The 113,129-nt window shown below is 60.4% G+C and carries 102 protein-coding genes, 2 tRNA genes, 1 other RNA gene, 3 pseudogenes and 1 riboswitch; of the genes and pseudogenes, 62 read left to right on the forward strand and 46 right to left on the reverse strand.

Annotated elements, in window-relative coordinates:
- Nucleotides 1-80: 80 nt before the first annotated feature.
- Nucleotides 81-1,913, reverse strand: a complete 1,833-nt coding sequence (gene ggt, locus AC3WJW_RS14815; protein WP_493726530.1) for a gamma-glutamyltransferase — start codon at nucleotides 1,911-1,913, stop codon at nucleotides 81-83.
- A 166-nt stretch (nucleotides 1,914-2,079) separates the two neighbouring features.
- Between ggt and AC3WJW_RS14820 the strand changes: the two genes are divergently transcribed.
- Complete coding sequence (locus AC3WJW_RS14820; RefSeq protein WP_493726531.1) at nucleotides 2,080-3,183, forward strand: DUF2817 domain-containing protein; 1,104 nt, start codon at nucleotides 2,080-2,082, stop codon at nucleotides 3,181-3,183.
- Nucleotides 3,184-3,338: 155 nt separating this feature from the next.
- Here the strand turns inward: AC3WJW_RS14820 and AC3WJW_RS14825 are convergent.
- Nucleotides 3,339-3,415, reverse strand: a tRNA-Met gene (locus tag AC3WJW_RS14825).
- A 126-nt stretch (nucleotides 3,416-3,541) separates the two neighbouring features.
- Between AC3WJW_RS14825 and AC3WJW_RS14830 the strand changes: the two are divergent.
- Nucleotides 3,542-3,802 (forward strand): annotated as a pseudogene (locus tag AC3WJW_RS14830) (LysR substrate-binding domain-containing protein); the annotation flags it as partial.
- Nucleotides 3,803-3,817: 15 nt separating this feature from the next.
- Here the strand turns inward: AC3WJW_RS14830 and AC3WJW_RS14835 are convergent.
- On the reverse strand, nucleotides 3,818-5,875 hold the full coding sequence (locus AC3WJW_RS14835) for a methyl-accepting chemotaxis protein (protein WP_493726532.1): 2,058 nt from the start codon (nucleotides 5,873-5,875) through the stop codon (nucleotides 3,818-3,820).
- A gap of 333 nt (nucleotides 5,876-6,208) precedes the next feature.
- On the opposite strand from AC3WJW_RS14835, the gene AC3WJW_RS14840 reads away from it, so the two are divergent.
- Complete coding sequence (locus tag AC3WJW_RS14840) at nucleotides 6,209-7,426, forward strand: MFS transporter (protein WP_493726533.1); 1,218 nt, start codon at nucleotides 6,209-6,211, stop codon at nucleotides 7,424-7,426.
- Nucleotides 7,427-7,612: 186 nt separating this feature from the next.
- Here the strand turns inward: AC3WJW_RS14840 and ychF are convergent, their stop codons facing one another.
- The 8 genes from ychF to AC3WJW_RS14880 all read right to left on the reverse strand — a co-directional run bounded on the left by ychF (nucleotide 7,613) and on the right by AC3WJW_RS14880 (nucleotide 14,529).
- On the reverse strand, nucleotides 7,613-8,713 hold the full coding sequence (ychF, locus tag AC3WJW_RS14845; RefSeq protein WP_103396181.1) for a redox-regulated ATPase YchF: 1,101 nt from the start codon (nucleotides 8,711-8,713) through the stop codon (nucleotides 7,613-7,615).
- Between the two features lie 22 nt (nucleotides 8,714-8,735).
- Entirely contained in the window at nucleotides 8,736-9,320 is a 585-nt protein-coding gene (pth, locus tag AC3WJW_RS14850; RefSeq protein WP_020799735.1) for an aminoacyl-tRNA hydrolase, read from the reverse strand.
- A gap of 169 nt (nucleotides 9,321-9,489) precedes the next feature.
- Nucleotides 9,490-10,089, reverse strand: coding sequence for a 50S ribosomal protein L25/general stress protein Ctc (locus AC3WJW_RS14855; RefSeq protein ID WP_007973891.1), 600 nt, complete (start codon nucleotides 10,087-10,089; stop codon nucleotides 9,490-9,492).
- Between the two features lie 142 nt (nucleotides 10,090-10,231).
- Nucleotides 10,232-11,173, reverse strand: coding sequence for a ribose-phosphate pyrophosphokinase (locus AC3WJW_RS14860; protein WP_003171603.1), 942 nt, complete (start codon nucleotides 11,171-11,173; stop codon nucleotides 10,232-10,234).
- 46 nt (nucleotides 11,174-11,219) lie between these two features.
- Nucleotides 11,220-11,294 (reverse strand) — tRNA-Gln (locus tag AC3WJW_RS14865).
- A gap of 36 nt (nucleotides 11,295-11,330) precedes the next feature.
- Entirely contained in the window at nucleotides 11,331-12,182 is an 852-nt protein-coding gene (gene ispE, locus AC3WJW_RS14870; protein WP_493726534.1) for a 4-(cytidine 5'-diphospho)-2-C-methyl-D-erythritol kinase, read from the reverse strand.
- A gap of 1 nt (nucleotide 12,183) precedes the next feature.
- Nucleotides 12,184-12,801, reverse strand: a complete 618-nt coding sequence (lolB, locus tag AC3WJW_RS14875) for a lipoprotein insertase outer membrane protein LolB (protein ID WP_493726535.1) — start codon at nucleotides 12,799-12,801, stop codon at nucleotides 12,184-12,186.
- Between the two features lie 3 nt (nucleotides 12,802-12,804).
- Nucleotides 12,805-14,529, reverse strand: coding sequence for a tetratricopeptide repeat protein (locus tag AC3WJW_RS14880; RefSeq protein WP_493726536.1), 1,725 nt, complete (start codon nucleotides 14,527-14,529; stop codon nucleotides 12,805-12,807).
- Between the two features lie 312 nt (nucleotides 14,530-14,841).
- Between AC3WJW_RS14880 and hemA the strand changes: the two genes are divergently transcribed.
- The 6 genes from hemA (at nucleotide 14,842) to AC3WJW_RS14910 (ending at nucleotide 20,216) form a co-directional block, all read left to right on the forward strand.
- The gene (hemA, locus tag AC3WJW_RS14885; protein ID WP_493726537.1) at nucleotides 14,842-16,131 is read left to right on the forward strand and encodes a glutamyl-tRNA reductase; all 1,290 of its coding nucleotides are present in this window, start codon (nucleotides 14,842-14,844) and stop codon (nucleotides 16,129-16,131) included.
- Complete coding sequence (gene prfA / locus AC3WJW_RS14890) at nucleotides 16,128-17,210, forward strand: peptide chain release factor 1 (protein ID WP_007973879.1); 1,083 nt, start codon at nucleotides 16,128-16,130, stop codon at nucleotides 17,208-17,210. The genes hemA and prfA overlap by 4 nt, the downstream gene beginning before the upstream one ends.
- A complete protein-coding gene (gene prmC / locus AC3WJW_RS14895) occupies nucleotides 17,211-18,041 on the forward strand; it encodes a peptide chain release factor N(5)-glutamine methyltransferase (RefSeq protein WP_493726538.1) in 831 nt (276 codons plus the stop codon).
- A complete protein-coding gene (locus AC3WJW_RS14900; RefSeq protein ID WP_493726539.1) occupies nucleotides 18,035-18,790 on the forward strand; it encodes a molybdopterin-synthase adenylyltransferase MoeB in 756 nt (251 codons plus the stop codon). The genes prmC and AC3WJW_RS14900 overlap by 7 nt, the downstream gene beginning before the upstream one ends.
- A complete protein-coding gene (murI, locus tag AC3WJW_RS14905) occupies nucleotides 18,783-19,574 on the forward strand; it encodes a glutamate racemase (RefSeq protein ID WP_493726540.1) in 792 nt (263 codons plus the stop codon). Before AC3WJW_RS14900 ends, murI begins: the two co-directional genes overlap by 8 nt.
- Nucleotides 19,575-19,697: 123 nt before the next feature.
- Complete coding sequence (locus tag AC3WJW_RS14910) at nucleotides 19,698-20,216, forward strand: acyloxyacyl hydrolase (RefSeq protein ID WP_493726541.1); 519 nt, start codon at nucleotides 19,698-19,700, stop codon at nucleotides 20,214-20,216.
- 134 nt (nucleotides 20,217-20,350) lie between these two features.
- Here AC3WJW_RS14910 and AC3WJW_RS14915 read toward each other — a convergent pair whose 3' ends face one another.
- From AC3WJW_RS14915 to AC3WJW_RS14945, 7 genes and pseudogenes are all read right to left on the reverse strand, one after another.
- Nucleotides 20,351-20,656 carry a YkgJ family cysteine cluster protein gene (locus tag AC3WJW_RS14915; RefSeq protein ID WP_015096814.1) on the reverse strand — a complete coding sequence of 102 codons (306 nt, stop codon included), beginning with the start codon at nucleotides 20,654-20,656 and terminating at the stop codon, nucleotides 20,351-20,353.
- A 99-nt stretch (nucleotides 20,657-20,755) separates the two neighbouring features.
- The gene (locus tag AC3WJW_RS14920; RefSeq protein WP_493726542.1) at nucleotides 20,756-21,538 is read right to left on the reverse strand and encodes an SDR family NAD(P)-dependent oxidoreductase; all 783 of its coding nucleotides are present in this window, start codon (nucleotides 21,536-21,538) and stop codon (nucleotides 20,756-20,758) included.
- A pseudogene (locus AC3WJW_RS14925) lies at nucleotides 21,535-21,630 on the reverse strand (transcriptional regulator); the annotation flags it as partial. The gene AC3WJW_RS14920 and the pseudogene AC3WJW_RS14925, both read right to left, overlap by 4 nt.
- Nucleotides 21,631-21,635: 5 nt before the next feature.
- On the reverse strand, nucleotides 21,636-23,078 hold the full coding sequence (phrB, locus tag AC3WJW_RS14930) for a deoxyribodipyrimidine photo-lyase (RefSeq protein WP_493726543.1): 1,443 nt from the start codon (nucleotides 23,076-23,078) through the stop codon (nucleotides 21,636-21,638).
- A gap of 21 nt (nucleotides 23,079-23,099) precedes the next feature.
- Entirely contained in the window at nucleotides 23,100-24,041 is a 942-nt protein-coding gene (locus tag AC3WJW_RS14935) for a MerR family transcriptional regulator (protein WP_493726544.1), read from the reverse strand.
- Nucleotides 24,041-25,000 (reverse strand): YbgA family protein, encoded by a 960-nt coding sequence (locus tag AC3WJW_RS14940; protein ID WP_493726545.1) that lies wholly within the window; start codon nucleotides 24,998-25,000, stop codon nucleotides 24,041-24,043. Before AC3WJW_RS14940 ends, AC3WJW_RS14935 begins: the two co-directional genes overlap by 1 nt.
- A 196-nt stretch (nucleotides 25,001-25,196) precedes the next feature.
- Entirely contained in the window at nucleotides 25,197-26,183 is a 987-nt protein-coding gene (locus AC3WJW_RS14945; protein WP_429396944.1) for an NAD(P)/FAD-dependent oxidoreductase, read from the reverse strand.
- 196 nt (nucleotides 26,184-26,379) lie between these two features.
- Between AC3WJW_RS14945 and AC3WJW_RS14950 the strand changes: the two genes are divergently transcribed.
- Nucleotides 26,380-27,282: a TIGR01777 family oxidoreductase gene (locus AC3WJW_RS14950; protein ID WP_493726546.1), complete on the forward strand. Its 903-nt coding sequence runs from the start codon at nucleotides 26,380-26,382 to the stop codon at nucleotides 27,280-27,282.
- A 13-nt stretch (nucleotides 27,283-27,295) separates the two neighbouring features.
- Nucleotides 27,296-28,318 (forward strand): ferrochelatase, encoded by a 1,023-nt coding sequence (gene hemH, locus AC3WJW_RS14955; protein WP_493726547.1) that lies wholly within the window; start codon nucleotides 27,296-27,298, stop codon nucleotides 28,316-28,318.
- A gap of 103 nt (nucleotides 28,319-28,421) precedes the next feature.
- Here hemH and AC3WJW_RS14960 read toward each other — a convergent pair whose 3' ends face one another.
- Both AC3WJW_RS14960 and upp read right to left on the reverse strand, forming a co-directional pair.
- Entirely contained in the window at nucleotides 28,422-29,696 is a 1,275-nt protein-coding gene (locus tag AC3WJW_RS14960) for a uracil-xanthine permease family protein (RefSeq protein ID WP_007973857.1), read from the reverse strand.
- Between the two features lie 2 nt (nucleotides 29,697-29,698).
- Nucleotides 29,699-30,337 carry a uracil phosphoribosyltransferase gene (gene upp / locus AC3WJW_RS14965; protein ID WP_493726548.1) on the reverse strand — a complete coding sequence of 213 codons (639 nt, stop codon included), beginning with the start codon at nucleotides 30,335-30,337 and terminating at the stop codon, nucleotides 29,699-29,701.
- A gap of 175 nt (nucleotides 30,338-30,512) precedes the next feature.
- Between upp and AC3WJW_RS14970 the strand changes: the two genes are divergently transcribed.
- From AC3WJW_RS14970 to AC3WJW_RS14985, 4 genes are all read left to right on the forward strand, one after another.
- Entirely contained in the window at nucleotides 30,513-31,070 is a 558-nt protein-coding gene (locus tag AC3WJW_RS14970) for a hypoxanthine-guanine phosphoribosyltransferase (RefSeq protein WP_008016649.1), read from the forward strand.
- 3 nt (nucleotides 31,071-31,073) lie between these two features.
- A complete protein-coding gene (locus AC3WJW_RS14975) occupies nucleotides 31,074-31,547 on the forward strand; it encodes a WbuC family cupin fold metalloprotein (protein ID WP_493726549.1) in 474 nt (157 codons plus the stop codon).
- 99 nt (nucleotides 31,548-31,646) lie between these two features.
- Entirely contained in the window at nucleotides 31,647-32,132 is a 486-nt protein-coding gene (locus tag AC3WJW_RS14980; protein ID WP_493726550.1) for a hypothetical protein, read from the forward strand.
- 63 nt (nucleotides 32,133-32,195) lie between these two features.
- Nucleotides 32,196-32,483 carry a PA4642 family protein gene (locus AC3WJW_RS14985; RefSeq protein WP_007973850.1) on the forward strand — a complete coding sequence of 96 codons (288 nt, stop codon included), beginning with the start codon at nucleotides 32,196-32,198 and terminating at the stop codon, nucleotides 32,481-32,483.
- 118 nt (nucleotides 32,484-32,601) lie between these two features.
- On the opposite strand, the gene mqo is transcribed toward AC3WJW_RS14985, so the two are convergent.
- Both mqo and AC3WJW_RS14995 read right to left on the reverse strand, forming a co-directional pair.
- Complete coding sequence (mqo, locus tag AC3WJW_RS14990; RefSeq protein WP_493726551.1) at nucleotides 32,602-34,110, reverse strand: malate dehydrogenase (quinone); 1,509 nt, start codon at nucleotides 34,108-34,110, stop codon at nucleotides 32,602-32,604.
- 741 nt (nucleotides 34,111-34,851) lie between these two features.
- Nucleotides 34,852-35,091, reverse strand: coding sequence for a hypothetical protein (locus AC3WJW_RS14995; protein ID WP_102701909.1), 240 nt, complete (start codon nucleotides 35,089-35,091; stop codon nucleotides 34,852-34,854).
- 204 nt (nucleotides 35,092-35,295) lie between these two features.
- On the opposite strand from AC3WJW_RS14995, the gene AC3WJW_RS15000 reads away from it, so the two are divergent.
- On the forward strand, nucleotides 35,296-35,880 hold the full coding sequence (locus tag AC3WJW_RS15000; RefSeq protein ID WP_493726552.1) for a YajG family lipoprotein: 585 nt from the start codon (nucleotides 35,296-35,298) through the stop codon (nucleotides 35,878-35,880).
- Nucleotides 35,881-36,051: 171 nt separating this feature from the next.
- Here the strand turns inward: AC3WJW_RS15000 and AC3WJW_RS15005 are convergent, their stop codons facing one another.
- Entirely contained in the window at nucleotides 36,052-36,258 is a 207-nt protein-coding gene (locus AC3WJW_RS15005) for a hypothetical protein (RefSeq protein ID WP_033052291.1), read from the reverse strand.
- A gap of 190 nt (nucleotides 36,259-36,448) precedes the next feature.
- Here AC3WJW_RS15005 and AC3WJW_RS15010 point away from each other — a divergent pair, with 190 nt between their 5' ends.
- Entirely contained in the window at nucleotides 36,449-36,727 is a 279-nt protein-coding gene (locus tag AC3WJW_RS15010) for a hypothetical protein (RefSeq protein WP_007979321.1), read from the forward strand.
- 125 nt (nucleotides 36,728-36,852) lie between these two features.
- Here the strand turns inward: AC3WJW_RS15010 and AC3WJW_RS15015 are convergent, their stop codons facing one another.
- Complete coding sequence (locus AC3WJW_RS15015) at nucleotides 36,853-38,016, reverse strand: 1-acyl-sn-glycerol-3-phosphate acyltransferase (protein ID WP_493726553.1); 1,164 nt, start codon at nucleotides 38,014-38,016, stop codon at nucleotides 36,853-36,855.
- 142 nt (nucleotides 38,017-38,158) lie between these two features.
- Between AC3WJW_RS15015 and AC3WJW_RS15020 the strand changes: the two genes are divergently transcribed.
- From AC3WJW_RS15020 to AC3WJW_RS15030, 3 genes are read left to right on the forward strand one after another with little or no spacing between them, the layout of a single operon-like run.
- Entirely contained in the window at nucleotides 38,159-38,341 is a 183-nt protein-coding gene (locus AC3WJW_RS15020) for a CPXCG motif-containing cysteine-rich protein (protein WP_008045984.1), read from the forward strand.
- 9 nt (nucleotides 38,342-38,350) lie between these two features.
- On the forward strand, nucleotides 38,351-38,611 hold the full coding sequence (locus AC3WJW_RS15025) for a putative signal transducing protein (RefSeq protein WP_007979315.1): 261 nt from the start codon (nucleotides 38,351-38,353) through the stop codon (nucleotides 38,609-38,611).
- Nucleotides 38,612-38,646: 35 nt separating this feature from the next.
- Nucleotides 38,647-39,270, forward strand: coding sequence for an SOS response-associated peptidase (locus AC3WJW_RS15030; protein ID WP_102701912.1), 624 nt, complete (start codon nucleotides 38,647-38,649; stop codon nucleotides 39,268-39,270).
- A gap of 113 nt (nucleotides 39,271-39,383) precedes the next feature.
- Here the strand turns inward: AC3WJW_RS15030 and AC3WJW_RS15035 are convergent, their stop codons facing one another.
- Together AC3WJW_RS15035 and AC3WJW_RS15040 are read right to left on the reverse strand one after the other, a co-directional pair.
- Entirely contained in the window at nucleotides 39,384-40,226 is an 843-nt protein-coding gene (locus AC3WJW_RS15035; RefSeq protein ID WP_371321737.1) for a methyl-accepting chemotaxis protein, read from the reverse strand.
- A 12-nt stretch (nucleotides 40,227-40,238) separates the two neighbouring features.
- Nucleotides 40,239-41,525, reverse strand: a pseudogene (locus AC3WJW_RS15040) (methyl-accepting chemotaxis protein); the annotation flags it as partial.
- 272 nt (nucleotides 41,526-41,797) lie between these two features.
- On the opposite strand from AC3WJW_RS15040, the gene AC3WJW_RS15045 reads away from it, so the two are divergent.
- Nucleotides 41,798-42,616 (forward strand): M48 family metallopeptidase, encoded by an 819-nt coding sequence (locus AC3WJW_RS15045; protein ID WP_493726554.1) that lies wholly within the window; start codon nucleotides 41,798-41,800, stop codon nucleotides 42,614-42,616.
- A 122-nt stretch (nucleotides 42,617-42,738) separates the two neighbouring features.
- On the opposite strand, the gene AC3WJW_RS15050 is transcribed toward AC3WJW_RS15045, so the two are convergent.
- From AC3WJW_RS15050 to AC3WJW_RS15060, 3 genes are all read right to left on the reverse strand, one after another.
- Nucleotides 42,739-43,323, reverse strand: a complete 585-nt coding sequence (locus tag AC3WJW_RS15050) for a TMEM165/GDT1 family protein (protein WP_007972537.1) — start codon at nucleotides 43,321-43,323, stop codon at nucleotides 42,739-42,741.
- A gap of 89 nt (nucleotides 43,324-43,412) precedes the next feature.
- A riboswitch (yybP-ykoY riboswitch) is annotated at nucleotides 43,413-43,537 on the reverse strand.
- A 50-nt stretch (nucleotides 43,538-43,587) separates the two neighbouring features.
- Nucleotides 43,588-44,586 (reverse strand): methyltransferase, encoded by a 999-nt coding sequence (locus AC3WJW_RS15055; RefSeq protein ID WP_493726555.1) that lies wholly within the window; start codon nucleotides 44,584-44,586, stop codon nucleotides 43,588-43,590.
- 33 nt (nucleotides 44,587-44,619) lie between these two features.
- On the reverse strand, nucleotides 44,620-45,585 hold the full coding sequence (locus AC3WJW_RS15060; RefSeq protein ID WP_493726556.1) for a 2-hydroxyacid dehydrogenase: 966 nt from the start codon (nucleotides 45,583-45,585) through the stop codon (nucleotides 44,620-44,622).
- 92 nt (nucleotides 45,586-45,677) lie between these two features.
- Here AC3WJW_RS15060 and AC3WJW_RS15065 point away from each other — a divergent pair, with 92 nt between their 5' ends.
- The 7 genes from AC3WJW_RS15065 (at nucleotide 45,678) to AC3WJW_RS15095 (ending at nucleotide 56,367) form a co-directional block, all read left to right on the forward strand.
- The gene (locus AC3WJW_RS15065; protein WP_104449380.1) at nucleotides 45,678-46,307 is read left to right on the forward strand and encodes a LysE family translocator; all 630 of its coding nucleotides are present in this window, start codon (nucleotides 45,678-45,680) and stop codon (nucleotides 46,305-46,307) included.
- A gap of 257 nt (nucleotides 46,308-46,564) precedes the next feature.
- Entirely contained in the window at nucleotides 46,565-48,247 is a 1,683-nt protein-coding gene (locus AC3WJW_RS15070) for a fatty acid--CoA ligase (protein ID WP_102673408.1), read from the forward strand.
- 339 nt (nucleotides 48,248-48,586) lie between these two features.
- Nucleotides 48,587-50,488, forward strand: a complete 1,902-nt coding sequence (locus AC3WJW_RS15075; protein ID WP_493726557.1) for a DUF1302 domain-containing protein — start codon at nucleotides 48,587-48,589, stop codon at nucleotides 50,486-50,488.
- 28 nt (nucleotides 50,489-50,516) lie between these two features.
- Entirely contained in the window at nucleotides 50,517-51,881 is a 1,365-nt protein-coding gene (locus AC3WJW_RS15080) for a DUF1329 domain-containing protein (protein WP_102701917.1), read from the forward strand.
- 175 nt (nucleotides 51,882-52,056) lie between these two features.
- Nucleotides 52,057-54,795 carry a winged helix-turn-helix domain-containing protein gene (locus AC3WJW_RS15085; protein WP_493726558.1) on the forward strand — a complete coding sequence of 913 codons (2,739 nt, stop codon included), beginning with the start codon at nucleotides 52,057-52,059 and terminating at the stop codon, nucleotides 54,793-54,795.
- Between the two features lie 87 nt (nucleotides 54,796-54,882).
- Nucleotides 54,883-55,524 carry an MBL fold metallo-hydrolase gene (locus tag AC3WJW_RS15090; protein WP_007972557.1) on the forward strand — a complete coding sequence of 214 codons (642 nt, stop codon included), beginning with the start codon at nucleotides 54,883-54,885 and terminating at the stop codon, nucleotides 55,522-55,524.
- Nucleotides 55,525-55,626: 102 nt separating this feature from the next.
- Complete coding sequence (locus tag AC3WJW_RS15095) at nucleotides 55,627-56,367, forward strand: YiaD family glycine zipper/OmpA-like lipoprotein (protein WP_493726559.1); 741 nt, start codon at nucleotides 55,627-55,629, stop codon at nucleotides 56,365-56,367.
- A gap of 281 nt (nucleotides 56,368-56,648) precedes the next feature.
- On the opposite strand, the gene AC3WJW_RS15100 is transcribed toward AC3WJW_RS15095, so the two are convergent.
- Nucleotides 56,649-57,083, reverse strand: coding sequence for a Z-ring associated ZapG family protein (locus AC3WJW_RS15100; protein WP_102701919.1), 435 nt, complete (start codon nucleotides 57,081-57,083; stop codon nucleotides 56,649-56,651).
- Between the two features lie 144 nt (nucleotides 57,084-57,227).
- On the opposite strand from AC3WJW_RS15100, the gene AC3WJW_RS15105 reads away from it, so the two are divergent.
- From AC3WJW_RS15105 to zapE, 3 genes are all read left to right on the forward strand, one after another.
- Nucleotides 57,228-57,857 carry an alpha/beta hydrolase gene (locus tag AC3WJW_RS15105; RefSeq protein WP_493726560.1) on the forward strand — a complete coding sequence of 210 codons (630 nt, stop codon included), beginning with the start codon at nucleotides 57,228-57,230 and terminating at the stop codon, nucleotides 57,855-57,857.
- 24 nt (nucleotides 57,858-57,881) lie between these two features.
- Nucleotides 57,882-59,237 carry a tryptophan--tRNA ligase gene (locus AC3WJW_RS15110; protein ID WP_493726561.1) on the forward strand — a complete coding sequence of 452 codons (1,356 nt, stop codon included), beginning with the start codon at nucleotides 57,882-57,884 and terminating at the stop codon, nucleotides 59,235-59,237.
- Nucleotides 59,238-59,327: 90 nt separating this feature from the next.
- A complete protein-coding gene (gene zapE, locus AC3WJW_RS15115) occupies nucleotides 59,328-60,422 on the forward strand; it encodes a cell division protein ZapE (RefSeq protein ID WP_493726562.1) in 1,095 nt (364 codons plus the stop codon).
- Nucleotides 60,423-60,588: 166 nt separating this feature from the next.
- Here zapE and AC3WJW_RS15120 read toward each other — a convergent pair whose 3' ends face one another.
- Complete coding sequence (locus AC3WJW_RS15120) at nucleotides 60,589-61,509, reverse strand: GlxA family transcriptional regulator (RefSeq protein ID WP_172435712.1); 921 nt, start codon at nucleotides 61,507-61,509, stop codon at nucleotides 60,589-60,591.
- 221 nt (nucleotides 61,510-61,730) lie between these two features.
- Here AC3WJW_RS15120 and AC3WJW_RS15125 point away from each other — a divergent pair, with 221 nt between their 5' ends.
- Entirely contained in the window at nucleotides 61,731-62,867 is a 1,137-nt protein-coding gene (locus tag AC3WJW_RS15125) for an acyl-CoA dehydrogenase family protein (RefSeq protein ID WP_095965544.1), read from the forward strand.
- A 99-nt stretch (nucleotides 62,868-62,966) separates the two neighbouring features.
- Here the strand turns inward: AC3WJW_RS15125 and AC3WJW_RS15130 are convergent, their stop codons facing one another.
- The gene (locus AC3WJW_RS15130) at nucleotides 62,967-64,007 is read right to left on the reverse strand and encodes an NADP(H)-dependent aldo-keto reductase (RefSeq protein WP_493726563.1); all 1,041 of its coding nucleotides are present in this window, start codon (nucleotides 64,005-64,007) and stop codon (nucleotides 62,967-62,969) included.
- Between the two features lie 246 nt (nucleotides 64,008-64,253).
- Here AC3WJW_RS15130 and rplM point away from each other — a divergent pair, with 246 nt between their 5' ends.
- The 7 genes from rplM (at nucleotide 64,254) to AC3WJW_RS15165 (ending at nucleotide 69,141) form a co-directional block, all read left to right on the forward strand.
- The gene (rplM, locus tag AC3WJW_RS15135; RefSeq protein WP_007917032.1) at nucleotides 64,254-64,682 is read left to right on the forward strand and encodes a 50S ribosomal protein L13; all 429 of its coding nucleotides are present in this window, start codon (nucleotides 64,254-64,256) and stop codon (nucleotides 64,680-64,682) included.
- A 14-nt stretch (nucleotides 64,683-64,696) separates the two neighbouring features.
- Nucleotides 64,697-65,089, forward strand: coding sequence for a 30S ribosomal protein S9 (rpsI, locus tag AC3WJW_RS15140; RefSeq protein WP_003228056.1), 393 nt, complete (start codon nucleotides 64,697-64,699; stop codon nucleotides 65,087-65,089).
- A 268-nt stretch (nucleotides 65,090-65,357) separates the two neighbouring features.
- Nucleotides 65,358-65,951, forward strand: coding sequence for a ubiquinol-cytochrome c reductase iron-sulfur subunit (gene petA, locus AC3WJW_RS15145; RefSeq protein WP_007972576.1), 594 nt, complete (start codon nucleotides 65,358-65,360; stop codon nucleotides 65,949-65,951).
- Nucleotides 65,951-67,162, forward strand: a complete 1,212-nt coding sequence (locus AC3WJW_RS15150; RefSeq protein WP_007972577.1) for a cytochrome b — start codon at nucleotides 65,951-65,953, stop codon at nucleotides 67,160-67,162. The genes petA and AC3WJW_RS15150 overlap by 1 nt, the downstream gene beginning before the upstream one ends.
- A complete protein-coding gene (locus tag AC3WJW_RS15155) occupies nucleotides 67,162-67,944 on the forward strand; it encodes a cytochrome c1 (protein WP_493726564.1) in 783 nt (260 codons plus the stop codon). Before AC3WJW_RS15150 ends, AC3WJW_RS15155 begins: the two co-directional genes overlap by 1 nt.
- A 149-nt stretch (nucleotides 67,945-68,093) precedes the next feature.
- Nucleotides 68,094-68,711, forward strand: a complete 618-nt coding sequence (locus tag AC3WJW_RS15160; RefSeq protein ID WP_007972581.1) for a glutathione S-transferase N-terminal domain-containing protein — start codon at nucleotides 68,094-68,096, stop codon at nucleotides 68,709-68,711.
- A 16-nt stretch (nucleotides 68,712-68,727) separates the two neighbouring features.
- The gene (locus AC3WJW_RS15165) at nucleotides 68,728-69,141 is read left to right on the forward strand and encodes a ClpXP protease specificity-enhancing factor (protein WP_007972582.1); all 414 of its coding nucleotides are present in this window, start codon (nucleotides 68,728-68,730) and stop codon (nucleotides 69,139-69,141) included.
- A 155-nt stretch (nucleotides 69,142-69,296) separates the two neighbouring features.
- Here AC3WJW_RS15165 and AC3WJW_RS15170 read toward each other — a convergent pair whose 3' ends face one another.
- The 4 genes from AC3WJW_RS15170 to AC3WJW_RS15185 form a co-directional block, all read right to left on the reverse strand.
- Nucleotides 69,297-69,875, reverse strand: coding sequence for a BON domain-containing protein (locus AC3WJW_RS15170; RefSeq protein ID WP_102698528.1), 579 nt, complete (start codon nucleotides 69,873-69,875; stop codon nucleotides 69,297-69,299).
- Nucleotides 69,872-70,465, reverse strand: a complete 594-nt coding sequence (locus AC3WJW_RS15175) for a phosphoheptose isomerase (protein ID WP_007972584.1) — start codon at nucleotides 70,463-70,465, stop codon at nucleotides 69,872-69,874. Before AC3WJW_RS15175 ends, AC3WJW_RS15170 begins: the two co-directional genes overlap by 4 nt.
- A gap of 104 nt (nucleotides 70,466-70,569) precedes the next feature.
- Nucleotides 70,570-70,932: a YraN family protein gene (locus AC3WJW_RS15180; protein ID WP_493726565.1), complete on the reverse strand. Its 363-nt coding sequence runs from the start codon at nucleotides 70,930-70,932 to the stop codon at nucleotides 70,570-70,572.
- A complete protein-coding gene (locus AC3WJW_RS15185) occupies nucleotides 70,932-72,743 on the reverse strand; it encodes a penicillin-binding protein activator (protein WP_493726566.1) in 1,812 nt (603 codons plus the stop codon). Before AC3WJW_RS15185 ends, AC3WJW_RS15180 begins: the two co-directional genes overlap by 1 nt.
- Nucleotides 72,744-72,920: 177 nt before the next feature.
- On the opposite strand from AC3WJW_RS15185, the gene rsmI reads away from it, so the two are divergent.
- The 18 genes from rsmI (at nucleotide 72,921) to lpxC (ending at nucleotide 92,442) form a co-directional block, all read left to right on the forward strand.
- Nucleotides 72,921-73,826 carry a 16S rRNA (cytidine(1402)-2'-O)-methyltransferase gene (gene rsmI / locus AC3WJW_RS15190; protein ID WP_162130270.1) on the forward strand — a complete coding sequence of 302 codons (906 nt, stop codon included), beginning with the start codon at nucleotides 72,921-72,923 and terminating at the stop codon, nucleotides 73,824-73,826.
- 75 nt (nucleotides 73,827-73,901) lie between these two features.
- An RNA gene (gene rnpB, locus AC3WJW_RS15195) (RNase P RNA component class A) lies at nucleotides 73,902-74,255 on the forward strand.
- Nucleotides 74,256-74,611: 356 nt separating this feature from the next.
- Nucleotides 74,612-75,067: a division/cell wall cluster transcriptional repressor MraZ gene (gene mraZ, locus AC3WJW_RS15200; RefSeq protein WP_007917012.1), complete on the forward strand. Its 456-nt coding sequence runs from the start codon at nucleotides 74,612-74,614 to the stop codon at nucleotides 75,065-75,067.
- Nucleotides 75,064-76,011: a 16S rRNA (cytosine(1402)-N(4))-methyltransferase RsmH gene (rsmH, locus tag AC3WJW_RS15205; protein WP_489353319.1), complete on the forward strand. Its 948-nt coding sequence runs from the start codon at nucleotides 75,064-75,066 to the stop codon at nucleotides 76,009-76,011. The genes mraZ and rsmH overlap by 4 nt, the downstream gene beginning before the upstream one ends.
- Nucleotides 76,008-76,301: a cell division protein FtsL gene (ftsL, locus tag AC3WJW_RS15210; protein WP_033047641.1), complete on the forward strand. Its 294-nt coding sequence runs from the start codon at nucleotides 76,008-76,010 to the stop codon at nucleotides 76,299-76,301. Before rsmH ends, ftsL begins: the two co-directional genes overlap by 4 nt.
- Nucleotides 76,301-78,040: a peptidoglycan D,D-transpeptidase FtsI family protein gene (locus tag AC3WJW_RS15215; protein ID WP_493726670.1), complete on the forward strand. Its 1,740-nt coding sequence runs from the start codon at nucleotides 76,301-76,303 to the stop codon at nucleotides 78,038-78,040. Before ftsL ends, AC3WJW_RS15215 begins: the two co-directional genes overlap by 1 nt.
- A complete protein-coding gene (locus AC3WJW_RS15220; RefSeq protein WP_493726567.1) occupies nucleotides 78,040-79,503 on the forward strand; it encodes a UDP-N-acetylmuramoyl-L-alanyl-D-glutamate--2,6-diaminopimelate ligase in 1,464 nt (487 codons plus the stop codon). The genes AC3WJW_RS15215 and AC3WJW_RS15220 overlap by 1 nt, the downstream gene beginning before the upstream one ends.
- Nucleotides 79,496-80,863: a UDP-N-acetylmuramoyl-tripeptide--D-alanyl-D-alanine ligase gene (locus tag AC3WJW_RS15225; protein ID WP_493726568.1), complete on the forward strand. Its 1,368-nt coding sequence runs from the start codon at nucleotides 79,496-79,498 to the stop codon at nucleotides 80,861-80,863. Before AC3WJW_RS15220 ends, AC3WJW_RS15225 begins: the two co-directional genes overlap by 8 nt.
- On the forward strand, nucleotides 80,863-81,945 hold the full coding sequence (gene mraY, locus AC3WJW_RS15230; RefSeq protein WP_008016698.1) for a phospho-N-acetylmuramoyl-pentapeptide-transferase: 1,083 nt from the start codon (nucleotides 80,863-80,865) through the stop codon (nucleotides 81,943-81,945). Before AC3WJW_RS15225 ends, mraY begins: the two co-directional genes overlap by 1 nt.
- A gap of 6 nt (nucleotides 81,946-81,951) precedes the next feature.
- Nucleotides 81,952-83,298 (forward strand): UDP-N-acetylmuramoyl-L-alanine--D-glutamate ligase, encoded by a 1,347-nt coding sequence (murD, locus tag AC3WJW_RS15235; RefSeq protein ID WP_493726569.1) that lies wholly within the window; start codon nucleotides 81,952-81,954, stop codon nucleotides 83,296-83,298.
- A complete protein-coding gene (ftsW, locus tag AC3WJW_RS15240) occupies nucleotides 83,295-84,512 on the forward strand; it encodes a putative lipid II flippase FtsW (protein ID WP_007972603.1) in 1,218 nt (405 codons plus the stop codon). Before murD ends, ftsW begins: the two co-directional genes overlap by 4 nt.
- Entirely contained in the window at nucleotides 84,502-85,572 is a 1,071-nt protein-coding gene (gene murG / locus AC3WJW_RS15245) for an undecaprenyldiphospho-muramoylpentapeptide beta-N-acetylglucosaminyltransferase (protein ID WP_046041926.1), read from the forward strand. The genes ftsW and murG overlap by 11 nt, the downstream gene beginning before the upstream one ends.
- Complete coding sequence (murC, locus tag AC3WJW_RS15250; protein WP_007989894.1) at nucleotides 85,565-87,025, forward strand: UDP-N-acetylmuramate--L-alanine ligase; 1,461 nt, start codon at nucleotides 85,565-85,567, stop codon at nucleotides 87,023-87,025. The genes murG and murC overlap by 8 nt, the downstream gene beginning before the upstream one ends.
- Nucleotides 87,022-88,005: a D-alanine--D-alanine ligase gene (locus tag AC3WJW_RS15255; protein WP_493726570.1), complete on the forward strand. Its 984-nt coding sequence runs from the start codon at nucleotides 87,022-87,024 to the stop codon at nucleotides 88,003-88,005. Before murC ends, AC3WJW_RS15255 begins: the two co-directional genes overlap by 4 nt.
- A 4-nt stretch (nucleotides 88,006-88,009) precedes the next feature.
- Nucleotides 88,010-88,876: a cell division protein FtsQ/DivIB gene (locus AC3WJW_RS15260; protein ID WP_493726571.1), complete on the forward strand. Its 867-nt coding sequence runs from the start codon at nucleotides 88,010-88,012 to the stop codon at nucleotides 88,874-88,876.
- 15 nt (nucleotides 88,877-88,891) lie between these two features.
- Nucleotides 88,892-90,151: a cell division protein FtsA gene (ftsA, locus tag AC3WJW_RS15265; protein ID WP_007972611.1), complete on the forward strand. Its 1,260-nt coding sequence runs from the start codon at nucleotides 88,892-88,894 to the stop codon at nucleotides 90,149-90,151.
- Nucleotides 90,152-90,224: 73 nt separating this feature from the next.
- Nucleotides 90,225-91,418: a cell division protein FtsZ gene (gene ftsZ, locus AC3WJW_RS15270; RefSeq protein WP_007972612.1), complete on the forward strand. Its 1,194-nt coding sequence runs from the start codon at nucleotides 90,225-90,227 to the stop codon at nucleotides 91,416-91,418.
- Nucleotides 91,419-91,530: 112 nt separating this feature from the next.
- Entirely contained in the window at nucleotides 91,531-92,442 is a 912-nt protein-coding gene (lpxC, locus tag AC3WJW_RS15275) for a UDP-3-O-acyl-N-acetylglucosamine deacetylase (RefSeq protein ID WP_007939852.1), read from the forward strand.
- A 173-nt stretch (nucleotides 92,443-92,615) separates the two neighbouring features.
- Here the strand turns inward: lpxC and AC3WJW_RS15280 are convergent, their stop codons facing one another.
- The 7 genes from AC3WJW_RS15280 to AC3WJW_RS15310 form a co-directional block, all read right to left on the reverse strand.
- Entirely contained in the window at nucleotides 92,616-94,118 is a 1,503-nt protein-coding gene (locus tag AC3WJW_RS15280; RefSeq protein ID WP_493726572.1) for a sensor domain-containing diguanylate cyclase, read from the reverse strand.
- A gap of 249 nt (nucleotides 94,119-94,367) precedes the next feature.
- Nucleotides 94,368-94,592: a hypothetical protein gene (locus AC3WJW_RS15285; RefSeq protein ID WP_102698518.1), complete on the reverse strand. Its 225-nt coding sequence runs from the start codon at nucleotides 94,590-94,592 to the stop codon at nucleotides 94,368-94,370.
- A gap of 249 nt (nucleotides 94,593-94,841) precedes the next feature.
- On the reverse strand, nucleotides 94,842-96,206 hold the full coding sequence (locus tag AC3WJW_RS15290; protein WP_493726573.1) for a heavy metal sensor histidine kinase: 1,365 nt from the start codon (nucleotides 96,204-96,206) through the stop codon (nucleotides 94,842-94,844).
- Nucleotides 96,196-96,873: a heavy metal response regulator transcription factor gene (locus AC3WJW_RS15295; RefSeq protein ID WP_493726574.1), complete on the reverse strand. Its 678-nt coding sequence runs from the start codon at nucleotides 96,871-96,873 to the stop codon at nucleotides 96,196-96,198. The genes AC3WJW_RS15290 and AC3WJW_RS15295 overlap by 11 nt, the downstream gene beginning before the upstream one ends.
- A 9-nt stretch (nucleotides 96,874-96,882) precedes the next feature.
- The gene (locus tag AC3WJW_RS15300) at nucleotides 96,883-99,984 is read right to left on the reverse strand and encodes a multidrug efflux RND transporter permease subunit (protein ID WP_493726575.1); all 3,102 of its coding nucleotides are present in this window, start codon (nucleotides 99,982-99,984) and stop codon (nucleotides 96,883-96,885) included.
- Nucleotides 99,981-101,141, reverse strand: coding sequence for an efflux RND transporter periplasmic adaptor subunit (locus AC3WJW_RS15305; RefSeq protein ID WP_218500790.1), 1,161 nt, complete (start codon nucleotides 101,139-101,141; stop codon nucleotides 99,981-99,983). Before AC3WJW_RS15305 ends, AC3WJW_RS15300 begins: the two co-directional genes overlap by 4 nt.
- Nucleotides 101,142-101,644: 503 nt before the next feature.
- Entirely contained in the window at nucleotides 101,645-102,613 is a 969-nt protein-coding gene (locus AC3WJW_RS15310) for a LysR family transcriptional regulator (protein WP_102698513.1), read from the reverse strand.
- A gap of 281 nt (nucleotides 102,614-102,894) precedes the next feature.
- Here AC3WJW_RS15310 and AC3WJW_RS15315 point away from each other — a divergent pair, with 281 nt between their 5' ends.
- From AC3WJW_RS15315 to AC3WJW_RS15330, 4 genes are all read left to right on the forward strand, one after another.
- Nucleotides 102,895-104,391, forward strand: coding sequence for an efflux transporter outer membrane subunit (locus tag AC3WJW_RS15315; RefSeq protein WP_493726576.1), 1,497 nt, complete (start codon nucleotides 102,895-102,897; stop codon nucleotides 104,389-104,391).
- Nucleotides 104,392-104,529: 138 nt separating this feature from the next.
- On the forward strand, nucleotides 104,530-106,734 hold the full coding sequence (locus AC3WJW_RS15320) for an FUSC family protein (protein WP_493726577.1): 2,205 nt from the start codon (nucleotides 104,530-104,532) through the stop codon (nucleotides 106,732-106,734).
- On the forward strand, nucleotides 106,724-106,924 hold the full coding sequence (locus tag AC3WJW_RS15325) for a DUF1656 domain-containing protein (protein ID WP_015096751.1): 201 nt from the start codon (nucleotides 106,724-106,726) through the stop codon (nucleotides 106,922-106,924). Before AC3WJW_RS15320 ends, AC3WJW_RS15325 begins: the two co-directional genes overlap by 11 nt.
- A 24-nt stretch (nucleotides 106,925-106,948) precedes the next feature.
- A complete protein-coding gene (locus AC3WJW_RS15330; protein WP_493726578.1) occupies nucleotides 106,949-107,812 on the forward strand; it encodes an efflux RND transporter periplasmic adaptor subunit in 864 nt (287 codons plus the stop codon).
- A 195-nt stretch (nucleotides 107,813-108,007) separates the two neighbouring features.
- On the opposite strand, the gene AC3WJW_RS15335 is transcribed toward AC3WJW_RS15330, so the two are convergent.
- The 3 genes from AC3WJW_RS15335 to AC3WJW_RS15345 form a co-directional block, all read right to left on the reverse strand.
- Nucleotides 108,008-108,397, reverse strand: coding sequence for a DUF4440 domain-containing protein (locus tag AC3WJW_RS15335; protein ID WP_493726579.1), 390 nt, complete (start codon nucleotides 108,395-108,397; stop codon nucleotides 108,008-108,010).
- A 138-nt stretch (nucleotides 108,398-108,535) separates the two neighbouring features.
- A complete protein-coding gene (locus AC3WJW_RS15340) occupies nucleotides 108,536-109,360 on the reverse strand; it encodes an SDR family oxidoreductase (RefSeq protein ID WP_493726580.1) in 825 nt (274 codons plus the stop codon).
- 33 nt (nucleotides 109,361-109,393) lie between these two features.
- Nucleotides 109,394-109,858, reverse strand: a complete 465-nt coding sequence (locus tag AC3WJW_RS15345; protein ID WP_104449346.1) for a multidrug transporter — start codon at nucleotides 109,856-109,858, stop codon at nucleotides 109,394-109,396.
- Between the two features lie 173 nt (nucleotides 109,859-110,031).
- On the opposite strand from AC3WJW_RS15345, the gene AC3WJW_RS15350 reads away from it, so the two are divergent.
- Nucleotides 110,032-112,845 carry an RHS repeat-associated core domain-containing protein gene (locus tag AC3WJW_RS15350; RefSeq protein WP_493726581.1) on the forward strand — a complete coding sequence of 938 codons (2,814 nt, stop codon included), beginning with the start codon at nucleotides 110,032-110,034 and terminating at the stop codon, nucleotides 112,843-112,845.
- Nucleotides 112,846-113,129 lie beyond the last annotated feature (284 nt).

Consider the following 113,129-nt stretch of genomic DNA (forward strand, 5'->3'; position numbering starts at 1 on the left):
GTGCGCTGCGTTTATCCAGTTCACACGCATTATCGTTAACCACCATCGCTGGCAGGCCTTTCATCATTCCAGCGCGTGACTCAATCCCCCAGCGCCTGCCCCTCACGCCGCGGGTCGGCACCTCCCGTCAGCGACGCTTTGCCCTGGGCGTCCTTGATCCGAACAATCGCCTGGGTGCCGCTGGTCATGTCGATTTCGCTCACGCTGTGCCCTTTGTCTTTCAGCGCCTGAATCAGCGCGGGGCTGAACTGGCCCTGTTCCAGTTCTGTCGGGCCGTTGCGGCTGCCGAAGTTGGGCAGGTTGATGGCCGCTTGCGCATCGAGGTTCCAGTCGAGCAGGCCGATGGTGGATTTGGCCACGTATTCGATGATTTGCGAGCCGCCGGGGGAGCCGACAGTGGCGAGGAATTCGCCGCTCTGGCGGTCGAAGATCAGGGTCGGCGCCATGGACGAGCGCGGGCGTTTGCCGGGCTCGACGCGGTTGGCGACTTTCTGCCCGTTTTCCTCGGGGATGAACGAGAAGTCGGTCATCTCGTTATTGAGCATGAAACCCTGAACCATGATGTGCGAGCCGAACGCTGACTCGATGGTGGTGGTCATCGACACGGCGCCGCCTGCGTCATCGACGGCCACCACTTGCGAGGTGGAAATCCGCAGTGGCGAACGGTCCGGCGCATAGGCCACCTGGATGCCCGGCGGCGTGCCGGGTTTGGCCGTGCCCATGCTGCGTTCGCCGATCAGGGCGGCGCGGCTGGCGAGGTAGGCTGGATCGACCAGGCCTTTGACCGGCACGGGCACGAAGTCGGTATCGGCCAGGTACTGCGCGCGGTCAGCGTAGGCCAGGCGTTCGGCTTCAGAGATCAGGTGCACGGCTTGCGGGTCGGGTTCGATGCCGGCCGGGGCCGTGGTCTTGACCGGTTTCAGCGGTGCCAGCGCCAGGCGCTTGTCGCGAGCTTCCAGGGCTTGCAGCGTACCGAGGGTCTGCGCCACGGCGATCCCGCCCGACGACGGTGGTGGCATGCCGCAGACCTGCCAGCGCTTGTAGTCGGTACACAGCGGTGCGCGCTCCTTGGCCTGATAGTTGGCGAGGTCGGTCAGGGATAGGCTGCCGGGGTTGGCGTGACCCTGGACCTTGGCAGCGATTTCCTCGGCGACCGGGCCTTTGTACAGGGCGTCCGGGCCTTCGTGGGCGATGCGTTTGAACACGGCCGCCAGTGCCGGGTTCTTCAGGTTGGTGCCGACGGCTTTAGGGCTGCCATCGGCATTGCGGAAGTAAGCCATCATTTCCGGCGAGCGTGGCATGGACGAATCCGCGGCGATCAACTGGTGCAGGCGTGGCGAAATGGCGAAGCCTTGCCCGGCGAGCCGGATGGCCGGTTCAAACAGCTGCGCCCAGGGTAGACGACCATGTTTTTGATGGGCCAGTTCGAGCGCGCGCAGTACGCCGGGTGTGCCCACCGAGCGGCCGCCAATCTGCGCCTGGGTGAACCCCATCGGTTGTCCATTGGCTTGCAGGAAAAGTTTTTCGGTGGCACCGGCCGGGGCGGTTTCACGGCCGTCGTAGGTGCGCACGGCCTTGCCATCCCAGAGTACGATCAATGCGCCGCCGCCGATGCCCGACGACTGTGGTTCGACCAGCGTCAACACCGCTTGCATCGCAATCGCGGCATCGATGGCGGAACCGCCCCGGCGCAGCATCTCTCGCCCGGCCTCGGCCGCCAGCGGGTTGGCCGCCGCGGCCATGAATTTCTCGGCGTGTTGAGTTTTCAGGTCGGTGCGGAAACCGGAAGCGCTTTCCGGGGCGATTGGCAGCGTCGGCACCGAAGCGTTGTTGCACGCGGCCAGGGTCAAGGCACTGACGATCAGCGCCAGGGCAGGCAGGCGATAGCGGCGCAAAGCGAAGGTTGAGAACACGTGGGGTACTCCGTCCGTTGGATCTACGATCAGTGGACTTTATCGGCCGACCGGGAGGGACGCAAACCGGGTCCCACGGCTCTGACGTTTTTGTCCTTCATCAATGGCAGGAATTTCTGTAGGGTCGTTGCCAACAGACAGGCCAGAAAATCAACAAGAGGCAGACATGCACACCGAGTTCCCAACCCAGCCCGGCTATCGCACCCAGCGTGAACAGTTCCTGGCTGCAGCGGCTGCCGCAGGCGCAACCTTGACTGAATATCCACACCCGCTCAAAGGTCCGTTCGGTGAGTCGCTGAGTACCGATGTGGCGGTGTTGGGTGATCCGGGCGCCAAGCGTCTGTTGATTGCGCTGAGTGGCACTCATGGAGTTGAAGGCTTCTATGGCTCGGGCTGCCAGATCAAATGGCTGCAGGAGTTGGGCAAGCGTTCCCTGCCAAAGGATGTCGCCGTGGTCATGATCCATGCCATCAACCCCTGGGGCATGGCGTGGTTGCGCCGGGTCAACGAAGACAACATCGACCTGAACCGCAATCATCTGGATTTCCAGCGATCGCTGCCGGACAACCAGGCCTATAACACCCTGCATGAAATCTATGCCTGCCCGCAGTTGCACGGCCCCGAGCGTGAGCGTGCCGATGCCTTGCTCGACGAGCAGATCCGCCTGCATGGCTGGCCAGCGGTGATGTCGATTGTCGAGGGCGGTCAGCATGCTCACCCCGATGGCCTGTTCTACGGCGGGCTGGCGCCGAGCTGGTCGAACCGAACGCTGCACCGGATCGTGCAACAGCAGGTGGCCCATGCCGAAGTGGCCATGTGTTTCGACTTGCACACCGGTGCAGGTGAATACGGTCATCCGATGTTACTGACCATCACCGAGTCCGCCTATCCGGCGCTGCCGGATGCGCAGGCGATTTACGGCCCGTGGCTCTACAGCCTGCAAACCGGCGCCGATACCCTGAGCGAAACCGGCGTAGCGGCGACGGCTACCGGCTACACCTCGCAGGCGTTGATCGATGCGCTGCCGCAGGTGCGCTTGATGCCTTTCGTCATCGAATGCGGGACGTATCCGGGGCCGGACGTTCACCGCCATTTGCGCGATGATCACTGGCTGCACTTGCACGGCAACCCGAGTGACGCAGTGGGGCGCGGGATCAAGTTGAACCTGCTGGAGCAGTTCTATCCGGCCGATAGCGATTGGCAGGCGATGGTCTGGTTGCGCACGTGGCAGATCTGGGAGCGGGCGTTGTCGGCATTGCCGACATTGTAGGAGCGAGCTTGCTCGCGATGGTCGTTAACGATAACGCGTGTTTACTGCTTAAACGCGGCGCTCTTGAGTCCATCGCGAGCAAGCTCGCTCCTACAGGCATAAAAAAACGAGGCATAAAAAAACGGCCTACCTTTCGGTAAGCCGTTTTTAGTACTTGGTGGCTACACAGGGACTTGAACCCCGGACCCCAGCATTATGAATGCTATGCTCTAACCAACTGAGCTATGTAGCCAAGTGGCGCGCATTATTCACCGGTAACGGGGATGCGTCAAGCATAAATCTAAAATATTTCTCTGCGCTTTCAACCGTTTATCAAAATCTCTCATCCAGGCAGGGGTGAAGGGCAGCGCTGAAAACCGCCAACGACCTCGACATCCACCTCAATTCGGACGTGCTCTACGTCAACAACGACCACGCGCTGTCGGTGGCCGAGAGCGGGCAGGGCATTGCGTTGGCCAACGAAGTGCTGGTGTGGGTGGTGGATGCGCAAGTGAAGCAGCTGGAAAGCTATCGGGTACTCACGCCGTCCGCCGAGCTCTCGGCGGATGTGGCGTGGTTTATCGAATGGCTCAAGACCGAACTGGAGCAGGACTTCCCGGAAGCGGTGATCCGCGCCTGAGCAGGGCTGCCGGATTCAACTCAAGCGGAAGCGCCCGGTGTTGTCGCTCAAGGCTTTGCTGCCTTGACTCAGGGTGTCCGCTGCCTGGTTCACCGCACGGGCACCTTCGAGCAAACGTAGCGCTGCCTGATCGACCTGCTGGATATTGCCGCTGACCTCGTCGGCGGTACTGGCCTGCTCTTCCACCGCCGTGGCGATGTGCGCCAGGGTATCGGTGACACTCTGCACCGCACTGGCGATTTCCCCGAGCCGTTCACCAAGACCGGTGACCGCTTGTGCATCACTCTCTGCCTGAGTGCACGCGGCCTCCATCAGGTTGACGGCCTCGTTCACGGTGTGGCGCAGGCTGTCGACCGTGCCGGCAATCTGTGCGGTCGACGATTGAGTGCGCTGCGACAGGCTGCGTACTTCATCGGCCACCACCGCAAAGCCACGTCCTTGTTCGCCCGCCCGTGCCGCCTCGATGGCGGCGTTGAGTGCCAGCAGGTTGGTCTGCTCGGCGACGCCGCGAATGGTGTCGACCACCAGTTGAATCTGCTGTCCTTGCTCGCTGACCCGGCCCAGTGCCGCCGCGGTTTCGTTCAGGCGTTGGTTGAGCTGCTGGATGCTCGCGGTGGTGCGCTGGCTGTCGCGGCTGCTGTCGGCGGCAATGCGCCGGGTGTGCTGGGCGCTGCCGGACGCCTGTTCGCAACTGTGGGCGACCCCTTGTGAGGTGGCGGCCAGTTGCGTCGCCGCCGCGGCAATCTGGCTGATCTGCAATTGCTGGGCTTCGACTTCGCCCAGGGCGTCACTGGAATGATGGTTGAGGGTTTGCACCGCGTGGCTCAGTTGCAGGGTTTCGTGATCCACGCCTTGCAGGCTGGTGCGCAGTTGCACCACGGCGACGTTCAGCGCGGTGCTGATGACCGCCAGTTCGTCGCGTCCCTGGACCGGTACTTGCAGGCTCAGATTGCCATCGCGCAAGGCCTCGGCCAGCACCGTGATGCCGCTGGCGCTGCGGCGGATCGAAGCCTGCAAGCAGATGAACAGATACAGTGCAGCCAACAGCAGGCAGCCGAACACGACGGCCACCACAATGAACTGGCGGATCGCCGAGCCGTGGTAGTAATCCAGGCGTTGATCCAGTGACACCAGCGACTGCTGGCGCAACGAGGCGAGGTCGGAGAGCAGGGCGTCGAGACTGTGTTCGAAGTCCTCTGGCTTGAGGTTGATGCTGCCGCCGAACACGCCGTCATCCAGCACCTTCAGGCCCGCATCCAGGCGCTTGAGGCTGTCATGGTATTGCCCGGCCCAGGTTTGCAGGGCGCTGGGCAAGCGCGCTTCGAGCAGACCCGCCGTTTTCACCAACTGTTCTCGTGCATCGCCGATGCGGCTGCGCAGGTCGCGCAGTTGCAGGCGGCTTTGCAGGGTGAACTGCCCGGACACGACCGACGCCTGGCCCACCGCCGCCAGGCGACCGACCCGTTCGATCAGGTCGGGGGCGTGTTGGGTGGAGATCTGCGTCAGCAGATAGGTCTCCAGCCACGGTGCCAGTGTCAGGCGATTGTCCATGGCGATCTGCTCGCGCAAGGCCTGCAGGGCGCTCAGGGCGTTGGTGAAGCGATCGTAGCCATCCGGCCACCAGCCGACGCTGCTCAGGCTTTTTGAGTCGAGGCCATCGAGGGTGGTTTGCAGGGCCTGAAAACGGCTCAGTGTTTCGCTCTCGGCGCGTTCTTTTTGCAGGGCATTGCCCAACTCGACTATGGCCTGGCTGACGGCGGGTTGGACCGCATCGAAGGCCGCCATCGCGGCGAGGGTGGCCGGTGTCGGCTGGCGATTGGTTTCCGTTGCGCGCCAGCGGGCGGCGCGATCACGCTGGGCGGCGAGCAGGTCATCCAGTACATCAAGAGCCAGCAGTTGCCGCACCCCGGCACGCTCGCCGGAGATCAGGCTGAGTTTGTCGCGATAGTCCTGGCCGATCATCCACAGGCTGCCGGCCAGCGGCAGGATAAACAGCAGAAACAACAGCTGGAATTTGCGCGCAAAGCCAAAACGCCCCAGCAATCCGATCCCCGGTGATAAAAAAGCCTGCATGCCCCAAGACTCCTCTGGACACCACGCACCATTGGCGTGCGTCGGAGGTTGTTGCACCGCCGACTCGTGCCCTCTAAAAAGGCCTCGAAAGTTCACCCTTGTCCGCTCTGTAGGCTGACTCTGTGGCGAAACTTCCCATTGTCGGTCTCCTTTGTAAGGAAGCCGCGTTCAAGCCGACAAAGAAGGCAAGATTCAGACCATGGCGTTGCGCCATCAATGTTGTGGCGATGAAAAGCGAGGTCGTTAGCAGGCTAAGGGGATGGCGTTGCCGCACTGAAAAATGGCACATTGACGCACCTGCCCGTTTGTACCTCCTGTTGTTTGGAAATTCCCATGGCTATCAGCAACGCCCAGACCGGCTCAGTGCCGGCGTCCGCTACTCCCCAAAGCAGCCCCTTGGTGATGCGCATCATCGGTGCGGTGGCGCTGGCGCATTTGATCAACGACCTGATCCAGTCGGTGCTGCCGTCGATCTACCCGATGCTCAAGGCCAGCTATGGCCTGACCTTCACCCAGGTCGGCCTGATCACCCTGACGTTCCAGTTGACGGCCTCGCTGTTGCAGCCGTGGGTCGGTTACTACACCGATCGCCACCCCAAGCCGTGGCTGCTGCCGGCGGGTACGATCTGCACTCTGGTCGGCATTCTGATGATGTCGGTGGTTGGCAGCTTCCCGCTGATTTTGCTGGCGGCGGGCTTGATCGGCATCGGTTCTTCGACCTTCCACCCCGAGGCTTCCCGCGTGGCGCGACTGGCTTCGGGCGGGCGCTTCGGGCTGGCGCAATCGACCTTCCAGGTCGGCGGTAACGCAGGCTCGGCGTTCGGCCCGTTACTGGCGGCGGCGATCATCATTCCCTATGGTCAAGGGCACGTGGCCTGGTTCGGCCTGTTCGCGGTGTTTGCGTTGTTCGTGCTGTACCGGATCAGCCGCTGGTACGCCAACCACTTGAACCTGTTCAAGCTCAAGCAAGGTCAGGCAGCGACTCACGGCCTGTCCAAGGGCCGAGTGACCAGCGCGCTGGTGGTGCTCGGGTTGCTGGTGTTCTCCAAGTATTTCTACATGGCCAGCCTCACCAGTTATTTCACCTTCTACCTGATCGAGAAGTTCGACCTGTCGGTCGCCAGTTCGCAGTTGCACCTGTTCCTGTTCCTTGGTGCGGTAGCGGCGGGGACGTTCTTTGGCGGGCCGATCGGCGACAGGATCGGGCGTAAGGCAGTGATCTGGTTCTCGATCCTCGGCGTTGCACCGTTCACCTTGTTGCTGCCCCATGTCGACCTGTTCTGGACCAGCATCCTGAGCGTCGTCATCGGCTTCATCCTCGCCTCGGCGTTCTCGGCCATCGTGGTGTACGCCCAGGAACTGGTGCCGGGCAATGTCGGGATGATCGCCGGGGTGTTCTTCGGTTTGATGTTCGGTTTCGGCGGGATCGGCGCGGCGTTGCTGGGGCATCTGGCGGATATTCACGGCATCGAATACGTGTATTACCTGTGTTCGTTCCTGCCGTTGTTCGGAGTGTTGGCGATCTTCCTGCCTCGGGCCAAAAAGGCCTGACTCGACACAAATCCCCTGTGGGAGCGAGCCTGCTCGCGAAGAGGGAGTGTCAATCGACATGCATGTGGCTGATACACCGCCTTCGCGAGCAGGCTCGCTCCCACAATGGGGCGGTGGTGTGGCGGATGATTGTTTCAGGCATAAAAAAGCCGCGTATCAAACGCGGCTTTTTCTTGGGCGTGTGGCTTACACGTTGAAGCGGAAGTGCATCACGTCGCCGTCCTTGACGATGTAATCCTTGCCTTCCAGACGCCATTTACCGGCTTCCTTGGTACCGGCTTCACCCTTGTACTGGATGAAGTCGTTGTAGGCGATCACTTCGGCGCGGATGAAGCCTTTCTCGAAGTCGGTGTGGATCACACCAGCGGCTTGTGGTGCGGTGGCACCGACGCGTACGGTCCAGGCGCGGACTTCTTCGACACCGGCGGTGAAGTAGGTCTGCAGGTGCAGCATTTCGTAGCCGGCGCGGATCACGCGGTTCAGGCCAGGCTCTTCGAGGCCCAGGGCTTCGAGGAACATGTCTTTCTCTTCGCCGTCGTCGAGCTCGGCGATTTCCGCTTCGATCTTGTTGCACACCGGAACAACCATGGCGCCTTCTTCTTCGGCGATGGCCTTGACCACGTCCAGGTGCGGGTTGTTTTCGAAACCGTCTTCAGCGACGTTGGCGATGTACATGACCGGCTTGGTAGTCAGCAGGTGGAAGCCCTTGATCACCGCTTTCTCGTCGGTGCCCATGTTCTTCATCAGGCTGCGCGCCGGCTTTCCTTCGGTGAAGTGAGCGATCAATTGCTCCAGCAGACCTTTCTGCACCACGGCGTCCTTGTCACCACCCTTGGCATTGCGCGCGACTTTCTGCAGTTGCTTCTCGCAGCTGTCGAGGTCGGCGAAGATCAGTTCCAGGTCGATGATTTCGATGTCGCGTTTCGGGTCGACGCTGTTGGAGACGTGAATCACGTTCTCGTCTTCGAAGCAGCGGACCACGTGGGCGATGGCATCGGTTTCACGGATGTTGGCCAAAAACTTGTTGCCCAGGCCTTCACCTTTCGACGCGCCGGCAACCAGGCCTGCGATGTCGACGAATTCCATGGTGGTGGGCAGGATGCGCTTTGGATTGACGATGGCCGCCAGGGCTTCCAGGCGCGGATCCGGCATCGGCACGATACCGCTGTTCGGTTCGATGGTGCAGAAGGGGAAGTTCTCGGCCGCGATCCCGGATTTGGTCAGGGCGTTGAACAGGGTGGACTTGCCGACGTTAGGCAGACCGACGATGCCGCAATTGAATCCCATGGTGTTTTCCCCGAGGAGTGAGTCAGGCCTTCTGGCTGTGCAGGTTTTTCATCGCGCGGTTCCATTCCCCGGCGAGGATATCCGGCAGCACGCCGAGGGCAAAGTCGATGCTGGCATCGAGTTTTTCCTGTTCGGCGCGTGGCGCACGACCCAGGACGAAATTTGAAACCATACTGGCAACGCCCGGGTGGCCAATGCCAAGCCGCAAGCGATGAAAGGTATTCTGATTGCCCAGTTGCGCAATGATGTCGCGCAACCCGTTGTGACCGCCGTGGCCGCCGCCCACTTTGAGTTTGGCAACGCCCGGAGGCAGATCGAGTTCGTCGTGTGCCACGAGGATTTCTTCAGGCTTGATGCGGAAGAAACCTGCAAGGGCCGCCACGGCCTGGCCGCTACGGTTCATGTACGTGGTGGGAATCAGCAGACGAACATCCTGACCCTGATGCGAAAAGCGCCCGGTCAGGCCGAAATATTTGCGGTCCGCCACAAGGTTCACGCCTTGTGCGTTCGCGATGCGCTCAACAAAAAGGGCCCCTGCGTTATGCCGGGTCTGTTCGTATTCAGCGCCTGGATTTCCCAAGCCAACGATCAGTTTGATGGCAGTCACGATAGGGGCCCTTCATTGGAGTGGTGGATAACATCGCCGCAATCAGGGAAAGCGGCGAAAGTGGACGAAAATTGCTCATTTACCATGATGTAAACTCCGCGTTCTCGCCCGCTTTCTCGCTATGCTCTAGTCCGCGATGTTTCCGGTCACTCCGGCGTACAGAGTAAAATTACTCTGCAGCGCCTTCTGCAGCTTCTGGAGCAACACGTGGCGCGTGGACGTTGGCAACAGCCTTGTCATCGCCGTGTGCCAGGGCTACGAACTCAACGCCTTTAGGCGCCTTGAGGTCCGACAGGTGAATGATCGAACCGATTTCAGCGTTAGCCAGGTCGACTTCGATGAACTCAGGCAGATCTTTCGGCAGGCAGGAAACTTCGATCTCGGCAACAACGTGCGAGATTTCGCCGCCTTTCTTGGTCGGTGCTTCTTCGTTGATGAAGTGCACTGGAACGATAGCGGTCAGTTTCTGGCCAGCGACTACGCGTACGAAGTCAGCGTGCATCACGTGGCCTTTGGCCGGGTGACGCTGCAGGGCTTTGATCACGACGTTCTGCTTGGTGCCACCAACGTTCAGCTCGATGATGTGGCTGTAAGCCGCTTCGTTTTCGAGCAGTTTGGCAACTTCTTTGGCCAGCATGCTGATGGATTCAGGGGCTTTGTCGCCACCGTAAACTACAGCTGGAACCAGGCTTGCGAGACGACGCAGGCGGCGGCTCGCACCTTTCCCCAGGTCGGAACGCACTTCAGCATTCAGAGTAAAATCGTTCATGTTGTATCTCCAAAATAACCACACTCGCCCCAGCGTTTGCGACCAGCGCTAAAGGCGATATGGGCAAAAAAGCCCCGCCCCGACAGGAATGCCGGGGCGGGGCGCTTTTCGTCAACGAGACATTTCGAGAAGGGCAGGGCCCTTAGCGGAACATCGCGCTGATCGATTCTTCATTGCTGATGCGGCGGACCGCCTCGGCAACTACCGGTGCGATATCCAGTTGGCGGATACGCGCACAGGCTTGTGCTGCAGCGGACAGCGGAATGGTGTTGGTCACCACCAGCTCGTCCAGCACGGAATTTTCAATGTTCTCGATTGCCCGACCCGACAGCACAGGGTGCGTGCAGTAGGCGAAAACCTTGGCAGCGCCATGCTCTTTCAGGGCCTTGGCCGCGTGGCACAGGGTGCCGGCGGTATCGACCATGTCATCGACCAGAATACAGGTACGCCCTTCGACATCACCGATGATATGCATCACTTCAGAGTGATTGGCTTTCTCACGGCGTTTGTCGATGATCCCGAGATCCACGCCCAGGGATTTGGCAACGGCACGTGCACGCACGACGCCGCCAATGTCCGGGGACACGATCATCAGGTTTTCGAAGCGCTGATCTTCGATGTCATCCACTAGAACCGGGGAGCCGTAGATGTTATCTACCGGAATATCGAAGAAACCCTGGATTTGGTCAGCATGCAGATCAACCGTGAGAACACGGTCGATGCCGACTACGGTAAGCATGTCAGCCACGACTTTCGCGCTGATAGCCACACGTGCGGAACGCGGACGGCGATCCTGACGGGCATAACCAAAGTAAGGAATAACAGCAGTGATACGAGTAGCCGAGGAGCGGCGGAAGGCATCAGCCATCACTACCAGTTCCATCAGGTTATCGTTGGTCGGAGCGCAAGTCGGCTGAATAATGAAGACGTCTTTACCGCGGACGTTTTCATTGATCTCGGCTGTAATTTCGCCGTCGGAGAATTTACCGACAGAGATGTCACCGAGAGGGATATGCAGCTGACGTACGACACGCCGAGCCAGATCGGGGTTAGCGTTCCCCGTAAAGACCATCATCTTGGACACGCGCAGTACCTGAAGGCTGAGGGTAACCTGGATGAGTATAGGAAAATGGCAGGGGCGGCTGGATTCGAACCAACGCATGGCAGGATCAAAACCTGCTGCCTTACCGCTTGGCGACGCCCCTGTATCTGTTGCAACGATTACCCGGTAATCGGTTCCTTTAGAGCAGACTTTGAAGCTTGCGATGCAACATCGAAACGTTGCTTCCTTTTGCTACAAAACCTGTAAGGGTCTCTGTCAGAAGGGCCGAGACTTTATCAGCTTCAGCTTTGCTTGGGAAGCCCCCAAACACACAACTTCCAGTTCCGGTGAGTTTTGCTTCGGTAAATTTACCTAACAAATTCAAAGCGTTACGTACCTCTGGATAACGCCTTGTTACCACCGGTAAGCAGTCATTTCGACTGTTTCCCTTGGGAACGGGGCGCACTTTAATGGGAGGAGTGTTACGTGTCAACAACGGATCTGAAAAAATTTCTGCCGTACTTACAGAGACTTGCGGTACCAGCACCAGATACCACGGTTCTTCGGGGTCGACAGGGGTCAGTTTCTCCCCCACACCCTCGGCGAAAGCCGCATGACCACGAACGAAAACCGGGACGTCGGCGCCCAGCGTCAATCCCAGGCCAGCCAGGCGATCTTCATCCCAGCGCAATTGCCACAGGTGATTGAGGCCGAGCAGCGTCGTTGCGGCATTCGAACTGCCGCCGCCAATGCCGCCGCCCATGGGCAGGATCTTTTCGATCCAGATATCGACGCCCAGCGAACAACCGGATTGCTCCTGTAGTTTTTTCGCTGCCTTGACGATCAGGTTGCTGTCGTGGGGCACGCCTGCGAACTCGGTGTGCAGCTGAATGACACCATCATCGCGCAGGGCGTAGGTGATTTCGTCGCCGTAATCGAGAAACTGAAACATCGTTTGCAGTTCGTGGTAGCCGTCTTCGCGGCGACCGAGAATGTGCAGCATCAAATTGAGTTTGGCCGGAGACGGCAACGTCAGGCGATTGGCTGGCATGTCATGACCCCAGTTTGCGTGGTTGCCAGGCCTTGATCACCAGGGTGACGTCAAGGTCGGTGCCATGCAGCTTGATGCGCTCGGGCAGCCAGTAACCGTTTTGCTGGGTGTAGTCGGTGTATTCGACCTGCCAGCCATCCTGTTCGAGGTTGGCCAGGCGACTGTCGGTATCCAGGGTCAGGCGACTTTTGCTGTCCGGAGCCGGGAGCCCGCGTACCCACCAGGCCAGATTGGACACCGGCAACTTCCAGCCCAGCTGTTCTTCGAGCAGCACTTCCGGATTCGGCGCGTCGTAGCGTCCCTGGTTGGCGACTTCCAGCGACACCTTGCCCGGACGTCCGGTCAGGCGAGCCGCACCACGGCCCAGTGGCCCGGACAGGCGAATGTCGTAGTAATCCTGGCGCTGCAACCAGAACAGCGTGCCGCTGCCCGAGTCTTTCGGCGCACGGATGCCGATCTTGCCGTCGATCTGCCAGCCATCGAGGCCGGTCAGTTGCTGTTTGTGCTCGCGCCATTGGGCGGCGTTGCCACGTCCCTCGACCGATTCGCGGGGACCAAGGCCTGCGCAACCGGCGAGCAGGGCGATAAAGCTGAAAACGATGAAATGGCGCAAAAACATAACTTAAAGAGTCTCTGATCCGGTCAGGCGTTTGATGGTGCCACGCAGGGTCGGGCTGTCAGGCTGTTCCTTGAGGAATTTGCCCCAGACTTGTCTGGCTTCGCGCTGTTTGCCGTTGGCCCACAGGACTTCGCCCAGGTGCGCGGCGACTTCCTGGTCGGGGAAGCGTTCCAGGGCCTGGCGCAGCAGGCGCTCGGCTTCGTCGAGATTGCCCAGGCGATAATTCACCCAGCCAAGGCTGTCGAGTACCGCCGGATCTTCCGGACTGATCTGGTGTGCCTGTTCGATCAGGGCCTTGGCTTCGGCGTAGCGTGTGGTGCGGTCGGACAGGGTGTAGCCGAGGGCGTTCAACGCCATGGCATTGTCCGGGTCGCGCTTGATGATCGTGCGCAGGTCTTTTTCCATCTGCGCCAGGTCATTGCGTTTTTCCGCCTGCATGGCACGGGTGTAGAGCAGGTTCAAATCGTCCGGGTATTGCTCCAGGGCTTGATGCAGAACGCTCCAGGCCTTGTCGCCCTGATTGTTGGCGGACAGGGTTTCGGCTTCGATGAGGTACAGCTGGATCGCGTAATCCGGCTGCTCGTCGCGCTCTGCTGCCAGCTTTCTTTGCGCTTCGGCGGTCCTGCCGTTGTCTATCAGGATGTCGGCCTGACGCAATTGCGCCGGCAGGAAATCGTTGCCCGGGCCAACCTTGGCGTACTCGATCAATGCGCCTTGCGGGTCGTTTTGTTCTTCGGCGATGCGACCGAGGTTCAGGTGCGCCGAGTCGACATGGCTGTCCCGGGCGATCAGGTCTTCAAGATAACCCTTGGCCTCATTCCAGGCCTTGGCTTCCAGGCAGACCAGTGCCAGGGAATATCGCAGATCGTCGTCTTCCGGGTATTGCTGAACCAGGCTCGAGAACTCGGCCTTGGCATCGTCCATGCGGTCCTGTTCAACCAGCATCCGCGCATAAGTCAGGCGCAGGCGCTTGTCGTCCGGGTATTTCTTGATGCTTTTCTGCAGCAGCGGCAAGGCCTCGTCACCGCGATCGAGGGTTTGCAGCAGGCGTGCGCGCAGCAGAATCGGGGCAATTTCGTCGTCGTCCGGCGGATTGTCTTCCAGCAGTTTCAGTGCGCCTTTGGTGTCGCCATCCTGTTGCATCAGCAGGGCCTTGCCGAAAATCAGCTGGCTGTTGTTCGGATGGCGCTGCAGCAAGCGGTCGAAGCTTTTCATCAGGCCGTTGCGTGTGTCCTGGTCGGTGTCGGCTGCCGACAGCGCCAGGAAGTCGAAATGAGTGTCGCCCTTGCCTTGCAGGACTTTCTCCATATAGACCATGGAGTCGTCATAACGCCCGGCGCGGGCCAGTTGCACGGCAGCGGCGCGTTGCGCTTCGAGGTCGTCGGGGGCGTTTTTCGCCCAGATCAGCGCGGTGTCCAGGGCAGCCTGATCGGCGCCCAGGTATTCGGCGATACGGAATGCCCGCTCCGAGATGCCCGGATCCTGGGTGTTGATGGCCTGGGTCACATAGTTGTCCAGGGCAATGTCGAAACGATTGCGCTGGCCAGCCAGTTCGGCGCTCAACAGGCTGAAGATGGTTTCCTCGCTGAAGGAGCTGTAGACCTTCGGCTTTTCAGGGGCCGGAGTGCTGTCTTCAACCGGCGGCGTACCGTCCGACGAAACGGGTGCCAAAGCCTGGCAGCCGCTGAGGAAGACAAAAGCGAGGAGCAACGCGGAAGATCTATTCATATAGGAAGAGGACGACTAACCTGCGGTCGGATCATCATGACACAAGCTTTAGGCCAAACATAACCGGCCCGCCAATTTACCCAATCCCCGGACTTGCGCGATGCCCCTGTAGGAGCTGCCGCAGGCTGCGATCTTTTGATCTTGAAAAACAAAGTCAAAAGATCGCAGCCTGCGGCAGCTCCTACAAAGAGCCGAAACGAGAATTGCTCGCAACGTTGGCGTCGCCTACCGGTGCGATAGATATCGAGTGGTTGTTCTGACTCCGTCGAAGTAGGACAATTACCGGCTTCACGTCACCATCAGCGACTTTGAATGGCCTTCCTTGCACTCGGTATAAACCACAAGACTGCTTCAGTAGACGTCCGCGAGCGCGTGGCTTTTACCCCTGAGCAGCTGGTTGAGGCCTTGCAGCAGCTCTGCCGACTCACCGACAGCCGCGAAGCTGCGATCCTCTCCACCTGCAATCGCAGTGAACTCTATATAGAACAGGATCACCTGTCGGCGGACGTCGTGCTGCGCTGGCTGGCCGAATATCATCATTTGAGCTACGACGAGCTGCGCGAAAGCGCCTATGTGCATGAAGATGATGCGGCAGTTCGTCACATGATGCGGGTGGCCTCCGGGCTCGACTCGCTGGTGTTGGGCGAACCGCAGATTCTCGGCCAGATGAAGTCGGCCTATGCCGTGGCTCGCGAGGCGGGCACCATCGGGCCGTTGCTCGGGCGGCTGTTCCAGGCCACGTTCAACGCGGCCAAGCAGGTGCGCACCGACACGGCCATCGGCGAGAACCCGGTGTCGGTGGCATTTGCCGCGGTGAGCCTGGCCAAGCAGATTTTCAGTGACCTGCAACGCAGCCAGGCCTTGTTGATCGGTGCCGGCGAGACCATCACCCTGGTCGCGCGCCATCTGCATGACCTGGGTGTAAAGCGCATCGTGGTCGCCAACCGTACCCTGGAGCGCGCCAGTACTCTGGCCGAACAGTTCGGCGCCCATGCGGTGTTGTTGTCGGATATTCCGGCAGAGCTGGTGCGCAGCGATATCGTCATCAGTTCCACCGCCAGCCAGTTGCCGATCCTGGGCAAGGGTGCAGTGGAAAGCGCCTTGAAACTGCGCAAGCACAAACCCATTTTCATGGTGGATATCGCCGTTCCCCGCGACATCGAACCAGAAGTCGGCGAGTTGGACGACGTTTACCTGTATAGCGTCGACGATCTTCACGAAGTGGTCGCCGAGAACCTCAAGAGCCGCCAGGGCGCTGCCCAGGCCGCCGAAGAGATGGTCTCGGTCGGCGCCGAAGACTTCATGGTCCGCCTGCGTGAATTGGCGGCGGTGGACGTGCTCAAGGCCTATCGTCAACAGAGCGAACGCCTGCGCGACGAAGAGTTGCAAAAAGCCCAGCGTATGCTGGCCAACGGCAGCAGCGCCGAAGAGGTGCTGGTGCAACTGGCTCGCGGGCTGACCAACAAACTCTTGCACGCACCGAGCGTGCAGTTGAAAAAGCTCTCTGCCGAAGGTCGCCTGGATGCGCTGGCGATGGCCCAGGAACTCTTTGCCCTCGGTGAGGGCTCATCGGATAGCTTTTCGGATAAAAAACCGCAATGAAAGCGTCACTGCTCAATAAGCTGGATATTCTCCAGGACCGTTTCGAGGAATTGACCGCCCTGCTGGGCGATGGCGAGGTCATTTCTGATCAGAACAAGTTCCGTACCTATTCCAAGGAGTACGCGGAAGTTGAACCGATCGTGGGCACCTATAAAGAACTGCTGAAAGTGCAGGATGACCTCGAAGGCGCCCAGGCTCTGCTCAAGGACAGCGACCCGGACATGCGTGAAATGGCCGTGGAAGAAGTCCGCGAGGCCAAGGAGCGCCTGGTCACGCTCGAGGCCGACCTGCAACGCATGCTGCTGCCAAAGGACCCGAACGACGGGCGCAACGTGTTCCTCGAAATCCGGGCCGGCACGGGCGGCGACGAGGCGGCGATTTTCTCCGGCGACCTGTTCCGCATGTATTCGCGTTACGCTGAGCGTCGTGGCTGGCGGGTAGAGATCCTCTCGGAAAACGAGGGTGAACACGGCGGCTATAAGGAGGTGATTGCCCGGGTCGAGGGCGATAACGTCTACGGCAAGCTCAAGTTCGAATCCGGTGCGCACCGCGTGCAGCGGGTTCCGGCGACCGAATCTCAGGGCCGCATCCACACCTCGGCCTGCACCGTGGCGGTACTGCCCGAGCCGGACGAACAGGAAGCCATCGAGATCAACCCGGCTGACCTGCGCATCGATACCTATCGCTCCTCCGGCGCCGGTGGCCAGCACGTCAACAAGACCGACTCGGCGATCCGCATCACTCACTTGCCGTCCGGCATTGTGGTCGAGTGCCAGGAAGAACGTTCGCAGCACAAGAACCGCGCCCGGGCGATGTCCTGGTTGTCGGCCAAACTGAACGATCAGCAGACCTCCGCCGCGGCCAACGCCATCGCCAGCGAACGCAAGCTGTTGGTGGGGTCCGGTGATCGCTCCGAGCGCATCCGCACCTACAATTTTGCCCAGGGCCGGGTCACCGACCACCGGGTCAACCTGACCTTGTATTCCCTCGACGAGATCCTCGCCGGAGGTGTCGAGGCGGTGATCGAGCCGTTGCTGGCCGAGTACCAGGCCGATCAACTGGCAGCGATAGGTGAGTAAATGACGATCATTGCCAGTTTGTTGCGTGCCGCCGATCTGCCCGACTCGCCGACGGCGCGTCTGGATGCCGAATTGCTGTTGGCGGCGGCGTTGGGCAAGTCCCGCAGTTTCCTGCACACCTGGCCGGAACGTATCGTGCCGAGCGAAGCGGCGCTGACGTTCGCCGAGTATTTGCAGCGCCGCCGCAGCGGCGAGCCGGTGGCCTATATCCTCGGCCAGCAAGGTTTCTGGAAGCTGGACCTGGAAGTGGCACCGCACACGCTGATCCCGCGCCCGGACACCGAACTGCTGGTGGAAGCTGCGCTGGAATTGTTGCCGGCAACACCGGCCAAGGTGCTCGACCTCGGTACCGGCAGCGGCGCGATTGCCCTGGCCCTGGCCAGTGAGCGTCCGGCCTGGAACGTCACTGCCGTGGATCGCGTGCTGGAAGCCGTCGCCCTGGCCGAGCGCAATCGCCAGCGTCTGCACCTGAACAACGCCAAGGTGTTGAGCAGCCATTGGTTCAGTGCCCTGGAAGGTCAGCGTTTTCAGCTGATCATCAGCAATCCGCCCTACATTGCAGCGGCCGATCCGCATCTGGTCGAGGGCGATGTGCGCTTTGAACCGGCCAGTGCCCTGGTGGCCGGTGTCGACGGGCTCGACGATCTGCGTCTGATCGTCGCCCAGGCGCCAGATCATCTCGACGCTGGCGGCTGGCTGATGCTTGAGCATGGCTATGATCAGGCCGAGTCGGTCCGCGACCTGCTGCTGACCCGCGGTTTTGAAGAAGTCCACAGCCGCACCGATCTGGGCGGTCATCAACGCATCAGTCTGGGGCGCCTGCCGTGCTGAATGATCAGGAGTTGCTGCGTTACAGTCGGCAGATTCTGCTGCAACACATCGATATCGACGGCCAGTTGCGGCTCAAGGACAGCCGCGTATTGATCGTCGGACTGGGCGGCCTTGGCGCGCCAGTGGCGCTGTATCTGGCGGCCGCCGGCATTGGCGAGATGCACCTGGCGGACTTCGACACGGTCGACCTGACCAACCTGCAACGCCAGATCATTCACGACACCGACAGCATCGGCATGGGCAAGGTCGATTCAGCGATCAAGCGCCTGACGGCAATCAACCCCGAGATCCGCTTGATTGCCCATCGCGCGGCGCTGGACGAAGATTCCCTTTGCGCCGTGGTGGCCGGGGTGGATCTGGTCCTCGATTGCTCGGACAATTTTTCCACCCGAGAAGCGGTCAATGCCGCGTGCGTGGCCGCCGGCAAACCGCTGGTCAGCGGCGCGGCGATTCGCCTCGAAGGCCAACTGTCGGTGTTCGATCCACGTCGGCCGGAGAGTCCGTGCTACCACTGTTTGTACGGGCACGGCAGCGAAGCCGAACTGACCTGCAGCGAGGCCGGCGTGGTCGGACCGCTGGTGGGGCTGGTCGGCAGCCTGCAAGCGCTTGAAGCGCTGAAGTTGCTGGCCGGATTCGGTGAGCCACTGGTGGGGCGCCTGTTGCTGATCGATGCCTTGGGCACGCGCTTTCGCGAATTGCGGGTCAAGCGCGATCCGGGCTGTAGCGTCTGTGGGTCGAAACATGCGTGAAGCGCCGATTGGCGTGTTCGACTCCGGTGTCGGTGGGCTCTCGGTTCTGGCCGAGATCCAGCGCTTGCTGCCCAACGAGACGCTGATGTACGTCGCCGATTGCGGCAATGTTCCCTATGGCGAGAAAACCCCGGAATTTATCCAGCAGCGTTGCAGTGTGATGGCCGATTTCTTTCAGCAGCAGGGCGCCAAGGCCCTGGTGCTGGCCTGCAACACGGCAACGGTGGCCGGCGTCGCCGACTTGCGTCGCGACTATCCCGAATGGCCCATCGTCGGCATGGAGCCGGCCGTCAAGCCGGCCGCCGCCGCGACCCGCTCCGGCGTGGTCGGGGTGCTGGCCACCACCGGCACCTTGCAGAGTGCCAAGTTCGCCGCGTTGCTCGACCGTTTCGCTACGGACGTGAAAGTGATCACCCAGCCCTGTCCCGGGCTGGTGGAGCTGATTGAAAACGGCGACCTGCATAGCACCGAACTGCGTCAGCTGTTGGCCGGTTATGTCGAGCCACTGCTGGCGGCTGGCGCGGACACCCTGATTCTCGGCTGCACCCATTACCCCTTTCTCAAGCCGATGCTCCGGCAGATGATCCCCGCGGACATCAGCCTGATCGATACCGGTGCCGCCGTCGCGCGGCAACTCCAGCGGCTTTTGGCCGAACGCGAACTGCTCGCCGCCGGGCCTGCCCGTGAAGCGCAGTTCTGGACCAGCGCCGATCCGCTTCATTTCAGAAATATCTTGCCGATACTGTGGAATACCTCTGGCGTTGTGCGAAGCTTCAACCGGTAGAAGGCTGTCTGGGGGGAGTACGAAAAATCGGGGTGAACTTCTGATAAATCGCTGACTTCTATAGTTTTGCTGGGCCAGGCAACAACAAAATCATACGAAATCGTTCGGAAAAGGAAGTTTCTAGTGAAGCGACTATTCTGCTTGGCCGCGATTGCGGCCGCATTAATGGGGCACACCTTTACAGCGCAGGCGGCAGGTGTGGAGTTCGCGGTAGGTCAGACCAGCGATTCGACCATGACGTATCGACTGGGCATGCAATTCGATTGGGACCAGAGTTGGTGGCAGAGCGGCGTGGGTCGTCTGACCGGTTACTGGGACGGCGCCTACACCTATTGGGAGGGTGACGAGAAATCCAGTAACCACAGCCTGTCGTTCTCGCCTGTGCTCGTTTATGAATTTGCCGGCCAGAACGTCAAACCCTACATCGAGTTCGGGATTGGCGTGGCGGCATTTGCCAGCACCGAAGTCGAAAGCAACGATCTGGGCAGCGCCTTCCAGTTTGAAGACCGCTTTGGGTTCGGTTTGCGCTTTGCCGGTGGGCATGAAGTCGGGGTTCGTGCGACGCACTATTCCAACGCAGGGATCGCTACTCCGAACGATGGTGTAGAAAGTTACGCATTGCATTACACGATGCCGTTGTAAGACAGCAACGCTGTACTAAATGTGGGAGCGAGCCTGCTCGCGAAAGCGGTTTAACATTCACCATTTATAGTGATTGTCAGACTGCATTCGCGAGCAGGCTCGCTCCCACATTTGTATTCGGGTGACTTCAAAACTCAGCGATACGCCGTCGAAATCCCCAGGCGTTCGTCGATGCACTCCGGTGCGCCCATCTCGAACTCCCGGCAGATCAGCGGACGTTTTTCGTAGATGGTGCACATCATCGTGTTGCGATCCAGCGCGGCACACCAGCCGTCGTCCAGACGCAGCATGACTTCCCCGCCCCAGTCATCGGTATCGATGAACCGTTCAGGCACACCCGTGTCGGTGATCAACATGACTTCGAGCTGGCAGCAGCAGGCTGCGCAGGTCGAGCACGTGACTGCGGGTTCCGCGATTTGCGTATGGGGGATGGTTTTCATGGCGCGCAGTGTAAGGCAGTCACCCGGTGCTGTGTGAAAGGTCTGACGGACGCCCGGGTATCGGAGTGCCCGGGATACCTCTGCCGATGAAGGCGATTTTCAGGGTTGGTCCTTGATCGGTGGCTGGCTGCGCACCATGCGTTTGCCGATCTCCAGATTCATTTGGTCCGGCCGTTTGGAGAGCGGCCAGAGGGCAGCCATGAATGCTGCCGGGAAAGCGATTGCCAGCGGGCGGTCCTTGAGCTTTTCGAAGAGGTGCCTCGCGGCTTTCTCCACCGGCCAGCTCAAGGGCATGGGAAAGTCGTTTTTCGCCGCCAGCGGCGTTTCGACAGCCCCGGGGCTGATCACTGTGAGTTCTATGCCTTCAGGGGCCAGGTCGATGCGCAGGGATTCGAGCAGGGAACGCAGCCCGGCCTTTGAGGTGCCATACGTTTCTGCCGCGGGCAGAGGCAGGTAAGTTACCGCGCTGGCCATGGCTACCATATGTGGTGCGGTGCCGGCACGCAGCAAAGGCAGGGCGGCGTTGATGCAATAGCTACTGGCCAACAGGTTGGTACGCAACACGTGCTCGACAATCGACGCATCGAACTGATTGGCATCCACGTACTCGGTGGTGCCGGCATTGAGTATCACGGTGTCCAGCGAACCCCAGTCCTCGGCAATCTGCTCGCCGATCTCGCGCACGGTCTGGCTGTTGGTCAGGTCACCGGCCACAACCAGCACTTGCCCCGGATAGCGTTGTGACAAGACTTTCAACCGCGCTACCGAACGCGAACTGACGGCCAGGTGCGCACCGCTTTTCAGAATTTCTTCAGCCAGGGCGGCACCGATACCGCTGGAGGCGCCGGTCAGCCAGTATCGTCGTGCGAGCGTACGACTCATCCCAATCTCCTTTTCAGCCAGGCCATTGCCCGGCCCAATACGGGTAAACGTTTATAAAGCAGAGCCCCGGCAACGAGGTAATCCCGGTGGCGGTCATTCATGATCCAGCGACGGCGTATTGCCGTGACGGCAGGTTTTTGAACGCCATCAACGCTCGCGTCCGGGATGTGCTCAAGTCGACGATCGGTGACGGATAATCCACCACACCAAACAGGCCGCCGAGATTGGCAGGGTTGTGCACGTCTTTTTTGTTCAGCCCTGCCAGCTCCGGCAGCCATTGCTTGATGAACACACCTTCGGGATCGAATTTTTCCGATTGGCTCAGCGGGTTGAAAATCCGGAAGTAAGGCGCTGAGTCGGTGCCGGTTGAAGAGCTCCATTGCCAGCCACCATTGTTCGCCGCCAGGTCGCCATCGATCAGGTGACGCATGAAAAAGCGTTCGCCCTCGCGCCAGTCGATCAGCAGGTTCTTGGTCAGGAACATCGCCACCACCATGCGCAGGCGGTTGTGCATCCAGCCGGTAGCCAGCAGTTGGCGCATGGCGGCGTCGATAATCGGCAACCCGGTGCGCGCCTGTTGCCAGGCGGCCAGTTCATCGGGAGCGTCGCGCCAGGCCAGCGCTTCGGTTTCCGGTCGAAATGCGCGGTGCCGGGACACTCGCGGGTAGCCCACAAGGATGTGTTTGTAGAATTCGCGCCACAGCAGTTCGTTCATCCAGGTGACAGCGCCTGTGTTGCCGCTTTCGAACTCACCCTGGTTGCTGTTCAGCGCGGCGTGCAGGCATTGGCGTGGAGAAATCACCCCGGCGGCAAGATAGGCCGATAGCTGACTGGTACCGGGTTTTGCCGGGAAGTCGCGTTCGTTCTGGTAGTGGTCGATCTGCGCTTCGCTAAAGCTGTCGAGGCGACGCCGGGCTTCGGTTTCGCCGGCCGGCCACAGGCTGCGCAGGTGATCACCGGGTGTTGCGAAACCCTCGACGCTCAAGGGGATCGCATCGCTGGCAATGTTCAGCGGCGCTTGTTTGTGTGGGGCGCGGATCAGGCTGGGCAGCGAGTGGTGCAGTCGTTCGTAGCAGACTTTGCGGAACTGGCTGAAGACCTGAAAGTAAGTGCCGGTCCGGGTCAGCACGCTTCCCGGCTTGAACAGCAATTGATCGAGGTAGCGGTGAACTTCGATGCCTTCGGCCTGTAGCGTCCGGGCGACCGTTGCATCGCGACGGGATTCGTGGATGCCGTACTCTTCGTTGAGGTGCAGCGCGTTGACCTGCCACTGTCGGCACAGGTTCAGCAATACGCTGGGCGCGTCATCCCAGCGGGGAGCCTGGCGGATCAGCAGGGGAATGTTCAGATGACCCAGTGCGCGGCTCAGCTCGTGCAGGTTCCGTAGCCAGAAGTCCACTTTGCAGGGCGCATCGTCGTGTTCCAGCCATTGCTCCGGACTCAGCAGATACACCGCCACGCAGGGGCCACGAGCCGCGGCGGCCGAGAGGGCGGTGTTGTCATGTAGGCGCAAGTCGCTGCGCAGCCAGATCAATTGCATAGGGGGATCCACGCGATTCATTTAAATCAGCCCGCACTGAACGAGTGCCTGATGTGCCGACAATGGATCTTCGGCCAGGTACAAGTCAGTGATCTCGGTGGTACTTGCGGACAACTCGGCGTGGTGGATGCACACCGTGGGTCCGGCAATCATTTTTGGGCAACCGACACCTTTGAAAAGTTTCGGCAGTTGCGCCAGGTTCATAGCCTTGCTGGAGTACAGCAAAACCCCGCGGGGTTGCAGCAGTTCGACCGCCAATGCCAGTTCGCCGACAGGCAGCGGCCCGTCGAAGACCTCCACCGGGCAATCCGCGCTGCTGATCAGCCAGGCCGTGAGCCATAGCTGAGGCTCCATGGGCAGGTCCGAGTGGTTGATCAACAGCATTGGCGCGGTGCGCAACTGACGATTGTTATGGTAGATGCGTGCGCCGAATTTGCTGCGTAGCCAGGCACAAAAAAAGCCCCGTTCCATCTGTGCACCGAACTGGCCTTGCCAGCGTTGCTCCAGAGCGGCCAGCAAAGGCATCAACAATTGCTCGCACAGGGTTCGCGGCGGATACAGCGCCATCGCCTGATTGACGTTGTCATCCAGGGCGCGTTCCTGCAATCCGCTGACCGCCTGCAGCAACGTTAGCAGCAAGGTGTGCCAATCGTTGTCGACGGACTCGCTGAATACTTGCGGCGTATCGAGCAACTCCTTGACCTGGCTGACGGCGACGCCACGGTTGAGCCAGGTGAGGATGGCCTGGATACGTTGTACATGGTCGGCCGAGAACAGCCGATGCCCCTTGGGTGTGCGTTGCGGCACGATCAGACCGTAGCGCCGCTCCCAGGCGCGCAGGGTCACGGCGTTGACGCCGGTCAGGCGCGCCACTTCGCGGATCGGCAGCCAGCCTTCGTCCAGCGCCTTTTCAAAGTCATCGCCGAGGTCTTCGCGGGCGCTGGTGTCGAGTGTTTTTTTCATCAGATGGCGTTTCGCAGGCTGAGGTTTTCCGGGTGCGGTTGCAGATAGACCTGCTGTGCGATGTACGGATCGGGGTGTTGGCGAAAGTGATGTTTGAGCAGCGTCAGCGGCACCACCAGCGGCACGAAGCCTTGGCGGTACTGGTTGATCAGCTGTTGCACTTCCTGCTTGTCTTCGCGGCTGATGGCCTGTTTCAGGTAGCCACTGAGGTGTTGCAGGACGTTGGTATGGGTGCGGCGGGTGGCGCACTTCTTCAGTGCCGCCATCAACTCGCTGAAATAGCGGGGGCCCAGTTCCTGCGGATCGTTTTTGCCCATGCTGCCCAGCAGGTGGCCCAGGGTTTTGTATTGCACCGGGTTGTGGGCCATCAGCAGGTATTTATAACGTGAGTGAAAGTCTGTGAGGCCACGCCGGGTCAGGCCTTGCTGGCGTAGCTGCTGCCAGGCGCTGTAGGCGAATACGCGGGTGAGGAAGTTTTCCCGAAGCACCGGATCGTTCAGCCGGCCGTCCTCCTCCACCGGCAAGTCCGGGTGCAGCAGGCAGAAGGCCCGGGCGTAGATCCCGCGACCGCCACTGTCCGCTCGTGTGCCGTTGGCGTGGTAGACCTTGACCCGTTCCAGGCCACAGGACGGGGAATTTTGCATGAAGATATAACCGCAAATATCCCCCAGCTGCGCTGCCATGTCCCGGCCGTAGGTGGCCAGCGGTTGTGTCACGTTCAGGTTGTGATCCAGGGTTCCCACGGCTTCGGGTTGATCGGCACCACTCACCAGTCGAATCGGTTGGCGGGGTACGCCGAGACCGATGGCCACTTCCGGGCAGACCGGGATGAAATCGAAATAATCAGTGAGGGTACGGCTGCACAGCCGCGACTCCTTGTGCCCGCCGTTGAAGCGCACATCGAGCCCCATCAGGCAGGCGCTGATGGCTATTTTCGGTTTGACGGGGGCGTGGGACATCGGAACACCTCGAATCTGAACCTGTACAAACATTTGTGTCCGTACAAGATAACTTCATCATAGATTCGAAGTTGTACAAGTCAAATTTTCTGTATAGGTTTTTTCGACGCTATGCCCCTGTAGGAGCTGCCGAAGGCTGCGATCTTTTGATTTTTTTTAAGATCAAAAGATCGCAGCCTTCGGCAGCTCCTACGGTTCATTGCAGGTGTTCATGCAAGCGGCGGGCGGCTTCCTGACCGCTTAGCCAGGCGCCTTCGACGCGTCCGGACAGGCACCAGTCGCCACAGGCGTAAAGCCCCAGGTCGGCATCGGCCAGGGTGCCCCATTCGTGACTGCTGGCGGGGCGGGCGTAGAGCCAGCGGTGGGCGAGGCTGAAGCTCGGCGCAGGCATGGAGTCGTGCAGCAGTTCGGCAAACGCGCCGTGCAATTGCTCGATCACCGCCTCCTTGGGCAGGTCGATGTGTTGTCGGCTCCAGGCACTCGTGGCGTGCAGCACCCAGGTGTCGAGGGTGTTGTCGCGCCCGGGTTTGCTGCGGTTGCGGGCCAGCCAGTCGAGTGGGCTGTCCTGTACGAAGCAGCCTTCCATGGGCGTTTCCAGCGGTGTTTCGAAGGCGAGGGCGATGGCCCAGGTCGGGTCCATTTTCACCCCGGCGGCGGCCCCCGCGAGTTTCGGCGCCGATGCCAGCAGAGCCGTGGCCTGCGGCGCCGGTGTGGCGATGACGACGTGGCTGAACGGTCCGTGGGTGAAGCCCTCGGCGTCCTGCAGATGCCAGTGTTCTTCCCCGCGATAGACCTCGGTGATCCGGCAGGCGAAGTGCACTTCAAGGTCACCGAGCAGGGCGCGGGTGATGGCGCTCATGCGGGGCGTGCCGACCCAGCGGGTCTGTTCGTCCGGCGACAGGTTGAGCTGACCGCCATGGTAGGTGTACAGCTGCGGCGTCCACTCGGCGACCCAGCCCCTGGCCTGCCAGCGCTGGACTTCCGTGACAAAGCGGCGGTCGCGGGCGGTGAAATATTGCGCGCCCATATCCAGAGCACCCGCATCGCTGCGCTTGCTCGACATGCGCCCGCCGCTACCGCGGCTTTTATCGAAAAGTTGAACCACGTACCCGAGGTCCGTCAGGGCCTGGGCGGCGGAGAGTCCGGCAATGCCGGTGCCAATGATTGCGATAGGTACAGTCATAGGGGCCTCGTTTACCTTTCTGTACAGACTACGCCGGGGTTCAAACCTGTACAATATTGTTTTTTGGTATAACTTTTAGCGTTCTCGTTCTGACAGCTTGGCCTATTGTTAACCATAGAGCCTGCTCGATACCAAAGATCCCTGCTTATAAAAATAGACTAGTGGACAGGGTAAAACGCCACGCGAGGAAGAAGTCATGCACATATTGCTGACCGGCGGTACTGGTTTGATAGGACGTCAGCTCTGCCGGCACTGGTCGGGGCAGGGCCATCGCCTGACAGTCTGGAGCCGCAAGCCTGAAAAAGTCGCGAAAACATGTGGTGCCCAAGTGCGTGGAATTGCCCGGTTGGAGGATCTGGGGCAGGAACCGGTGGATGCGATCGTCAATCTGGCCGGAGCGCCGATTGCCGACCGGCCCTGGACGCACAAGCGAAAAGCCCTGTTGTGGAGCAGCCGGATCACGCTGACTGAAACCCTGCTGGCGTGGCTTGAGAGTCGCGAGCAGAAACCCCGTGTGTTGATTTCCGGTTCGGCTGTCGGTTGGTATGGCGACGGTGGCGAGCGCGAGCTGACCGAGGACTCGGGGCCGGTCAGCGAAGACTTCGCCAGCCAGCTATGCATCGCCTGGGAAGAGACCGCGCAACGGGCTGAAGCGCTGGGCATCCGCGTCATCCTCATTCGAACCGGGTTGGTGCTGTCGGCCGAGGGCGGCTTTTTGTCGCGGCTGTTACTGCCCTTCAAGCTGGGGCTGGGAGGGCCGATCGGCAACGGCCGGCAATGGATGCCATGGATTCATATCGACGATCAAATCGCTCTGATTGATTTTCTTCTGCATCGCAACGAGGCTAGCGGTCCCTATAATGCGTGCGCACCCACACCGGTGCGCAACCGCGAGTTTGCCAAGACGTTGGGCAGCGTACTGCATCGCCCGGCATTCATGCCGATGCCGGCCTTCGCCTTGAAGGTCGGGCTGGGCGAGTTGTCCTTGCTGTTGCTGGGTGGCCAACGGGCCACGCCTGTTCGCTTGTTGCAGGCAGGTTTCACTTTTCAGTTCACGGACTTGCGCGCGGCTCTGGACGATCTGTCCGCTCGCCTTTGAAATAGGATGTTGCATGACCGATCACGCGTTGCTTCTGGTCAACCTGGGTTCACCTGCCTCCACCTCGGTGGCGGATGTGCGCAGCTACCTCAATCAATTTCTGATGGACCCATACGTGATCGACCTGCCATGGCCGGTTCGACGCTTGCTGGTGTCGCTGATCCTGATCAAGCGTCCCGAGCAGTCGGCCCATGCCTATGCCTCGATCTGGTGGGACGAGGGCTCGCCGCTGGTGGTGCTCAGCCGTCGCCTGCAACAAGCCATGACTGCCCAGTGGCCGCACGGCCCGGTCGAGCTGGCGATGCGCTACGGCGAGCCGTCGATCGAATCGACGCTGGTGCGCATGGCTGCGGCGGGGCAGAAGCGGATAACCCTGGCGCCGCTCTATCCACAGTTCGCCGACAGCACCACGACTACGGTCATCGAAGAGGCCAAGCGCGTGGTGCGTGAGAAAAACCTCGACGTGCAGCTGTCGGTGCTCCAGCCGTTCTACGATCAACCCGAGTACCTCGATGCGCTGGCGGCCACGACCAAGCCCTATCTGGAGCAGGATTTCGATCACTTGCTGATGAGCTTTCACGGCTTGCCGGAACGGCATCTGAAGAAACTCAACCCCGATCACCGCTTCGAGGGTGGCGGTGATTGCTGCGCCGGAGCGCCACCGGAGGTGGTCGCCACCTGTTATCGCGGCCAATGCCTGCGGACGGCGGCAGAGGTCGCCAAGCGCATGGGGCTACCGGAGGGCAAGTGGTCGGTGTCGTTCCAGTCGCGCCTGGGGCGCGCCAAGTGGATCGAACCCTACACCGAGGCGCGTCTCGATGAGTTGGCTAAAAGCGGCGTGAAAAAGATGCTTGTGATGTGCCCGGCGTTCGTTGCCGATTGCATCGAGACCCTGGAAGAGATCGGTGATCGCGGCAAGGAGCAATTCCGCGCGGCGGGGGGAGAGGAGTTGGTGCTGGTGCCGTGCCTCAACGATGACCCGCATTGGGCGAGGGCGTTGAGTGCGTTGTGCGAGCGCGCGCCGATGGCGCTTTAAAAGCTTCGCGAGCAGGCTCGCTCCCACAGGGGAATACATTACAAACTGTGGGAGCGAGCCTGCTCGCGAAAGCTATTTCATTAACAACAAAGCGCTTGAAGCCTTACAGCAGCGGCTCATTCGCCTTCTTGTGCTTCCAGCTGTCATTGCCCGGCAGGATCAGGTTCAAGCCAATCGCCACCACCGCGCACAGCGCGATGCCTTTGAGGCCGAAGTCGTCCGGCCCCGTGCCGGTACCGATCAGCACACCGCCGATCCCGAACACCAGGGTCACCGAAACAATCACCAGATTGCGCGCCTCGCCCAGATCGATCTTGTGGCGAATCAGCGTGTTCATCCCCACCGCCGCAATCGAACCGAACAACAGGCACAGAATCCCGCCCATCACGGGCACTGGAATGCTTTGCAGCAGCGCACCGAACTTGCCGATGAACGCCAGGCTGATGGCGAAGATCGCTGCCCAGGTCATGATTTTCGGGTTGTAGTTCTTGGTCAGCATGACCGCGCCGGTCACTTCGGCGTAGGTGGTGTTGGGCGGGCCGCCAAACAGACCGGCCGCCGTGGTGGCAATGCCGTCGCCGAGCAGGGTGCGGTGCAGGCCGGGCTTCTTCAGGTAATCGCGGCCGGTCACGCTACCCACGGCAATCACGCCGCCGATGTGTTCGATGGCCGGGGCCAAAGCCACCGGAACGATGAACAGGATCGCCTGCCAGTTGAATTCCGGCGCGGTGAAGTGCGGGATGGCGAACCAGGGCGCCGCAGCGATCTTCGCGGTATCGACCACGCCGAAGTAGAACGACATGCCGAAGCCGACCAGCACGCCGGAGATGATCGGCACCAGGCGGAAGATGCCCTTGCCGAAAACCGCGACGATCAGCGTGGTCAGCAGCGCAGGCATCGAGATCATCATCGCCGTCTGGTAATGAATCAATTCACTGCCGTCACCGGCCTTGCCCATGGCCATGTTGGCGGCAATCGGTGCCATCGCCAGGCCAATCGAAATGATCACCGGCCCGATCACCACCGGCGGCAGCAGGCGGTCGATGAAACCGGTGCCTTTGATCTTCACCGCGAGGCCGAGGAAGGTATAGACGAAACCCGCCGCCATCACGCCGCCCATGGTCGCGGCCAGGCCGAACTGGCCCTTGGCGAGAATGATCGGGGTGATGAAGGCAAAGCTCGATGCCAGGAACACCGGCACCTGACGCCCGGTGACGATCTGGAACAGGATCGTCCCCAGGCCGGCCGTGAACAGCGCCACGTTCGGGTCGAGACCGGTGATCAGCGGCATCAACACCAGGGCGCCGAAGGCCACGAACAGCATCTGTGCACCCGACAGCACCGTGCGCCAGAGCGGATCGTTGAACTCTTGCTGCATGGTCACGCGTCCTTCTGCTTGGTGCCGAAGATCTTGTCACCGGCATCGCCCAGCCCCGGGATGATGTAGCCGTGTTCATTCAGTTTTTGATCAATGGACGCGGTGTAGATGATCACGTCCGGGTGAGCCTTCCCGACCACGGCAATGCCTTCTGGCGCAGCGACCAGCACCATGGCGCGGATGTCCTTGCAGCCGGCTTTTTTCAGCAGGTCGATGGTTGCAACCATCGAGCCGCCGGTAGCGAGCATCGGGTCGATGATCATGGCCAGGCGTTCGTCGATTTCCGGCACCAGCTTCTCGAGGTAGGTATGGGCCTCGAGGGTTTCCTCGTTGCGGGCCACGCCCACGGCGCTGACTTTGGCGCCCGGGATCAGGCTGAGCACGCCTTCGAGCATGCCGATGCCAGCACGCAGGATTGGCACAACGGTGATTTTCTTGCCGGCGATTTTCTCGACCGACACAGTGCCGCACCAGCCATCGATATCGTAGGATTCCAGCGGCAGGTCTTTGGTGGCTTCATAGGTCAACAGGGCACCGACTTCCTGAGCGAGCTCACGGAAATTCTTGGTGCTGATGTCTGCGCGGCGCATAAGGCCAAGTTTATGACGGATCAGCGGGTGGCGGATCTCATGGATGGGCATGGGGAAAGGCTCCGGCGGCGGGCAAAAAAACCGGCCTAGATTAATCTATCCGAGGGTGTTGTCCTATAGACATACAGTACGTTAGTCCACAAACGCTTGATCTGGCCTCGCTTGATGCGTACCTTTGCCCGCTTTTCCGAATCCGTCCCTCCCCCTCAAACCCCTGGAGAGCGCCATGTCCGCTGATCTCGAGCATATCCGTCAAATCATGCGAGAGGCTGACTGCCTGTACACCGAAGCTGAAGTCGAGGCGGCCATCGCCCGCGTCGGTGCACAAATCAACGAACAAATGGCCGACAGCAACCCGGTGGTGTTCTGTGTCATGAACGGCGGACTGATTTTTTCGGGCAAGCTGCTGACTTATCTGCAGTTCCCGCTGGAAGCGTCCTACCTGCACGCTACCCGCTATCGCAACGAAACCAGCGGTGGCGATCTGTTCTGGAAGGCCAAGCCGGAAGTGTCCTTCATCGACCGTGATGTGCTGATCATTGACGACATCCTCGATGAAGGTCACACCCTGGGCGCGATCATCGACTTCTGCAAACACGCTGGCGCACGTAAAGTGCACACCGCGGTGCTGATCGATAAAGACCACGACCGCAAGGCCCGTCCGGACCTCAAGGCCGATTTCGTCGGTCTGCCGTGCGTCGACCGCTACATCTTCGGTTACGGTATGGACTACAAAGGCTACTGGCGTAACGCCAACGGGATTTTCGCCGTTAAAGGAATGTAAGACATGGATACTCCTCGCTTTCTTGATCAGACCTTGTTCGCCGAGCTGGCCGGGAAAGCCGCGGCCAGTCCTCGCGGGCGCCAGCATCACAATTTCCACCAGATGGAGGACGCTTGCCATCGCATGGCGGTGGGGTTGCAGCCGTCCACGTATATCCCGCCTCACCGGCACTTGGGCGACAACAAGGCAGAAACCTTGCTGGTCCTCAAAGGCCGCCTCGGCGTGTTGATTTTCGACGAAGCCGGCGCCGTGCTGAGCAAGACAGTTCTGCAGGCCGGTGGCGACTGTGTGGGCGTGGATCTGCCAACTGGCGTATTCCACGGCTTGGTGGTGTTGGAAGCCGATAGCCTGATGTTCGAATGCAAGGCTGGTCCTTACCGTCCTGTCGGTGAAGGTGAGCTGGCGCATTGGGCTCCGCGCGAAGGCGAGCCGGGTGTTGCCGAGTATCAGGCCTGGATGCGCGCGCAATTCGATTAGGATCAAAAGATCGCAGCCTTCGGCAGCTCCTACAGGGGCTGCGATCTTTTGCTTTTACACCCATGGTAAAGTGCCCGGCCCCGCCCTCCGGAGCCCATCATGAGTGTTTTGATCCGCTGTTGCGCCGCTCTGGCGCTGACCCTCAGCCTGCCCTTGGCCGCCGCCCCGGCGCCCATGCACAGTCAATTCCTGCCGCCGGACGATCTCACCCTGCGCGCTGCTGATCCCGAGCAGCAGCAACTGATGCAGGTCACCGATTATTCGGTAGTGGTCGGCGCTCAGCGTCAATCCACTCAACAGCCGATTCCGGTCACTTCGCCGTTGCTGATTCGTCTCAAGGGCAAATCCCTGAACAAGGGCGCTACCATCAGTCAGGTGCTGGTCAATTTCGATGGTGAAAGCAAAAGCCTGAAGAAGCCGGTTTACGACGAGCCGAGCAAGACCCTGACCCTCTATTACCCGCTGGCGCAATACCGGGTGGTGATCGACTTGCTGCGCAATGACACGGTGTATTGCCAGTTTCTCAGCTACGCCAATGGCCATGTCTGGGCTGATCTGCACACCGGCAGCACTCGTGTGCGTTGAGCCCTGTGCCTGCGCGGGGGTAAACTGCCCGCCCCGTGAAATGTCTGCGAGCTGGAGTCGGCAATGCGTAAAGATAAAAAACAAGTGATTGGTGACGAGATCGGCGATGAGCAGATCAAGTTGTTCCTTGATTTCGAACCGGTCGACGCGACTTCTCCGTCCCTGCACAAGCTGGTCAAGGCCTACCGTGGCCTGCGCATCGACGATTTCGAGCGTTTCCTGACGTTTTTCGTCGAAGCTGGTTACGACGTGAATGGCAAGGATGAGCACGGCAATGACTTCGTTGCCCTGATCAAGGATCAGCGCAATGCACCGGACTACATCGAGCTGATCGAGAAGGTTCGCGGTTAAGATCCAGAGATCGCGTGTTCCTGTAGGAGCTGTCGAGCGAAGCGAGGCTGCGATCTTTCAAATGCATAAAAAAACGCCCCGTATTCAGCGAGTACGGGGCGTTTTTCATGCAACCGAATCAAGCGTAGCTTTCGGTCTCGCTGCTGGCTTCAACCAGTTCCAGGGCAACGTTGTTCTGCGTGTTGATCTTGCGATACAGCGCAGCGTCGGTTTCCAGAACCTTCTCCCGGGCCGGGAAGATTTCTGCCAGTTTGCCAGCCCATTCGCCCTTGGCTTTGCTCGGGAAGCATTTCTCGATCAGCTCGAGCATGATCGAAACAGTCACCGATGCACCTGGCGAAGCGCCGAGCAGTGCCGCCAGGGAACCGTCCTTGGCCGCGACCAGTTCGGTACCGAACTGCAGGATGCCGCCTTTTTTCGGGTCTTTCTTGATGATCTGCACCCGTTGGCCGGCCACTTCCAGGCGCCAGTCTTCGGCTTTCGCCTCCGGGTAGAAGCGACGCAGGGACTCCAGGCGCTGCTCCATCGACTGCATCACTTCGCTGACCAGGTACTTGGTCAGGTCCATGTTGTTTTTCGCTACCGCGAGCATCGGGCCGATGTTGCCGGCGCGAACCGACAGCGGCAGGTCCATGAAGGAGCCGTGCTTGAGGAACTTGGTGGTGAAGCCGGCGTACGGTCCGAACAGCAGGGACTTCTTGCCATCGACCACGCGGGTGTCCAGGTGCGGCACGGACATTGGCGGCGAACCTACCGCAGCCTGGCTGTACACCTTGGCCTGGTGGTGCTTGACCACTTCCGGGTTGTCGCAGCGCAGCCACTGGCCGCTGATCGGGAAGCCGCCGAAGCCTTTGCTCTCTTCGATGCCCGAGGCTTGCAGCAGCGGCAGTGCCGCGCCGCCAGCGCCGAGGAAGACGAATTTGGCGTCGACTTCACGGGTGTTGCCGCTGTTGACGTCCTTGATGCTGACAGTCCAGCCGCCGTTGTTGCGCTTGAGACCGGTCACGCGCTTGCAGTACTTGACCTGGGCATCGGGTGCGCTAGTCAGGTGCTTGAGCAACTGGTTGGTCAGGGCGCCGAAGTTGACGTCGGTGCCATTGATCACGCGGGTCGCGGCGAGGGTTTCGCCAGGATCGCGGCCAGGCATCATCAGCGGCATCCACTCGGCCATTTTGGCCTTGTCTTCGGTGTATTCCATGTCGGCGAAGGCATGGTGCTTGCTCAGCACCTTGAAGCGTTCCTTGAGGAAGGACACGCCGCTGTCGCCCTGCACGAAACTCAGGTGTGGCACCGGGCTGATAAACGACTTGCACGAGCCGAACGTGCCTTTTTTGGTCAGGTACGACCAGAACTGCTTCGACACCTCGAACTGGGTGTTGATGTGCACGGCTTTCTTGATGTCGACGGCGCCATCGGCTGCCTGCGGCGTGTAGTTGAGCTCACACAGCCCGGCGTGACCGGTACCGGCGTTGTTCCACGGGTTGGAACTCTCCGCGGCACCGGAATCCATCAGCTCGACGACTTCCAGCTTGATCGCGGGGTCGAGCTCTTTGAGCAGCACTGCAAGGGTGGCACTCATGATGCCGGCCCCAACCAGTACTACGTCGACTGCTTCGTTATGCGCCATTTAACGCGTCTCCAAAATCTGCAGCACCAAATTGTCGGCATGGCTGCCAGGCGTTCCGGGGCGTGTCAGTGTGGCCCCAGGGTATCCATGGCAGTATCGCCATGTCCGAATCTTCGCAATTTATCGCAACTTCGACGGACGCTACCTGCCGGGCCTAATAAGAGCTCTATGAACTCATTTCAACGTGCGACTGGCAATTCGACTTATGGTCGAGACATCCGTTTGTGCAACCAAATCCGTAGCGGACAGGCTTCAGGCTCCGGTGTTCGAGGAATACTCGGTCCTGTGTCGTTGGGCTGTTGTAGACGCTAATGGTGCATGTTCAGACGCAAAACTATTCATTTGCTCGCCACACTCTTGTGAAGTTGTGAAAACCCGTTTTTTTCACGCTCTTTTGAAGACGTGAACCTCAAAAAGGGCTGTCCCAGCCTGGCACCGTGCCCGGATGGATTGCCGCCATGGGATACAGGGCAGGCAAAACGGGCAAACAGCTCAGTGACCGAGCGTAATGACAGCTCTGCAGATTCGCGAAAAGTGGAGGTTTTGCTCAACAAAACAGCAAGCGCGCCAGCTTCACTCGATCTGTGTGGGCGGCTCTCTGTGGGCGGTGCGGGGTGTCAATACAAGCGCATTGACGATGCTGCGAGGCCCGATCAGGAGACGTCCTTATAATCGGGGGGAGATTGTATCTAAGAAACGCAGGGAAATGGTCGTGTTTAATGACTTTTATTAGGTGTTTGGTCAGGTTGTCAGCAGTTGCTGTGCACGCGAGCGTGGTTGGCGCGGTTGCGAAACGACGCGGGCACCGGCCGGCAGCGGCTGATTCAGCCAGTTCAGGCGGATTTCCTCGATTTCAACCCAGCCATCTCCCATGGGTTGCAAGCTGCACTGCTTGAAGGCCTGGCAGTGGCCGTTGCGGTCGAGCAGGGCGAAACAACGGTGCAACGGGCGTGGCGCGAACAGAGAGATCAGATGGCGCATGGTGAAGTACCGTGTGGGTGATTGCCCGGAAGGTTGCCTGTAGGCCATTACGTGCAAGTGTAGGAGTGGTGACATCTGTGTGACATGAACTGCGATCCCCAGGGTTTGTCAGAGATTTCATCAAACACTGTGAGGTGCTGGTTCCCCGCAGTGGCGCACCGCTATACTGCCGGCCTGTTTGTGCCTGATTCTGGAGAGAAGAGCATGTTGCAACGCCTGTTGTTCGGTTTGATCACTGTGACCAGTTTGAGCCTGGTTGGCTGCGCCCACAGCCCGCAACAACTGAGCCCGGAACCCAAGCTGACCGCCCAGTTGGCCCCGGTCGGCCATGGCCAGCCCGTCGTGGTGCGTGTCGTGGACGGTCGCCCGTCGCCGACGCTGGGCACCCGTGGTGGCCTGTACCCGGAGACCAGCGCGATCACCGTGCAGGGCGCGCAGATCCTGCCGAAGCTGCAGGCCCAGGCTGAAGCCGCCGTGCGTCTGTTGGGCTTTACCCCGACAAACAACGCCATGAATGCGCCGCAACTGACCGTGACCCTGGCAGAGTTGAAGTACCAGTCGCCCAAGGAAGGCATGTACGTGACCGAGGCCACCATCGGCGCGACGTTCCGCTCGGATGTGCAGAACGCCAACCGTCGCTACAGCGGCCGTTATGGTTCGTCCCTGGATCAGCGCTTCGGCATGGCGCCGAACCAGGAAACCAACACCAAGCTGGTCAGCGATGTGCTGAGCGATGCGTTGACCCGCCTGTTCAAGGACCCGACCGTAGGGCAGATTCTGGGCGAGTAATGCGAGCCCCGTAGGAGCTGCCGAAGGCTGCGATCTTTTGATCTTGATCTTGATCTTCGACGGCTCAACCCTCAAAAAACAAATCAAAAGATCGCAGCCTGCGGCAGCTCCTACAGGACGGTGTCGTCAGAAGAATGTCGTCAGGAGGACGGTGTCGTCACAAGGGCGTTATCAGGCAGCCTGCGAGTAAAAATCCAGCACGCTCACGCCCGTCAGCAAATCCGCCTCCGGCAAATCCGCATGCTGATGCCCACCCAAGGCGCAATACACCAGCCAGTGGCGATCCTGAACGTTGAAGGCGAGGCTGCCGACGAGGGCTTGCTGTTCTTCGCTGGGGGTGATGAGGTAGAGACGATCCTGGTTTTCGGCGTGGAGCATGACGTGATCCGTGTCGGTTTCGGGACGCGCATGTTCGCCGATACAGATGACGAAGCCGTGACTCAGGACAGCCATTGATCAAAAGCTTCGTTATTTGTCGGAAACAGAGGGCAGGGGTGCAGGCTTTCGGTAGAATCCGCGCCGCGGTGGCCCGTCCGGCAACTGCTACCTGTTTGACTTGAGGTTTGTGATGTCGCTGCACTTGATGACGCTGTTTACCGCCCATCCCGCCAAACTGATCAATCTGCTGGCCTTGCTCTTTGCCTTCCCGGGCGGCTGGTTGCTGCACGCCACCCGTCGCCGCGAACTGCGAGCGATGGCCAGTTTGCAGGCGCAGCGCCAGAGCAGCCCGAACGTAGAGCCCACGCTGGATTGGGCGACCTTGCGCATGAACCGGTTTTTCTACATCTTCGGTTTTGCCTGCATGGGGATGGCGTTGCTGGTGTCCTGGATCAGCACTCAAGTCTGAACCTTTTCAAAGCAAAAGATCGCAGCCTTCGGCAGCTCCTACAGGTGTACATCAATCCCCTGTAGGAGCTGCCGAAGGCTGCGATCTTTTGATCTTGATTAAAAAATCGTATCCAGCCAAACCGCTTACAGCGACAACCCTGCCTTCACCCGGTACTGATTACGCACCGGCGTCGCATATTGCAGCACCAGGTATGGACGATGCTCTTGCGGGCAAGCGTCCAGGCGGCGTTGCCATTCTTCCTGGGCCTTGGCCAGTTCTTCGGCCGGGAACACCTCGGCGGCCTTCGGCACCTGCAACTGCGGATCAGCGTCTTTCCACTGCGCGTAAGCCAGGTAGTGCACCGGGAACAAGCGATAGCCGCTGAGGATTTGCTTGTCCATCTCGACCGCCAATTGCTTGGTGTCTTCGAACAGTTCGGTGATCGGTGCGGCAAAGTTCACATGTACCCGGCCCTTGTAGCCAGTGATGCCCTTGGCGATGCTCACGTCATCCTCGCCCGGCACCTTGGTGTAGCTGCCGGTGGTGGCGCGGATGTAAAGTTCGCGGGCCTTGGCCTGATCGCAGGGGTCGTACTCGTAGCTGATCGACACCGGGGTCAGGTTCAACGACTGAATGACTTCGCCGAACGGCTCGTCCTTGCGGCTCATGTGGAACATCTTGAGGATCGCCGATTCGGTACGGTCGTCACCGTCCTTGGCGCGGCCCTCGGCCTGGGCGATCCAGATCGAGGCGCAATCGTTGCGGATCGAATGGTTGATATACGCCGACAGCAATTGATAGGCCGCCATTTTCTCCCGGCGACCGCTGATCGAGCGGTGCACGATGAAGCTCTTGTTCAGGCGCATCAGGTCGCTGACGAAAGGCTTTTGCAGCAGGTTGTCGCCAATGGCGATGCGCGGGGTCGGCAGGCCGGCGTGGTACACGGCGTAGTTGACGAAGGCCGGGTCCATCACGATATCGCGGTGGTTGGCGATAAACAGGTAGGCACTGCCGGACTTGAATTGCTCCACCCCGGTATAAGTGACACCGTCGGTGGCGCGCTCGATGGTGTGGTCGACGTAAACCTCGACTTTGTCCTGTAACGTGGCCACACAGGTCACGCCGGCAAACTCACGGCGCAGCCGATGGGCTATAAGAGGTTTGAGCGCCCAGCCTAAAGCGCCGGCAAAACGCGGGAAGCGGAAGTGGGTGAGGATATCTAGAAACGCCTTGTCGCCGAGCAGCCGGTCCAGCACCGCTGGGACTTCGCTGTCGTCGTAAGGTCGGATGGCATCGAATTCGCCCATCATGCTCTCTTGTTAGAAACGGCTAGGGTAAGTAAAGGTTTTGTTCGAAAACCGGCGGGGCACGGTCTGAAAAAGTAGCCAGACAAAAATAGCCCTGCAAATAGACCGGCGATTATACGCACAAGTCACCTGGGAGACCGCGATGCTGGAAAACGCAGTGTATGAATGTCCGTATTGTGGTGAGGAGGTAGAGACTACTCTGGATTTGTCCGGTGGCGATCAGACCTACATCGAGGACTGTCAGGTGTGCTGCCGGCCGATAACCTTCGTGTTGCAGGTTCATGAAGAGGAATGGCATCTCGAAGTGTTCAGCGAAAACGAATGAGGGGCGTGTATGCAGCGCATCTACGATCCGGAAAACCTGATGGAAGGCGAGTTGCTGCAAGGCATGCTCGCCAGCGAGGGTATCGAGGCGCATCTGGTGGGCCGTGATTTGCTCGGCGGCTCCGGGGAGTTGCCGATCTATGGCCTGCTCGGGCTGTCGGTCGAGAACGACCAGGCCGAATACGCCCGCGAGCTGATCACCGCGTACAATGCAGCGCTGCCGCTGTCCGGCGATGAACCGGACAGCTTTCCCGGCACGCTGGTCTGTTAGGCTGGCGTTCGTTTGATCAAGAGCCGTGTTGCCCCATGTGTGGACGTTATGCCCTGTTTCGCTGGAACCCTGCCTTCGCGGCCCTGCCCGGTTTTCCCGCCGACCAGAAGGCGCAGTGGAACATTTCCCCGAATGATTCGGTGTTGATGCTGCGGGCCGAGCCTGACGGTCAGCGCTCGCTTGCCCGCGCCCGCTGGGGCCTGACGCCACCCTGGCTGACCGATCTGTCCCGCACCCCGGCCCATGCCCGCGCCGAAACCGTTGCCGAGCAGCCAATGTTTCGCCAGGCCTTGCGCGAGCGCCGCTGCCTGTTGCCGGCCAATGGCTTCTACGAATGGCGCGGGACGACGCGCAAGCGCCCGTACTGGCTGACACCGGGGGAGGGCTCGTCATTGTTTTTTGCGGCGATCTGGGAGGCGTATCCGGTACAGGAGCAGGTGTGGCTGAGTACCGCCGTGATTACACAGCCAGCGGCGAGCCAGCGGCGGCCGCTGATTCTTGATGAGGCGGGGCAGGCCGCGTGGCTCGATCCCGAGACACCGTTGCATGCTTTGCAAGCCTTGCTGGCCAGCGAGCCTGCCGCGTTGCGCGAACGGGTGCTGGCCAACATGGTGAATGATCCGAAGCTCAATGGGCCGGAGTGTCTCACCCCGGGTTAGTCCGGCGCCAGTTCTGGCCCTTTCGCGAGCAGGCTCGCTCCCACAGTTGAAATGCATTCCAATGTGGGAGCGAGCCTGCTCGCGATAAGGTCCGCAGGACCTTCCGGCAACACTTAAACCCTGAACTGATTGATCAACCGCCGCTGCTGTTCCGCCAGCTTGGTCAAGTCCGCACTGGCCGCACTCGACTCATCCGCACCGCCGGCCACTTCATTGGCCACCTGGCCGATGTTGATCACGTTGCGGTTGATGTCGTCCGCCACCGCACTTTGCTCCTCGGCCGCGCTGGCGATCTGGGTGTTCATGTCGTTGATCACCGACACCGCCTGAGTAATGGTCTCCAGTGCTTCGGCAGCCTTCGATGCGTGCAGTACGCTTTCGTCCGTGCGGTTCTGGCTGTCTTCCATGACTCGCACCACATCCCGCGTGCCTTGCTGCAGTTGCTGGATCATGGCCTGGATTTCTTCGGTGGCCTTTTGTGTCTTCTGCGCCAGGTTGCGCACCTCGTCGGCCACCACGGCAAACCCCCGGCCCTGTTCACCGGCGCGGGCGGCTTCGATGGCTGCGTTCAGGGCCAGCAGGTTGGTCTGCTCGGCGATTCCGCGAATGGCGGTGAGGATGGCGTTGATGTTTTCGCTGTCCTTGGCCAGGGTCTGCACCACGCCGACGGCCCGGCCGATCTCCACGGCGAGGGCACCAATCGAGTTCGAGGTGTCGCGCACGATCTGCATGCCTTGGCTGGCGGCTTGATCGGCATGGCTGGCGGCCTGTGCGGCCTGGGTCGCGTTGCGCGCAACGTCCTGGGCGGTGGCGGTCATTTCCTGCACGGCGGTGGCCACCTGATCGATCTCGGCCATTTGCTTGTGTACGCCGGTGTTGGTACGGATGGCGATGTCGGCGGTGTGTTCCGACGAATCGCTGACGCTCTGCACCGACGTCACCACCTGGGTGATCATCGCCTGCAACTTGGCCAGGAAGGTGTTGAAGCCTTTGGCGATCGAACCCAGTTCATCGGCGCGGTCGCTGGTCAGGCGCCGGGTCAGGTCGCCTTCGCCCTGGGCGATATCGTCGAGCATGGCCACCATCTGCTTGAGCGGACGGGCGATGCCGTGGCCCACCAGCCAGATCACCAGCAAACCGATACCGGCAATCACCAGGCCGACCATCGCCATGCCGAAGGTGTCGGATTTACGCTGCGCATCCAGGTCTGCCTGGAGTTTTTGCAGGTCGGCCATGACCGCGTTCAGCGGCAATTGCAGCATCAGGGTCCAGCGCGCATCGGTCTGGCCAATGCCGAACGGCAGGTACAACTCGATCCGGCCCTGGGCCTTGTCGACGGTATAGGTGACTTCGCCGCGCTTGAGATTGGCCATGTTGGCAATCTGCTTGCTGTCGAGGATATCGCTGACTTTTTCGCCGAATTTGCTCGGATCCTTGGTGTAGGCAACGATGCGGCCATTGCCGCCGATCAGGGCCATTTCCCCGGCGCCGCTGTAGAGTTTCTGGTTGGCGCCCAGGAGCATTTCCTGAATGAAGTTCACCGACAGGTCGGCGCCGACGATGCCCTGGAAGGCACCGTTGAGCATAATCGGTTCAATAAAGGAGGCGAGCATGACGATTTTGTCGCCCACCTTATAAGGCGCCGGATCGATCACGCAGGATTTTCCGGTTTCTTTCGAGCACAGGTAGTACTCGCTGGCGCGCACGCCGGTGGACAGGGTTTTCTGGTCGTCGACGTCCACCAGTTTGTCCAGGCCCAGGGTGCCGTCGTCGTTGCGGAACCACCAGGGCAGGAAGCGCCCGTTGCTGGCGTCGATGCCGACCACCTGGGTGCCGACGTAGGCCGCATCGTTGTGGTCCAGTGCGTCTTTTTCCCAACCGATGTAGGTGCCGAGGATCTTCGGGTTCTTGACCACGTTTTCCTTGATCAGGCCGATCAGTTGCTCACGGCTGAGGCTCAGGGCGGGCTGGCCATCGGCACCGGGTGTGCCGATCAGGGCGTTGACCCGCACCAGTCCGCCGGCGATCAGCAGCGGTGCTTCGAGTTCACGCTGGATCTGGCTGACCTGGGTCTGCGCCAGGGACGTCAGGCGTTGTTCGATGACTTGCTCGAACTGGGCCTGGGTCCGTTCCTGGACCATGTCCTGCGTCCGGGCCCCGGAAAACAGCGCGTACACCACCAGCGCTGCCACGACACTAAGGACAATTGCGCCGGCAAGGGCCGCCACGGAAAACTGGATCGACTTGAATTTCATGGGGGCTCCGCACGCGAAAGGACGTCTGCGGAGGTGTATCGGCAGGGTATCGGGCGGGCATGAGCGCGAGTCGTTGAAATGGCTGTTTTTGCGTGGCGGATGTCGCAAATGAATCAATGCGCGGCGTGACGGGCTGCGGCTCGCCCCGGAATGTGAATTTTTTTCTGCTTTGATGAGAGCTTTGCCTGAATTGCGCGTCTTATGTCTATTGTATCTGGCGTCGATACCATTCCACGCCTAGGATACCCGGCATGTTTTCAGGGAGTTTTTCGATGAACAAGACATTGGCTCTATGTGCGCTGAGCGCAGGTCTGCTGCTCGCTGGCTGCCAGTCGGTCAATACCACCAGTGGTGGTGCTGTGGGCGTTGAGCGCAAGCAGTACATGTTCAGCATGTTGTCCTCCCAGGAGGTCGACCAGATGTACGCCCAGTCCTATACAAAGACTGTGAGTGAGGCGAGCAGCAAAGGCGTGCTGGACAAGACCAGCAGCGATGCCAAGCGTGTTCAGGTCATTGCCGACCGGCTGATCGCCCAGGCACCGAACTTTCGTCCGGACGCGGCCCAGTGGAAGTGGGAAGTGAACCTGATCAAGAGTGACGAGCTCAATGCCAACTGTGGTCCTGGCGGCAAAATCTTTGTCTACACCGGCCTGATCGACAGTCTTCAACTCACTGACGATGAACTCGCCGCGGTCATGGGTCATGAAATCGCCCACGCCCTGCGCGAGCACGGTCGTGAGGCGATGTCCAAGGCATACGGTATCGAAATGGCCAAGCAGGGTGCTGGTGCGTTGCTCGGGTTGGGCCAGGACAGCCTGGCCCTGGCGGACGCTGTAGCCAACTACGGCATGACCTTGCCCAACAGCCGTGCCAATGAAAACGAGGCGGACCTGATCGGCCTGGAGTTGGCTGCCCGCGCCGGCTACAACCCGAACGCCGCGATCACCCTGTGGAACAAGATGAGCAAGGCCAGTGAAGGTGCTCCGCCGGAGTTCCTCAGCACGCACCCGTCTTCGAGCAGCCGGACTGCGGCGTTGCAGGCGGCGATTCCGAAGGTTATGCCGTTGTATGAGCAGGCCAAGAAATCTTGATGTCAATTCTTCGTCAATAAGGCCCTCATCGCGAGCAGGCTCGCTCCCACAGGGGAATGCATCCCAAATGTGGGAGCGAGCCTGCTCGCGAAGAACGATACGCGGTCTAACGACCTATTGGGTCAAACCCACCCACTGCTCTGCATCGCCTTGTACACCGCGACAATCGCCAGGATGAAGAACGCCGACGCCGCCAGTCGACGGATCAGGGTCAGTGGCAGCTTGTCTGCGGCAAAGTTACCCGCCAGAACCACCGGTACGTTGGCAATCAGCATGCCGGCGGTGGTGCCGATGATCACCAGCCACAACTCCGGATATTGCGCAGCCAGCATCACGGTCGCGATCTGAGTCTTGTCGCCGATTTCCGCCAGGAAGAACGCGATCAGCGTGGTCAGGAACGGCCCGAACTTGCGGGCGGTGCTGGCCTCGTCGTCATCCATCTTGTCCGGCACCAGGGTCCACAGGGCGGTCGCGGCGAAGCTCGCGGCAAGGATCCAGTGCAGCATCGTATCCGAGAAGAAACTGCCCACCCAGGCACCGACTGCACCGGCGGCCGCATGGTTGGCCAGGGTCGCGGCAACGATACCGGCGATGATCGGCCAGGGCTTGCGGAAGCGGGCGGCAAGAATGAGCGCGAGCAGTTGCGTCTTGTCGCCGATTTCGGCCAAGGCAACGATTGCGGTGGGTACGAGTAGTGAATCCAGCATCAGGAGTTTTCCTAAGGGGCGGGTCGACACGGCTATGACACGTACAGCCTTCCCGCCCCGGGTAAGGTGTGCGTGTCATAGGTCTTGTCAAACCCTGCGATCCATCTGATGTGGATGCTTGGGTCGCATGCGCCATGGTCTGAGGACCAAGTATGTTGACGCATGCCGGACGAGCGTGGCGCTCGTGGGAGACTACTCCCCTAGGACGGAGCGGATTCTGCCTTTGCGAAACCCATTCGGCAAGCCTTCTTTTTCAAAAAAATCTCAGCCGCGTTTTGCCCGGTAGATTCTGAAGCCCTGTCCTTCGGCCTTGATCGCGCACACGCCAAGGTGCTCTTCGATCAATGGCTGATACTTCAGGAAGCTGTTCGCTACCAGGCGAAGTTCACCACCGTTTTTCAGATGTTTGGCCGCTTTTCGCAGCAAGTTCTCCGTTGCGAAATAGTCGGTGTGCACGCCGACATGGAACGGAGGATTGCTCAAAATCGCACTCAAACCCATCGGGGCGGCATCGATTCCGTCACCGGTAATCACCTCGGCTTCCAGACCATTGGCAGCCAGGGTCAGGCGACTGCTGGCAGCGGCGAAGGCATCCACATCCAGCATCGTGACCTGGTTGTGTGGGTAACGACGTTTCACTGCGGCGCCCAGAACCCCGGCGCCGCAACCGAAATCGAGCAGGTGTCCGCTGGGCAGTTTGTCCAGGTGTTCCAGCAGCAGCGCGCTGCCGCGATCGAGGCGACCATGACTGAACACCCCTGGCAGGCTGATGACCTTCAACGGGCCTTCGGCCAGCGGCAGTTCGTAGGTCTGCGCCAGGCTTTCCAGCGGCTTGGCGTCAGGCGCGTTGGCCACAGTGACCTGCCAGAGTTGGCAGTGGCGCGCGCTGTCGAGTTTGCGTGGCTTGCCGAACGGGTTGAGTTGTTTGGCGGCACCTTCGATGCCGCTTTTTTTCTCGCCGACCAGATACAGCTCGCGGCCGGCCAGCCGCGAGGCGAGGGCGTTGAGGATGTAGTCGGTCAGGTCCTTGGCCTTGGGCAGAAAGACCACGGCGCTATCGAACCCGCGCTCCGGCGCGTTCACGCCAAAGTGGCTGCGCCCGTCGAAGCGGGCGTCCAGCGCGGTCTGATCGCCGGCGTGCCAGCACCAGCCATGGGCATCGGGCAGGCGGCCCAGCAGGTCGTCGGCGGGCAAACCGGCCAACAGCACCGAACCCTGGAATAACTCGGCCTGGCGAAGCAGTACTTCACTGCGCGGATCCATAACTGCTCCCGTGAAAAAAAGTGCCGCAGTTTATCAACTGACGACCCGCAGCGCCTTACCGCTGAAGTATCCCAGTGCGTTTTCGGTCACCTGGCCGACGATCCGCTGGCGCGCTTCACGGCTGCCCCAGGCGTTGTGCGGGGTGACGATCAGGCGCGGGATGTCGTGGGCCAGCAGTGGATTGCCGTTGACGGGAGGCTCAACGCTCAGCACGTCAGTGGCGGCGCCGCCCAGATGACCGTTGCGCAAGGCATCGGCCAGCGCCTGTTCGTCGATCAGGCCGCCGCGTGCGGTGTTGATCACGAACGCTTCGGGTTTCATCGAGGCCAGTTCGCGGGCGCCGATGAAGTGACGGGTGTGTTCGTTGAGCGGGCAGTGCAGGGTCAGGGCATCCACTTGCGGCAGCAGTTCATCCAGTGGCAGGCGGTCCGGGCGGGCAGGGCGTCCGGGAATCTGCCCCAGCAGCACGCGCATGCCGAAGGCTTCAGCCAGCCGTGCGACGGCGCCGCCCAATTCGCCGTGACCCAGCAGGCCAAGGGTTTTGCCTTCGAGTTCGACAATCGGGTAGTCCAGCAAGCAGAACTGTTTGGCCTGTTGCCAGCGGCCCGCGCCGACGGCCTTCTGATAATCGGCCAGGCGCGTGGCCAGGTTGAGCAGCAGCATGATCGTGTGCTGCGCCACCGACGGCGTGCCATAACCCTGGCAGTTACACACGGTGATCCCGTGGGCGCGGGCGGCAGCGAGGTCGACGTTGTTGGTGCCGGTGGCGGTGATCAGGATCAGCTTGAGGTCAGGGCTGGCAGCCATGGCGGCGGCGTCGATCAGGATCTTGTTGCTGATGGCGACGGTGGCGCCCTTGAGGTGTTCGATGACTTGATCGGGCAAGGTCTGGGCGAACAGCTGCAATTCGCTGAAACAACTGCGCAGCGGGTTGAGGTCAAGGTCGCCGAGGTCCAGGGACGGGTGGTCGAGGAAAACGGCGCGGCGAGTATTCGTCATCAACTGTACCTTTTGTGCATTGAACTGAAGGCGTAATCTGCCGAGCCTACCAGATGAAATAACTAGTTACGCTTGGCCTGAAGGAGCCCCACATGTACTGGACAGAGTTCTTGACCGTTGCCCTGATTCACTTGCTGGCCGTGGCCAGCCCCGGCCCGGACTTTGCCGTGGTGGTACGTGAAAGTGTTACCCACGGTCGCCGCGCGGGTACCTGGACCGCGCTGGGTGTGGGGACGGCGATTTTCCTGCATGTGGGTTATTCACTGTTGGGTATCGGCCTGATCGTGTCCCAGTCGATCGTGCTGTTCAATGCCTTGAAATGGGCCGCCGCCGCTTACCTGCTGTACATCGGTTACAAGGCGCTGCGCGCGCAGCCGGCCAAACCTGTGGCGGACGATCTGCACAAGGAAGCCGGCGAGCGCACGGCTCGTGGCGCCTTCACCTCGGGTTTCGTCACCAACGGTCTCAACCCGAAAGCCACACTGTTCTTCCTCTCGCTGTTCACTGTGGTAATCAATCCGCACACGCCGCTGGCCGTGCAGGCCGGTTACGGGGTTTACCTGGCCGGCGCAACGGCCGCCTGGTTCTGCCTGGTGGCGATGTTGTTCAGCCAGCAGCGCGTACGCGCCGGTTTCGCGCGCATGGGGCACTGGTTCGACCGGACCATGGGCGCTGTGCTGATTGCGATTGGCGTGAAGCTCGCTTTTACCGAGATGCATTGATCAAAGGTGATTTCCTGTAGGAGCTGCCGCAGGCTGCGATCTTTTGATCTTGTTCTTCAGCAACTCCAGAATTGTCGAAGATCAAAAGATCGCAGCCTGCGGTAGCTCCTACAGTGCGTAATAAATGACCGGTGCTGGCGCAATGCTAGTATTTGCGGGGCTCTGCAAATCATTCCTTTGGCTGATTTGGCTGACGATCAGGGGCACTACAGTGCGTACTTTCAGTCACGTCCGTGCAGTCAGAAAAAGGGATTCTTATGTTGCAGACTCGCGTTATCCCCCCGGCCGAAGGCGCTTACCAATACCCGCTGCTGATCAAGCGGCTGCTGATGTCCGGTGCCCGTTATGAGAAAACCCGCGAGATCATCTACCGCGACAAGCTGCGCTACAGCTACCCGACCCTGATCGAACGGGTGGCCCGCCTGGCCAACGTACTGACAGCGGCCGGGGTCAAGCCCGGGGATGCCGTGGGTGTGATGGACTGGGACAGCCATCGTTACCTGGAGTGCATGTTCGCCATTCCGATGATCGGCGCGGTGATCCACACCATCAACGTGCGCCTGTCGCCGGAACAGATCCTCTACACCATGAACCACGCCGAGGACCGCTTTGTGCTGGTCAACAGTGAGTTCGTCGGCCTCTACAAGGCCATCGAAGGGCATCTGACCACGGTCGACAAAACCCTGTTGCTGACGGATCTGCCGGAAAAAACCGCGGACCTGCCGAACCTCGTCGGCGAATACGAACAACTGTTGGCCGCAGCGAGCCCGCAGTACGATTTCCAGGATTTCGACGAAAACTCGGTCGCGACCACGTTCTACACCACCGGCACCACCGGCAATCCCAAGGGCGTGTACTTCACCCATCGGCAACTGGTGCTGCACACCATGGGCGTGTCGACCATCATGGGCGCGATCGACAGCGTGCGCCTGCTGGGTACCAGCGACGTGTACATGCCGATCACCCCGATGTTCCACGTCCACGCCTGGGGCTTGCCGTATGTGGCGACCATGCTCGGACTCAAGCAGGTGTACCCCGGCCGCTATGATCCGGAGTACCTGGTGGAGTTGTGGCGCAAGGAGAAGGTCACGTTCTCCCATTGCGTGCCGACCATTTTGCAGATGGTCCTCAATGCCAAGGCTGCGCAGAACGTCGACTTCGGCGGCTGGAAAATCGTCATCGGCGGCAGCGCCCTGAACCGCACGCTGTACGAGGCGGCCAAGGCCAAGGGCATTCAGTTGACCGCCGCCTACGGCATGTCGGAAACCGGGCCACTGGTCTCGTGCGCGCACTTGAACGATGAGTTGATGGCCGGCACCGAAGACGAACGCACCACCTACCGGATCAAGGCCGGTGTGCCCGGGCCGCTGGTGGAGGCAGCGATCGTCGACACCGAGGGCAACTTCCTGCCCGCCGACGGCGAGACCCAGGGCGAACTGGTGTTGCGCGCACCCTGGCTGACCGAGGGCTATTTCAACGAGCCGCAGAAGGGCGCCGAGCTCTGGGCCGGAGGCTGGCTGCACACCGGCGATGTGGCGACCCTGGACAGCATGGGGGTGATCGACATTCGTGACCGCATCAAGGACGTGATCAAGACCGGTGGCGAGTGGATCTCCTCCCTGGACCTGGAAGACCTGATCAGTCGTCATGTGGCGGTACGTGAGGTAGCAGTGGTGGGGATCCCTGATCCGCAGTGGGGAGAGCGGCCATTTGCCCTGCTCGTAGTCCGTGAGGGGCACGTCATCGGGGCGAGGGAACTCAAGGAACACCTCAAGCCTTTTGTGGAGCTGGGGCACCTGAGCAAGTGGGCGATTCCGAGCCAGATCGCCCTTGTTACTGAAATTCCCAAGACCAGCGTCGGCAAACTCGACAAGAAGCGCATTCGTGTCGACATCAGCGAATGGCAGGCCACCAACAGCACCTTCCTTTCGACGCTTTAAGCACCTCCCGGCGTGCCCGAAAGGGCACGCCAGCCCCACCAAGCAAGCGCTTGGCTTGTCAAATCGAAATTTTCAGCCATCCTTGCCGTGCCGACGGGTGTCGGACTGGCGAAAGGACTGTTCCAGAGTGGCTGGCAACTGCAAATCACACTTTAGAGGGATCAAGCACTACTACCTGCTGGCTATAGTCCGCTCAAGGATTTTTAAGAACGGGGCAACCGCACGAACCGGGGCGATGCAACTTTGGAATGACTTTGGGATGCCATGGCTCCCGGTTATCCACAGCGTTTTTAGAAGTGCTCAATGCCATAAAAATAAAATGCACATGGAGTAGCGTCGATGACATCAGTAAACCAGTTCTGGCGCCGGGCGAAGCTGCCCCTGGCTGTCAGTCTTGCCTCTACGCTCGCCGGGCCAGCATTCGGCGTCAGTTTCAACATCGGTGAAATCGAAGGTCAGTTCGACTCATCCCTGTCGCTCGGTGCCAGTTGGTCTACCGAAAGTGCCAACAAGAACCTCATTGGTGTCAACAACGGCGGCAAGGGTCTGTCCCAGACTTCTGATGACGGTCACCTGAACTTCAAGAGCGGGGAAACCTTCTCGAAGATCTTCAAGGGCATCCATGACCTTGAACTGAAATACGGCGATACCGGTGTTTTTGTCCGTGGCAAATACTGGTACGACTTTGAACTGAAGGACGAAAGCCGTCCGTTCAAGGACATCAGCGACGCGGGCCGCAAGGAAGGCGCCAAGTCCGCCGGCGGCCAGATCCTCGATGCCTTCGTCTACCACAACTACTCGATTGCCGATCAACCAGGCTCCGTACGTCTGGGCAAGCAGGTGGTGAGCTGGGGTGAAAGTACCTTCATCGGTGGCGGCATCAACTCGATCAACCCGATCGACGTGTCTGCGTTCCGTCGTCCGGGTGCCGAGATCAAGGAAGGCCTGATCCCGGTCAACATGTTCTATGTGTCCCAGAGCCTGACCGAAAACCTCTCGGCCGAAGCGTTCTATCAAATTGAATGGGACCAGACCGTCGTCGACAACTGCGGCACGTTCTTCTCCCAGCCGGACATCGTTGCCGACGGCTGTAACGACAACCTGCGTGTGCTGAACAAGCGTTCGCAAATTCCGGCCATTGCCCTGGGGCCTTTGGCCGCCAACGGCGTCGACGTCAACGAAGAGGGTGTTCTGGTGCGTCGTGGCCCGGATCGTGATGCCCGCGACAGCGGTCAGTGGGGCGCATCCCTCAAGTACATGTTCGATCCGCTGGACACCGAGTTCGGCGCTTACTTCATGAACTACCACAGCCGTGCACCGATCTTCAGCGCCACGGGTGCGCCGCAATCGGTCTACAACACGGCAGCGGGGCTCCCAGGCCCGTTCGCGGCACTCGGGCCACTGCTGGTGGCAGGCAATTCGCAATACTTCATCGAATACCCCGAGGACATTCGCCTGTATGGCTTGAGCTTCTCCACCACCCTGCCTACCGGTACGGCGTGGAGCGGTGAGATCAGTTACCGTCCGAACGCTCCGGTGCAGCTCAACTCCACCGATATCCTGTTCTCCGGTGTGCGTCCTTTGGGCAATAACAACCCGAATAACCCATTGACCAATGCATCGTTGCTGACCGGCGTGCCGGGTCAGGACCTGCACGGGTATCGTCGCAAGGAAATCACCCAGTTCCAGACCACCCTGACGCACTTCTTCGACCAGGTCATGGGCGCCAGCCGACTGACCCTGGTGGGCGAAGTGGGCGTGACCCACGTCGGTGGCCTGGAAAGCACTTCCGATGTTCGTTATGGCCGCGATCCGGTCTACGGCCCGGGTGAGTTGCCACCTTCTGGCGCGCTCGATACCTGCGTGGCGCTCAACACCAGCACCATCAACGGTGCCGGCCCGGGTACGCCGACCAACAACCGCAGCCGCAACTGCAACGACGAAGGCTTCACCACCGCGACTTCGTGGGGCTACCGCGGTCGTGCCATCTGGGAATACAACGACGTGTTTGCCGGTGTGAACCTCAAGCCGAACGTTGCCTGGTCCCATGACGTGGAAGGTTACTCCCCTGGCCCTGGCGGCAACTTCGAGGAAGGCCGCAAGGCGGTCAGCCTCGGTGTCGATGCCGAGTACCAGAACACCTACACCGCGAGCCTGGCCTACACCAACTTCTTCGACGGCAAGTACACCACCGTGGATGACCGCGACTTCGTTGCGCTCAGCGTCGGCGTGAACTTCTAAGCACTGAATTTTCAGGACGAACAAACATATGAAAATAACAAAGAGTCTGTTCCACGCCGGTGTTCTGGGTCTTTCGCTGCTGGCGACCAGCGTCATCGCAGCGGTTCCCCAGGCCGAGGCCGACAAACTGGGCAAGAGCCTGACCCCGATGGGCGCCGAAATGGCGGGTAACGCCGACGGTTCGATCCCGGCCTGGAAGCCGCTGGCGAAGAACGCCGGTACGGTCGACAGCAAAGGTTTCCTGTCCAATCCGTACGCCAGCGAAAAACCGCTGTTCACCATCACGGCGCAGAACGTCGACCAGTACAAGGACAAGCTCGCACCGGGTCAGTACGCGATGTTCAAGCGCTACCCGGAAACCTACAAGATGCCGGTATACCCGTCTCATCGCGGTTCTACCGTGCCGGATGAGGTGTTCGCCGCCATCAAGAAAAACGCCACCAACACCAAGCTGGTGTCCGGCGGCAACGGCCTGGAAAACTTCGAAACCGCCATTCCGTTCCCGATTCCAAAAAGCGGCGTTGAAGTCATCTGGAACCACATCACCCGCTATCGGGGTGGTAGCGTGACCCGTCTGGTGGCCCAGGCCACGCCACAGCCGAACGGCTCGTTCAGCCTGGTGTACTTCCAGGACCAGTTCGTGTTCCGTGACAAGATGAAGGACTACGATCCGGCGAACCCGGGCAACATCCTGTTCTACTACAAGCAGAAAGTGCTCGCCCCGGCACGTCTGGCCGGTGGTGTGCTGCTGGTGCACGAAACCCTCGACCAGGTGAAGGAACCGCGTTCGGCGTGGGTCTACAACGCCGGCCAACGCCGAGTGCGTCGTGCACCACAAGTGTCCTATGACGGCCCGGGTACCGCAGCCGACGGCCTGCGTACTTCCGATAACCTGGACATGTTCAACGGTGCACCGGATCGCTACGACTGGAAACTCGAAGGCAAGAAAGAGATGTACATCGCCTCCGACAGCTACAAGCTCGACGATCCGAAGCTCAAGTACTCCGATATCATCAAGGCCGGTCACATCAACCAGGACCTGGCTCGTTACGAGCTGCGCCGGGTATGGCATGTGGTTGCCACCTTGAAGGAAGGTCAGCGCCACATCTACGCCAAGCGTGACATCTACATCGACGAAGATACCTGGCAAGCGGCGGTGGTCGATCACTACGACGGTCGTGGTCAACTGTGGCGCGTCGCCGAGGCACATGCCGAGGATTACTACGACAAGCAAGTGCCGTGGTACGCCCTGGAAGCCTTGTACGACCTGCAATCTGGCCGTTACCTGGCGCTGGGTATGAAGAACGAAGAGAAGTCGTCGTATGACTTCGGCTTCACTGCCACTACCAGCGACTTCACCCCGGCGGCATTGCGTCAGGACGGTATTCGCTAACGAGCGCCGAAACGAGGCCGCACCCTCTGAAACGCCCCGACTGGTTCGGGGCGTTTTTTTTTGCTTGTAGACTTTTTGTAGCCATTTGTAGCAATTACCTTCATTCCCTATCCGTTTACGGCTAGTCTGCGGACATCTGCAACGCCGCCACCCGCAATTCAAACAAGAGCCGGCTATGACTGATTTGTCTACACCCCCAGGTTCTGCACAGTCTGCCGTCGCGACACTCGACGGGCGGTTTTTCCGTCCGCCGTTGCCCGATGGTCATGTGCTGCGTCCACGTTTGTGCGAGCGTCTGAGTGCCGGGCTCGCAGGCAGGTTATTGCTGGTCAGTGCCCCGGCAGGGTTCGGCAAGAGTTCGCTGGCGGTGGAGTTTTGTCAGGGGTTGCCGGCGCACTGGCAAAGTCTCTGGCTGGGGTTGAGTCCGCGAGACAGTGACCCGGGACGCTTTCTCGAGCGGCTGCTGGAAGGCCTTCAGGACTATTTCCCGCACCTGGGCAGGCAATCCCTCGGGCTGTTGAAAATGCGTCAGCGCCATCAGCCGTTCGCATTCGAAGAATGGCTCGACGGCTTGCTCGACGAACTGGCCGTACACCTGTCCACGGCGACGCCCTTGCTGCTGGTGCTGGATGATTACCACCTGGCTCAGGGACCAGTACTGGACCGTTGCCTGCAGTTTTTCCTCAATCATCTTCCCGATGGTTTGCTGGTGATGGTCACCAGCCGCCAACGTCCCGACTGGCACCTGGCGCGGCTGCGGCTGTCGCGGCAACTGCTGGAATTGCACGAGCAGGATCTGCGCCTGACCCACGACGAGGCCTTGAGCCTGCTCGACCGGCACAGCAGTTCTTTGCGCGGTGAGGCGCTGGAAAACCTGATCCAGCGCAGCGAAGGCTGGGTTGCGGGGTTACGCTTCTGGCTGCTGGCGGCTTCGGAGGCGGGCACCGATGGCGCGCTGCCGCAATCGTTGCATGGCGGGGAGGGGTTGATCCGCGATTATCTGCTCGAAGAAGTCATCGATTGCCTGCCCGCCGAGGTCCAGTCGTTCCTCTATGACACGGCGCCCCAGGAACGTTTTTGCAGCGAACTGTGCGATGCCGTTCGCGACGCCCATGACAGCGGTGAGATCCTGCGCTTCCTGCTTGCCCATCAAGTGTTCCTGGTGCCGCTGGACGAGCATGGTCATTGGTATCGTTATCACCATCTGTTTTCCGATCTGTTGCGTACGCGGCCGACGTCTCAGTCGATGGTGCCGGCCGCGAGCCTGCACTTGCGTGCTTGCCGCTGGTTCAATGCCCAGGGGCTGCTCGATGAGGCGGTGGAGCAAGCTTTGCGGGCCGGTCACCTGGACGTCGCGGCGAATCTGGTGCAGAACCTCTCCGAAGAGCAACTGCTGGCCGAGCAGAATGTCGGCATGTTGCTGCGCTGGAAAATGGACTTGCCCGACAGCTTGCTGATCAGCACGCCGCGACTGATTGTGCTGTATAGCTGGGCGCTGGGCATGGCTTGCCAGCTGGATGCTGCCGAAGAGCTGGCCAGCCATTTGAGCCGCTTCCTGCCCGCGCCGTCGGCCACCGCCCAGAAGTCCATGCTGGCTCAATGGCTGGCGTTGAGTGGCATCATTGCCCGTGGGCGCGGCAATCGTGAACTGACGCTGCAGTACTGCCGCGAGGCATTGGAAAGTCTTCCGGCCAAGCGTTACGGCCAGCGACTGATGTGCCTCTCGACCCTGTCCAACCTGGCCATTGCCGACGGTGATTTGTGGCGGGCACGGGGACTGAACCGCGAATCGCTGGAGCTGGCGCAACGTGTCGGTAACCCGTTGTTCGAAGCGCTCGCGCATTACGACCGCGCACGGGTGCTGCAAGCGCGCGGAGAAATCTGTCGGGCACTGGAAGAAGTCCGTCAGGGCCTGCAACGCCTGCAGAGTTTGTCTGCACAACGGCTGTATGCGGTTCGCGCCCGGCTGACATTGTACGAAGGCTTTTTGCTGGCCCTGCGCATGCAGCCGCAATTGGCGCGGGTGCGCTTGCAGGCCGGTCTGAGCGAGGCACGCGCCTGTCGTGACATCAGCGTGCTGATCGGCCACTGCGTGATTGCCAGGCTGGAAGGCAGCAGCGGCGAGTTCGCCAAAGCCTTTGCCGAACTGGCCGAAGCCGAGCGGCTCATGCATATCTGGGATGTGCCGCCGATCTACTACCTGGCCATGATCACCCTGGTCAAATGTGAACTCTGGCTGGCCCAGGGGCGCACCGATCTGGCCGAAGCCTGGCTGGCGCGTCTGGGGCAGACCTATAACGGCGAAAACGCGGCGGCACCGCCGGAGTTCCATCCGCAATTGCCGCTGCATATCGAATTGCAGCAAGCTTTGCTGGACGTCATCCAGGGCCAGCCGATGCTGGCCGAAGGGCGATTGAATGCGCTGCTCGAACATGGCCAGCAAAGTGGTCGGCAGATGCTCAGTGCCATGGCGCTGACCCAGAAAGTGGCGTTGTTGCTGGGCAGCGGACGGGAGCCGGAGGCACGCAAGGCACTGGTCCAGGCGCTGGACGCCGCTGGCGGAGGCGTGCTGCAACCCTTCGAGGGCTTGCTGGCCGAGCACCCGGACTGGCTGCGTGGGCAGCTTCAACAGTGTTCGCCAACCCCTGTTTCCCTGAGCCTCAGTGAAAAGCTGCCGGCGCTGACTGCTCGCCCCGGACCGGAGCCCTGCTCGGCTGCGGAGCAACTCAGTACGCGGGAATTGGCGGTTCTGCGATTGATCGCCCAGGGCTGCTCGAACCAGGAAATCAGCGATCAACTGTTTATCTCCCTGCACACGGTCAAGACCCACGCCAGTCACATCAACAGCAAGCTCGGGGTCGAGCGGCGTACGCAGGCCGTGGCGCGGGCGAAGGAATTGGGGGTGCTGGGTTAAGGATTTTTCACGTTACACATCGCGGCCATTGGCTGGATACTCAATTGTGCGAAAATCGCCCGTCCCCGTTTATCGAGCAGGCCCCCGATGTCCCAGCATCCCACCCTCATCCGCGAAACCTTCCCCGTCGGCCCTTTGCAGTGCAACTGCACGATCATCGGTGATCCGGTGACGAAAAAGGCCATCGTCGTCGATCCGGGTGGCAATCATGAGCTGATCCTGGCGCGTCTCGATGCCCTGGGGCTGAAAGTGGTCAGCATCATTCACACCCACGCGCACCTCGATCATTTCCTGGCTTCCGGTCAACTCAAGGAGAAAACCGGCGCAACCTTGCACCTGCACAAGGAAGACCAGTTTCTGTGGGACAACCTGGAAATGCAGTGCCAGATGTTCGGTGTGCCCTACACCCCGGTGCCGTCCCCGGACCGCTGGCTGGCCGATGATGAAGAGCTGGCCTGCGGCTGTGGCGTGGCGCTTCACACGCCTGGGCACACACCGGGGTCGATGAGTTTCTGGTTTGCCGATGCCAAGCTGCTGATTGCCGGTGACACGTTGTTCAAGCGTGGGGTAGGGCGCACGGATTTGTGGGGCGGCGACCAGGCCACCATCGTGCGTTCGATCAAGCAGCGTTTGTACACCCTCGACGAAGAGGCGACGGTGGTGGCCGGGCATGGTCCGGACACTCGTCTGGGCGATGAAATGCGCGAAAACCCCTTTGTACGGGCCTGATTTGTAACGAGCGGAATTTTTGTTCCCGGAAGTGATCCAACACCCGCAAAGGCTGTGCCTTGGTCCGTTGCACCACAGAATGCAAAAAAGTAGGAGCTATACATGTTCACCACGCGTCGTTTGATTATTGTCGCTACGGCTGTGGCCGTTTTGTCCGGTTGTGCCTCGCCCAACCCTTACGGCGGTCAAGGACAGCCTCAGGGGCAGGCGGATAGCGGCTCCGAAGGCATGAGCAAGACCGCGAAGTATGGTGGTCTCGGCGCTCTGGCCGGTGCGCTGGCCGGTGCTGCGATCAATCACGATAATCGTGGCAAGGGCGCGCTGATCGGTGCGGCAGTGGTCGGTGCTTCGGCGGCCGGTTACGGCTACTACGCCGATCAGCAAGAGAAAAAGCTGCGTGCCAGCATGGCCAACACCGGTGTTGAAGTGCAGCGCCAGGGCGACCAGATCAAGCTGATCATGCCGGGCAACATCACCTTTGCTACCGACTCGGCAAACATTGCCCCAAGTTTCTATCAACCGCTGAACAACCTGGCGGGCTCGCTGAAAGAGTTCAACCAGAACCAGATCGAAATCGTGGGCTACACCGACAGCACCGGCAGCCGCCAGCACAACATGGACCTGTCCCAGCGTCGTGCACAAAGCGTGGCCACCTACCTGACCTCGCAAGGGGTCAGCGGTGCCAACCTGAGCGCTCGCGGCGCGGGTCCGGATAGTCCGGTTGCCAGCAACGGCGACGCCAATGGTCGGGCGCAGAATCGCCGTGTAGAGGTCAACCTCAAGGCGATTCCGGGTCAGCAGTATGGTGGTCAGCAGCAGGGTCAGGTTCAGCAGTACCCTTGATCGTCTGACGTAATTAAACCGCCCGATCCTCATCAGATCGGGCGGTTTTTTTTGTGCTGTAGGAGCTGCCGCAGGCTGCGATCTTTAGATCTTGCTTCTGAAAATCAAAAGATCGCAGCCTCGTTGCACTCGACAGCTCCTACAAGAAATCATCCATATCCATATCCATATCCATATCCATATCCATATCCGTATCCGTATCCACACCAATGAAGAACCCAGAAACAAAAAAGCCCCCGGACAATCACCCGTCCGGGGGCTTTTTCACACCTGAAACCTGATTACTTCTTCAGGCCGTAATGCTCATCAAGCATGCCCGGTGCGTTCGGGGCTTTCGGTGCGTAGTCGCGCGGCGGCTCCTGATCGCGCGGTGGCGTCAGGCGTTCACGGGGTGCCTGCGCTGCATCGGCGTGCAGGGAGGCCAGCAGGCGTTGGCGAGTCTGTTCGTCCAGGGCCAGGCGGTTGGCGCCCTCGGCGAGATGGTCCTGCACTTCCTGATAGCTCGCAGTCAGTTTCTTGACCAATGTCGCAGTGCTGTTGAAGTGGGTCACCACTTCGTTCTGATAACTGTCGAAACGTTCCTGAATATCGTCCAGCTGACGTTGCGTGCTGCTAGGCGCGGCATTCGGCGCAAGGCGAGCGATCAGGAACCCAATGGCGACACCCACAACCAGGGCAAGAGTCGGTAGCAACCAAACTAAGAGCGAGTGTTCCACGAGTCCTTCCTCTATAAACGGCTTTGCTTTACGTTAACGGCTCGAACCTGCGCTGTATACCGCGATTCACTCGCAATAGACAGCCACAGACAATTTGCTAGACGAGTCGACCCGATTCGAGGTCACGGAGTTCCTTCCTTGCTTATGCGCGAAACCCCTGTAGTGATTGATGGCCCGGTGGGTCAACTGGAAGCCCTTTACCTGGACACCGAGCAACCTCGCGGCCTGGCGCTGATCTGCCATCCGAACCCGGTGCAGGGCGGCACCATGCTCAACAAAGTGGTTTCGACCCTGCAGCGCACTGCGCGCGACGCCGGGCTGGTCACCCTGCGCTTCAACTATCGTGGCGTCGGTGCCAGCGAGGGCTCCCACGACATGGGCACCGGTGAAGTTGATGATGCCCAGGCTGTCGCCGAATGGTTTCGCAGCAAACACCCGGAGTTGCCGCTGACCCTGTTTGGTTTTTCCTTCGGCGGTTTTGTTGCAGCAAGTCTCGGCGGACGCCTTGAGGCCAGGGGCGAGCAGCTCAAGCACTTGTTCATGGTCGCGCCGGCGGTCATGCGCCTGGGGGACCGGGATCAGTTGCCGCAGCACGGCGAGCTGACCTTGATCCAGCCGGAAACCGACGAAGTGATCGATCCACAAGTCGTTTACCAATGGTCCGACACGCTCGAACGTCCCCATGAGCTGCTGAAAGTGGCAGAATGCGGACACTTTTTTCATGGCAAGCTGACCGATCTCAAGGATCTGATCCTGCCGCGTCTCTCGAATTGATTGCAGTCTGACAAGCGATTACCCATGACGACTCGTACCCGTATCCTCACCGGCATCACCACCACCGGCACGCCGCACCTGGGCAACTACGCTGGCGCCATCCGCCCGGCGATCGTCGCCAGCCGCGACAGCAATGCCGATTCGTTCTACTTCCTGGCCGACTACCACGCCCTGATCAAGTGCGATGACCCGCTGCGCATCCAGCGCTCGCGTCTGGAAATCGCCGCGACCTGGCTGGCCGGTGGCCTGGATGTCGACCGCGTGACCTTCTACCGCCAGTCCGACATCCCGGAAATCCCCGAGCTGACCTGGCTGCTGACCTGCGTTGCCGCCAAGGGCCTGCTCAACCGCGCCCACGCCTACAAGGCTTCCGTGGACAAGAACGTCGAGACCGGCGAAGACCCGGACGCCGGCATCACCATGGGCCTGTACAGCTACCCGGTGCTGATGGCGGCGGACATCCTGATGTTCAACGCGCACAAGGTGCCGGTCGGTCGCGACCAGATCCAGCACGTGGAAATGGCGCGGGACATCGGCCAGCGCTTCAACCACCTGTTTGGCCAGGGCAAAGAGTTCTTCACCATGCCTGAGGCGTTGATCGAAGAGAGCGTCGCCACGTTGCCGGGCCTGGATGGCCGCAAGATGTCGAAGAGCTACGACAACACCATTCCGCTGTTCTCAAGCGCCAAGGAAATGAAGGACGCGATTTCGCGGATCGTCACCGACTCCCGCGCGCCGGGTGAAGCCAAGGATCCTGATAACTCGCACCTGTTCACCCTGTTCCAGGCATTCGCCGCACCGGCGCAGGCCGACGAGTTCCGCAGCGAATTGTTGCAGGGCCTGGGTTGGGGCGAGGCGAAGAATCGCCTGTTCCAGTTGCTCGACAACGAATTGGGTGAATCCCGCGAGCGCTACAACCAGTTGATCGAGCGTCCGGCGGATCTGGAAGACATCCTGCAACACGGTGCGAAAAAGGCCCGTGCGGTAGCGACACCCTTCCTCAACGAACTGCGTGAAGCGGTGGGCCTGCGCTCCTTCGTTGCCCAGACCCAGGTGGCGACGACCATCAAGAAAAAAGCCGCGAAAGCTGCGCGTTTTGTCAGCTTCCGTGAAGACGACGGCAGTTTCCGCTTCCGTCTGCTGGCCGCCGATGGCGAACAACTGCTGCTGTCGCGCAACTTCGCCGATGGCAAGACCGCCGGTCAGGTGACCAAGCAACTGCAATCGGGTCAGCCACTGGACGTGCGAAATGAAGACCTGAACTTCAGTGTATGGCTGGAAGGCCTGTGCGTTGCCGACAGCCCGGCCTTTGCTGACAGCGATGCACGCGACGCGGCCATCGAGGCCTTGCGCATTGCCCTGACGCCGGTTCAGGAATAAACAACGGTTCGGCCCGACCAAGGGCCGATTGCCATTCCTCCGGGCCGTCGCTACAGTGTCGGCCCGTTTTTGTTGCCTTGCTAACGAATTATGACGCCCCTAGAACGATATCAAGCTGATCTGAAACGCCCGGAATTCTTCCACGACGCCGCGCAGGAAACTGCCGTGCGTCATTTGCAGCGCCTGTACGACGATCTGGTCGCGGCCGAGCAAAACAAGCCGGGCCTGCTGGGCAAGTTGTTTGGCAAGAAGGATCAGACCCCGGTCAAGGGCCTGTATTTCTGGGGCGGCGTAGGTCGCGGCAAGACTTACCTGGTGGACACCTTCTTCGAAGCGCTACCGTTCAAGGAAAAGTCCCGTACGCACTTCCACCGCTTCATGAAGCGCGTGCACGAAGAGATGAAAACCCTGGGCGGCGAGAAAAACCCGCTGACCATCATCGCCAAGCGTTTCGCCTCCGAAGCCCGGGTCATCTGCTTCGATGAGTTCTTCGTTTCCGACATCACCGACGCCATGATCCTTGGCACCCTGATGGAAGAACTGTTCAAGAACGGCGTGACCCTGGTTGCGACGTCGAACATCGTGCCGGACGGCCTGTACAAGGACGGCCTGCAGCGGGCACGCTTCCTGCCGGCCATTGCGCTGATCAAGCAGAATACCGAGATCGTCAACGTCGACAGCGGCGTCGACTATCGTCTGCGTCACCTCGAACAAGCCGAGCTGTTCCACTATCCGCTCGACGAAGCCGCCAACGAAAGCCTGCGCAAGAGCTTCCGTGCGCTGACGCCGGAATGCACGGCTGCGGTCGAAAATGACGTGCTGATGATCGAAAACCGTGAAATTCGTGCCCTGCGCACCTGTGATGACGTGGCCTGGTTCAACTTCCGTGAACTGTGCGACGGCCCGCGCAGCCAGAACGACTACATCGAACTGGGCAAGATCTTCCACGCCGTGCTGCTCAGCGATGTCGAGCAGATGAGCGTCACCACCGACGACATCGCCCGACGCTTCATCAACATGGTCGACGAGTTCTACGACCGTAACGTGAAGCTGATCATTTCTGCCGAAGTCGAACTCAAGGACCTGTACACCGGCGGGCGCTTGAACTTCGAGTTCCAGCGTACCCTGAGTCGTCTGCTGGAAATGCAATCCCACGAATTCCTGGCCCGGGCGCACAAGCCGTAAGAGGATTCGTAAAATAAAAGGGCCTGCATTTGCAGGCCCTTTTTTATGCGCTGAAGATCCCCCTGTAGGAGCTGCCGCAGGCTGCGATCTTTTGATTTTGATTTTTCAAGATCAAAAGATCGCAGCCTGCGGCAGCTCCTACAGTGTTTTGCGATTGCCTTGAGGTTCAGGCAGCCTGCTGGAACTGTTGGCGATACTGGTTCGGCGACAGCTCCGTGTGCTGGCGGAACAGCCGCGCAAAGAAGCTCGCATCGTCATAGCCCACCTCATAGCTGATGGTCTTGATGCTCTTGCGACTGCCGGACAACAAGCCCTTGGCGGTTTCGATGCGCAGGCGCTGCAGGTAATGCAGTGGCTTGTCGCCGGTGGCGGTCTGGAAGCGGCGCATGAAGTTGCGGATGCTCATGCCGTGTTCGCGGGCGACGTCTTCGAAGCGGAACTTGTCGGCGAAGTGTTCTTCGAGCCAGTGCTGGATCTGCAGGATGATCACGTCCTGGTGCAGCTTCTGGCCTCCAAAACCGATGCGTCCCGGCGAGTAGCTGCGCTGTACCTCGTACAGAATGTCCCGCGCTACGGCCTGGGACACATTGGCGCCACAGAAACGCTCGATCAGGTAAATGTACAGATCGCACGCCGAGGTGGTTCCGCCGGCGCAGTACAGGTTGTCGGCGTCGGTCAGGTGTTTGTCCTGATTGAGCTGGACCTGTGGGAAGCGTTCGGCGAAGGCATTGAAGAAGCGCCAGTAGGTGGTCGCTTCCTTGCCGTTGAGCAGCCCGGCTTCGGCCAGCCAGAACACACCGGTGGCCTCGCCGCACAGCACGGCGCCGCGCGCATGCTGTTGGCGCAACCAGGGCAGGACTTGCGGGTATCGTTTGCAGAGACTTTCGAAATCGTCCCAGAACGCGGGAAGAATGATGATATCGGCGTTTTCCAGCCCGCCGTCCACCGGAATCATCACATCGCTGAAGGTGTTGACCGGTTTGCCATCGGGGCTGACCAGACGGGTTTCGAACGCCGGTGTCAGGCCCTGGCCCAGCTGTTTGCCGTAGCGCAGGCTGGCGAGGTGGAAGAAATCCTTGGCTTGCATGAGGGTGGAAGCGAAAACCCGGTCGATGGCCAGGATGCTGACGCGCCGCAGGGGCGTGGAGGCTTGGTTAGACATAATTCAACTTTATTTTTATAGGGGGAAGTGGTCACCAGACGGCTGGATCGTCTTATTTTTTGTCGGATGTGTCCAGTGTCCTGTATCGGAAGCGAGGCATAGTCTCTGAAGGACAACTCCTTCTAAAAACAAAGAAAAGGTGCCGCATGATCCCCAGAACCTTGTTCAGTTCCGAGCACGAGCTTTTCCGCGACAGCGTGCGGACGTTTCTCGAAAAGGAGGCGGTGCCCTTCCATGGGCAATGGGAAAAACAAGGCTATATCGACCGCAAGCTGTGGAACAAGGCAGGGGAGGCGGGGATGCTCTGCTCACATCTGCCGGAAGAGTACGGCGGCCTGGGGGCGGACTTTCTCTACAGCGCGGTGGTGATCGAAGAGGTAGGTCGGCTTGGCCTGACCGGCATCGGTTTCTCCCTGCACTCGGACATCGTGGCGCCGTACATCCTGCATTACGGCAGTGAGGCGCTGAAGCAGAAGTACCTGCCGAAGCTGGTGTCCGGCGAGATGGTTACCGCGATCGCCATGACCGAACCGGGCGCCGGTTCCGACCTTCAGGGAGTGAAAACCACGGCCGTGCTCGATGGCGATGAGTACGTGATCAACGGCTCCAAGACCTTCATCACCAACGGCTATCTGGCCGACCTGGTGATCGTCGTCGCCAAGACCGATCCGAAGGCCGGCGCGAAGGGCACCAGTCTGTTTCTGGTGGAAGCCAATACGCCGGGCTTCGACAAGGGCAAGCGCCTGGAGAAGGTCGGGATGAAAGCCCAGGACACCTCGGAGCTTTTCTTCCAGGATGTGCGTGTGCCCAAGGAAAACCTGCTGGGCCAGGCGGGGATGGGCTTTGCCTACCTGATGCAGGAGTTGCCTCAGGAACGCCTCACGGTGGCCGTTGGCGGGCTGGCCTCAGCCGAAGCGGCGCTGCAGTGGACGCTGGACTACACCCGCGAGCGCAAGGCGTTCGGCAAGTCGATCGCGGATTTCCAGAACACCCGGTTCAAACTGGCGGAGATGGCCACGGAAATCCAGATCGGCCGTGTCTTCGTCGACCGCTGCCTGGAACTGCACCTGCAAGGCAAGCTCGACGTGCCGACGGCGGCGATGGCCAAGTACTGGGGCACCGACCTGCAGTGCAAGGTGCTCGACGAGTGTGTTCAGTTGCACGGTGGCTACGGGTTCATGTGGGAATACCCGATCGCGCGGGCATGGGCGGATGCGCGCGTGCAGCGGATCTATGCCGGGACGAACGAGATCATGAAGGAGATCATTGCGCGGTCGCTTTGATTCATTTTTGATGGCTGAAAAGATCGCAGCCTGCGGCAGCTCCTACAGGGTTCACGCCAATCCCATGTAGGAGCTGCCGCAGGCTGCGATCTTTTTAATTTATGGAGCAGGATTCGGATGGTCCTTGTGAATCGCCTCGATCCCTTCCAGCACTTCCTCCGACAGCTTCAAGTCGAAACTGGCGATGTTGCTGTCCAGTTGCTCCAAGGTGGTCGCACCAATGATGTTGCTGGTCACGAACGGCTGCTGCGTCACGAACGCCAGGGCCATTTGCGCCGGGTCCAGACCGTGTTCGCGAGCCAGGGCCACGTACCGGCTGCAGGCTGCTTCCGACTGTGGGTTGAAATAGCGGCTGAAGCGGCTGTAGAGGCTCAGGCGACCTTTTGGCGGGCGGGCGCCACCTTCGTACTTGCCTGACAGGAAACCGAACGCCAGCGGCGAATAGGCGAGCAGGCCGCATTGCTCGCGGATGGCGATTTCCGCCAGGCCGATTTCGAAGCTGCGATTGAGCAGGTTGTACGGGTTCTGGATCGATACGGCGCGCGGCCAGCCCCGGGCTTCGGCCAGGGCCAGAAAGCGCATGGTGCCCCACGGTGTCTCGTTGGACAGGCCTATGTGGCGGATCTTGCCGGCGCGGACCTGTTCGTCCAGCGCTTCAAGGGTGTCCTCCAGCGGGGTCAGGTTGGCCTCGGTCTTGTGCTTGTAGCCGAGCTGGCCGAAGAAGTTGGTGCTGCGCTCCGGCCAGTGCAGCTGGTACAGGTCGATGTAGTCGGTTTGCAGGCGCTTGAGGCTGGCGTCCACGGCTTCGGTGATGTGCTGCCGATTGTGCCGGAGGTTCTTGTCGCGGATGTAATCGATGGTATTGCCGGGGCCGGCGATCTTGCTGGCCAGGATCCAGTCGGCGCGATCGCCGCGGCTTTTGAAGTAGTTGCCGATGTAGCGTTCGGTGGTGGCGTAGGTTTCGGCCTTGGGCGGCACCGGGTACATTTCGGCGGTATCGATGAAGTTGATCCCGGCGCTCTTGGCTCGTTCAATCTGGGCGAAGGCGTCTGCCTCGCTGTTTTGCTCGCCCCAGGTCATGGTTCCGAGGCAGAGGGCACTCACGTTCAGATTGGTTCGGCCTAGCTGGCGATAGTCCATCGGGGTGCTCCTTGGGCAAAACAATCATAAAAGCAGGTTGAATTATTTTTCGCAATCTGCATAATTGCGCACCTCTTTCTGCAGTGGAAGTGATGCGCCGCCGCCGAAGAATCTTGCCGTTGAACGGACGCGCCGACCCGAGCCCCCGAAAGCGTCTGTATCCGGCTGCCTTTGACTTGTCAAAGTACGCACTATTCAGTAAGATCCGCCGTCTAATTTACAGGGCGGCCCCTGAGGCTATAAAGAATGAAGACTTTTACTGCTAAACCGGAAACAGTAAAGCGCGACTGGTTTGTCGTCGACGCTGCTGGTCAGACCCTGGGTCGTCTGGCCACCGAAATCGCGAGCCGTCTGCGTGGCAAGCACAAGCCTGAGTACACTCCTCACGTTGACACTGGCGACTACATCGTCGTAATCAACGCTGAGCAGATCCGTGTTACCGGTGCTAAAACCACTGACAAAATGTACTACTCCCACTCCGGTTTCCCGGGCGGCATCAAGTCGATCAACTTTGAAAAGCTGATCGCCAAGGCCCCTGAGCGCGTGATCGAGACCGCGGTAAAAGGCATGCTGCCTAAGAACCCGCTGGGTCGCGACATGTACCGTAAGCTGAAAGTCTATGCGGGCGCTGCACACCCACATACTGCTCAGCAGCCCCAAGAACTGAAGTTTTAACGGAATAGTACATTATGTCGGCGACTCAAAATTACGGCACTGGCCGTCGCAAGACCGCAACCGCACGCGTTTTCCTGCGTCCGGGTACTGGTAACATCTCCATCAACAACCGTTCGCTGGATAATTTCTTCGGCCGCGAAACTGCCCGCATGGTAGTTCGTCAGCCGCTGGAATTGACTGAGACTGTCGAGAAGTTCGACATCTACGTCACCGTGATCGGCGGTGGTGTGAGTGGTCAAGCTGGCGCAATCCGCCACGGCATCACCCGCGCTCTGATGGACTACGACGAGACTCTGCGCAGCGCCCTGCGTAAAGCCGGCTTCGTAACCCGCGATGCTCGTGAAGTTGAACGTAAGAAAGTCGGTCTGCGTAAAGCGCGTAAGCGTCCGCAGTACTCGAAGCGTTAATTCGCTTTCACGTTCAAAAAAGAACGCCCAGTTTCCTCACGGAGCTGGGCGTTTTTTTATGCCTGCGATTTATCAAAGATTTGCGCTGTGACAACTTGCCACATCCGTAGACGCCCTATACTCCAAGGCTTGAGGGTGGTGGGCTCCGGTAATTACCTTGTCAGAATTGGGGCTTTTCATTACCATTCGGCAAAATTTTTATAAGTACATAGTTTTACTTAGTAGATGCCTGATTTAACAGGCCACAAAGCTGATGGGAGAGGACTGAATGAGCAATGACGGCGTGAATACAGGCCGGCGTCGCTTCTTGGTAGCAGCCACATCCGTGGTGGGTGCTGCAGGAGCGGTGGGGGCTGCGGTCCCGTTCGTGGGGTCATGGTTTCCCAGTGCCAAGGCGAAAGCCGCTGGTGCACCGGTGAAAGTGAATGTCAGCAAAATCGAGCCAGGCCAGCAGATGATTGCTGAGTGGCGCGGTCAGCCGGTGTTCATCGTCCGCCGTACACCGGAAATCCTGGGGAATCTGAAAAAGATCGAAGGCGATCTCGCCGATCCTGATTCCAAACAATCGACGCAACCGGCCTATGTCAATCCAGAAACACGTTCGATCAAGCCAGAAGTTCTGCTGCTGATCGGCATTTGCACGCACTTGGGTTGTTCGCCTACTTTCCGTCCGGAAGTGGCACCTGCGGATCTTGGCCCGAAATGGGTAGGTGGATATTTCTGCCCGTGCCACGGCTCCCATTACGATCTGGCTGGCCGCGTCTACAAGTCGCAACCTGCGCCTTTGAACCTGCCAGTTCCCCCGCATTCCTATGAGACCGATGAGATCATTGTCATTGGCGTCGATACGGAGAAAGCGTGATGAGCAAGTTCATGGATTGGGTTGATGCGCGCTTTCCCGCGACCAAGATGTGGGAAGACCATCTCAGCAAGTATTACGCTCCGAAAAACTTCAACTTCTTCTACTTCTTTGGTTCCCTGGCATTGCTCGTTCTGGTCAACCAGATCGTCACCGGTGTCTGGCTGACCATGAGCTACACCCCGTCGGCGGAAGAAGCGTTCGCTTCCGTCGAATACATCATGCGCGACGTCGAGTACGGCTCGATCCTGCGTCTGCTGCACTCCACCGGCGCTTCGGCGTTCTTCATCGTGGTCTATCTGCACATGTTCCGTGGCCTGCTCTATGGTTCGTACCAGAAGCCGCGCGAGCTGGTGTGGGTCTTCGGCATGCTGATCTACCTGGCGCTGATGGCCGAAGCCTTCATGGGTTACCTGCTGCCGTGGGGCCAGATGTCCTACTGGGGTGCCCAGGTGATCATCTCGCTGTTCGGTGCGATCCCGGTCATCGGCAACGACCTGACCCAGTGGATTCGTGGTGACTACCTGATTTCCGGCATTACCCTGAACCGCTTCTTCGCCCTGCACGTGGTTGCCCTGCCGATCGTCATCCTCGGTCTGGTGGTGCTGCACATCCTGGCGTTGCACGAAGTCGGTTCGAACAACCCGGACGGCGTGGACATCAAGAAGCATAAAGACGAAAACGGCATACCGCTGGACGGCATCGCCTTCCACCCGTACTACACCGTGAAAGATATCGTCGGCGTGGTGGTGTTCCTGTTCATCTTCTGCTCGATCGTGTTCTTCTTCCCGGAAATGGGTGGCTACTTCCTCGAGAAGCCGAACTTTGAAGTGGCGAACGCCTTCAAGACCCCAGAGCACATCGCTCCGGTCTGGTACTTCACTCCGTTCTACGCGATCTTGCGTGCGGTTCCGGACAAGCTCTTTGGTGTCATCGCCATGGGCGCTGCCATTGCCGTGCTGTTCGTCCTGCCGTGGCTGGACCGCAGCCCGGTCAAGTCGATGCGCTACAAAGGCTGGCTGAGCAAGATCTGGCTCTGGGTGTTCTGCATCTCGTTCGTGATCCTGGGCGTGCTGGGCGTTCTGGCCCCAACCCCTGAGCGTACATTGCTGTCGCAGGTATGTACCTTCCTGTACTTCGCCTACTTCATTCTGATGCCGTTCTACACCAGGCTCGAGAAGACCAAACCGGTTCCGGAAAGGGTGACTGGCTGATGAAAAAACTATTTGCTGTATTGATGCTTGCTGCGCTGCCAGTGTTTGCTTTCGCAGCCGAACACGGTGGCCCTGAGCTGGAAAAAGTCGACATTGACGTTTCCGATAAAGCAGCCATGCAGGACGGCGCACGTACGTTCGCCAACTACTGCATGGGTTGCCACAGTGCCAAGTTCCAGCGCTATGAGCGTGTTGCCGACGACCTGGGCATTCCCCATGAGTTGATGCTGGAGAAGCTGGTCTTCACGGGTGCCAAGATCGGCGACCACATGAGCATCGGTATGCAGCCTGCGGACGCCAAGGCCTGGTTTGGTGCTGCACCGCCGGACCTGACCCTGGTTGCCCGTGTGCGTGGTACTGACTGGCTCTACGGTTACCTGAAGTCGTTCTATGAAGATCCTTCGCGCCCATGGGGTGTGAACAACAAGGTCTTCCCGAACGTGGGCATGCCTAACGTCCTGGCTGGCCTGCAAGGTCGCCAGGTCGTGGGATGCAAACAGGTTCAGATCGTCGAAGACGGCAAGAAGCAATTTGATCCGCTGACCGGCACGCCGTTGACCCATGAAGCGTGCGATCAGTTGACCATTGTGCCGAAAAGCGGTGCTCTGACTGAAGAGCAGTTCGATGAGAAGGTCAAGAATCTGGTAACCTTCCTGGCTTACTCGGCTAACCCGGTTAAGCTGCAACATCAGCGCATCGGTACGTACGTATTGTTGTACCTGGCGTTCTTCTTCGTATTCGCTTACCTGCTCAAGCGCGAATACTGGAAAGACGTGCACTGATAAAGCTTCAAGCTATTGCTGTTAATCGCGCGCGCCCAAGGGCGCCTCTGAATAGGTAGCGAACTGGTGATCCAGTCGTTACGGGAGGCGCCCTCTGGGCGCGCTCGTTTTTCCGCTTTCGATAATTTCTACAAGCGAGGAGGATCGCCATGGGCGTGACCAATCGGTTGGCCTGTTACTCCGACCCCGCCGACCACTATTCCCACCGAGTGCGCATCGTACTGGCAGAGAAGGGTGTCAGCGCCGAGATCATTTACGTGGAAGCTGGACGCCAGCCACCTAAACTGATTGAAGTGAACCCTTACGGCAGCTTGCCCACCCTGGTCGATCGCGACCTGGCGTTGTGGGAGTCGACTGTGGTGATGGAATATCTGGATGAGCGTTACCCGCACCCGCCGCTACTGCCGGTTTATCCCGTGGCGCGTGCCAACAGTCGCCTGCTGATACACCGCATTCAGCGAGACTGGTGTGGCCTGGTGGACCTGATTCTGGATTCGCGGACCAAGGAGGCGGCTCGTGCCGTGGCTCGCAAGGAGTTGCGCGAAAGCCTGACGGGTGTGTCGCCACTGTTTGCCGACAAGCCGTTTTTCCTCAGTGAGGAACAAAGCCTGGTGGACTGCTGCCTATTGCCAATACTCTGGCGATTGCCGATTCTGGGTATAGAACTGCCGCGGCCGGCCAAGCCGCTGCTTGATTATATGGAGCGCCAGTTTGCGCGTGAGGCTTTCCAGGCGAGTCTGTCTGGTGTCGAACGCGACATGCGCTAAGGCTTAAGGAGCCGCTATGAACTCCAGTCGACCTTATCTGGTCCGCGCGCTCTATGAGTGGATTGTGGACAACGATTGCACCCCGCACATGCTGGTCAATTCCGAGTATCCGTCGGTGCAGGTGCCTCAAGGCTTTGCCAGTGACGGCCAGATCGTCCTGAACGTATCGCCACAAGCCGTGCGCCACTTGCACATGGATAACGAGGCGGTCAGTTTCGAGGGGCGCTTTGGTGGAGTGCCGCACACCTTGTACGTGCCTATCGCATCGATCCTGGGTATCTACGCCCGGGAGAACGGCCAGGGCATGGTGTTTGACCTGGAATCGCCGATGGGCGAGGACGACGACATCGAACCGGATGACGACCTTCCGCCACCGGACAGCGAGCCACCGCGTCCAAGCGGTCGACCCAGTTTGAAGGTGGTGAAGTAATAAAAAAGGCGATCCATGCGGATCGCCTTTTTTATTACTTCACCACCTTCAAACGTAGGAGCTGCCGAAGGCTGCGATCTTTTGATCTTGTTTTTGGAGGCTCAAGATAAAAAGATCGCAGCCTGCGGCAGCTCCTACACCACGTGCAGATCAGGTCAGTCGATGTACTCGAACAGCTTCACAATCTTCTGCACGCCGGAGACGCCTTGCACCAGGTTTGTCGCCTGCGCAGCTTCCTGTTTGGTCAGCAGGCCCAGCAAGTAGACGATGCCATTTTCAGTGACGACCTTGATGCGCGAACCGGGGATGTTCGCGTCAGCGAGCATCTGGGTCTTGATCTTGGTGGTCAGCCAGGTGTCATTCTGGCGCGCCAGCAGCGAGGAGGGGGCCATGATTTGCAGCTCGTTGTGCACCTGCTTTACGCGCTGGACCGCGGCGGCAGCTTGTTCGGCCTTGGCCTTGAGGTCTGCGCGTGGCGTTTGCCCGGCGAGCAGCACGACACCGTTGTAGCTGGTGACGACGATGTGCGAGTCCTTGTCCAGGGCCGGGTCGGCCTTGGCGATGTTCACGCCAACCTTGGTGTCGATCAGGGAGTCGTCGATCTTGCTGCCCAGTGTGCGAGTGCCGCGGTCATCTTCGATGGGTGCTTCACGGCTGGCAGTCACCACGGAGGTGCAACCGCTGATGCCGAGGCACAGAGTCAAGGCCAGTAGGCCAAGGCGATTAGGGGTCATTCTTCACTCCCGAACAATTGGCTGTCGATCAAGTCGCAAAGGCAATGGATCGCCAGCAGGTGGACTTCTTGAATACGAGCGGTGACGTTGGCCGGTACGCGAATCTCCACGTCCTCAGGCAACAGCAACGACGCCATGCCGCCGCCGTCACGTCCCGTCAATGCTACGACAATCATTTCGCGATCATGTGCGGCCTGGATCGCTTGAATTATGTTGGCCGAGTTGCCGCTGGTGGAGATAGCCAGCAACACATCGCCCGGTTGGCCCAGTGCGCGGATCTGCTTGGAGAAGATTTCGTTGTAGCTGTAGTCGTTGGCGATCGAGGTGATCGTCGAGCTGTCGGTCGTCAAGGCGATGGCCGGCAGGCTCGGGCGCTCGCGCTCAAAGCGATTGAGCAGCTCGGACGAAAAGTGCTGGGCGTCGCCGGCTGAGCCGCCATTGCCACAGGAAAGCATTTTGCCTTCGTTGAGCAGGGCGTTGACCATGACCTGGCTGGCTTGCTCGATGTGCGGTGCAAGAACTTCCATCGCCTGTTGCTTGGTGTCGATACTGGCCTGAAAAAGCTGGCGAATTCGGGATTGCATGTCCATCTGTGTGACCTTAATTAGCGCGGCTGTTCGGCACGTGAATGTGCAGCCCGCAAAGCAAAGAGCAAAAGTGTTGGGTGATAGTGTCCGGCTCGTGATGCCGGTGATCAGCCGTCGAAGGCATTCTGTAGCCAGTTCAGCTGATCGAGGTGTCTGTCGATGGCAATCACGTCGAAGCGGCAAGGGGAATTGGCCCAGCGCGACTCGCGCTGAAGAAAATATTGCGCGGCGAAAATCAGCTTTTGCCGTTTGCGCTCATCGATGCTATCGAGCGCGCCACCCCATTGAGTGTCTTTTCGGTAGCGGACTTCAACGAATACTACTGTATCGCCATCTAGCATGACCAGATCAAGCTCGCCGCGTTTGCACAACCAGTTCTGCGCCAGCAGGCGCAGACCCTGTTGTTGAAGATGCTCGAGCGCGTGGCGCTCGGCATCCATACCGCTTTGCTGGCGTGACCTGTCAGGCATCAGCGGGCGGTGTCCGGCAGGCGCTGGATCTGGCCATTGGCGAACTGGGCCCATGGCAACTGGCGCACGACACGCTGGCTCTGAGTCATGCCGAGGCTGCCCGACTCACCGTCGATGCGGCTGTCCGGCAGAGACTTCAACTGGCCCAGGCGCGGCGCCAGTCGATAGGCGTCCACGCCCATGGCGTAAAGACGCCCCAGGCTACCGGCGGCTTGTGGCCACTGGGCGGTGACCTGGCGGCGCAGTGGGTCATTGGCGTCCAGCAGCCAGGGCGTTTCGCAGAAACGAATGCCGTTCATGTCGTTGTACTGGTTGATGTCGCCGCTCGCGCTGAACACATGAGAGGTGGCGTAGACCGGTACATCGCCTGCGTACTGGAAGTTCAGGGTGGGTTTGATCTGTTGGGCCTGTTGCGGCGTTGAGGCGAGGAAGATGAATTCGATGTCCTGGCGACGCGACGGCTGGGCTGCTACTTGCGAGCCCACAGTGCTTTGCAGGCTCTTGGCGCGACCTTCGCTCTGACGCAGCTGGAACATGTCGGCAATCTGCTGGGCCAGCTGGACCGGCTGGTCGACGCGTTCGGTGGCGACGATGGTGCCGCCATTGGCTTGCCAATCCTGGCTGAACGCCTTGAGCACGCGGTCGCCCCATTCGCCTTTCGGCACCATGATGGCTGCGCGATGCAGGCCGTCGGCGCGAGCGCGGCGCGACACTTCACGGGCTTCGTCTTCTGCGGCAAGACCGAACTGGAACAACTGCGCCGGGCCTTGATCGCCTTCGCTGTAGTTCAGCGCCAGGGTGGTGATCGGGAGTTGCGGGCGAGTGCTCAGCTGTTTGACCAGTGGCTTCTCCAGCGGGCCGACGACCAGTTGCACGCCATCGGCCTGGGCCTTGCGGTAGAACTCGTCCATGGACGTCAGGCGCGAGCTGTCATAAAACTCGATGGCGGGTGGTTTCTGCCCGGCCTGTTGTGCCTGGTAGTGGGCGGCCATGAAGCCGTCGCGCAATGCTTTGCCAACCGAAGCCAACTGGCCATCCTGAGGCAGCAGCAGGGCAATCTTGCTCAGGGGCTGGCTGGCCAGCTCCTTGAGTTGGGTCAGTGGCTGAGGCAATTGAATGGCGGCCGGGTGTTTCGGATTCTGCGCGCGCCAGTTGTCGATGGCGGCCTGTTGCTGCTCCAGGGTGCCGGCGGATTTCACGGCCAGGGCCAGGGCCATCCAGCCGCCGAGATCGTCGCTGGCGTTCGGCTGCAACTGCTCGGTCGGCAGCGAAGCGATCAGGGTCCAGATCGCTTCGTGGTTTTTACTCGCGGCTTCACCTTTAAGCATCGGGGCAATGGAAATGCGCTCGCGAGCGGCGGCGAGGGTCTGGCCATCGGCCTCCAGGGCGCGGGCGTGAACAATGCCGGTGCGGACCTGTTGTTCGTCGGGCAGTTCGCTCAAGTATTGCATGCTTGGGTGGCTCAGGGCGGTCAGTGCTGCCTTGGGCTGATTGCGGGTCATGGCCAGTTCAGCCGCCAGGGTGTTGGCGAAAATCTGCGGCCCCGGCTTGAGCTGCTCGACCGGGACCTGTTGCAGGATTTGCGCGGACTGGCCGGCATTGCCCTGGCGATAGGCCAGGTCGGCAGCGCTCAAGCGCAGCAGGGCGGCATCTTCCGGTGATTTGCTTTGGGCGGCCTTCTCAAGCAGTTGCTCGATACTGGCGTCCGGTGTCCGTGGTAGTTCGCCAAGGCTGGACGAGGGCGAGCTGGCGCAAGCCGCCAGCAAGGCAGCGAGGCAGAGGGCAGATAACAGCCGCAGGCAAGCGATCATGTAAGCGTTCCTGATACTCGATCAAATTAGCGTGGAATTGTACCCAAGCACTGGCCGGGGCGCGATGTTACTGGCGTGAATCGATCAATTTAGCTGGTGTAAATGTTGCGCCAGCGCACAAACGATCGCCGATGACGCGATTGCATGCGCGTAGCGTGAGCCTCGCTACGCGCTACAATGGCGACTTTTACCGATCATGAGGTGTGCGCTTTGACTGCTCCAGGTGCTTTGAATTCCGCTGCTGGCTCGCTTTATGTGGTGGCGACGCCCATCGGCAACCTGGATGACATCAGTGCGCGGGCGCTGAAGATTCTGCGTGAAGTGGCCTTGATCGCCGCGGAAGACACCCGCCATTCGCAGCGCCTGATGCAACACTTCGGCATCTCGACGCCACTGGCCGCCTGTCATGAACACAACGAACGGGATGAAGGTAGTCGCTTTATCACGCGTCTGCTGGCCGGTGACAACGTGGCATTGATCTCTGATGCCGGGACTCCGCTGATTTCCGATCCGGGCTATCACCTGGTGCGACAGGCTCGGGCGGCAGGCATCAACGTGGTGCCGGTTCCGGGTGCCTGCGCCTTGATTGCAGCATTGTCGGCGGCGGGGCTGCCATCCGATCGTTTCATTTTCGAGGGGTTTCTGCCGGCCAAGGCGGTGGGGCGGCGAGCGCGCCTCGAGCAGGTAAAGGAAGAACCTCGCACATTGATCTTCTATGAGGCCCCGCATCGCATCCTGGAATGCCTGCAAGACATGGAGCTGGTGTTTGGCCCCGAGCGCCCGGCACTGCTTGCCCGTGAGCTGACCAAGACCTTTGAAACCCTCAAGGGGCTGCCTCTGGCCGAGCTGCGCGAGTTTGTCGAGTCGGACAGCAATCAGCAGCGCGGTGAGTGCGTCGTGTTGGTGGCGGGCTGGTCCGCGCCCGAGGAGGAGGGCGCTGTCAGCAGCGAGGCGATGCGCATCCTCAATCTGTTGCTCGAAGAAATGCCGCTCAAGCGTGCGGCGGCGTTGGCGGCGCAAATCACCGGCGAACGAAAGAATGTGCTGTATCAGATCGCGCTGGATCAGCAGAAGGGCGAGTAAAACCCGACGCGCAGGCGTGCGCACCGGCGCTTAGCGCTTGTTCTTCGGGCGCTGTGCCGGTAACCTTCGCGGCGGAGAGTCGATCGGACAGTCGCTGCCCTCTATGAAAATTAGGGGGGGGAGGAAAGTCCGGGCTCCATAGGGCGAAGTGCCAGGTAATGCCTGGGAGGCGTGAGCCTACGGAAAGTGCCACAGAAAATAACCGCCTAAGCGCTTCGGCGCCGGTAAGGGTGAAAAGGTGCGGTAAGAGCGCACCGCACGTCTGGCAACAGTTCGTGGCTAGGTAAACCCCACTTGGAGCAAGACCAAATAGGGTCCCAAGGCGTGGCCCGCGCTGGGACCGGGTAGGTTGCTAAAGATGTCCAGTGATGGCCATCGTAGACGAATGACTGTTCAAGACAGAACCCGGCTTACAGATCGACTCTCCACCTTTTTCTCCCCTCTGCTTAAATCATTGAGCAAGGGGTACGGTGATAGCAGTTTCCCTCCTTGCACATTCATCCGCAGAACCTCTTTTGTAATACCAAAAAAATCTTACTCTTAATAAATTACTTTAACTTCCGAACGCAGCCTCCTGTGCTGATTCAAGTTATCGGGCAGTTTCATGTGCCGGATTCTCGTTGCCCCTCCGTTAATGCTCCTAAATCTCAGTTCTGTAAGGGTTTTCCTTTAATCCGCGCCTTGACGGTGTGGTGGGCGCATTCCTATAGTGTGCGCAAGTGGCGGAAAGTGGCATGAAGTGGGTTTTTTGAACTCAAAACGCTAGAATTTGGAGAAACGCTGACGTGTTTCGCGGAGCCAACGCTATCAGTCTCGATGCAAAGGGCCGTCTCGCCATGCCGAGCCGGTACCGTGACGAGCTCGATTCGCGGAGTTCCGGTCAATTGATCGTGACAATTGATGCCGTTGATCCTTGTTTGTGTGTTTACCCCCTCGATGAGTGGGAAATTATTGAAACCAAACTGCGCGCACTGCCTTCGCTCCGCGAAGAGAACCGCCGCCTGCAACGTTTACTGATTGGTAATGCCGTCGATCTCGAGCTCGATGGCAGTGGTCGTTTTCTGGTTCCACCGCGTCTTCGTGAATATGCCAAGTTGGATAAGCGCGCGATGTTGGTAGGCCAACTGAACAAGTTCCAATTGTGGGACGAGGATGCCTGGAACGCGGTTTCTGCCGCTGACCTGGCTGCTATTCAACAACCGGGCGCGATGCCTGATGAACTGCGTGATTTGATCCTGTGACTATTGATAGCGGCTTTAACCACATCACCGTACTGCTTGACGAAGCCGTCGAGGCTCTCGCCGTACGTCCTGATGGCTGCTATCTGGACGGTACGTTCGGGCGCGGCGGGCACAGCCGGTTGATCCTCAGTCAGCTCGGTCCCGATGGTCGCTTGCTCGGATTCGACAAAGATCCACAAGCGATTGCCACCGGGCAGACGCTAGCGGCCGAAGACGGCCGCTTTGTCGTTGTGCAGCGCAGCTTTGCCGAACTCGGTTCGGAAGTCTCCGAGCGCGGTCTGGCCGGCAAGGTCAGCGGCGTTCTGCTGGATCTGGGCGTGTCTTCGCCACAGCTCGACGACCCTGAGCGCGGTTTCAGCTTCCTCAACGACGGCCCGCTGGACATGCGCATGGATCCGTCCCGTGGCATCAGCGCCGCCGAATTCGTCAACACCGCTCCTGTGGAAGAAATCGCCCGGGTGTTCAAGGAATACGGCGAAGAGCGTTTCTCCGGCCGCATGGCCCGTGCCGTGGCCGAGCGCCGCGACATCAAGCCATTCGAGCGCACCGGTGACCTGGCAGAAGTCCTGAAGGTCGCCAACCCGGCATGGGAAAAGGGCAAGAACCCCGCAACCCGTGCATTCCAGGGCCTGCGCATTCACGTCAACAACGAGCTGGGTGATCTGGAAACCGGCCTCGAAGCCGCGCTGGAGTGCCTGGAAGTGGGCGGTCGCCTGGTGGTGATCAGCTTCCACTCGCTGGAAGACCGTATCGTCAAACTGTTCATGCGCAAGCTGGTGAAAGGCGAAGCCGACAACCTGCCGCGCAACCTGCCGGTTCGGCATGTCGCCTTCGAACCGAAAATCAAAGTCCATGGCAAAGCGCAGACGGCCTCCGACGCCGAACTCAAAGCCAACCCACGTTCGCGAAGCGCTGTCATGCGTGTGGCGGAGAAGCTGCGGTGAGCAAGCTTTTCGCCAAGCCATTGCCCGGCGGAAGCTTTTTCATGCTGCTGCTGTTTGTCGGCGTGCTCGTTTCGGCCATCGGCGTGTCCTACAGCGCGCACTGGAACCGTCAGCTATTGAATTCGCTGTACAGCGAATTGAGCGTGCGCGACAAGGCGCAGGCGGAGTGGGGGCGGTTGATTCTGGAGCAGAGCACCTGGACCGCCCACAGCCGTATCGAAGTGCTGGCCACCGAACAATTGAAAATGCACATCCCCGGTGCCGCTGACGTGAAGATGGTGGCGCCATGATGAAACTCGAAGGTGCACTCTTTCCTTGGCGGTTCCGCGTGGTGCTGGGTTTGCTCGGCATCATGGTGGCCGCGATCGCCTGGCGCATCATCGATTTGCAGGTGGTCGACCGTGCCTTCCTGAAGGGGCAGGGCGATGCCCGCAGTGTTCGTCATATTCCGATTCCGGCTCACCGTGGTCTGATCACCGACCGTAACGGCGAGCCTTTGGCCGTGAGTACTCCGGTCACCACCCTTTGGGCCAATGCCAAGGAAATGCAAACGGCCAAAGAGAAGTGGCCGGCATTGGCGGCTGCCTTGGGGCAGGACCCGAAAGCCCTGGCCGAACGTCTCGAAGCCCAGGCCAACAAAGAATTCATTTATCTGGTGCGCGGGCTGACCCCGGAGCAGGGCCAGGCTGTGCTCGATCTGAAAGTGCCGGGTGTTTATGGCATCGAAGAGTTCCGGCGCTTTTATCCTGCCGGCGAAGTCACCGCCCATATGGTCGGTTTTACCGACATCGACGATCACGGTCGTGAAGGCGTCGAACTGGCCTACGACGAATGGCTGGCCGGGGTTCCCGGCAAGCGTCAGGTGATCAAGGACCGGCGCGGCCGGCTGATCAAGGATGTCCAGGTCACCAAAAACGCCAAGGCCGGCAAGCCCTTGGCGTTGTCCATTGACCTGCGCCTGCAATACCTTGCCAACCGCGAATTGCGCAACGCGATCATCGAGAACGGCGCCAAGGCCGGTAGCCTGGTGATCATGGACGTGAAGACCGGCGAGATTCTCGCGATGGTCAACCAGCCGACCTACAACCCGAACAACCGTCGCAACCTGCAACCGGCGATGATGCGTAACCGCGCGATGATCGACGTGTTCGAGCCGGGTTCGACCATGAAAGCGATTTCCATGAGCGCCGCCATTGAAACCGGGCGCTGGAAGCCGACCGATACCGTTGAGGTTTATCCGGGCACCTTGCAGATTGGTAAATACACCATCAAGGACGTCTCCAAATCCGAAGGCCCGGTGCTCGACCTGACTGGCATCCTGATTAACTCCAGTAACGTCGGGATGAGCAAGGTCGCGTTCGATATCGGCGGCGAAACCATTTTCCGTCTGGCGCAGAAAGTCGGCCTCGGCCAGGACACCGGCCTGGGCTTCCCGGGCGAGCGCGTCGGCAACCTGCCGAACTACCGCGAGTGGCGCAAGGCAGAAACCGCCACGCTGTCCTATGGCTACGGTATTTCCGTGACCGCGATCCAGTTGGTTCACGCTTTCTCGGCCCTGGCCAACAACGGCCGCCTTGCGCCGCTGACCCTGATCAAGACCGACAAGGCACCGCAAACCACCCAGGTGCTGCCGGAGGCTGTCGCGAAAACCATGCAAGGCATGCTGCAACAAGTGATCGAAGCCCCGCGCGGTGTGTTCCGTGCGCAGGTGCCGGCGTATCACGTGGGCGGCAAGTCCGGTACTGCGCGTAAAACCTCGGTCGGCACCAAGGGTTACGCCGAGAACTCCTACCGTTCGCTGTTCGCCGGTTTCGGCCCGATGAGCGATCCACGCTACGCCATCGTGGTCGTCATCGATGAACCGACCAAGGCCGGCTACTTCGGTGGCCTGGTATCCGCGCCGGTGTTCAGCCGCGTGATGTCGGGCACCCTGCGCCTGATGAACATCACGCCGGACAACCTGCCACCTACTCAACAAGCGAACGCAACACCGGTCGTTCCGCTGAAAGCCAATGGAGGGCGCGGCTGATGTCCCTGAGCCTGAACAAGATTTTCCCTCACGCCGGCCACGATCTACTGATTCGCGAGCTCGCCCTGGACAGCCGCAACGTGCGCGCGGGCGATCTGTTCCTCGCCGTGCCGGGCGGGAAGTTCGATGGGCGTGCGCACATTGCCGACGCCTTGCAACGCGGCGCGGCTGCGGTGGCTTATGAAGTGGAAGGCGCCACTGTGCTGCCAATCACCGAGGTTCCCTTGATTCCGGTCAAAGGGCTGGCCGCTCAGCTGTCGGACATCGCCGGACGTTTTTATGGCGAGCCAAGCCATCATCTGAACCTGATCGGCGTGACCGGCACCAACGGCAAAACCAGTGTCACTCAACTGGTTGCCCAGGCGCTGGATCTGCTTGGCCAGCACTGCGGCATCGTCGGCACCCTCGGTTGCGGTTTCTACGGTGCACTGGAAAGCGGCTTGCACACCACGCCGAACCCGATTGTCATGCAGGCAACGCTGGGCGACCTGAAAAAGGCCGGTGCCAAAGCCGTGGCGATGGAAGTTTCTTCCCATGGACTGGACCAGGGCCGCGTGACGGCACTGGCCTTCGACGTGGCGGTGATGACCAACCTGTCTCGTGATCATCTGGATTACCACGGCACCATGCAGGCCTACGGTGATGCCAAGGCCAGGCTGTTCGCCTGGAACGATCTGAAATGCCGGGTGGTTAACCTCGACGACGACTTTGGTCGGCAACTGGCGGCTGAAAAACGTGAATCGCGGTTGATCACCTACAGCCTGCTCGACAGCAGTGCCTACCTCTATTGCCGTGAGGCGCAGTTCGACGACGAAGGCGTGCGCGCCACGCTGGTCACGCCGCAGGGTGAACACCATCTGCGCAGCACCCTGCTCGGCCGTTTCAACCTGAGCAACGTGCTCGCAGCGGTTGGCGCCTTGCTTGGCCTGGATTACGCACTGGACGAAATCCTCAAGGTGCTGCCGAAACTCGAAGGCCCGGCCGGTCGCATGCAGCGCCTCGGCGGCGGCACTCAACCGCTGGTGGTGGTCGATTACGCCCACACCCCGGATGCCCTGGAGAAAGTCCTGACGGCCCTGCGTCCACACGCCAAGGGCCGATTGCTGTGCCTGTTCGGTTGTGGCGGTGACCGCGATCGCGGCAAGCGTCCGTTGATGGCCGAAGTGGTCGAGCGCCTGGCCGATGGCGTGCTGGTGACCGACGACAACCCGCGCACTGAAGATCCATCGGTGATTTTCGATGACATCCGCGCCGGTTTCACGGCTGTGGATAAAGTGGAGTTCGTTGCCGGTCGCGGTCAGGCGATTGCCCGGCTTATCGCCAGTGCCTCGGTGGACGACGTGATTGTCCTGGCCGGCAAAGGTCACGAGGACTATCAGGAAATCAACGGCGAGCGTCATGCCTTTTCCGACCTGGTCGAGGCCGATCATGCCTTGACCGCATGGGGGGTGGCCCATGCTTAAGGCCTTGCTACTGAGCGAACTGTCCGACGCGCTGAATGCTCGCCTGGTGTCGACCGATGCCAGTTTCGACGGCGTCAGCATCGACAGCCGGGCCATCAAGCCGGGTCAGCTGTTTATTGCCCTGACCGGTCCGCGCTTCGATGGTCATGATTATCTGAATGAAGTCGCTGCCAAGGGCGCCGTGGCCGCGCTGGTCGAGCGCGAAGTCGCCGACAGCGCACTGCCGCAGTTACTGGTCAGCGATACTCGCCAGGCCCTCGGGCAGTTGGGTGCGCTCAATCGCGCCGCCTACACCCATCCGGTCGCGGCGGTCACCGGTTCGAGCGGCAAGACCACGGTCAAGGAAATGCTTGCGAGCATCCTGCGCACCCGTGGCCCGGTACTGGCGACCCGTGGCAACCTGAACAACGATCTCGGCGTGCCGCTGACCCTGCTCGAACTGGCGCCGGAGCATACGGCGGCAGTGATCGAACTCGGTGCTTCGCGCCTCGGTGAAATTGCCTACACCGTTGGCCTGACCAAACCGCACGTGGCCATTCTCAACAATGCCGGGACCGCCCACGTCGGCGAGTTCGGTGGCCCGGAAAAAATCGTCGAAGCCAAGGGCGAGATCATCGAAGGGCTGGAGGCCGATGGCGTCGCAGTGCTCAATCTCGACGACAAGGCATTCGGCATCTGGAAGGCACGCGCTGGTGATCGCAAAGTGCTGACGTTTGCGTTGAGCAATACCAGCGCCGATTTCTACGCCAGTGACCTGGCCACCGATGCCCGTGGCTGCCCGGCATTCAATCTGCACAGCCCTGAAGGTGTAGAGCGCGTTCAACTGAACCTGCTCGGCACCCATAACGTCGCCAATGCCATGGCCGCCGCCGCTGCCGCCCATGCCCTGGGTGTGTCGCTGTTCGGTATTGCCACCGGCCTTGGCGCGGTGCAGCCGGTCAAGGGCCGCACCGTCGCGCAATTGGCCAGCAATGGCATGCGCGTGATCGATGACACTTACAATGCCAACCCCACCTCCATGTGCGCTGCCGTTGATATACTGGCCGGCTTTTCCGGTCGCACCGTCCTGGTGCTCGGGGATATCGGCGAATTGGGCGAATGGGCGGAGCAGGGGCACCGCGACGTGGGCGAGTACGCCCGTGGCAAGGTTTCTGCGCTGTACGCCGTCGGGCCAATGATGGCTCACGCCGTGAACGCATTCGGTCCAGAGGCTTTTCACTTCAGCACGCAGGCTGAACTGATCAATGCCCTAGGCGCCGAGCAAGACACAAACACCACCATTTTGATCAAGGGGTCGCGCAGCGCTGCGATGGAAAACGTCGTCGCCGCCTTGTGCGGGTCCAGCCTGGAGAAACATTAATGCTGCTGCTGCTAGCGGAGTATCTGCAACAGTTCTACAAAGGCTTCGCGGTCTTCCAGTACCTGACCCTGCGCGGGATTCTCGGTGTACTGACCGCGCTGGTCTTGTCGCTGTGCTACGGCCCGTGGATGATCCGCACTTTGCAGAACCGTCAGATCGGCCAGTCCGTTCGCAACGACGGTCCGCAGTCGCACCTGTCCAAGTCGGGCACGCCGACCATGGGCGGCGCGCTGATCCTGTCGTCCATCGGTGTCAGTACCCTGCTTTGGGCCGACCTGACCAACCGTTACGTCTGGGTCGTACTGCTGGTGACCTTGCTGTTTGGCGCCATCGGCTGGGTCGACGACTACCGCAAGGTGATCGAGAAAAACTCCCGTGGCTTGCCAAGCCGCTGGAAGTATTTCTGGCAATCGGTATTTGGCCTGGGCGCGGCGATCTTCCTTTATATGACGGCCGCCACGCCGGTGGAAACCACGCTGATCCTGCCGATGCTCAAGGACTACAGCATTCCCCTGGGCGCAGGCTTCATCGTCCTGACCTACTTCGTGATTGTCGGCTCGAGCAACGCGGTCAACCTGACCGACGGCCTCGACGGTCTGGCGATCATGCCGACGGTGATGGTGGGCGGCGGCCTGGGCATTTTCTGCTACTTGTCGGGTAACGTGAAATTCGCCGAATACCTGCTGATTCCTTATGTTCCGGGTGCCGGTGAATTGATCGTGTTCTGCGGCGCACTGATCGGAGCCGGCCTGGGCTTCCTGTGGTTCAACACTTATCCGGCACAAGTATTCATGGGCGACGTCGGCGCACTGGCGCTGGGCGCGGCCCTGGGCACCATCGCGGTGATCGTCCGTCAGGAAATCGTCCTGTTCATCATGGGCGGCGTGTTCGTGATGGAAACCCTGTCAGTGGTCATTCAGGTCGCCTCTTTTAAACTGACCGGTCGCCGCGTATTCCGCATGGCGCCCATTCACCACCACTTTGAACTCAAGGGTTGGCCCGAGCCACGTGTGATCGTCCGTTTCTGGATCATCACCGTGATTCTCGTGCTGATCGGCCTTGCCACCCTGAAGCTGAGGTAGAAACTCGTGTCTCTGATCGCTTCTGACCACTTCCGCATCGTTGTCGGTCTCGGCAAGAGCGGCATGTCCCTGGTTCGCTTCCTGGCGAACCGGGGCGTGGCGTTTGCTGTGGCCGATACGCGGGAAAATCCACCGGAACTGGCCACGCTCAAGCGTGACTATCCGCACGTGGAAGTGCGTTGTGGCGAGCTGGACGTCGAATTCCTGTGCCGCGCCGACGAGCTCTACGTGAGCCCCGGTCTGGCGCTGGCGACCCCGGCCCTGCAGGCCGCCGCCGCACGTGGCGTGAAATTGTCCGGTGACATCGAGCTGTTCGCGCGTAACGCGAAGGCGCCGATCGTGGCCATCAGCGGTTCCAACGCGAAAAGCACCGTCACCACCCTGGTCGGAGAAATGGCGGCGGCGGCGGGCAAGCGTGTGGCCGTCGGCGGCAACCTCGGTACACCAGCACTGGATCTGCTGCGCGACGACGTCGAGCTATACGTGATGGAGTTGTCGAGTTTCCAGCTGGAAACCACCGATCAACTCAACGCCGAAGTGGCGACCGTGCTCAACGTCAGCGAAGACCACATGGACCGTTACAGCGGTCTGCCGGCCTATCACCTGGCCAAGCACCGGATCTTCCGTGGTGCCCGGCAGTTCGTGGTCAATCGTCAGGATGCCCTGAGCCGTCCGTTGATGGGCGAGGGCCAGCCGTGCTGGACCTTCGGCCTGAGCAAACCGGATTTCAAAGCCTTCGGCATCCGTGAAGAAGACGGCGAGAAATACCTGGCCTTCGAATTCCAGAACCTGATGCCGGTGCGCGAATTGAAGATTCGTGGCGCCCACAACCAGTCCAACGCCCTGGCGGCCCTGGCCCTGGGTCATGCGGTCGGCCTGCCGTTCGATGCCATGCTGTCGAGCCTGCGCACCTTCGCCGGTCTCGAGCATCGCTGCCAATGGGTCCGCGACCTCGACGGCGTGGGCTACTACAACGATTCCAAAGCCACCAACGTCGGTGCTGCACTGGCCGCCATCGAAGGCCTGGGCGCGGACATCGACGGCAAGGTCGTGCTGATCGCCGGCGGTGACGGCAAGGGTGCCGAGTTCAAGGACCTGCGCGATCCGGTAGCGGCCAACTGCCGCGCCGTGGTGTTGATGGGCCGCGACTCCGACAAGATCGGCGAGGCCATTGGCGACGTCGTTCCGCTGATCCGCGTCGCTTCCCTGGTCGAAGCCGTCGAACAATGCCGCGCCGCCGCCCAGCCGGGCGACGTGGTGCTGCTGTCGCCAGCCTGCGCCAGCTTCGACATGTTCAAGAACTACGAAGACCGTGGTCACCAGTTCGTCCAAGCCGTGGAGGATCTGGCATGAGCCTGAAAGGCATCATCAAGCCGTATCCATCGCCGCTCATCACCGGGCGCGGTATCGACCTCGACTTCCCGATGCTCGCCGGTTGCCTGACGCTGCTCGGCCTGGGACTGATCATGATTGCCTCGGCATCGACCGAAGTGGCGGCCGTGCAGTCGGGCAGCGCGCTGTATTACATGATTCGCCACCTTATTTACGTGGTGCTGGGCCTGGGTGCCTGCATCGTTACCATGATGATCCCGATTGCCACTTGGCAACGCCTGGGTTGGCTGATGCTGCTGGGGGCGTTCGGCTTGCTGGTGATGGTGATCATTCCAGGGATCGGCCGTGAGGTTAACGGCTCGATGCGATGGATCGGCTTCAGTTTCTTCAACGTCCAGCCTTCCGAGATCGCCAAGGTGTTCGTGGTGATCTACCTCGCCGGTTATCTGGTGCGCCGCCAGAAAGAAGTGCGTGAAAGCTGGATGGGCTTCTTCAAGCCGTTCATCGTACTGTTGCCGATGGCGGGTCTGCTGCTGATGGAGCCGGACTTCGGTGCCACCGTCGTGATGATGGGGGCCGCGGCGGCGATGCTGTTCCTTGGCGGCGTGGGGCTGTTCCGTTTTTCCCTGATGGTGGTGCTGGCTGTCGGCGCGGTGGTGCTGTTGATTCAAATGCAGCCGTATCGGATGGCGCGCCTGACCAACTTCGCCGATCCGTGGGCCGACCAGTTCGGTGCCGGTTATCAGTTGTCCCAGGCATTGATCGCTTTCGGCCGCGGCGAATGGCTGGGCGTCGGCCTGGGCAACAGCGTGCAGAAACAGTTCTACCTGCCGGAAGCCCACACTGACTTCGTGTTCTCGGTCCTGGCCGAAGAACTGGGCGCGGTGGGTTCGCTGTGCACCGTGGCACTGTTCGTCTTCGTGTGTATTCGCGGCATGTACATCGGATTGTGGGCCGAGAAGGCCAAGCAGTTTTTTGCCGCTTACGTGGCATACGGTCTGTCGTTCCTGTGGATCGGCCAGTTCCTGATCAACATCGGCGTGAACGTCGGCCTGCTGCCGACCAAGGGCCTGACCCTGCCGTTCCTCAGTTACGGCGGTAGTTCGTTGGTGATCTGCTGCGCCTGTCTCGGCTTGTTGCTGCGCATCGAGTGGGAAAGTCGAACCCACCTGGGCAGCGAGGAGATGGAGTTCCATGAGAGCGACTTCGCCGAGGAGCCGCACCATGGGCGCTAACGTGATGATCATGGCCGGCGGCACCGGTGGCCACGTGTTCCCGGCGCTGGCCTGTGCCCGCGAATTCCAGGCGCGCGGCTATACCGTGCACTGGCTCGGTACCCCGCGCGGTATCGAAAACGATCTGGTGCCAGCCGCCGGTATCGAACTGCACCGGATCAACGCCAGCGGTCTGCGGGGCAAGGGCAAGCTGTCGCTGCTCAAGGCACCGTTCATGTTGTTCAAGTCGGTCTGGCAGGCACGGGCGATCATTCGCCGTCTGCAACCGGTCTGCGTCGTGGGCTTTGGTGGTTTTGTGACCGGCCCTGGCGGTGTCGCAGCCAAACTGGCCGGCGTGCCGGTGATCGTTCATGAGCAGAACGCGGTGGCCGGTACCGCCAATCGGTTGCTGGTGCCGTTGGCCGCCCGAGTCTGTGAAGCGTTCCCTGACACCTTTACCCTGTCGGACAGCCGCCGGACCACCGGTAACCCGGTGCGCACCGAGCTGTTCCTCGAGACATCGCGACCAGCCCTGGCCGGTCGCAAGGCGCGTTTGCTGATCCTGGGCGGAAGCCTGGGCGCAGAACCGTTGAACAAATTGCTGCCTGAAGCCCTGTCGCAAGTCGCTGCCGATTTGCGCCCGGAAGTGTTCCATCAGGCCGGCAAAAACCACGATGAAGTGACTGCAGAGCGCTATCGCGCGGCTGGCGTCGAGGCGCAGGTGCAGCCCTTCATCAAAGACATGGCTCAAGCCTACAGCTGGGCCGACCTGGTGGTCTGTCGCGCAGGCGCGCTGACCATCAGTGAACTGGCCGCCGCCGGTCTGCCCTCGATGCTGGTGCCTTTGCCCCACGCCATCGACGATCACCAGACCCGCAACGCCGAATATTTGGCCCGTGAAGGCGCAGCCTTCCTGATGCCACAAAGAACGACTGGCGCAGCGGATCTTGCCGCTCGCCTGACAGAGGTCCTGATGCAACCACAACGACTCAACGAAATGGCTACCGCGGCACGCCGCCTCGCCAAACCCGATGCCACCCGTAACGTCGTCGATAGCTGCCTGGAGGTGGCCCATGGTTGAGAGTCAGAAAGCCATGCCACAACCGGAAATGCGCCGCATCCGTCGCATCCACTTCGTCGGTATCGGCGGTGTGGGCATGTGCGGGATCGCCGAAGTGTTGCTGAACCTGGGGTATGCCGTATCCGGTTCCGACCTGAAGGCTTCGCCGGTGACCGAACGCCTGGAGTCCTTCGGCGCGCAGATCTTCATCGGCCACCGCGCCGAGAACGCCGCCGCTGCCGACGTACTGGTGGTGTCGAGTGCCGTGAACACGTCCAACCCGGAAGTCGCTACCGCGCTGGAACGCCGTATTCCGGTGGTGCCGCGTGCCGAGATGCTGGCTGAGCTGATGCGTTATCGCCACGGTATCGCCGTTGCCGGTACCCACGGCAAAACCACCACCACCAGCCTGATCGCTTCGGTGTTCGCTGCCGGTGGCCTGGACCCGACGTTCGTCATCGGTGGCCGCCTGAATGCCGCGGGCACCAATGCCCAGCTTGGCACCAGCCGCTACCTGATCGCCGAGGCCGACGAAAGCGACGCCAGCTTCCTGCACCTGCAGCCGCTGGTGGCCGTGGTCACCAACATCGACGCCGATCACATGGCGACCTACGACGGTGACTTCAACAAGTTGAAGAAAACCTTCGTCGAGTTCCTGCACAACCTGCCGTTCTATGGTCTGGCGGTGGTGTGCCTGGACGATCCGGTGGTGCGTGAAATCCTCCCGCAGGTCAAGCGTCCGACCGTGACCTACGGCTTCGGCGAAGACTGCGACGTGCGCGCCATCAACGTGCGCCAGCAAGGCATGCAGACCTTCTTCACCGTACTGCGCCCTGACCGCGAGCCGCTGGATGTGTCGGTGAACATGCCGGGCAACCACAACGTATTGAACGCACTGGCGACCATCTGCATCGCCACCGACGAAGGCGTCAGCGATGAAGCCATCGTCCAGGGCCTGTCCGGCTTCCAGGGTGTCGGCCGACGCTTCCAGGTCTACGGCGAATTGCCGGTGGACGGCGGCAACGTGATGCTGGTCGATGACTACGGTCACCACCCGACCGAAGTCGCGGCCGTGATCAAGGCCGTACGCGGTGGCTGGCCGGAGCGTCGCCTGGTGATGGTCTACCAGCCACACCGTTACAGCCGCACCCGTGACCTGTACGACGATTTCGTCAATGTGCTGGCAGACGCCAACGTGCTGCTGCTGATGGAAGTCTATCCGGCCGGCGAAGAGCCGATTCCAGGGGCCGACAGCCGCAAACTGTGCAACAGCATCCGTCAGCGTGGCCAGCTCGACCCGATCTACATCGAGCGTGGTGTCGACCTCGCGCCAGTGGTCAAGCCGCTGCTGCGTGCCGGCGACATCCTGCTGTGCCAAGGCGCCGGTGATATCGGCGGTCTCGCACCAAAACTGTTGAAAAGCGAGTTGTTCGCCGGTGCCGTTGCCGCACCGGAGAAGGGGAAGTTGAAATGACTGCTGCCTACGCCAACCTGGTCTCCATGATCGCGCCGAAAGACTTCGGCCGCGTCGCCGTGCTGTTCGGCGGCAAGAGTGCCGAGCGCGAAGTGTCCCTGAAATCGGGCAACGCGGTTCTCGACGCGCTGCTAAGCGCCGATGTCGACGCGTTCGGCCTCGACGTGGGCGATGACCTGCTGCAGCGTCTGCAGAGCGAAAAGATCGACCGCGCCTTCATCATCCTCCACGGTCGTGGCGGTGAAGACGGCAGCATGCAGGGCCTGCTCGAATGCCTGGGCATCCCGTACACCGGCAGCGGCATCCTGGCGTCGGCCCTGGCCATGGACAAACTGCGCACCAAGCAGGTCTGGCACAGCCTGGGCATTCCGACGCCGCGTCACGCAGTTCTTTGCAGCGAGGCCGATTGTATTTCGGCAGCGACGGAACTGGGCTTCCCTTTGATCGTCAAACCGGCCCATGAAGGTTCAAGTATCGGTATGGCCAAAGTGAGTTCCGCGTCCGAATTGATCGACGCATGGAAAGCGGCCAGTACCTACGATTCGCAAGTGTTGGTCGAGCAATGGATTCACGGTCCGGAGTTCACCATCGCCACCCTGCGTGACCAGGTGTTGCCTCCGATTGCCCTGGGCACGACGCACAGCTTCTACGACTACGACGCCAAGTACATCGCCAACGATACCCAGTACCGCATTCCGTGCGGGCTGGACCGCGCCAAGGAACAGGAACTCATGGACCTCACAGCGAAAGCCTGTGAAGCGCTGGGTATCGCCGGTTGGGGCAGGGCAGACGTGATGCAGGACGCCGAAGGGCAGTTCTGGTTCCTGGAAGTCAACACCGCACCGGGCATGACCGATCACAGCCTGGTGCCGATGGCGGCCCGTGCCGCCGGTCTGGATTTCCAGCAACTGGTCCTGGCCATTCTGGCCGAGAGCGTTGCCGGCAATGCTGCCGGTCACCAAGAGTCGACGAGAGGTTAAGGCCATGCAAGGCGCCCAGCTCAGACATCAGCCTCCCGCACCCGGCCGCAAGCCGGTGCCACGGGGTGCCAGCCGAATGGTGGCCAAAGAGCCGATGTCCGCGCGCCTGCCGAAAGCCAACTTCGGTTTTCTCAAAGCGTTGTTCTGGCCGGTGCTGCTGGTGGCCTTGGGGTTCGGTACTTACGAAGGCGCGACACGCTTGTTGCCGTATGCCGACCGGCCGATCACCAAAATCAACGTGCAGGGCGACCTGAGTTACATCAGCCAGCAAGCGGTGCAGCAACGGATCGCCCCGTACGTGGCGTCGAGCTTCTTCACCATCGACCTGGCGAGCATGCGTACCGAGCTTGAAACGATGCCATGGATTGCCCACGCCGAAGTGCGTCGGGTGTGGCCGGATCAAGTGGTGATCCGCCTGGAAGAGCAACTGCCCGTGGCCCGTTGGGGTGACGAGTCGTTGTTGAACAACCAGGGCCAGGCCTTCACCCCGCGCGAGTTGGCGAACTACGAACACTTGCCTCAGCTGTTTGGCCCACAGCGGGCCCAGCAGCAGGTGATGCAGCAGTACCAGGTGTTGAGTCAGATGCTCCGGCCTCTGGGCTTCTCGATTGCACGCCTGGAGTTGCGTGAACGCGGCAGCTGGTTCCTGACCACCGGACCCGGCAGTGCCGGCCCGGGGATCGAACTGCTGCTCGGACGCGGCAACCTGGTGGAAAAGATGCGCCGCTTCATCGCCATCTATGACAAGACGCTCAAAGAACAGATTACGAACATTGCGCGCATCGATCTGCGCTACGCCAACGGCCTCGCTGTTGGCTGGCGGGAACCTGTAGCGCCCACGGCAGCCCAACCCGCTGTCGCGAAGAATTAAGAAGAGGCAGGACCCATGGCAAACGTGCAAAGCGGCAAAATGATCGTCGGTCTCGATATCGGCACCTCCAAGGTGGTGGCGCTGGTAGGCGAGGTCGCGGACGACGGCACGCTGGAAATCGTCGGGATCGGTACCCATCCGTCCCGTGGCCTGAAAAAAGGCGTGGTGGTGAATATCGAATCCACCGTGCAATCGATCCAGCGCGCCATCGAAGAAGCGCAGTTGATGGCCGGTTGCCGCATCCACTCGGCATTCGTTGGCGTGGCCGGCAATCACATCCGCAGCCTGAACTCCCACGGCATCGTGGCGATTCGTGATCGCGAAGTCAGCTCGGCCGACCTCGAGCGCGTGCTCGACGCTGCCCAGGCCGTGGCGATCCCGGCTGACCAGCGCGTACTGCACACCTTGCCGCAAGACTACGTGATCGATAACCAGGAAGGCGTCCGCGAGCCGCTGGGCATGTCCGGCGTGCGTCTGGAAGCCAAGGTCCACGTGGTCACCTGCGCCGTCAATGCCGCACAGAACATTGAAAAATGCGTACGTCGCTGCGGCCTGGAAATCGACGACATCATTCTCGAGCAGCTGGCTTCCGCTTATTCGGTACTGACCGATGACGAGAAAGAGCTGGGCGTGTGCCTGGTGGACATCGGTGGCGGTACCACCGACATCGCGATCTTCACCGAGGGTGCGATCCGTCACACCGCGGTCATCCCGATTGCCGGTGACCAGGTGACCAACGACATCGCCATGGCGTTGCGCACCCCGACCCAGTACGCCGAAGAAATCAAGATTCGCTACGCCTGCGCCCTGGCCAAGCTGGCCGGTGCCGGTGAAACCATCAAGGTGCCAAGCGTTGGCGATCGTCCACCGCGCGAACTGTCCCGCCAGGCCCTGGCCGAAGTGGTCGAGCCGCGCTACGACGAACTGTTCACGCTGATCCAGGCCGAACTGCGCCGCAGCGGCTACGAAGACCTGATCCCGGCCGGCATCGTGCTGACCGGCGGTACCGCGAAGATGGAAGGTGCCACTGAACTGGCCGAGGAAATCTTCCACATGCCGGTGCGCCTGGGCGTGCCGCATGGCGTGAAAGGTCTGGATGACGTGGTCCGCAACCCGATCTATTCCACCGGCGTCGGCCTGTTGATGTACGGCCTGCAGAAGCAGTCCGACGGCATCTCGTTCTCGGGCATCGGCAGCCGCGACAGCTACAGCAACGAAGAGCCACAGGCGCCGCTGCTGGACCGCCTGAAGAAGTGGGTCCAGGGCAATTTCTGACGATTTACCGCAACACCGTTACACCGAAGCACGCAGTAGGCGAAAAAACTAGAGAATGTAAAGGAGAGGGAAAATGTTCGAACTCGTAGACAACATCCCCGCAAGCCCGGTAATCAAAGTTATCGGTGTCGGCGGTGGCGGCGGCAACGCTGTCAACCACATGGTCAAGAGCAACATCGAAGGCGTCGAGTTCATCTGCGCCAACACCGATGCTCAAGCGCTGAAAAACATCGGCGCGCGTACCATCCTGCAACTGGGCACCGGCGTGACCAAGGGCCTGGGCGCTGGCGCCAACCCTGAAGTCGGCCGTCAAGCCGCTCTGGAAGACCGTGAGCGCATTGCCGAAGTCCTGCAGGGCACCAACATGGTGTTCATCACCACTGGCATGGGCGGTGGTACCGGTACCGGTGCTGCGCCGATCATCGCCGAAGTGGCCAAGGAAATGGGCATCCTCACCGTTGCGGTGGTGACCCGTCCGTTCCCGTTCGAAGGCCGCAAGCGTATGCAGATCGCCGACGAAGGCATCCGCATGCTCTCCGAAAGCGTCGACTCGTTGATCACCATTCCCAACGAGAAGCTGCTGACCATCCTTGGTAAAGACGCCAGCCTGCTGTCGGCTTTCGCCAAGGCTGACGATGTACTGGCCGGTGCCGTTCGCGGTATCTCCGACATCATCAAGCGTCCGGGCATGATCAACGTCGACTTCGCCGACGTGCGTACCGTGATGAGCGAAATGGGCATGGCGATGATGGGCACTGGCTGCGCCAGCGGTCCGAACCGTGCACGCGAGGCCACCGAAGCGGCCATTCGCAACCCGCTGCTGGAAGACGTGAACCTGCAAGGCGCTCGCGGCATCCTGGTAAACATTACCGCCGGTCCGGATCTGTCCCTGGGCGAATACTCCGACGTGGGTAGCATCATCGAGGCATTCGCTTCGGAACACGCGATGGTCAAGGTCGGTACCGTTATCGATCCGGACATGCGCGACGAGTTGCACGTGACTGTCGTTGCAACCGGTCTGGGCGCTAAAATCGAGAAGCCTGTGAAGGTCATCGACAATACCGTTCACACTTCGATGGCTGCACAGCCACAACAACAGGCCCCTGTTCGTCAGGAAGCTCCAGCGGTGAACTACCGTGACCTGGACCGTCCGACCGTCATGCGCAACCAGGCCCAGGCCGGTGCTGCGACTGCCGCGAAGATGAATCCGCAAGATGACCTGGACTACCTGGACATCCCGGCTTTCCTGCGTCGTCAGGCCGATTGATGAAATGTATCAGGGGTATTCGGGTGATTGGTGTTCAGCAAAGGTCTGGTCTGCTATCATCGCCAGCCTTTGTTGATACCAGTTCGCAATTTGCGCTGAAGCGGCCCATGCCATGATTAAACAACGCACCCTGAAGAATATTATCCGTGCCACAGGTGTCGGCCTGCACTCCGGGGAGAAGGTCTATCTGACCCTCAAGCCAGCGCCTGTCGACACCGGCATTGTGTTTTGTCGCGCCGACCTCGATCCCGTGGTGCAGATTCCTGCCCGCGCGGAAAACGTTGGTGAAACCACTATGTCGACCACGCTCGTTAACGGTGACGTCAAAGTGGACACGGTAGAGCACTTGCTCTCGGCCATGGCAGGCCTGGGCATCGATAACGCCTACGTCGAGCTCTCCGCGTCCGAAGTCCCGATCATGGATGGTAGCGCCGGACCTTTCGTATTCCTGATTCAATCGGCTGGCCTGGAAGAACAGGACGCCGCCAAGAAGTTCATCCGCATCCTGCGTGAAGTGACAGTGGAAGATGGCGACAAGCGCGCTACTTTCGTCCCTTTCGAAGGGTTCAAAGTGAGCTTCGAGATCGATTTCGATCACCCGGTTTTCCGTGACCGCACCCAAAGTGCAAGCGTGGATTTTTCCAGCACTTCGTTCGTAAAAGAAGTCAGTCGCGCCCGTACCTTTGGTTTCATGAGTGACATCGAGTACCTGCGCAAGCACAACCTCGCACTCGGCGGCAGTGTTGAAAACGCTATTGTGGTCGACGCCGATGGCGTACTGAACGAAGACGGCCTTCGCTATGAAGACGAATTCGTGAAGCACAAGATTCTCGATGCAATTGGTGACCTCTACCTGCTGGGCAATAGCCTGATTGGTGAGTTCAAGGGCTTCAAGTCCGGCCACGCACTGAACAACCAGCTGCTGCGCAAGTTGATTGAGCAGACAGATGCCTGGGAAGTCGTGACGTTCGAAGACGCCAGCACTGCACCGATCTCTTACATGCGCCCGGTTGCGGCCGTGTAAGCAAAAAACCTCTCTAGTTTTTTAAAGGCTACCTTCGGGTGGCCTTTTTTTATGCCCGAAGTTTGTAGTGCCTGGGCTGGCCTCATCGCGAGCAAGCTCGCTCCCACAGTTGATTGCATTCCCCTGTGGGAGCGAGCTTGCTCGCGATGGCGTCCTCCCATCCAATGAAAATCCTATTCGGCACAAACAACCCGGTTGCGCCCCCTCTCCTTGGCCTGATACAGCGCCTTGTCTGCGCTGAATAGCAACTGTTCCAGGGTGATATCGCTGGCCGCCGTCCAGGTGGCAATACCGATACTCACGCTCATCGGTCGCTCACCGGCGTCGACCAGTGGCAGTTTTTGCACCGCCTCACGAATATGTTCGGCAATCTGCCGTGCACCGTCACTGCCTGTTTCGGCCAGGACCACCGAAAACTCTTCGCCCCCGTAGCGCGCCACCAGGTCTGTGGGGCGATGGACATTGGCACTGATGACCTTGGCCAATGCCCGTAACGCTTCGTCGCCGGCCTGATGCCCATGCCGGTCATTGAAGGCCTTGAAGTGATCGGCATCGATCATCAGCAACGACAACGGCTTGCCACTGCGCTGCGCGCGAAACCATTCATGGCGCAGGGTCTGATCAAGGGATCGGCGGTTGGCCACGCCGGTCAAGGCATCGGTGGCCGCCAGTTGCGCCAATTCCTGCTCGGCACTCTGGCGCAGGCGCAGCTCGCGGCAGAGCAGCCAGGTCAACCACAGCAAACCGATGCACAGAACCCCGGTAGCACCGCTGATCACATAGGCCGTACGGTTCCAGGTGGCGAACACCTCATCCACAGAAAGCGCCACGATGACAGTCAGCGGCAGGTTGCCGACCCGGGTAAAGGTGTACAAGCGCCGTTGATGGTCGACACTCGACACACTTTCAAAGGTGCCATTGCGCTCCTGCAGCATGCGTACGACGTTGGGGCGGCTGGAGAAGCTTTTGCCGATGGAGTTCGGTTCCCGGTACGGCTTCTGCGCCAGGAGGATCCCGTCATTGTCGATGATGCCCAGCGTGCTGCCGGTGCCGATGTCGAGGCTGTTGAACAACTGATCGAAGTAGCTCATGCGCATCGAGGCTACCGCGACCCCCAGAAACTCACCCGTGGGCGAGGAAATGCGTCGGCTGAAACTGATGCGCCATTCGTCGCTGTCATCGCAGTCACAGCGCGGCTTGAACGGTCGGCTGATAAACATGCCGGTGTCACGATTGAAGACATGGGCCAGGAAATAATCGCGGTCAGCGAAGTTACCCGGTTTCGGTTCGATCAACGATGAGTCGGCCAGCACGTCGCCGTGCTTGTCCAGCAGCAGGATGTCGCCCTTGTAGCGCGCGGTGGTGGAGCGGTCGAACAGCGCCAGATGACGAATCTGCGGCGAAACCTGTTTCAGGTCGTCCCGTTGGGCAGCGGCGATCAGGCCCTGCAAGGTCAGATCATAGAGCTCGACCGTACGCAGGACATCGGCATCGATCAGTTGCGCAATAGTGGTTGCGCTGCGTGTGGCGGTCTGCTGGGCGTTGGCGTGTTCGCGGATCAGCAGAAAAGTGACGATGCACAGGATCGAGATGACCGTCAGGGTGCTGCCGAAGATCACCATGATCTCGGGTCGCCCGGATGGGCCTTGAAAATGTGGGGTGCGGCTTGCAGTCATAGGGCTGACGTCTGCTAAAGGGACGTTGTAAGCGTAGTTGCATTAACGTAGCAGCCGGGTGAATCGTGCCTGTTGCTCGAGCGATTGATCAATGACGTGGGCATCAGCGCTTGTCGTTGCGAAAACTGCAATGAAAGTTGAATCGCCACGATAAAAAAAGCCGCTGAAAAAGCAGCGGCTTTGCAGACAACTTTTCAAAGGGAAGAGCCGATGAAAAGTGTCGAGGGAAACGGGAGTGAACGGTGCCGATCAGCTGTCCTTCTCGACCTGTGGCAGGGCCTGAGTGGTCGAGGCTTGCGGGGCTTGGGCGTCTTGCGCAGCCTTGGCCGTCATCTCGATCTGATGCTCTTCGAACGCTGCAGCGCGTGCGGCGTTATGTGCGACGAAAGTCTGCGATTCTTCCGCCATCGCCAATGGCGACAGGAACAAAGAGGACAAAACGAAAGCGCTGGCAATACCCATACTGTTGGACATCTTTAAAACCTTCTTGCTTGGCAAGTGCTGTTTGGTGCGGGCAAAGATAAGGATCTTGAGCGAGGGGAAAAAGAGCGGATTCATGAAAGGACTGTTGCTGTTATGGCAACAGTTGGTTGGCCGCACACTTGTGATCAACCCGGAACCAATGTGGGAGCGAGCTTGCTCGCGATAGCATCACCTCGGTTCAGAAGTTGCACCGAGTCGCTTGCATCGCGAGCAAGCTCGCTCCCACAAAGGAAGAGGGGGTCAGACGGGAAGGTGAATCCCGAACGTATTCATCCCATGGTCACTGCGCACGAACACATCCCCGCCATGCATCAACGCAATCGCCTTGACGATGGCCAGTCCAAGGCCATGGTTGTGGCCGCTGTTGCTGCGCGATGCATCAACCCGGTAGAAACGCTCGAACAGCCGTGGCAGGTGTTCGCGGGCAATCGGCGAGCCGGGGTTGGCGACGCCGATGCTGACCTGATGTTCTGCGGCTTCAATGTGCACTTCAATCACCTGACCGGGCGCGGTGTGCTGCACCGCGTTGTTCAGCAGATTGATCAACGCCCGGCGCAGATGAGCGATCTCGATGCTCACTTGCGCGTCACCACTGACCTCTACCTGGACCTGAGCGTCCTCAAGAATGAAGTCCAGGTATTCCAGGGTCGTGGCCACCTCATCGGCCAGCGACGTGGACGTCAGTCTGGTCGCCTTGCTGCCCTGATCGGCACTGGCCAGGAACAGCATGTCGTTGATGATCGAACGCAGCCGCTCAAGCTCCTCGAGATTCGATTGCAGCACTTCGAAGTAATGCTCGGCGGAGCGTCCGCGGGTCAAGGCGACCTGGGTCTGGCCGATCAGGTTGGTCAGTGGCGAGCGCAGTTCATGGGCGACGTCGGCATTGAACGATTCAAGCCGTGAGTAAGCCTGCTCGACCCGTTCCAGGGTCGAGTTGAACGAGCTGACGAACTGATCGAGTTCCGGCGGCAACGGTGACAATCGCAAGCGCCCTGAGCGCAACGGGGGAGCCAGGCGCCGGGCTTCCTGGGACAGTTTGATCAGCGGCTTGAGGCCGATCCGCGCCACCCAGTAACCCAGTGCCGAAGCCAGCAATACACCGACAATCGCCAGGCTGATCAGCGCGATCAACAGTTGATGCTGGGTCTGGAAAAACGTCTCGGTGTCGATGGCGATCATGAAACGCAGCGGTGGGCGCTGGTCCTTGGCCGGGAATTCGCTGACCAGCACTTTCAGCGGATAGGGATGATCCGGCAGATGCATGTCGCGCATGCCCAGTGGCCCTTGGGCAAAGGTGCGGATTTGCGGAGTCAGGTTGCCGTATTCGTAATGGGGATCGCCACTGATGATCCAGAAGCTGATGCGCTTGTCTTCTTCGCTCAGCAGGTTGAGCTTGTTGTTGATTTTCACCCAATGCTCAGGCGTGCCGTAACGGCCGACTGTGGATTCGAGTACGCTGTAGCGCGCATCCAGCTCGGCTTCGGGCAACAGGCCCAGGCCTTTGTCGACCTGCTGGTACAACGCCCCGCCAATCAACAGGAACACCAGCAGCGCCACCAGCGTGAACATCCCGCTCAGGCGCAAGGCGATGCTGTTACTGGACACCACGGCTCTCCAGCACATAACCCATGCCGCGAATGGTGTGCAGCAGTTTCTCTTCGAAGGGGCCGTCGAGCTTGGCCCGCAGGCGTTTGATCGCGACTTCGACGACGTTGGCGTCGCTGTCGAAATTGATGTCCCAGACCATCTCGGCAATGGCGGTTTTCGAGAGGATTTCACCTTGGCGCCGGGCCAATACGCTGAGCAGCGAGAACTCCTTGGCGGTCAGGTCCAGCCGTGCGCCGCCGCGAGTAGCCTTGCGGCTGATCAAATCTATCCACAGGTCGGCAATGCTCACTTGCACCGGTTCATGACCGCCGCTGCGTCGGGTCAGCGCTTGCAGGCGTGCCACCAGCTCAAGGAAGGAAAACGGTTTGCCCAGGTAATCATCGGCGCCGTCACGCAGGCCCCTGATGCGATCTTCCACACGTTCGCGGGCGGTGAGCATGATCACCGGGGTCTGCTTGCGCGCACGCAAGGCGCGCAACACGCCGAAGCCGTCGAGGCCCGGCAACATCACGTCGAGGACGATCACCGCGTAGTCGTTCTCCAGCGCCAGATGCAGGCCTTCGACCCCATCCCGCGCCAGGTCCACGGTGTATCCCTGTTCCGTCAGGCCGCGGTGCAGATAGTCCGCGGTTTTTTCTTCGTCTTCGATAATCAGGACGCGCATGACCCCGCCTCAGTCTGTGGTTGCCAGCGCCGGTACTGGCGAGGGTTTTGGCCGATGGAACAGCCGCTCCAGCCACAAGTATATGACCGGCGTGGTGAACAGCGTCAGCGCCTGGCTCACCAGCAAGCCGCCGACTACCGCGATCCCCAGGGGTTGGCGCAGCTCGGCGCCGGTGCCGTAGCCGAGCATCAGCGGCAGGGCGCCGAGCAGGGCGGCGAGGGTTGTCATGATGATCGGGCGGAACCGCGTGATGCAGGCCTTGAAGATCGCTTCTTCAGGCGACATTCCGCCATTGCGTTGCGCTTCGAGGGCGAAGTCGATCATCAGGATGCCGTTTTTCTTGACGATACCGATCAACAGCACCAGGCCGATCAAGGCCATGATCGAAAAGTCCTGGCCGCATATCCACAGCATGATCACTGCGCCGAGGCCCGCCGAGGGCAAGGTCGAAATGATCGTTAGCGGGTGCACGAAGCTCTCGTAGAGCACGCCGAGAATGATGTACACCGCTACCAGCGCCGCCAGGATCAGCCACGGCTGGCTGGCCAGCGAACTCTGGAACGCCTGGGCCGCGCCCTGGAAATTACCGCTGATGGCGGTTGGCATGCCGATGTCGGCCTTGGCCTGGTCGAGCATGATCACCGCATCGCCCAGCGCCACGCCGGGCGCCAGGTTGAACGACAGGTTGGCGGCCGGGAACATGCCGTCATGGGCGATGGACAGTGGGCCGATGGTGGGCGCATCGAACCTGGCCAGGGCCGACAGCGGTACCATTTCCCCGCTCAGGGGGGAGCGCAGGTAGAAATAGTTGAGGCTTTCGGCTTTGCCGCGCTGCTGGGTGTCCAGCTCCAGGATCACGTTGTACTGGTTGACCTGGGTCTGGAATTCATTGATCTGGCGCTGTCCGAAGGCATCGTACAGGGCTTCGTCGACGTCGCTGGCGGTCAGGCCGAAACGCGCCGCGGCGCTGCGGTCGATGCTGATGTGGGTGATGCTGCCGCCCAGTTGCAAATCGTTGGAAATATCGCGGAAGGCCGGGTTGGCGCGCAGTTTTTCCGTCAGGCGCTGGGTCCAGGTACTCAGGGTCGGACCATCGTTGCTCTTGAGCACATATTGATACTGGGCGCGGCTCGGGCCTGAACTGAGGTTGATGTCCTGGCCGGCGCGCAGGTACAGGACGATGCCCGGTACTTTCATCAGTTGCGGACGAATCCGGTCGATGAACTGACTGGCCGAGACATCGCGGTCGTTGCGTTTTTTCAGGGTGATCCAGAAGCGGCCGTTGGCGATGGTCTGGTTGCTGCCGGAGACACCGACCGAGTGCGAGAACGTTTCCACGGCAGGGTCGGCGGCGACGATTTCCGCCATAGCGAGGTGTTTTTTCACCATGTCGCCGTAGGAAATGTCAGCAGCGGCTTCGGTGGTGCCGAGGACGAAGCCGGTGTCCTGTATCGGGAAGAAGCCTTTAGGAATGAAGATGTAACCGGCGACGGCCAGACCCAGCGACAGGCAGAATACACCGATCATCAAGCGCTGATGGGCGAGGGCGCGGCGCAAGCCTTTTTCGTACCAGGCCAACAGACGCTCACCAAAGCCCGGTTTGCCGTGTGCATGATGCACCGGCGCGCGCATGAACAGCGCGGCCAGGGTTGGCGCCAGGGTCAGCGACACCACCACCGAAATCAAGATGGTCGAGGTGGCGGTCAGGGCGAACTCCTTGAACAGTCGCCCGACCACGCCTCCCATGAACAGCAACGGAATGAACGCCGCCACCAGAGAAAAGCTGATCGACACCACGGTGAAACCAATCTCGCCCGCGCCCTTGATCGCCGCTTCGCGCATGCCGTCGCCGGCCTCCAGGTGCCGGTGAATGTTTTCCACCACCACGATCGCATCGTCGACCACAAAGCCCACGGCCACCACGATCGCCACCAACGTCAGGTTGTTCAGGCTGAAGCCCATGACGTACATCAACGCAAAACTGGCGACCAGCGAAACCCCCAGCACCGCCGACACAATCAGGGTCGCCGACAACTGGCGCAGGAACAGCGCCATCACCGCCACCACCAGCATGATCGCGATCAGCAGGGTAATTTCCACTTCATGCAGGGACGCGCGAATGGTCTGGGTGCGGTCGATCAGCACCTTGACCTGCACCGAGGCGGGGAGCATCGCTTCCAGCGCCGGCAAGGCGGCCTGGATGCGGTCCACGGTTTCGACGATGTTGGCGCCCGGCTGGCGGAAGATCACCAGGTTCACCCCCGGTTGCGAGCCCGCCCAAGCCTGGACGTAGGCATCTTCCGAACCGTTGACGACTTTGGCGACATCGCGCAGATGAACCGGCGCGCCATCCTTGTAGGAGACAATCAGTTGGCTGTAGTCCTCCGGGTGGAACAACTGGTCGTTGGTGGACAGGGTCGAGATGTTCGACTCCCCGTACAGCGCACCCTTGGCCAGGTTGAGGCTGGTCTGCTGGATCGCCAGGCGGATGTCGGCGAGGGTCAGGCCGATGGCGGCGAGTTTGTCCGCCGAAACCTGGACGCGGATCGCCGGCCGCTGCTGACCGGTGATGGCGACCTGGCCTACACCGTCGACCTGACTGAGCTGACGGGACAACAGGGTTTCCGTCAGGTCGCTGAGCTCCGGACCGGGCATCAGCGAGGAGTTGACGCTGAGGATCAGCACCGGGCTGTCGGCCGGGTTGACCTTGCGCCAGGTCGGCAGGTTCGGCATGTCCTTGGGCAGCTTGCCCGCGGCCGTATTGATCGCCGCCTGTACTTCCTGGGCGGCAGTGTCGATGCTCTTGTCGAGGGTGAATTGCAGGGTCAGGATAGTCGAGCCCAGAGCGCTGCTCGAGGTCATCTGGGTCACGCCGGGAATGGCACTGAATTGCACTTCAAGGGGGGTGGCCACCGAGGAAGCCATGGTTTCCGGGCTGGCGCCGGGCAATTGCGCGGCCACCTGGATGGTCGGGAATTCCGCCTCCGGCAACGGCGCTACCGGCAGGCGCGGAAACGCGATGACGCCCAGCAGCACCAGGGCGAACGTCAGCAGGATCGTGGCCACCGGGTGGTCGATGCACCAGGCGGATATCGAACCGTGGCCCTTCATTGTGCGGCCTCCGATTGCACCACTTGCGGCGGCTCGGTCATCACCTGCACCGTCGACCCCGGCTTGAGTCGCGACTGACCATCGCTGACCAGTACATCACCTGGTTTCACGCCCTTGATGATGTCCTGGCCGCTGCCTTGATAGACCATTTGCACCTGAACGGCTTCGACCTTGTCGCCATTGACCCGGTACACGAAGTGTTGGTCCAGACCGCGTTGTACGACTGTCGGCGGTACCACCAGCGCATCTTTATCCAGGGCTGTCTGAATCTTTACCGTCACCAGCAGACCCGGCCACAGCTTCTGCCCCGGATTGTCGAACTCGGCCTTGGCGCGGATGGTGCCAGTGTTGGCATTGATCTGGTTGTCGATCAGGGTCAGGTGGCCTTCGCCGAGCAGGTTGCCGGTTTCGCCGTCGGTGTCAGCTCCGATGTAGGCCTTGACCCGGGCGTGCTGTGGGTCGTTGATCAGGCCCTGCAAGGTCGGCAGCATTTGCTGCGGCAGGGAGAACTCCACGGCGATCGGGTCGATCTGGGTCACGGTGAACAGGCCTTGGGTGTCGGTCATGCGCAGGAAGTTGCCTTCATCCACGGTGCGAATGCCGACGCGACCGGTCACTGGGGAGCGAATCTGTGTGTAGGAAAGTTGTACCTGAGCTGCGTCGATTGACGCCTGATTGCCTTGGGCGGTGGCTTTGAGTTGGTTCACCAGCGCCTGTTGCTGGTCGTAGGTCTGCTTGGAAACACCGTCGTCAACGCTCAGCAGTTTGTAGCGTTTAAGGTTGACCAGCGCCACTTGCAGCTGCGCCTGGCTTTCGCCCAGTTGTGCCCGGGCCTGGTCGAGGCTGGCGCGGATCGAGCGGTCGTCGATGGTGGCCAGCAGGTCGTCTTTTTTCACCAGTTGGCCTTCCTTGACCATGATTTTGGTGAGGATGCCGTCGATTTGCGGGCGGACCACGACGCTGTGCAGGGACAGCACCGAACCGATGCCGCTGACGTAGCGCGGCACGTCTTTTTCGGCGACGGCGACCACGCGCACCGGGATGGCGGTGGGGGTGGCGAGTTTGGTCTTGACCGGTTTGGTGGCGTACCACAGGCCCAGCGCTGCCAGGACGATCAGAAGGGCGACGAGCAGGGCGGGTTTTTTCTGGGTTCGCATGCGAGTGGGGCGCCGGGGCTGGGTTTTTGGTCGAAGGGTAGTTTCCTTTATAAACCTGTTTGGTGGTCAGGAGGGTGACGGCTAACTGACGGCGCTGTCAGTTTTTGTGTCTTGGCGGCCTCTGGGCCGGCCACGCCCCTTGCGTACGGCCCCTCGCTTAGGCTCGGGGTTCCTTCGCTCCGGCATTCATCCGGGGGCATTGCCCTCCGGTCGGCTTCGCTTCGACCTACATGCAATGAGTTCGACTGCGTCGAACGGCGCTGCGCGCCAATCCCCGGATGAACGCCTCCGCTCGCCTTCCGAGGGGGCGGGTGGATCAAGAGCTGCAGGCGAGCTAACGCTCGGCCTGTTGGGTGGTGAGAAGCGTGGATGTACGCCGCCCCCTGTAGGAGCTGCCGCAGGCTGCGATCTTTTGATCTTGATCTTCCGCCCTTTCGACATGGTCAAAAATCAAAATCAAAAGATCGCAGCCTGCGGCAGCTCCTACAGGGTCAGGATTTGGCTCAATTCGCCAGCCGAACTCCGCCCAGACTCCCGCTCAATTCATACGCCGCCAATTCCGCCTGATGCGCTGCCAGCAACTCCGGCAACGATCCGCGCAAATACTCGACCCAGGTCTTGATCTTCGCATCCAGGTACTGGCGCGAAGGGTAGATTGCATACAGGTTCAGTTCCTGCGAGCGGTATTTGGGCATCACCCTCACCAGCGTGCCGTTACGCAGGCCTTCAATGGCGGCGTACAGCGGCAGGACGCCAACGCCCATGCCGCTGATGATCGCGGATTTCATCGCGTCGGCGGAGTTCACCAGAAACGGGGAGCTGTTGATGGTGACCATTTCCTGGCCGTCAGGACCGTCGAAGGCCCATTTTTCCAGCGGGATCACCGGGCTGACCAGGCGCAGGCAGGCGTGGTTGAGCAGGTCGCTGGGTTTTTGTGCGCAGCCGTTGGCTTTGACGTAGGCCGGCGAGGCGCAAACGATGCTGTAGGTGATGCCCAGGCGCTGGGAGACGAAACCCGAATCCGGCAGTTCGCGGGCGAGGACGATGGACACGTCGTAACCCTCGTCGAGCAGGTCCGGCACGCGGTTGGCCATGGTCAGGTCGAAGGTTACGTCCGGGTGGGTCTTGCGGTAACGGGCGATGGCGTCGATCACGAAGTGCTGGCCGATGCCGGTCATGGTGTGCACTTTCAGTTGCCCGGCCGGGCGTGCGTGGGCGTCGCTGGCCTCGGCTTCGGCTTCTTCGACGTAGGCCAGGATCTGTTCGCAGCGCAACAGGTAACGCTTGCCGGCTTCGGTCAGGGCGATGCGGCGGGTCGTTCGGTTGAGCAGGCGGGTTTGCAGGTGGGCTTCCAGGTTGGAGACCGCGCGCGAGACGTTGGCCGTGGTGGTGTCCAGTTGCACGGCGGCGGCGGTGAAGCTGCCGGCTTCGGCCACGTAACTGAAGGCGCGCATGTTTTGCAAAGTGTCCATGGGGTGCTCTCTCGTCGAATGACAAATTGTGACACGAAGTTTCTGTTTATTTACAGGCGACTAAAGATCGACTTAGGGATTATCTCGTTAACGGTAACAAAGATTCACAAGAAACCCAGCTTATCGCCATTCAGGCCGACCCATAGAATTGCGCCCACCTCTGTAGGAGCTGCCGAAGGCTGCGATCTTTTGATGTTTGTTTTTAAGAGCAAGATCAAAAGATCGCAGCCTTCGGCAGCTCCTACGCACAGAACATCTCTCCATCTCAGGAAATCGCAGCAGTGCCGCGTCGCATCAGCAGAGCGCTTCCGCTCAGTGTTTTGGCTTTAACCCTGGTAATCAGCGGCTGCATCGGAACCGGAGGTATTGCCCCGCAGGGCAAGGCGCTGGAGGCCAATTCACTGGCCACCGACGCAGCAATCCAGAGCGCCGCGCAAGATGCGAATTGGCCCACCGCGCAATGGTGGCAAGCCTATGGCGACCCGCAACTGAATCGCTGGATCGACCTCGCCCTGCAAGGCAGCCCGACCCTGGCCATGGCCGCCGCCCGGGTGCGTCAGGCCAGGTCCATGGCTGGTGTGGCCGAAGCAGCCGAGTCGCTGCAGATCAATGGCGAGTCCACCCTCAAGCGCCACAACTGGCCTACCGACCCGTTCTATGGCCCCGGAGAGCTGGCCAACAGCACCACTTGGGACAACAACGCGGCGCTGGGTTTCAGTTATGCCCTCGACCTCTGGGGCCGTGAAAGCAATGCCACCGAGCGCGCCGTGGACATGGCGCACATGACCGTCGCCGAAGCGCGACAGGCCCAGCTCGAATTGCAGGACAACATCGTGCGCGTCTACATCGAACTCTCGCTGCATTACGCGCAACGGGACATTGTTGATGCGACCTTGAAGCAGCAACAGCAGATCCTTGAGCTGGCGCAGAAGCGTTTGAAGGGCGGCATCGGCACCCATTTCGAAGTCAGCCAGGCCGAGACGCCGCTGCCGGAAACCCATCGCCAGCTCGATGCCCTCGACGAAGAAATCGCCTTGAGCCACAACCAGCTCGCCGCCCTCGCCGGCAAGGGGCCGGGTGAAGGCGCGCAACTGCAGCGGCCAACGCTGTCGCTGGGGGCACCATTGAAACTGCCGTCGTCGCTGCCGGCGCAATTGCTCGGCCAGCGCCCGGACGTGGTCGCCAGTCGCTGGCAGGTGGCGGCGCAGGCGCGGGGCATCGATGTCGCCCATGCCGGGTTTTATCCCAACGTCGATCTGGTCGGCAGCCTCGGCTATATGGCCACCGGCGGCGGGGCCCTGGAGTTCCTGACCGGCAAGAAGCTCAACTACAGCGTGGGGCCGGCGATTTCGTTGCCGATTTTCGATGGCGGGCGTTTGCGTGCCGAGTTGGGCGAAGCCTCGGCCGGGTATGACATCGCCGTGGCCAAGTACAACCAGACCCTGGTCCATGCCCTGAAGAACATCTCCGACCAGTTGATCCGCCGCGAGTCCATGGACAAGCAACAGGCGTTCGCCGCCGAGTCGGTGGCCACCGCGCAGAAGACCTACGACATCGCGATGATCGCTTATCAGCGTGGCCTGACCGACTACCTCAACGTGCTCAATGCCCAGACTCTGCTGTTCAAGCAGCAGCAAGTGCAGCAGCAGGTCCAGGCGGCGCGATTGAGTGCCCATGCCGAATTGGTGACGGCGCTGGGCGGTGGTTTGGGTGCCGGCAACGACGTGCCGAACGACAGCCAGACCCAGGCGCCGAAAACCCCGAGTCTTTTGCGTTGAACACAAAACCTGTGGGAGCGAGCCTGCTCGCGAAGGCGGAGTTTCAGACGACATTTATGCTGCCTGACACTCCCTCTTCGCGAGCAGGCTCGCTCCCACAGGTTCCGGTTTTCACTGGAATTTATTGAGCAGGATTTGATGACTCCATTGCCCGTCCCCTTGCGCTGGCTGTACTCCCTTGAATGGCGCCGGGGGTTCTTCGACTGGGCACGCAGCGACGGCGTGACCTGGGTCTACATCTTCAAGGTGCTGTTCGCGGCATTCCTGACGCTTTGGCTGGCCATGCGCCTGGAACTGCCGCAACCGCGCACGGCGATGATCACCGTGTTCATCGTCATGCAGCCGCAGAGCGGCCAGGTGTTCGCCAAGAGTTTTTATCGGTTTCTCGGCACCCTGGCCGGGTCGGCGGTGATGGTTGCGCTGATCGCCCTGTTTGCGCAGAACACTGAGCTGTTCCTCGGTTCGCTGGCGATCTGGGTTGGTATCTGCACGGCCGGTGCCGCGCGCTGCCGCAACTTCCGCGCCTATGGATTTGTTCTCGCCGGATACACCGCTGCGATGGTCGGTTTGCCCGCGCTGGCCCATCCGGATGGCGCGTTCATGGCGGCGGTCTGGCGGGTGCTGGAGATTTCGTTGGGCATTCTCTGTTCGACCCTGGTCAGTGCGGCGATTTTGCCGCAATCGGCCAGTGCGGCGATGCGCAATGCCTTGTACCAGCGCTTCGGCGTCTTCGCCCTGTTCGTCACCGACGGCTTGCGCGGTCGCAGTCAGCGCGAGGCGTTCGAGGCCGGCAACGTGCGTTTCATCGCCGAAGCCGTGGGCCTGGAAGGCTTGCGCAGCGTCACTGTTTTCGAGGACCCGCACATGCGTCGGCGCAATGGCCGGATCAGTCGCCTGAACAGCGAATTCATGGGCATCACCACGCGCTTCAACGCCTTGCACCAGCTACTCGAACGCCTGCGCAGCAGCGCGGCGGACCAGGTGGTGGAGGCGATCAAACCCGGCTTGCAGGACCTCGCCGAGCTGCTCGACGGCTTCAGCGGGCGTGCCCTGACCAGCGCCGATGCAGCGCGTCTGGTCACGGTGCTGAGCGCCTACAAGGAAGGGTTGCCAGCGCGGGTGCGCAGTCTGCGGGCGACGTTCCAGCAGAGCAACCCGAGCGAGGCTGGGCAACTGGATTTCCACACCGCCTACGAACTGCTCTATCGGTTTGTCGACGACTTGCACAGTTATGCCCAGACCCACGCATCGCTGGCCGATCACAGTCACGAACGGGAGCGCTGGGACGAGCCGTTCACCCCGCAAACCAACTGGATGGCAGCGGCAGCTTCGGGGATACGCGCGGCGTTCATTCTGGTGGTATTGGGCAGCTACTGGGTGGCAACCGCCTGGCCGAGCGGCGCGACCATGACCCTGATTGCCGCCGCGACCGTGGGCCTGTCCGCCGCTACTCCGAACCCCAAGCGCATGGCCTTTCAGATGGCGTGCGGGACATTGCTCGGGGCGCTGATCGGCTTTGTCGAGATGTTTTTCATATTCCCGTGGATCGACGGATTTCCGTTGCTGTGCGTGATGCTCGCACCGGTGATCGTACTTGGCTCGTTCCTGACCTCGCGGCCGCAATACGTGGGCGTCGGCCTGGGCTTGCTGATCTTCTTCAGCACCGGTTCGGTGCCGGACAACCTCACGGTCTACAACCCCTACACCTTTATCAACGACTACATCGCCATGGTGCTGGGCATGCTGGTGTGCGCAGCGGCCGGGGCGATCATTCTGCCGCCCAACAGCCGCTGGTTGTGGCGTCGCCTGGAGCAGGACCTGCGTGGTCAGGTGGTGTACGCCATCAGCGGCAAGCTCAAGGGCCTGGCGTCGAGTTTCGAAAGCCGCACCCGTGACCTGGTGCATCAGGCCTACGGCTTCGCGGCGGGCCAACCGCAGGTGCAGCGGGACTTGCTGCGCTGGATGTTCGTGGTGCTGGAAGTCGGCCACGCGATCATCGAATTGCGCAAGGAGCAGGCGATTCTGCCGGTGCACCCGGCCTATGCCGAATCCCAGCCGTGGCGCCAGGCGATCCGGGTGATGGGGCGTGCGCTGGTGCGGCTGTTCCTGCAACCGAACAGCAGCAACCTCGAGCGCGCGCTGATCGCGGTCGATCACGCGATCAGCCGTGTGCAGTCTACCGACGAACCCTTTGCCCCGCATTTCGATACCTCGGCGTTACGCCGGGTGAAGAGCTACCTGCACTTCATCCGCACCTCGCTGCTCGATCCGCAATCACCGCTCGCCGGTTACGTGAATGTCCGTACCAGCAGCCAGCCACAAGGACTAGAACATGCCTCGTGAAATCGCCTTCCACGGTGTGTACATGCCGACCATGACCCTGATGTTTTTCATCGCGGCGGCCCTGGCCTGGGCGCTGGACCGGTTCCTGTCCGGGTTCGACCTGTACCGTTTTTTCTGGCACCCGGCGTTGCTGCGCCTGAGTCTGTTTACCTGTCTTTTCGGCGCCATGGCGCTGACTGTCTACCGTTGACTCTCTATCACTGAGAATGCCCCGATGAAAAAGTTTTTCAGCCTGCTCGCGACCCTGCTGGTGCTGGCCCTCGCGCTGTGGATCGGCCGCTCCTTGTGGGAGCACTACATGAACACGCCGTGGACCCGCGACGGCCGCGTGCGCGCCGACATCATCAACGTCGCGGCCGACGTCACCGGCGAAGTGGTGGCCGTGCCGGTGCGCGACAACCAGCTGGTGAAAAAAGGCGATTTGCTGATGCAGATCGACCCCGAGCACTACCGCCTGGCGGTCAAGCAAGCGCAGAATCTGGTGGCATCGCGCAAGGCGACCTGGGAGATGCGCAAGGTCAACGCCCATCGTCGAGCCGATATGGACAACCTGGTGATCTCCCGGGAAAACCGCGACGACGCCAGCAACCTCGCCGACTCGGCCCTGGCTGACTACCAGCAGGCCCAGGCGCAACTGGAAGCCGCCGAACTCAACCTCAAGCGCACTGAAGTGCGTGCCGCAGTGGACGGCTACGTCACCAACCTCAACGTGCATCGCGGCGACTATGCGCGCATCGGTGAGGCGAAAATGGCCGTGGTCGACATGAACTCGTTCTGGGTCTACGGCTTCTTCGAAGAAACCAAGCTGCCCCGCGTGCGCGTCGGCGATAAGGCCGACATGCAGCTGATGAGCGGCGAAGTGCTCAAGGGCCACGTGGAAAGCATCTCGCGCGGCATCTACGACCGCGACAACCCGGAGAGCCGCGAATTGATTGCCGACGTCAACCCGACCTTCAACTGGGTACGCCTTGCGCAACGGGTACCAGTGCGCATTCACATCGATGAAGTGCCGGAGGGTGTGGTGTTGGCGGCGGGGATTACCTGTACGGTGGTGGTGAAGCAGGAGGGTGGGGCATAGCCGGTAGACCGGGTCGCCTGCTTCGCGAGCAAGTCGGATCGCCGCACCGCCGCTCCCAAATTTTGGAATGCATCCCCCTGTAGGAGCGAGCCTGCTCGCGATGAACCAGAGCGCGCCGCGTTTATTCAGAATGCACGCGTTATCGTTGACGTCCATCGCGAGCAGGCTCGCTCCTACAGTTGATCGTCGTCGTGTTCAGCAGAAGGTCTCTTGCAAATGCCGCCAAAGAATCCTGTCATCTACCTTCTCGAACACAACCGTGGAACGACGATCCGAGTGCAACCCGGTCGCATCGGTCTGTTGCTCGCGGTAACTCACGGTGGCGCCGCCGTCGTACAACGCGATGCCACGCAACTCGCTGAGCTCGATCCTGAACCCGAGTTTCTTGCCGCCCGCCAGCGTGAACAGTTCGTTCAGCGCGTCAAAATCCAGCACCCGGCCGAGCGGCGAGACCATGGAGAACTGCGACGAAAAACGCGTCAGCAGTTTTTCGAGATCGGACGCGTCGCGCTCCTCGGCCAGCCATTGTTCGATGGCCACGTGGGCCTGGATCACTTCGTCGAAGTATTCGGTGTAGTCGGTCATTGTGCTGTTACCTGAAGTTTTGTAGAGACTGTGCGGGCCTCTTCGCGGGCAAGCCCGCTCCCACAGGATTAGCGCTATTTCAAAATCTGCGCATGACCTGTGGGAGCGGGCTTGCCCGCGAAGAACGATGACGCGGTCTCAGAGCTGCCCACGCAACCCGAACCGCTTCATCAGCCCGGATTCGAGCAAACCCTTGGGCAGCAAACTGGCCATCAGCGGCAACGCGCGGCTGCCATTGCCCAGGCGGATCAGCCGTGGCGGTTTGGCTTGCTGCACGGCCTTGAGCAATCCGGCGGCAAACTCACTGGCCGGGGTCGGTCTGTCCTGGGAAGCCCTGGCCCGGGCGCGTATGCCTTCACGCAGCGGAAACCACGGCGATTGTTCACTGATCAGTTGCTCGGCTTCGTGCCCGGCATTCTTGGCGAAGCTGGAAGCGATGGCCCCCGGCTGGACCTCCATGACCCGCACGCCGAACGGCGCCAGTTCCATGCGCAAGGCATCGCTCAAGGCATGCACGGCGGCTTTCGAAGCGCAGTAGGCGCCGGCGAATGGCGTGACCAGTACGCCGGACACGCTACCGATATTCACCACCAGCCCCTTGGCCCGACGCAGCACCGGGAACAAGGCGCGGGTGACGCCGACGATGGCGAACACATTGGTCTCGAACTGGCGCTGCATGGCTGGTACGCCGCCATCGAGCAACGGCCCCATGGCGCCATACCCCGCGTTGTTGATCAGCACATCGAGGCCGCCGGTTTGGTGGTTGATATGCTCGCTCAAGGTTTCGAGTGCCACGGCGTCGTTGACATCCAGTTGCACGGCGGTGAAACCCGCGGCGCTGAGTGCCGCGACATCTACGGCCTTGCGGGCACTGGCCCAGACTTCATAGCCGGCGACCTTGAACGCATCGGCAAGGGCACGGCCAATGCCGCTGGAGCAACCGGTAATCAACGCAACGGGCATGGCGCATTCCTTGTGCAAAAAATGGGGGAGGGATCAGTCGGAAAAACTACCCTGCAATCGCTCGGCGCGAAACTCCAGGGTTTCCGGCCGGTAGCCAGGGCGCAACGGCGGCAGCGGCAAGCAATCTTCCCAGTTGCCACCGGCCTGCAATTCGCCGGGGCCGCGATAACGCGGGGCGGTGTATTGGTTGTCGGCGAGGTTCACCGTATCGCCCGGAGCATAGGCCGCAACCCGCCAGCGCAGTTCCGTCAGCGGCACGTCATTGCCATTGTTCATCGTCAGTTTCAGCGGTCGGTCGGCCGGGCAGTGCTCGGGCGCATAGCTGATGCGCAACTCCAGGCGTTGCAGTTGCTTGAGTTCGCGGTGGTCCATCCAGATGACCCAGGTGGCGACGATCCCCAGCCCCACGGCGGCGGCCACGGATACGGGCAAGGCCTTGGCCGGATAGCGCAGCAACAGGATCAGCCAAGTGATGACCAGCAGGACGCCGATGAACATGACGTAAATCTCGGGAATAGAGAGGAGCATCCTACCTAAGCGCGAGTGGGGTTGGCGATGGGCAGGGCGTGGCGAAGGCGTTTGAGGCCATCGGTCTGAACTGTAATTTCTGACAGTAGGCAAGTGTCTGAGCGGCGGGTTTACATGAGGGGAGTTATTCCGGAGCGCATACTGTGTCATCAACATCTTCAATCCACCGCCACACCCCGAGCCTGATCGCGATTGACCCTCGTGGGCTGGCGGTGCGTGCCGCGGGTTACTGGCGCGACAACGACGGCGTGCTCCCTCAGGCACGGGTCAATCGCACGGTCCATGATTGGGCGGGGCGAGCGATTGCCCAGTGGGATCCGCGATTGTTTCTGGACGCTTCAGCGTCGCCTAATTTGCAAACAATTCACGCCCTGCCCGGCACCGTGTTGTGTACGAACAGCGTTGATGCCGGCTGGCGTGTGGCGCTGTTGGGTGAGGCGGGGCAACCGATCCACCACTGGGATGGCCGTGGCTCGCAGCGCTGGATGCAATACGACACTCAGTTGCGCCCGGTATCGGTGTTCGAGCAGCCGCTGGACGGCGAAGCGCTTTGCACGGAACGCTTGAGTTACGGTGCGAATGATCAGGCTGCTGCCGAGCGCAACCAATGCGGTCAATTGATCCGCCATGATGACCCGGCGGGCTCGCAGCGGTTTGCCGAGTTCGGATTGCACGCTGGAGTGTTGGAGCAGACGCGGCATTTTCTGAACGACCTGACGCAGCCGGACTGGCCCGAGTCGACAGCGGACCGCGAGCGGCTGCTGGAGCCGGGCGAGGGCGCCACCACCCGTTCACAGGTCAATGCATTGGGCGAGGTCTCCCATCAAACCGATGCCAAGGGTCACCGCCAGTTGTTCAGCCAGACCCTCGACGGCCAGTTGCGCGAGGTTCGCCTGCAACTCAACGGCACACCCACCCCGAAAACGCTGGTCAGCGCCATCACCTACAACGCCCAAGGCCAGACCGAGCGGGAAGTCGCCGGCAATGGCGTAATCACCACGCTGGAATACGACGCGCAGAATGGCCGCCTGACTAGCCTCCTGGCGCAACGCGGCAACAAAGCGCTGCAAGACCTTCGCTATGCCTACGACCCGGTGGGCAATGTGCTGAGCATCGAGGATGCCGCGCTGCCGATTCGCTACTTCGCCAACCAACGGATCGAACCGGTCAATTGCTACGTCTACGACAGCCTGTCGCAACTGATCGAAGCCCTCGGCTGGGAAGCGGGCGGTGTCAATAAAGGCCCACAGTTTTCGACGTTCGATGATCCCGCGCCCCGTGCGAACTATCGCCAGACCTATCACTACAACTTGGGTGGCAGTCTGCTGGAACTGACCCACGAAGGTCCGCAAAATCATGCTCATCGGCTGGTGTCGGCGGCGCGCAGCAACCGCTGTCTGCCGGTAATTGAAGGCGTGGAACCGGGTGATGACGACTTCCGCCGGGGCTTCGACAGCAACGGCAATTTGTTGAGCCTGCAAGCGGGGCAGGCGTTGAGTTGGGACCTGCGCAACCAGTTGGGCGAAGTACGGCCCGTGGTGCGCGATTCGGGTGTCGATGACCGCGAATGTTATGTCTACGGTGCCGATGGGATGCGCCTGCGCAAAGTCCGCGAGACGCTGGCCCATGCCCGGACATTGGTCGCTGAAACCCGCTATCTGCCGAACCTGGAGCTGCGCAATTACAGCGGCACGGGTGAAGTGTTGCAGGTAATCAACGTCCAGGCCGGGCGCAGCCGTGTGCGGGTGTTGCACTGGGAGTCCGAGCCGCCGAAAGACATGGCCAATGACCAATACCGCTACCACCTTAACGATCACCTGGGCTCCTGCACCCTGGAACTTGATTATGTTGGTGAAGTGATCAGCCAGGAACGTTATCACCCGTATGGCACCACCGCTTGGTTCGCCGGACGTGGGGAGGTGGAGGCGAGTTACAGAACGGTACGTTATTCGGGGAAGGAGCGGGATGCGACGGGACTTTATTACTATGGTTTCAGGTATTACGTGGCGGGGTGGCAGCGATGGTTGAGCCCGGATCCGGCGGGGGTCGTTGATGGGATAAATGGCTATGTAATGGTAGGCAATAACCCTGTCACCTACCATGATTGGCTGGGTTTACTGAAGGTTAAGGATCTGTTCGAAAGTTATATTGATATACCGCAAGTGGTCAGTATGGCTGCTGAACTTGACCGTTACGTCAGCCTTCAGGCAGATGTCAATTATTCTGAATCTTACCGTCGGGATGGCGATAAACACACGATCAGTTTGAGTTGGACAAAACTGCATTCGCACTTTACACCTAGATCTAAAACTGAAGTAGCCAGCGTTATGAGCCCTGCGGCCGACGGTTCGCCGAGGATATACTCGGAGGAGTTTATCAAGGATCTGCACAGATCGAATTATTCCATATCCCGAGGCGCTGAATACGGCAGTTCATCCGGCTTCGACGTTTCTTTGGATGTGCTTGAAACTACTGATGAAAAATTGGAATTTCTAGCAAGAAAAATTTCGCACCCGGAAGATCGTGCCCGTATATCTGAAATTGCTTATCAAGTCAGTTTGATTGAAGCGACTCAGGAGGCTATGAATCATTCACAGCGGGCTGATTATTTTTTTACAGGTTCCTCGGGAGCAAGTTACAACATTCATCTAAATGAAGACGAAAGCGTGACTGTTACTTCGAGTATAACGTACCCAATGAAGCAGGTCGAAAATTCAACAATAATACCCGGGTTGCACTTGGCCGCCTCCATTGAAACAAGGATTGGAACTACCAATGGACGCTTGACGCATGAAGCGTTGGCGGGTGAAGAGAGAAAAGGTCACTACACACTGAGTTTTGAGATGACCCCAACTTCTCGCTCACCTTCTCCCGTGAATAAAAAAGGGTTTTTTAAACAATTTTTTAAAGGTACAGGCAGAGCTTTCAATCCAGTAGGGCGTCAAACCGGCAACTGAAGAAAAGCGCCGCGCCGACTGCGGATAGCCAACGCAGTCGGTTCGGTGCCAGGTACAGATCAATCACTGCGCGATGCTCCGCACCGAAACTGCGCCAGCTACGCACACGAAGTAATCGGAATGCAAGTCGACGGGCTCTTGCTCAACAGAAACACGTTTTCATTTAAGGTAATTGAGCCATGCCGCTGATTGCGATTCAGCGTCCAGTGCCGTGGTGCATTTGTCGCGGTGCCATCGTCTATTCGAGCCTACGTTGGTCCGGACTGTAATTTCTGACAGTAGTC

It is taken from the genome of Pseudomonas sp. GW821-FHT07G06, assembly GCF_058986625.1.

Bases quoted from the DNA above. Each gene is read 5' to 3' on its own strand.
- AC3WJW_RS14820 (WP_493726531.1), top strand. From the start codon at position 2,080: ATGCACACCGAGTTCCCAACCCAGCCCGGCTATCGCACCCAGCGTGAA.
- AC3WJW_RS14835 (WP_493726532.1), bottom strand. From the start codon at position 5,875: ATGCAGGCTTTTTTATCACCGGGGATCGGATTGCTGGGGCGTTTTGGC.
- AC3WJW_RS14840 (WP_493726533.1), top strand. From the start codon at position 6,209: ATGGCTATCAGCAACGCCCAGACCGGCTCAGTGCCGGCGTCCGCTACT.
- ychF (WP_103396181.1), bottom strand. From the start codon at position 8,713: ATGGGATTCAATTGCGGCATCGTCGGTCTGCCTAACGTCGGCAAGTCC.
- AC3WJW_RS14855 (WP_007973891.1), bottom strand. From the start codon at position 10,089: ATGAACGATTTTACTCTGAATGCTGAAGTGCGTTCCGACCTGGGGAAA.
- ispE (WP_493726534.1), bottom strand. From the start codon at position 12,182: ATGCCAGCCAATCGCCTGACGTTGCCGTCTCCGGCCAAACTCAATTTG.
- lolB (WP_493726535.1), bottom strand. From the start codon at position 12,801: ATGTTTTTGCGCCATTTCATCGTTTTCAGCTTTATCGCCCTGCTCGCC.
- AC3WJW_RS14880 (WP_493726536.1), bottom strand. From the start codon at position 14,529: ATGAATAGATCTTCCGCGTTGCTCCTCGCTTTTGTCTTCCTCAGCGGC.
- hemA (WP_493726537.1), top strand. From the start codon at position 14,842: ATGGCCTTCCTTGCACTCGGTATAAACCACAAGACTGCTTCAGTAGAC.
- prfA (WP_007973879.1), top strand. From the start codon at position 16,128: ATGAAAGCGTCACTGCTCAATAAGCTGGATATTCTCCAGGACCGTTTC.
- prmC (WP_493726538.1), top strand. From the start codon at position 17,211: ATGACGATCATTGCCAGTTTGTTGCGTGCCGCCGATCTGCCCGACTCG.
- murI (WP_493726540.1), top strand. From the start codon at position 18,783: ATGCGTGAAGCGCCGATTGGCGTGTTCGACTCCGGTGTCGGTGGGCTC.
- AC3WJW_RS14915 (WP_015096814.1), bottom strand. From the start codon at position 20,656: ATGAAAACCATCCCCCATACGCAAATCGCGGAACCCGCAGTCACGTGC.
- AC3WJW_RS14920 (WP_493726542.1), bottom strand. From the start codon at position 21,538: ATGAGTCGTACGCTCGCACGACGATACTGGCTGACCGGCGCCTCCAGC.
- phrB (WP_493726543.1), bottom strand. From the start codon at position 23,078: ATGCAATTGATCTGGCTGCGCAGCGACTTGCGCCTACATGACAACACC.
- AC3WJW_RS14935 (WP_493726544.1), bottom strand. From the start codon at position 24,041: ATGAAAAAAACACTCGACACCAGCGCCCGCGAAGACCTCGGCGATGAC.
- AC3WJW_RS14940 (WP_493726545.1), bottom strand. From the start codon at position 25,000: ATGTCCCACGCCCCCGTCAAACCGAAAATAGCCATCAGCGCCTGCCTG.
- AC3WJW_RS14945 (WP_429396944.1), bottom strand. From the start codon at position 26,183: ATGACTGTACCTATCGCAATCATTGGCACCGGCATTGCCGGACTCTCC.
- AC3WJW_RS14950 (WP_493726546.1), top strand. From the start codon at position 26,380: ATGCACATATTGCTGACCGGCGGTACTGGTTTGATAGGACGTCAGCTC.
- hemH (WP_493726547.1), top strand. From the start codon at position 27,296: ATGACCGATCACGCGTTGCTTCTGGTCAACCTGGGTTCACCTGCCTCC.
- AC3WJW_RS14960 (WP_007973857.1), bottom strand. From the start codon at position 29,696: ATGCAGCAAGAGTTCAACGATCCGCTCTGGCGCACGGTGCTGTCGGGT.
- upp (WP_493726548.1), bottom strand. From the start codon at position 30,337: ATGCCCATCCATGAGATCCGCCACCCGCTGATCCGTCATAAACTTGGC.
- AC3WJW_RS14970 (WP_008016649.1), top strand. From the start codon at position 30,513: ATGTCCGCTGATCTCGAGCATATCCGTCAAATCATGCGAGAGGCTGAC.
- AC3WJW_RS14975 (WP_493726549.1), top strand. From the start codon at position 31,074: ATGGATACTCCTCGCTTTCTTGATCAGACCTTGTTCGCCGAGCTGGCC.
- AC3WJW_RS14980 (WP_493726550.1), top strand. From the start codon at position 31,647: ATGAGTGTTTTGATCCGCTGTTGCGCCGCTCTGGCGCTGACCCTCAGC.
- AC3WJW_RS14985 (WP_007973850.1), top strand. From the start codon at position 32,196: ATGCGTAAAGATAAAAAACAAGTGATTGGTGACGAGATCGGCGATGAG.
- mqo (WP_493726551.1), bottom strand. From the start codon at position 34,110: ATGGCGCATAACGAAGCAGTCGACGTAGTACTGGTTGGGGCCGGCATC.
- AC3WJW_RS14995 (WP_102701909.1), bottom strand. From the start codon at position 35,091: ATGCGCCATCTGATCTCTCTGTTCGCGCCACGCCCGTTGCACCGTTGT.
- AC3WJW_RS15000 (WP_493726552.1), top strand. From the start codon at position 35,296: ATGTTGCAACGCCTGTTGTTCGGTTTGATCACTGTGACCAGTTTGAGC.
- AC3WJW_RS15005 (WP_033052291.1), bottom strand. From the start codon at position 36,258: ATGCTCCACGCCGAAAACCAGGATCGTCTCTACCTCATCACCCCCAGC.
- AC3WJW_RS15010 (WP_007979321.1), top strand. From the start codon at position 36,449: ATGTCGCTGCACTTGATGACGCTGTTTACCGCCCATCCCGCCAAACTG.
- AC3WJW_RS15015 (WP_493726553.1), bottom strand. From the start codon at position 38,016: ATGGGCGAATTCGATGCCATCCGACCTTACGACGACAGCGAAGTCCCA.
- AC3WJW_RS15020 (WP_008045984.1), top strand. From the start codon at position 38,159: ATGCTGGAAAACGCAGTGTATGAATGTCCGTATTGTGGTGAGGAGGTA.
- AC3WJW_RS15025 (WP_007979315.1), top strand. From the start codon at position 38,351: ATGCAGCGCATCTACGATCCGGAAAACCTGATGGAAGGCGAGTTGCTG.
- AC3WJW_RS15030 (WP_102701912.1), top strand. From the start codon at position 38,647: ATGTGTGGACGTTATGCCCTGTTTCGCTGGAACCCTGCCTTCGCGGCC.
- AC3WJW_RS15035 (WP_371321737.1), bottom strand. From the start codon at position 40,226: ATGATCACCCAGGTGGTGACGTCGGTGCAGAGCGTCAGCGATTCGTCG.
- AC3WJW_RS15045 (WP_493726554.1), top strand. From the start codon at position 41,798: ATGAACAAGACATTGGCTCTATGTGCGCTGAGCGCAGGTCTGCTGCTC.
- AC3WJW_RS15050 (WP_007972537.1), bottom strand. From the start codon at position 43,323: ATGCTGGATTCACTACTCGTACCCACCGCAATCGTTGCCTTGGCCGAA.
- AC3WJW_RS15055 (WP_493726555.1), bottom strand. From the start codon at position 44,586: ATGGATCCGCGCAGTGAAGTACTGCTTCGCCAGGCCGAGTTATTCCAG.
- AC3WJW_RS15060 (WP_493726556.1), bottom strand. From the start codon at position 45,585: ATGACGAATACTCGCCGCGCCGTTTTCCTCGACCACCCGTCCCTGGAC.
- AC3WJW_RS15065 (WP_104449380.1), top strand. From the start codon at position 45,678: ATGTACTGGACAGAGTTCTTGACCGTTGCCCTGATTCACTTGCTGGCC.
- AC3WJW_RS15070 (WP_102673408.1), top strand. From the start codon at position 46,565: ATGTTGCAGACTCGCGTTATCCCCCCGGCCGAAGGCGCTTACCAATAC.
- AC3WJW_RS15075 (WP_493726557.1), top strand. From the start codon at position 48,587: ATGACATCAGTAAACCAGTTCTGGCGCCGGGCGAAGCTGCCCCTGGCT.
- AC3WJW_RS15080 (WP_102701917.1), top strand. From the start codon at position 50,517: ATGAAAATAACAAAGAGTCTGTTCCACGCCGGTGTTCTGGGTCTTTCG.
- AC3WJW_RS15085 (WP_493726558.1), top strand. From the start codon at position 52,057: ATGACTGATTTGTCTACACCCCCAGGTTCTGCACAGTCTGCCGTCGCG.
- AC3WJW_RS15090 (WP_007972557.1), top strand. From the start codon at position 54,883: ATGTCCCAGCATCCCACCCTCATCCGCGAAACCTTCCCCGTCGGCCCT.
- AC3WJW_RS15095 (WP_493726559.1), top strand. From the start codon at position 55,627: ATGTTCACCACGCGTCGTTTGATTATTGTCGCTACGGCTGTGGCCGTT.
- AC3WJW_RS15105 (WP_493726560.1), top strand. From the start codon at position 57,228: ATGCGCGAAACCCCTGTAGTGATTGATGGCCCGGTGGGTCAACTGGAA.
- AC3WJW_RS15110 (WP_493726561.1), top strand. From the start codon at position 57,882: ATGACGACTCGTACCCGTATCCTCACCGGCATCACCACCACCGGCACG.
- zapE (WP_493726562.1), top strand. From the start codon at position 59,328: ATGACGCCCCTAGAACGATATCAAGCTGATCTGAAACGCCCGGAATTC.
- AC3WJW_RS15120 (WP_172435712.1), bottom strand. From the start codon at position 61,509: ATGCAAGCCAAGGATTTCTTCCACCTCGCCAGCCTGCGCTACGGCAAA.
- AC3WJW_RS15125 (WP_095965544.1), top strand. From the start codon at position 61,731: ATGATCCCCAGAACCTTGTTCAGTTCCGAGCACGAGCTTTTCCGCGAC.
- AC3WJW_RS15130 (WP_493726563.1), bottom strand. From the start codon at position 64,007: ATGGACTATCGCCAGCTAGGCCGAACCAATCTGAACGTGAGTGCCCTC.
- rplM (WP_007917032.1), top strand. From the start codon at position 64,254: ATGAAGACTTTTACTGCTAAACCGGAAACAGTAAAGCGCGACTGGTTT.
- rpsI (WP_003228056.1), top strand. From the start codon at position 64,697: ATGTCGGCGACTCAAAATTACGGCACTGGCCGTCGCAAGACCGCAACC.
- petA (WP_007972576.1), top strand. From the start codon at position 65,358: ATGAGCAATGACGGCGTGAATACAGGCCGGCGTCGCTTCTTGGTAGCA.
- AC3WJW_RS15150 (WP_007972577.1), top strand. From the start codon at position 65,951: ATGAGCAAGTTCATGGATTGGGTTGATGCGCGCTTTCCCGCGACCAAG.
- AC3WJW_RS15155 (WP_493726564.1), top strand. From the start codon at position 67,162: ATGAAAAAACTATTTGCTGTATTGATGCTTGCTGCGCTGCCAGTGTTT.
- AC3WJW_RS15160 (WP_007972581.1), top strand. From the start codon at position 68,094: ATGGGCGTGACCAATCGGTTGGCCTGTTACTCCGACCCCGCCGACCAC.
- AC3WJW_RS15165 (WP_007972582.1), top strand. From the start codon at position 68,728: ATGAACTCCAGTCGACCTTATCTGGTCCGCGCGCTCTATGAGTGGATT.
- AC3WJW_RS15170 (WP_102698528.1), bottom strand. From the start codon at position 69,875: ATGACCCCTAATCGCCTTGGCCTACTGGCCTTGACTCTGTGCCTCGGC.
- AC3WJW_RS15175 (WP_007972584.1), bottom strand. From the start codon at position 70,465: ATGGACATGCAATCCCGAATTCGCCAGCTTTTTCAGGCCAGTATCGAC.
- AC3WJW_RS15180 (WP_493726565.1), bottom strand. From the start codon at position 70,932: ATGCCTGACAGGTCACGCCAGCAAAGCGGTATGGATGCCGAGCGCCAC.
- AC3WJW_RS15185 (WP_493726566.1), bottom strand. From the start codon at position 72,743: ATGATCGCTTGCCTGCGGCTGTTATCTGCCCTCTGCCTCGCTGCCTTG.
- rsmI (WP_162130270.1), top strand. From the start codon at position 72,921: ATGGCGACTTTTACCGATCATGAGGTGTGCGCTTTGACTGCTCCAGGT.
- AC3WJW_RS15215 (WP_493726670.1), top strand. From the start codon at position 76,301: ATGAAACTCGAAGGTGCACTCTTTCCTTGGCGGTTCCGCGTGGTGCTG.
- AC3WJW_RS15220 (WP_493726567.1), top strand. From the start codon at position 78,040: ATGTCCCTGAGCCTGAACAAGATTTTCCCTCACGCCGGCCACGATCTA.
- AC3WJW_RS15225 (WP_493726568.1), top strand. From the start codon at position 79,496: ATGCTTAAGGCCTTGCTACTGAGCGAACTGTCCGACGCGCTGAATGCT.
- mraY (WP_008016698.1), top strand. From the start codon at position 80,863: ATGCTGCTGCTGCTAGCGGAGTATCTGCAACAGTTCTACAAAGGCTTC.
- ftsW (WP_007972603.1), top strand. From the start codon at position 83,295: ATGAGCCTGAAAGGCATCATCAAGCCGTATCCATCGCCGCTCATCACC.
- murG (WP_046041926.1), top strand. From the start codon at position 84,502: ATGGGCGCTAACGTGATGATCATGGCCGGCGGCACCGGTGGCCACGTG.
- murC (WP_007989894.1), top strand. From the start codon at position 85,565: ATGGTTGAGAGTCAGAAAGCCATGCCACAACCGGAAATGCGCCGCATC.
- AC3WJW_RS15255 (WP_493726570.1), top strand. From the start codon at position 87,022: ATGACTGCTGCCTACGCCAACCTGGTCTCCATGATCGCGCCGAAAGAC.
- AC3WJW_RS15260 (WP_493726571.1), top strand. From the start codon at position 88,010: ATGCAAGGCGCCCAGCTCAGACATCAGCCTCCCGCACCCGGCCGCAAG.
- ftsA (WP_007972611.1), top strand. From the start codon at position 88,892: ATGGCAAACGTGCAAAGCGGCAAAATGATCGTCGGTCTCGATATCGGC.
- ftsZ (WP_007972612.1), top strand. From the start codon at position 90,225: ATGTTCGAACTCGTAGACAACATCCCCGCAAGCCCGGTAATCAAAGTT.
- lpxC (WP_007939852.1), top strand. From the start codon at position 91,531: ATGATTAAACAACGCACCCTGAAGAATATTATCCGTGCCACAGGTGTC.
- AC3WJW_RS15280 (WP_493726572.1), bottom strand. From the start codon at position 94,118: ATGACTGCAAGCCGCACCCCACATTTTCAAGGCCCATCCGGGCGACCC.
- AC3WJW_RS15285 (WP_102698518.1), bottom strand. From the start codon at position 94,592: ATGTCCAACAGTATGGGTATTGCCAGCGCTTTCGTTTTGTCCTCTTTG.
- AC3WJW_RS15295 (WP_493726574.1), bottom strand. From the start codon at position 96,873: ATGCGCGTCCTGATTATCGAAGACGAAGAAAAAACCGCGGACTATCTG.
- AC3WJW_RS15300 (WP_493726575.1), bottom strand. From the start codon at position 99,984: ATGAAGGGCCACGGTTCGATATCCGCCTGGTGCATCGACCACCCGGTG.
- AC3WJW_RS15305 (WP_218500790.1), bottom strand. From the start codon at position 101,141: ATGCGAACCCAGAAAAAACCCGCCCTGCTCGTCGCCCTTCTGATCGTC.
- AC3WJW_RS15310 (WP_102698513.1), bottom strand. From the start codon at position 102,613: ATGGACACTTTGCAAAACATGCGCGCCTTCAGTTACGTGGCCGAAGCC.
- AC3WJW_RS15320 (WP_493726577.1), top strand. From the start codon at position 104,530: ATGACTCCATTGCCCGTCCCCTTGCGCTGGCTGTACTCCCTTGAATGG.
- AC3WJW_RS15325 (WP_015096751.1), top strand. From the start codon at position 106,724: ATGCCTCGTGAAATCGCCTTCCACGGTGTGTACATGCCGACCATGACC.
- AC3WJW_RS15330 (WP_493726578.1), top strand. From the start codon at position 106,949: ATGAAAAAGTTTTTCAGCCTGCTCGCGACCCTGCTGGTGCTGGCCCTC.
- AC3WJW_RS15335 (WP_493726579.1), bottom strand. From the start codon at position 108,397: ATGACCGACTACACCGAATACTTCGACGAAGTGATCCAGGCCCACGTG.
- AC3WJW_RS15340 (WP_493726580.1), bottom strand. From the start codon at position 109,360: ATGCCCGTTGCGTTGATTACCGGTTGCTCCAGCGGCATTGGCCGTGCC.
- AC3WJW_RS15345 (WP_104449346.1), bottom strand. From the start codon at position 109,858: ATGTTCATCGGCGTCCTGCTGGTCATCACTTGGCTGATCCTGTTGCTG.